The sequence below is a fragment of the Actinomadura rugatobispora genome, from assembly GCF_042656285.1.
GTDB classification, from domain to species: domain Bacteria; phylum Actinomycetota; class Actinomycetes; order Streptosporangiales; family Streptosporangiaceae; genus Spirillospora; species Spirillospora rugatobispora.
On record NZ_JBHSON010000037.1, the window covers coordinates 1 to 93,832 of the forward strand.

97 protein-coding genes and 2 tRNA genes are annotated in these 93,832 nt (G+C 72.6%); 52 read left to right on the forward strand and 47 right to left on the reverse strand.

Annotation, left to right across the window (positions count from 1 at the left end; genetic code table 11):
* Nucleotides 1-205: 205 nt before the first annotated feature.
* Nucleotides 206-1,114 carry a formyltetrahydrofolate deformylase gene (gene purU / locus ACFPZN_RS25000; protein ID WP_378284579.1) on the reverse strand — a complete coding sequence of 303 codons (909 nt, stop codon included), beginning with the start codon at nt 1,112-1,114 and terminating at the stop codon, nt 206-208.
* A gap of 60 nt (nt 1,115-1,174) precedes the next feature.
* Between purU and ACFPZN_RS25005 the strand changes: the two genes are divergently transcribed.
* From ACFPZN_RS25005 to ACFPZN_RS25035, 7 genes are read left to right on the forward strand one after another with little or no spacing between them, the layout of a single operon-like run.
* The gene (locus tag ACFPZN_RS25005) at nt 1,175-1,648 is read left to right on the forward strand and encodes an NUDIX hydrolase (protein WP_378284581.1); all 474 of its coding nucleotides are present in this window, start codon (nt 1,175-1,177) and stop codon (nt 1,646-1,648) included.
* Between the two features lie 35 nt (nt 1,649-1,683).
* Complete coding sequence (locus ACFPZN_RS25010; protein ID WP_378284583.1) at nt 1,684-2,766, forward strand: LLM class flavin-dependent oxidoreductase; 1,083 nt, start codon at nt 1,684-1,686, stop codon at nt 2,764-2,766.
* Complete coding sequence (locus ACFPZN_RS25015; protein WP_378284585.1) at nt 2,739-3,689, forward strand: CE1 family esterase; 951 nt, start codon at nt 2,739-2,741, stop codon at nt 3,687-3,689. Before ACFPZN_RS25010 ends, ACFPZN_RS25015 begins: the two co-directional genes overlap by 28 nt.
* Before the next feature lie 46 nt (nt 3,690-3,735).
* Nucleotides 3,736-4,920: an amino acid deaminase/aldolase gene (locus tag ACFPZN_RS25020; protein WP_378284587.1), complete on the forward strand. Its 1,185-nt coding sequence runs from the start codon at nt 3,736-3,738 to the stop codon at nt 4,918-4,920.
* Between the two features lie 34 nt (nt 4,921-4,954).
* Complete coding sequence (locus ACFPZN_RS25025; protein ID WP_378284588.1) at nt 4,955-5,632, forward strand: SIMPL domain-containing protein; 678 nt, start codon at nt 4,955-4,957, stop codon at nt 5,630-5,632.
* A 38-nt stretch (nt 5,633-5,670) separates the two neighbouring features.
* Nucleotides 5,671-6,831 (forward strand): carbohydrate kinase family protein, encoded by a 1,161-nt coding sequence (locus tag ACFPZN_RS25030; protein ID WP_378284589.1) that lies wholly within the window; start codon nt 5,671-5,673, stop codon nt 6,829-6,831.
* Between the two features lie 43 nt (nt 6,832-6,874).
* Nucleotides 6,875-7,183 (forward strand): zf-HC2 domain-containing protein, encoded by a 309-nt coding sequence (locus ACFPZN_RS25035; protein ID WP_378284590.1) that lies wholly within the window; start codon nt 6,875-6,877, stop codon nt 7,181-7,183.
* Here ACFPZN_RS25035 and ACFPZN_RS25040 read toward each other — a convergent pair.
* Nucleotides 7,143-7,487 (reverse strand): DUF3618 domain-containing protein, encoded by a 345-nt coding sequence (locus ACFPZN_RS25040; protein WP_378284591.1) that lies wholly within the window; start codon nt 7,485-7,487, stop codon nt 7,143-7,145. The two genes, ACFPZN_RS25035 and ACFPZN_RS25040, sit on opposite strands and share 41 nt — an antisense overlap.
* Before the next feature lie 128 nt (nt 7,488-7,615).
* On the opposite strand from ACFPZN_RS25040, the gene bcp reads away from it, so the two are divergent.
* Together bcp and ACFPZN_RS25050 are read left to right on the forward strand one after the other, a co-directional pair.
* Nucleotides 7,616-8,083 (forward strand): thioredoxin-dependent thiol peroxidase, encoded by a 468-nt coding sequence (gene bcp / locus ACFPZN_RS25045; RefSeq protein ID WP_378284592.1) that lies wholly within the window; start codon nt 7,616-7,618, stop codon nt 8,081-8,083.
* A 314-nt stretch (nt 8,084-8,397) separates the two neighbouring features.
* A complete protein-coding gene (locus tag ACFPZN_RS25050) occupies nt 8,398-9,081 on the forward strand; it encodes a DUF2637 domain-containing protein (protein ID WP_378284593.1) in 684 nt (227 codons plus the stop codon).
* A 54-nt stretch (nt 9,082-9,135) separates the two neighbouring features.
* On the opposite strand, the gene ACFPZN_RS25055 is transcribed toward ACFPZN_RS25050, so the two are convergent.
* Nucleotides 9,136-9,384 (reverse strand): hypothetical protein, encoded by a 249-nt coding sequence (locus ACFPZN_RS25055; RefSeq protein ID WP_378284594.1) that lies wholly within the window; start codon nt 9,382-9,384, stop codon nt 9,136-9,138.
* A gap of 120 nt (nt 9,385-9,504) precedes the next feature.
* Here ACFPZN_RS25055 and ACFPZN_RS25060 point away from each other — a divergent pair, with 120 nt between their 5' ends.
* From ACFPZN_RS25060 to ACFPZN_RS25075, 4 genes are all read left to right on the forward strand, one after another.
* Nucleotides 9,505-9,915, forward strand: a complete 411-nt coding sequence (locus ACFPZN_RS25060; RefSeq protein WP_378284595.1) for a DUF6011 domain-containing protein — start codon at nt 9,505-9,507, stop codon at nt 9,913-9,915.
* Nucleotides 9,916-10,004: 89 nt separating this feature from the next.
* A complete protein-coding gene (locus tag ACFPZN_RS25065; protein WP_378284596.1) occupies nt 10,005-10,550 on the forward strand; it encodes a hypothetical protein in 546 nt (181 codons plus the stop codon).
* Nucleotides 10,547-10,723 carry a hypothetical protein gene (locus tag ACFPZN_RS25070; protein WP_378284597.1) on the forward strand — a complete coding sequence of 59 codons (177 nt, stop codon included), beginning with the start codon at nt 10,547-10,549 and terminating at the stop codon, nt 10,721-10,723. The genes ACFPZN_RS25065 and ACFPZN_RS25070 overlap by 4 nt, the downstream gene beginning before the upstream one ends.
* A gap of 113 nt (nt 10,724-10,836) precedes the next feature.
* Nucleotides 10,837-11,103, forward strand: a complete 267-nt coding sequence (locus ACFPZN_RS25075; protein WP_378284598.1) for a hypothetical protein — start codon at nt 10,837-10,839, stop codon at nt 11,101-11,103.
* A gap of 55 nt (nt 11,104-11,158) precedes the next feature.
* On the opposite strand, the gene ACFPZN_RS25080 is transcribed toward ACFPZN_RS25075, so the two are convergent.
* On the reverse strand, nt 11,159-11,713 hold the full coding sequence (locus ACFPZN_RS25080; RefSeq protein WP_378284599.1) for a class IV adenylate cyclase: 555 nt from the start codon (nt 11,711-11,713) through the stop codon (nt 11,159-11,161).
* Nucleotides 11,710-12,561 (reverse strand): helix-turn-helix domain-containing protein, encoded by an 852-nt coding sequence (locus tag ACFPZN_RS25085; RefSeq protein WP_378284600.1) that lies wholly within the window; start codon nt 12,559-12,561, stop codon nt 11,710-11,712. Before ACFPZN_RS25085 ends, ACFPZN_RS25080 begins: the two co-directional genes overlap by 4 nt.
* Nucleotides 12,562-12,641: 80 nt before the next feature.
* On the opposite strand from ACFPZN_RS25085, the gene ACFPZN_RS25090 reads away from it, so the two are divergent.
* Both ACFPZN_RS25090 and ACFPZN_RS25095 read left to right on the forward strand, forming a co-directional pair.
* The gene (locus ACFPZN_RS25090) at nt 12,642-12,956 is read left to right on the forward strand and encodes a hypothetical protein (protein ID WP_378284601.1); all 315 of its coding nucleotides are present in this window, start codon (nt 12,642-12,644) and stop codon (nt 12,954-12,956) included.
* The gene (locus ACFPZN_RS25095; RefSeq protein WP_378284602.1) at nt 12,953-13,231 is read left to right on the forward strand and encodes a hypothetical protein; all 279 of its coding nucleotides are present in this window, start codon (nt 12,953-12,955) and stop codon (nt 13,229-13,231) included. Before ACFPZN_RS25090 ends, ACFPZN_RS25095 begins: the two co-directional genes overlap by 4 nt.
* Before the next feature lie 551 nt (nt 13,232-13,782).
* On the opposite strand, the gene ACFPZN_RS25100 is transcribed toward ACFPZN_RS25095, so the two are convergent.
* The 9 genes from ACFPZN_RS25100 to ACFPZN_RS25140 form a co-directional block, all read right to left on the reverse strand.
* The gene (locus ACFPZN_RS25100; RefSeq protein ID WP_378284603.1) at nt 13,783-13,941 is read right to left on the reverse strand and encodes a hypothetical protein; all 159 of its coding nucleotides are present in this window, start codon (nt 13,939-13,941) and stop codon (nt 13,783-13,785) included.
* Nucleotides 13,938-14,648 (reverse strand): hypothetical protein, encoded by a 711-nt coding sequence (locus ACFPZN_RS25105; RefSeq protein ID WP_378284605.1) that lies wholly within the window; start codon nt 14,646-14,648, stop codon nt 13,938-13,940. The genes ACFPZN_RS25100 and ACFPZN_RS25105 overlap by 4 nt, the downstream gene beginning before the upstream one ends.
* A complete protein-coding gene (locus ACFPZN_RS25110) occupies nt 14,645-15,019 on the reverse strand; it encodes a helix-turn-helix domain-containing protein (RefSeq protein WP_378284606.1) in 375 nt (124 codons plus the stop codon). Before ACFPZN_RS25110 ends, ACFPZN_RS25105 begins: the two co-directional genes overlap by 4 nt.
* A gap of 103 nt (nt 15,020-15,122) precedes the next feature.
* Entirely contained in the window at nt 15,123-15,326 is a 204-nt protein-coding gene (locus ACFPZN_RS25115; protein WP_378284607.1) for a hypothetical protein, read from the reverse strand.
* Nucleotides 15,323-15,985: a helix-turn-helix domain-containing protein gene (locus ACFPZN_RS25120; protein ID WP_378284608.1), complete on the reverse strand. Its 663-nt coding sequence runs from the start codon at nt 15,983-15,985 to the stop codon at nt 15,323-15,325. The genes ACFPZN_RS25115 and ACFPZN_RS25120 overlap by 4 nt, the downstream gene beginning before the upstream one ends.
* Nucleotides 15,975-16,181: a hypothetical protein gene (locus ACFPZN_RS25125; protein ID WP_378284609.1), complete on the reverse strand. Its 207-nt coding sequence runs from the start codon at nt 16,179-16,181 to the stop codon at nt 15,975-15,977. The genes ACFPZN_RS25120 and ACFPZN_RS25125 overlap by 11 nt, the downstream gene beginning before the upstream one ends.
* A 216-nt stretch (nt 16,182-16,397) precedes the next feature.
* The gene (locus ACFPZN_RS25130) at nt 16,398-17,813 is read right to left on the reverse strand and encodes a DnaB-like helicase N-terminal domain-containing protein (RefSeq protein ID WP_378284610.1); all 1,416 of its coding nucleotides are present in this window, start codon (nt 17,811-17,813) and stop codon (nt 16,398-16,400) included.
* A gap of 186 nt (nt 17,814-17,999) precedes the next feature.
* Complete coding sequence (locus ACFPZN_RS25135; protein WP_378284612.1) at nt 18,000-18,413, reverse strand: helix-turn-helix domain-containing protein; 414 nt, start codon at nt 18,411-18,413, stop codon at nt 18,000-18,002.
* Entirely contained in the window at nt 18,410-18,631 is a 222-nt protein-coding gene (locus ACFPZN_RS25140; protein ID WP_378284614.1) for a helix-turn-helix domain-containing protein, read from the reverse strand. Before ACFPZN_RS25140 ends, ACFPZN_RS25135 begins: the two co-directional genes overlap by 4 nt.
* A gap of 102 nt (nt 18,632-18,733) precedes the next feature.
* Between ACFPZN_RS25140 and ACFPZN_RS25145 the strand changes: the two genes are divergently transcribed.
* From ACFPZN_RS25145 to ACFPZN_RS25155, 3 genes are read left to right on the forward strand one after another with little or no spacing between them, the layout of a single operon-like run.
* Nucleotides 18,734-19,375, forward strand: coding sequence for a helix-turn-helix domain-containing protein (locus ACFPZN_RS25145; protein WP_378284616.1), 642 nt, complete (start codon nt 18,734-18,736; stop codon nt 19,373-19,375).
* A complete protein-coding gene (locus ACFPZN_RS25150; protein WP_378284617.1) occupies nt 19,372-20,490 on the forward strand; it encodes a site-specific integrase in 1,119 nt (372 codons plus the stop codon). Before ACFPZN_RS25145 ends, ACFPZN_RS25150 begins: the two co-directional genes overlap by 4 nt.
* Nucleotides 20,451-20,633: a tyrosine-type recombinase/integrase gene (locus tag ACFPZN_RS25155; RefSeq protein WP_378284618.1), complete on the forward strand. Its 183-nt coding sequence runs from the start codon at nt 20,451-20,453 to the stop codon at nt 20,631-20,633. Before ACFPZN_RS25150 ends, ACFPZN_RS25155 begins: the two co-directional genes overlap by 40 nt.
* 110 nt (nt 20,634-20,743) lie before the next feature.
* On the opposite strand, the gene ACFPZN_RS25160 is transcribed toward ACFPZN_RS25155, so the two are convergent.
* Nucleotides 20,744-20,828, reverse strand: a tRNA-Leu gene (locus ACFPZN_RS25160).
* A 271-nt stretch (nt 20,829-21,099) separates the two neighbouring features.
* Between ACFPZN_RS25160 and ACFPZN_RS25165 the strand changes: the two genes are divergently transcribed.
* The 4 genes from ACFPZN_RS25165 (at nt 21,100) to ACFPZN_RS25180 (ending at nt 25,044) form a co-directional block, all read left to right on the forward strand.
* Entirely contained in the window at nt 21,100-22,089 is a 990-nt protein-coding gene (locus ACFPZN_RS25165; protein WP_378284619.1) for an anti-sigma factor RsbA family regulatory protein, read from the forward strand.
* 80 nt (nt 22,090-22,169) lie between these two features.
* Entirely contained in the window at nt 22,170-23,093 is a 924-nt protein-coding gene (locus tag ACFPZN_RS25170; protein ID WP_378284620.1) for an MEDS domain-containing protein, read from the forward strand.
* A complete protein-coding gene (locus ACFPZN_RS25175) occupies nt 23,093-24,007 on the forward strand; it encodes an anti-sigma factor RsbA family regulatory protein (protein WP_378284621.1) in 915 nt (304 codons plus the stop codon). Before ACFPZN_RS25170 ends, ACFPZN_RS25175 begins: the two co-directional genes overlap by 1 nt.
* A 161-nt stretch (nt 24,008-24,168) precedes the next feature.
* Nucleotides 24,169-25,044 carry an MEDS domain-containing protein gene (locus tag ACFPZN_RS25180; RefSeq protein ID WP_378284622.1) on the forward strand — a complete coding sequence of 292 codons (876 nt, stop codon included), beginning with the start codon at nt 24,169-24,171 and terminating at the stop codon, nt 25,042-25,044.
* A gap of 11 nt (nt 25,045-25,055) precedes the next feature.
* On the opposite strand, the gene ACFPZN_RS25185 is transcribed toward ACFPZN_RS25180, so the two are convergent.
* The 4 genes from ACFPZN_RS25185 to rph form a co-directional block, all read right to left on the reverse strand.
* Nucleotides 25,056-25,508: a hypothetical protein gene (locus ACFPZN_RS25185; RefSeq protein WP_378284623.1), complete on the reverse strand. Its 453-nt coding sequence runs from the start codon at nt 25,506-25,508 to the stop codon at nt 25,056-25,058.
* The gene (locus tag ACFPZN_RS25190; RefSeq protein ID WP_378284624.1) at nt 25,505-26,041 is read right to left on the reverse strand and encodes a SigE family RNA polymerase sigma factor; all 537 of its coding nucleotides are present in this window, start codon (nt 26,039-26,041) and stop codon (nt 25,505-25,507) included. The genes ACFPZN_RS25185 and ACFPZN_RS25190 overlap by 4 nt, the downstream gene beginning before the upstream one ends.
* A gap of 642 nt (nt 26,042-26,683) precedes the next feature.
* Nucleotides 26,684-27,310, reverse strand: coding sequence for an RdgB/HAM1 family non-canonical purine NTP pyrophosphatase (gene rdgB / locus ACFPZN_RS25195; RefSeq protein WP_378284625.1), 627 nt, complete (start codon nt 27,308-27,310; stop codon nt 26,684-26,686).
* Nucleotides 27,307-28,026 (reverse strand): ribonuclease PH, encoded by a 720-nt coding sequence (gene rph / locus ACFPZN_RS25200; protein WP_378284626.1) that lies wholly within the window; start codon nt 28,024-28,026, stop codon nt 27,307-27,309. Before rph ends, rdgB begins: the two co-directional genes overlap by 4 nt.
* 131 nt (nt 28,027-28,157) lie before the next feature.
* On the opposite strand from rph, the gene ACFPZN_RS25205 reads away from it, so the two are divergent.
* Nucleotides 28,158-28,904, forward strand: a complete 747-nt coding sequence (locus ACFPZN_RS25205; RefSeq protein ID WP_378284628.1) for an aquaporin — start codon at nt 28,158-28,160, stop codon at nt 28,902-28,904.
* On the opposite strand, the gene ACFPZN_RS25210 is transcribed toward ACFPZN_RS25205, so the two are convergent.
* The 10 genes from ACFPZN_RS25210 to clpS all read right to left on the reverse strand — a co-directional run bounded on the left by ACFPZN_RS25210 (nt 28,901) and on the right by clpS (nt 35,898).
* On the reverse strand, nt 28,901-29,650 hold the full coding sequence (locus tag ACFPZN_RS25210) for an MBL fold metallo-hydrolase (RefSeq protein ID WP_378284629.1): 750 nt from the start codon (nt 29,648-29,650) through the stop codon (nt 28,901-28,903). The genes ACFPZN_RS25205 and ACFPZN_RS25210 overlap by 4 nt on opposite strands.
* A gap of 30 nt (nt 29,651-29,680) precedes the next feature.
* Entirely contained in the window at nt 29,681-30,604 is a 924-nt protein-coding gene (gene murI, locus ACFPZN_RS25215; RefSeq protein WP_378284630.1) for a glutamate racemase, read from the reverse strand.
* 197 nt (nt 30,605-30,801) lie between these two features.
* Nucleotides 30,802-31,602 carry a thioesterase family protein gene (locus ACFPZN_RS25220; protein ID WP_378284631.1) on the reverse strand — a complete coding sequence of 267 codons (801 nt, stop codon included), beginning with the start codon at nt 31,600-31,602 and terminating at the stop codon, nt 30,802-30,804.
* Nucleotides 31,603-31,739: 137 nt separating this feature from the next.
* Nucleotides 31,740-32,687 carry a PLP-dependent cysteine synthase family protein gene (locus ACFPZN_RS25225; protein ID WP_378284632.1) on the reverse strand — a complete coding sequence of 316 codons (948 nt, stop codon included), beginning with the start codon at nt 32,685-32,687 and terminating at the stop codon, nt 31,740-31,742.
* A gap of 18 nt (nt 32,688-32,705) precedes the next feature.
* The gene (locus ACFPZN_RS25230; RefSeq protein WP_378284684.1) at nt 32,706-32,978 is read right to left on the reverse strand and encodes a MoaD family protein; all 273 of its coding nucleotides are present in this window, start codon (nt 32,976-32,978) and stop codon (nt 32,706-32,708) included.
* A gap of 89 nt (nt 32,979-33,067) precedes the next feature.
* A complete protein-coding gene (locus ACFPZN_RS25235) occupies nt 33,068-33,223 on the reverse strand; it encodes a hypothetical protein (RefSeq protein ID WP_378284633.1) in 156 nt (51 codons plus the stop codon).
* Nucleotides 33,224-33,339: 116 nt separating this feature from the next.
* Entirely contained in the window at nt 33,340-33,768 is a 429-nt protein-coding gene (locus ACFPZN_RS25240; RefSeq protein ID WP_378284634.1) for a M67 family metallopeptidase, read from the reverse strand.
* A 59-nt stretch (nt 33,769-33,827) separates the two neighbouring features.
* Nucleotides 33,828-34,862, reverse strand: a complete 1,035-nt coding sequence (locus tag ACFPZN_RS25245; RefSeq protein WP_378284635.1) for an MEDS domain-containing protein — start codon at nt 34,860-34,862, stop codon at nt 33,828-33,830.
* A 158-nt stretch (nt 34,863-35,020) separates the two neighbouring features.
* On the reverse strand, nt 35,021-35,557 hold the full coding sequence (locus ACFPZN_RS25250; protein ID WP_378284636.1) for a DUF2017 domain-containing protein: 537 nt from the start codon (nt 35,555-35,557) through the stop codon (nt 35,021-35,023).
* Between the two features lie 44 nt (nt 35,558-35,601).
* On the reverse strand, nt 35,602-35,898 hold the full coding sequence (clpS, locus tag ACFPZN_RS25255) for an ATP-dependent Clp protease adapter ClpS (RefSeq protein ID WP_378284637.1): 297 nt from the start codon (nt 35,896-35,898) through the stop codon (nt 35,602-35,604).
* A 252-nt stretch (nt 35,899-36,150) separates the two neighbouring features.
* Between clpS and ACFPZN_RS25260 the strand changes: the two genes are divergently transcribed.
* Both ACFPZN_RS25260 and ACFPZN_RS25265 read left to right on the forward strand, forming a co-directional pair.
* Complete coding sequence (locus tag ACFPZN_RS25260; RefSeq protein ID WP_378284638.1) at nt 36,151-37,485, forward strand: nicotinate phosphoribosyltransferase; 1,335 nt, start codon at nt 36,151-36,153, stop codon at nt 37,483-37,485.
* Nucleotides 37,486-37,650: 165 nt separating this feature from the next.
* Complete coding sequence (locus tag ACFPZN_RS25265) at nt 37,651-38,229, forward strand: nicotinamidase (protein WP_378284639.1); 579 nt, start codon at nt 37,651-37,653, stop codon at nt 38,227-38,229.
* An 18-nt stretch (nt 38,230-38,247) separates the two neighbouring features.
* On the opposite strand, the gene ACFPZN_RS25270 is transcribed toward ACFPZN_RS25265, so the two are convergent.
* Genes ACFPZN_RS25270 through galU form a run of 4 tightly spaced genes read right to left on the reverse strand, consistent with a single transcriptional unit; the run spans nt 38,248 to nt 41,398 of the window.
* Nucleotides 38,248-38,721 carry a MogA/MoaB family molybdenum cofactor biosynthesis protein gene (locus tag ACFPZN_RS25270; RefSeq protein ID WP_378284685.1) on the reverse strand — a complete coding sequence of 158 codons (474 nt, stop codon included), beginning with the start codon at nt 38,719-38,721 and terminating at the stop codon, nt 38,248-38,250.
* Between the two features lie 28 nt (nt 38,722-38,749).
* A complete protein-coding gene (gene moaC, locus ACFPZN_RS25275; protein ID WP_378284640.1) occupies nt 38,750-39,232 on the reverse strand; it encodes a cyclic pyranopterin monophosphate synthase MoaC in 483 nt (160 codons plus the stop codon).
* Complete coding sequence (glp, locus tag ACFPZN_RS25280) at nt 39,229-40,446, reverse strand: molybdotransferase-like divisome protein Glp (RefSeq protein ID WP_378284641.1); 1,218 nt, start codon at nt 40,444-40,446, stop codon at nt 39,229-39,231. The genes moaC and glp overlap by 4 nt, the downstream gene beginning before the upstream one ends.
* A 28-nt stretch (nt 40,447-40,474) precedes the next feature.
* Nucleotides 40,475-41,398, reverse strand: a complete 924-nt coding sequence (gene galU, locus ACFPZN_RS25285; RefSeq protein WP_378284642.1) for a UTP--glucose-1-phosphate uridylyltransferase GalU — start codon at nt 41,396-41,398, stop codon at nt 40,475-40,477.
* 33 nt (nt 41,399-41,431) lie between these two features.
* Between galU and ACFPZN_RS25290 the strand changes: the two genes are divergently transcribed.
* The 4 genes from ACFPZN_RS25290 (at nt 41,432) to ACFPZN_RS25305 (ending at nt 45,140) form a co-directional block, all read left to right on the forward strand.
* Nucleotides 41,432-42,013: a 5-formyltetrahydrofolate cyclo-ligase gene (locus ACFPZN_RS25290; protein WP_378284643.1), complete on the forward strand. Its 582-nt coding sequence runs from the start codon at nt 41,432-41,434 to the stop codon at nt 42,011-42,013.
* A 71-nt stretch (nt 42,014-42,084) separates the two neighbouring features.
* Nucleotides 42,085-43,074: an NAD(P)-dependent oxidoreductase gene (locus tag ACFPZN_RS25295; RefSeq protein ID WP_378284644.1), complete on the forward strand. Its 990-nt coding sequence runs from the start codon at nt 42,085-42,087 to the stop codon at nt 43,072-43,074.
* A 132-nt stretch (nt 43,075-43,206) separates the two neighbouring features.
* Nucleotides 43,207-44,691 carry a potassium/proton antiporter gene (locus ACFPZN_RS25300; protein ID WP_378284645.1) on the forward strand — a complete coding sequence of 495 codons (1,485 nt, stop codon included), beginning with the start codon at nt 43,207-43,209 and terminating at the stop codon, nt 44,689-44,691.
* 119 nt (nt 44,692-44,810) lie between these two features.
* On the forward strand, nt 44,811-45,140 hold the full coding sequence (locus tag ACFPZN_RS25305) for an FmdB family zinc ribbon protein (protein WP_378284646.1): 330 nt from the start codon (nt 44,811-44,813) through the stop codon (nt 45,138-45,140).
* An 83-nt stretch (nt 45,141-45,223) separates the two neighbouring features.
* Here ACFPZN_RS25305 and ACFPZN_RS25310 read toward each other — a convergent pair whose 3' ends face one another.
* Complete coding sequence (locus tag ACFPZN_RS25310; protein WP_378284647.1) at nt 45,224-45,823, reverse strand: nitrate reductase molybdenum cofactor assembly chaperone; 600 nt, start codon at nt 45,821-45,823, stop codon at nt 45,224-45,226.
* Nucleotides 45,824-46,179: 356 nt separating this feature from the next.
* Between ACFPZN_RS25310 and ACFPZN_RS25315 the strand changes: the two genes are divergently transcribed.
* The 4 genes from ACFPZN_RS25315 (at nt 46,180) to mscL (ending at nt 51,156) form a co-directional block, all read left to right on the forward strand.
* Nucleotides 46,180-48,261 (forward strand): MMPL family transporter, encoded by a 2,082-nt coding sequence (locus ACFPZN_RS25315; protein ID WP_378284648.1) that lies wholly within the window; start codon nt 46,180-46,182, stop codon nt 48,259-48,261.
* A 101-nt stretch (nt 48,262-48,362) separates the two neighbouring features.
* Complete coding sequence (locus tag ACFPZN_RS25320) at nt 48,363-49,178, forward strand: S-methyl-5'-thioadenosine phosphorylase (RefSeq protein WP_378284649.1); 816 nt, start codon at nt 48,363-48,365, stop codon at nt 49,176-49,178.
* Nucleotides 49,179-50,078: 900 nt separating this feature from the next.
* Complete coding sequence (locus ACFPZN_RS25325; RefSeq protein WP_378284650.1) at nt 50,079-50,696, forward strand: SAF domain-containing protein; 618 nt, start codon at nt 50,079-50,081, stop codon at nt 50,694-50,696.
* Between the two features lie 52 nt (nt 50,697-50,748).
* Nucleotides 50,749-51,156: a large conductance mechanosensitive channel protein MscL gene (gene mscL / locus ACFPZN_RS25330; RefSeq protein WP_378284651.1), complete on the forward strand. Its 408-nt coding sequence runs from the start codon at nt 50,749-50,751 to the stop codon at nt 51,154-51,156.
* Between the two features lie 474 nt (nt 51,157-51,630).
* Here the strand turns inward: mscL and ACFPZN_RS25335 are convergent, their stop codons facing one another.
* A complete protein-coding gene (locus ACFPZN_RS25335; protein ID WP_378284652.1) occupies nt 51,631-52,665 on the reverse strand; it encodes a D-alanyl-D-alanine carboxypeptidase family protein in 1,035 nt (344 codons plus the stop codon).
* Nucleotides 52,666-53,256: 591 nt separating this feature from the next.
* On the opposite strand from ACFPZN_RS25335, the gene ACFPZN_RS25340 reads away from it, so the two are divergent.
* Nucleotides 53,257-53,329: transfer RNA gene (locus tag ACFPZN_RS25340), tRNA-Arg, on the forward strand.
* Between the two features lie 969 nt (nt 53,330-54,298).
* On the opposite strand, the gene ACFPZN_RS25345 is transcribed toward ACFPZN_RS25340, so the two are convergent.
* Nucleotides 54,299-57,481 carry an AfsR/SARP family transcriptional regulator gene (locus ACFPZN_RS25345; protein WP_378284653.1) on the reverse strand — a complete coding sequence of 1,061 codons (3,183 nt, stop codon included), beginning with the start codon at nt 57,479-57,481 and terminating at the stop codon, nt 54,299-54,301.
* A 604-nt stretch (nt 57,482-58,085) separates the two neighbouring features.
* Between ACFPZN_RS25345 and ACFPZN_RS25350 the strand changes: the two genes are divergently transcribed.
* Nucleotides 58,086-59,189, forward strand: coding sequence for a hypothetical protein (locus ACFPZN_RS25350; RefSeq protein ID WP_378284654.1), 1,104 nt, complete (start codon nt 58,086-58,088; stop codon nt 59,187-59,189).
* Nucleotides 59,189-59,806: a hypothetical protein gene (locus ACFPZN_RS25355; protein WP_378284655.1), complete on the forward strand. Its 618-nt coding sequence runs from the start codon at nt 59,189-59,191 to the stop codon at nt 59,804-59,806. Before ACFPZN_RS25350 ends, ACFPZN_RS25355 begins: the two co-directional genes overlap by 1 nt.
* On the opposite strand, the gene ACFPZN_RS25360 is transcribed toward ACFPZN_RS25355, so the two are convergent.
* The gene (locus tag ACFPZN_RS25360; RefSeq protein ID WP_378284656.1) at nt 59,751-61,976 is read right to left on the reverse strand and encodes an ATP-binding protein; all 2,226 of its coding nucleotides are present in this window, start codon (nt 61,974-61,976) and stop codon (nt 59,751-59,753) included. The genes ACFPZN_RS25355 and ACFPZN_RS25360 overlap by 56 nt on opposite strands.
* A gap of 847 nt (nt 61,977-62,823) precedes the next feature.
* Here ACFPZN_RS25360 and ACFPZN_RS25365 point away from each other — a divergent pair.
* On the forward strand, nt 62,824-63,258 hold the full coding sequence (locus tag ACFPZN_RS25365; protein ID WP_378284657.1) for a hypothetical protein: 435 nt from the start codon (nt 62,824-62,826) through the stop codon (nt 63,256-63,258).
* Nucleotides 63,259-63,286: 28 nt separating this feature from the next.
* Nucleotides 63,287-63,820, forward strand: coding sequence for a hypothetical protein (locus tag ACFPZN_RS25370; RefSeq protein ID WP_378284658.1), 534 nt, complete (start codon nt 63,287-63,289; stop codon nt 63,818-63,820).
* Here the strand turns inward: ACFPZN_RS25370 and ACFPZN_RS25375 are convergent.
* Complete coding sequence (locus tag ACFPZN_RS25375; protein ID WP_378284659.1) at nt 63,817-64,200, reverse strand: hypothetical protein; 384 nt, start codon at nt 64,198-64,200, stop codon at nt 63,817-63,819. The two genes, ACFPZN_RS25370 and ACFPZN_RS25375, sit on opposite strands and share 4 nt — an antisense overlap.
* A 156-nt stretch (nt 64,201-64,356) precedes the next feature.
* On the opposite strand from ACFPZN_RS25375, the gene ACFPZN_RS25380 reads away from it, so the two are divergent.
* Both ACFPZN_RS25380 and ACFPZN_RS25385 read left to right on the forward strand, forming a co-directional pair.
* A complete protein-coding gene (locus tag ACFPZN_RS25380) occupies nt 64,357-65,481 on the forward strand; it encodes a sensor histidine kinase (protein WP_378284660.1) in 1,125 nt (374 codons plus the stop codon).
* Nucleotides 65,478-66,080, forward strand: a complete 603-nt coding sequence (locus ACFPZN_RS25385; protein ID WP_378284662.1) for a response regulator transcription factor — start codon at nt 65,478-65,480, stop codon at nt 66,078-66,080. Before ACFPZN_RS25380 ends, ACFPZN_RS25385 begins: the two co-directional genes overlap by 4 nt.
* Here the strand turns inward: ACFPZN_RS25385 and ACFPZN_RS25390 are convergent.
* From ACFPZN_RS25390 to ACFPZN_RS25410, 5 genes are all read right to left on the reverse strand, one after another.
* Entirely contained in the window at nt 66,077-67,060 is a 984-nt protein-coding gene (locus ACFPZN_RS25390; RefSeq protein WP_378284663.1) for a DUF418 domain-containing protein, read from the reverse strand. The two genes, ACFPZN_RS25385 and ACFPZN_RS25390, sit on opposite strands and share 4 nt — an antisense overlap.
* 31 nt (nt 67,061-67,091) lie before the next feature.
* Nucleotides 67,092-68,444 carry a serine/threonine-protein kinase gene (locus ACFPZN_RS25395; RefSeq protein WP_378284664.1) on the reverse strand — a complete coding sequence of 451 codons (1,353 nt, stop codon included), beginning with the start codon at nt 68,442-68,444 and terminating at the stop codon, nt 67,092-67,094.
* A 13-nt stretch (nt 68,445-68,457) separates the two neighbouring features.
* Nucleotides 68,458-70,665 carry a protein kinase domain-containing protein gene (locus ACFPZN_RS25400; RefSeq protein ID WP_378284665.1) on the reverse strand — a complete coding sequence of 736 codons (2,208 nt, stop codon included), beginning with the start codon at nt 70,663-70,665 and terminating at the stop codon, nt 68,458-68,460.
* 260 nt (nt 70,666-70,925) lie between these two features.
* Nucleotides 70,926-72,194, reverse strand: a complete 1,269-nt coding sequence (locus ACFPZN_RS25405) for a PP2C family protein-serine/threonine phosphatase (RefSeq protein ID WP_378284666.1) — start codon at nt 72,192-72,194, stop codon at nt 70,926-70,928.
* Nucleotides 72,195-72,248: 54 nt separating this feature from the next.
* Complete coding sequence (locus tag ACFPZN_RS25410) at nt 72,249-73,070, reverse strand: STAS domain-containing protein (RefSeq protein WP_378284686.1); 822 nt, start codon at nt 73,068-73,070, stop codon at nt 72,249-72,251.
* A 754-nt stretch (nt 73,071-73,824) separates the two neighbouring features.
* Here ACFPZN_RS25410 and ACFPZN_RS25415 point away from each other — a divergent pair.
* On the forward strand, nt 73,825-74,814 hold the full coding sequence (locus ACFPZN_RS25415; protein WP_378284667.1) for a serine hydrolase: 990 nt from the start codon (nt 73,825-73,827) through the stop codon (nt 74,812-74,814).
* 35 nt (nt 74,815-74,849) lie between these two features.
* Here ACFPZN_RS25415 and ACFPZN_RS25420 read toward each other — a convergent pair whose 3' ends face one another.
* Nucleotides 74,850-76,040 (reverse strand): ROK family protein, encoded by a 1,191-nt coding sequence (locus tag ACFPZN_RS25420; RefSeq protein ID WP_378284668.1) that lies wholly within the window; start codon nt 76,038-76,040, stop codon nt 74,850-74,852.
* 63 nt (nt 76,041-76,103) lie between these two features.
* Between ACFPZN_RS25420 and ACFPZN_RS25425 the strand changes: the two genes are divergently transcribed.
* Nucleotides 76,104-77,264: an MFS transporter gene (locus ACFPZN_RS25425; RefSeq protein WP_378284669.1), complete on the forward strand. Its 1,161-nt coding sequence runs from the start codon at nt 76,104-76,106 to the stop codon at nt 77,262-77,264.
* On the opposite strand, the gene ACFPZN_RS25430 is transcribed toward ACFPZN_RS25425, so the two are convergent.
* A complete protein-coding gene (locus tag ACFPZN_RS25430) occupies nt 77,261-80,152 on the reverse strand; it encodes an ATP-binding protein (protein ID WP_378284670.1) in 2,892 nt (963 codons plus the stop codon). The two genes, ACFPZN_RS25425 and ACFPZN_RS25430, sit on opposite strands and share 4 nt — an antisense overlap.
* A gap of 187 nt (nt 80,153-80,339) precedes the next feature.
* Between ACFPZN_RS25430 and ACFPZN_RS25435 the strand changes: the two genes are divergently transcribed.
* The 7 genes from ACFPZN_RS25435 (at nt 80,340) to ACFPZN_RS25465 (ending at nt 88,585) form a co-directional block, all read left to right on the forward strand.
* Nucleotides 80,340-81,545 (forward strand): cytochrome P450, encoded by a 1,206-nt coding sequence (locus tag ACFPZN_RS25435; RefSeq protein ID WP_378284671.1) that lies wholly within the window; start codon nt 80,340-80,342, stop codon nt 81,543-81,545.
* Nucleotides 81,530-82,357 (forward strand): SAM-dependent methyltransferase, encoded by an 828-nt coding sequence (locus ACFPZN_RS25440; protein ID WP_378284672.1) that lies wholly within the window; start codon nt 81,530-81,532, stop codon nt 82,355-82,357. The genes ACFPZN_RS25435 and ACFPZN_RS25440 overlap by 16 nt, the downstream gene beginning before the upstream one ends.
* Before the next feature lie 67 nt (nt 82,358-82,424).
* Complete coding sequence (locus ACFPZN_RS25445) at nt 82,425-83,042, forward strand: TetR/AcrR family transcriptional regulator (RefSeq protein ID WP_378284673.1); 618 nt, start codon at nt 82,425-82,427, stop codon at nt 83,040-83,042.
* A 26-nt stretch (nt 83,043-83,068) separates the two neighbouring features.
* The gene (locus ACFPZN_RS25450) at nt 83,069-84,001 is read left to right on the forward strand and encodes a diiron oxygenase (protein ID WP_378284674.1); all 933 of its coding nucleotides are present in this window, start codon (nt 83,069-83,071) and stop codon (nt 83,999-84,001) included.
* 122 nt (nt 84,002-84,123) lie between these two features.
* Entirely contained in the window at nt 84,124-85,923 is a 1,800-nt protein-coding gene (locus ACFPZN_RS25455; protein WP_378284675.1) for an HSP90 family protein, read from the forward strand.
* Nucleotides 85,920-88,043: a tetratricopeptide repeat protein gene (locus ACFPZN_RS25460; RefSeq protein ID WP_378284676.1), complete on the forward strand. Its 2,124-nt coding sequence runs from the start codon at nt 85,920-85,922 to the stop codon at nt 88,041-88,043. Before ACFPZN_RS25455 ends, ACFPZN_RS25460 begins: the two co-directional genes overlap by 4 nt.
* 137 nt (nt 88,044-88,180) lie before the next feature.
* A complete protein-coding gene (locus tag ACFPZN_RS25465) occupies nt 88,181-88,585 on the forward strand; it encodes a hypothetical protein (protein WP_378284677.1) in 405 nt (134 codons plus the stop codon).
* A gap of 786 nt (nt 88,586-89,371) precedes the next feature.
* On the opposite strand, the gene ACFPZN_RS25470 is transcribed toward ACFPZN_RS25465, so the two are convergent.
* On the reverse strand, nt 89,372-90,214 hold the full coding sequence (locus ACFPZN_RS25470; protein WP_378284678.1) for an SDR family oxidoreductase: 843 nt from the start codon (nt 90,212-90,214) through the stop codon (nt 89,372-89,374).
* Nucleotides 90,215-90,270: 56 nt separating this feature from the next.
* Here ACFPZN_RS25470 and ACFPZN_RS25475 point away from each other — a divergent pair, with 56 nt between their 5' ends.
* Complete coding sequence (locus tag ACFPZN_RS25475; RefSeq protein WP_378284679.1) at nt 90,271-90,918, forward strand: TetR/AcrR family transcriptional regulator; 648 nt, start codon at nt 90,271-90,273, stop codon at nt 90,916-90,918.
* 13 nt (nt 90,919-90,931) lie between these two features.
* On the opposite strand, the gene ACFPZN_RS25480 is transcribed toward ACFPZN_RS25475, so the two are convergent.
* The gene (locus ACFPZN_RS25480) at nt 90,932-92,215 is read right to left on the reverse strand and encodes an MFS transporter (protein ID WP_378284681.1); all 1,284 of its coding nucleotides are present in this window, start codon (nt 92,213-92,215) and stop codon (nt 90,932-90,934) included.
* 99 nt (nt 92,216-92,314) lie between these two features.
* On the opposite strand from ACFPZN_RS25480, the gene ACFPZN_RS25485 reads away from it, so the two are divergent.
* Nucleotides 92,315-93,277 carry a GlxA family transcriptional regulator gene (locus ACFPZN_RS25485; RefSeq protein WP_378284682.1) on the forward strand — a complete coding sequence of 321 codons (963 nt, stop codon included), beginning with the start codon at nt 92,315-92,317 and terminating at the stop codon, nt 93,275-93,277.
* Between the two features lie 258 nt (nt 93,278-93,535).
* The coding region (locus ACFPZN_RS25490; protein ID WP_378284683.1) for a hypothetical protein at nt 93,536-93,832 on the forward strand (297 nt) is incomplete at its 3' end.

A 93,832-nucleotide genomic window follows, 5' to 3' on the forward strand; every position in this document is an offset into this window, starting at 1 on the left:
CCGCTTCGGGTCAGGACCGGTTGCGGCGTTTGACCGGGGAGACCGCGCGCCTGTCGGGGATGCTGGCCGGTGGCCTGAACCGGCATGGCCCGTCGTCGAGACCAGCGTGTCGCCCATCACCACCCCCGAGGCGCTCAAGCAACGATCACCCATGGTGACGCATGGCGACGCTCAGTGAAACCCGGCATGCCGCGCCGGCGTCACCTCAGCGGAAGACGACGGTGCGGTCGCCGTTCAGCAGGACGCGGTGCTCGGCGTGCCAGCGCACGGCGCGGGCCAGGGCCAGGCACTCCATGTCGCGGCCCACCGCCATCAGGTCCTCCGGGCTGTGGGTGTGGTCGACCCGCGCGACCTCCTGCTCGATGATCGGGCCCTCGTCCAGGTCGGCGGTCACGTAGTGCGCGGTGGCGCCGATCAGCTTGACGCCGCGCGCGTGCGCCTGGTGGTACGGGCGGGCGCCCTTGAAGCCCGGCAGGAACGAGTGGTGGATGTTGATGATCCGGCCGGGCAGCTTGCCGCAGAAGTCGTCGGACAGGATCTGCATGTAGCGGGCGAGCACCACCAGGTCGGCCCGGTAGTGGTCGACCAGCGTGAGCACCTCGGCCTCGTGCGCGGCCTTGCCGCCCCGGGCCACCGGCAGGTGGTGGTAGTCGAGCCCGTACGACTGGGCGAGCGGGCGCAGGTCGGGGTGGTTGGAGACGACCCCGACGATCTCGATGTCCAGCAGCCCGGACCGCTGCCGGTAGAGGAGGTCGTTCAGGCAGTGGCCGGCCTTGGACACCATGATCAGCACGCGTTCGCGGCGGGCGGTCTCGGTCAGGTTCCACTCCAGGCCCAGCTCGGGCACCAGCGAGGCGAACGCGCCGCGCAGCTCGTCGGGGTCGGTGTCGGGCAGCCCGGTGAACTGCACCCGCATGAAGAACCGCCCGCCGTCCCCATCCTCGCGCACACCTGCCGCTTGCGGGGGGTCGACCCCCCGCACCCCCCGGTCGCTGTACTGCTGGCTCTCAAGGATGTTGCAACCGCGCTCGGCCAGCAGACCGGACACCGCGGCGACGATGCCGGGACGGTCCGGGCACGAGAGCGTCAGCACGAATTCGGACACGGGCGCCACTTTCGCTGGTGAAATGAGGTCTGGAGATATACGAGCTTACGCGGAGGGTGTGGTGCCGGGGTGGTAGCCGAAGAAGCCGCGGCGGCGCCAGAGGGGCGTGAAGCCGTCCGAGTCGTGTGCCTGGACGGGCGCGGGCGGGTCCTGCTGATGCGCTGGCAGGACACCCTGACGGGGAACAGGTTCTGGGAGCCGCCGGGCGGGGGCGTGGAGCCCGGCGAGAGCCCGCTGCAGGCCGCCCGCCGAGAGCTGTACGAGGAGACCGGGCTGCCGCCGGAGGCCGTCCGGGACGTGTCGGTGCCGGTGCGGCGCGACACCGTCTGGCTCGGCACGCGGTACGTCAAGACCGAGCCGTTCTTCCTGGCCCGGTTCGACGGAGTCCCGGAGGCGGCCCCGGCGGCGTTCACCCCGGAGGAGGACGAGACATTCCTGGAGCTCCGCTGGTTCGCTCAGGAGGAGCTGGCCGGGCTCGCCGCGTCCGGCGTCCTGGAGCCCCCGGAACTGCCCGCGGTCGTCTCGTCGCTCCTCGCTCGCTGACGGAATGCACCACCACGCAGGATGTTGACGAGAAGGTGAGCCTTCGCACGATCCGCTTCTCGATCCTCGACCGGTCCCGGACCCGCGAGGGCGAGGGCCATCCCCGGGCGCTCCGCGACACGGTGGAGTTCGCGCGGCAGGCCGAGGCGATGGGGTACCACCGCTTCTGGGTCTCCGAGCACCACGGCGTGCCGGGGGTGGCGGGGCCGGCGCCGACCGTCCTCGCGGCGGCCGTGGCCGCGGCGACCTCCCGCATCCGGGTGGGCACGGGCGGGGTGATGCTGCCCAACCACCAGCCGCTCGTGGTCGCCGAGCAGTTCGGGGTCCTGGAGTCGCTCCACCCCGGGCGCATCGACATGGGGCTTGGCCGGTCCGTGGGCTTCACCGGCGGCGTACGGCGCGCGCTCGGCCACGACCGGCGCGACGCCGACGACTTCGCGGCTCGGCTAAGGGAACTGCTCGGCTACTTCACCGGGGACCAGGACGTCCACCCCGGCGTGCACGCGTGGCCGGCCGAGGGGCTGCGGGTGCCGGCGTTCGTCCTGGCCACCGGATCGGGCGCGGACCTGGCGGCCTCGTTCGGGCTGCCGCTGGTCATCGCGGCGGCCCGCGGCGAGGCGCGGATGCTGGAGGCCATCGACCGGTACCGGGCGGGCTTCCGTCCGACCGCGTGGGGGCAGGAGCCGTACGTGGTCGTCTCCGGCACGGTCGCGATCGCGGACACGCGCGAGGAGGCGTGGCGGATGCTGGTCCCGGAGGCCTGGTCGAGCGCGTGGTCCCGCGTCCACGGCGAGTTTCCGCCGCTGGCCCCGGCCGAGCGGATCCTGGCGCTGGACATGGGCGAGCGCGAGCGCCGGTTCTTCGACCAGGCGCTGCGCGGCCACCTGCACGGCACCGAGGACGAGGTGGCCGAGGCCCTGGAGGACCTCGTCGAGCGCAGCGGCGCGGACGAGATCCTCGTCCACACCAGCACCCACGACCGGGCGCTGCGGCTGGAGTCGCACCGCCGGCTGGCGCAGCTCGCCGGGCTGACCCCGGATTCCTACCCGTCGGTAGTTTCGCGCGGGCCGCTCGGGTTACATTCGCTCGCATGCGGCGACTCCTTGCCCTCCCGTTGACCCTGACTTTGCTCGCGGCCGGCTGCTCCAGCCCCGACCGGGCCGGCGACCCGGAGTTCAGGAAGACACCCGACGCGACCGAGAAGCCGCCCGAGAAGGTGAAGGGCATCCCCACCGCCCCCGGCACGCACAAGCGGAAGCTGGACGTGGGCACCTTCGGTCACCGCGAGTACCTGCTGCACGTACCGCCCAAGCTCACCCGCGGCGCCTGGCGCGACGGGAAGCCGGCCAAGCCGCTGCCGCTGGTGCTCGCGCTGCACGGCGGGCTGGCCACCATGCAGCAGATGCGCGACCTGACCGGCTACGACGCCATCTCCGACGACAAGGGCTTCCTGGTCGCCTACCCCGACGGGTTCATGACCACCTGGAACGCGGGCGACTGCTGCGGCGCCGCCAAGCTCGGGAAGATCGACGACGTCGGCTTCCTGAGCAAGCTGATCGACGAGCTGACCGGGGCCGGGCTGGCCGACCCCGACCGGGTGCACGTCACCGGGTTCTCCAACGGCGCCGGCATGGCCTACCGGCTGGCCTGCGAGCGCCCCGCGAAGGTGGCCGGGATCGGGGTGGTCGAGGGCGCCCTGGTCACGCCGTGCGAGCCGGACCGGCCGGTGTCGGCGATGATCGTGCACGGCACCGCGGACAAGAGCGTGCCGTTCGACGGCGGCGGGCGCCGCGACTTCAACGACGGCCGCCCGTTCCCGCCGGTGTCGGAGGCGGTCGACTTCTGGCGGCGGGTCGGCGACCTGCCCGCGCCGAAACGGCCGCTGCGCGGGCTGAGCAACGGCGCCGAGTGCTCCGGGACGGGCAAGGGCGCGCGCGGCGCCGAGGTGACGTTCTGCAAGATCGAGGGCGGCACGCACCGCTGGCCCGCGGGGGCGAGCCGGATGCTGTGGAACTTCTTCGCCGACCATCCGCGACGGTAAACGCGAGAAGTTTTCACCTTCCCGTTCTCCCGATACTGTGGTCCCCATGAACCTCCGGGAGCGCTACGACGCCGCCACCGCCACGCTGGAAGCGCCGTTCGCCGCCGTCGACCTCGCCGCGTTCCGCGCCAACGCCGCCGACCTGGTCCGCCGCGCCGCCGGCACACCGATCCGGCTGGCCAGCAAGTCGGTGCGCTGCCGGGCCCTCCTGGACGAGGTGCTCGCGATGGACGGCTTCGCCGGCGTCATGGCGTTCACCCTCCCCGAGGCGCTCTGGCTCTCCCGGCACGGCACCAGCGACGACATCCTGGTCGCCTACCCCACCGCCGACCGCACGGCCATCGCCGAACTCGCCGCCGACGACCGCGCCGCCGCCACCGTCACCCTCATGGTCGACTCCCCCGCCCACCTCGACCTGATCGAGAAGAACGCGGGCGGGCGGCCGATCCGGGTCTGCGTGGACATCGACGCCTCGTACCGCCCGCTGGGCGGGCGCCTCCGCTTCGGCGCCCGCCGCTCCCCGCTGCGCACCGCCGCCGACGCGCACGCGTTCGCCGAGGAGATCGTCCAGCGGCCCGGCCTGCGGCTGACCGGGCTCATGGCCTACGAGTCGCAGATCGCCGGGGTCGGCGACACCCCGCCCGGCAAGCCCGCGCGGGCCCGCGCCATCCGCGCGATGCAGCACCGCTCCCGGCTGGAGCTGGCGATCCGCCGCGCGGAGATCGTCCGGGCCGTCCGCGAACTGGCCGACCTGGAGTTCGTCAACGGCGGCGGCACCGGCAGCGTCGAGAAGACCGCCCGGGAACGTGCCATCACCGAGATCGCCGCCGGCTCCGGGCTCTACCAGCCGCACCTGTTCGACCACTACTCCAACTTCCAGGGCCGCCCGGCCGCCCTGTTCGCGCTGCCCGTCGTCCGCCGCCCCGGACCCGGCGTCGTCACCTGCCTGGGCGGCGGCTACCTCGCCTCCGGCCCCGCCGACCCGCTGCGGCTCCCCCAGCCCTACCTGCCGACCGGGCTCTCCTACGACTCCGACGAGGGCGCCGGGGAGGTCCAGACCCCGCTGGTGGGCGCCACCGCCGACCTCCTCGACCTCGGCGACCGCGTCTGGTTCCGCCACACCAAGGCCGGCGAGCTGTGCGAGCGCTTCGCTACGCTCCATCTGCTGGAGGGCGACCGCCTCGTCCGGACCGTCCCCACCTACCGCGGCGAGGGCGCCACGTTCCTTTGACCCGGAGGGGCCCTGACCGGCTACGTTGGCCCGTATGACCCACGCACCCCTGATCAGCGTTCGCGGCGAGGCGGTCCTGGAGGTCGAGCCGGAGATCGCCCGGCTGTCGGTACACGTCCAGTCCCAGGAACGCGACCGGCGGGAGGCGCTCGACCGGCTGGTGGAACGCAACCAGGCCGCGCTGGAGCTGATCAGGTCGTACGGGGACGCGATCGAGAAGCTGGAGACCGGCGGCCTGTCGATCACGCCGCAGCTGAAGTACCGGCGCCGTGAGGGCGACATCCGCGCCTACCAGGGCACGGTCTGGATCCGCTTCACCGTCACCGACTTCGCCGTGCTCGGCGAGCTGGTGACCCGGCTGGGCGACCTGGAGCGCGCCTACGTCCACGGCCCCGACTGGGGCCTGCGCCGCGACAGCGAGATCTACAAGCAGGCCGCCCGCCAGGCCGCCGGCGAGGCCGTCGAACGGGCCCGCAGCTACGCCGAGGCCCTGGGCGCCCGCCTCACCGGCCTGGTCGAGCTGGCCGACGAGGGCCTGACCAGCGACACCCGCGCCCCCGCCCAGCCCATGGCCCTCATGGCCGGCTACGGCGCCCCGGCCGCCGTGGCCGAGGGCGCCGAACCCCCGTCCATCGACCTGGAACCCGCCACCCAGATCGTCCGCGCCGCCGTCGAGGCCCGCTTCACCGCCACATCCCCCGACCTGGACTGACACCCACAGTGACCCCCCACAATGAAAAGAGGGGGTAGATGACCACAGAAAAGGAGACGGCGGCACCACCGGGGATCGGGCGGGCGCCCGAGCCGTCGCTGGAGGATCCCTGCAGTGAGCGGGTCCCCGCCGGGGATCTGCTGCATCTGCACGGGCGGCCCGAGACCGCGGCGCGCGAGCTGGACGTGTTCCTGACCGGCCAGGTGTTCATGGACATGATCTTCACCGGGCTGCCGGGGCTGCCGCCGCCCGGTACGGAGCTGGTCACCGACGGGCTCGGCTCGGCTCCGGGCGGGGTCGCCAACATCGCGGTCGCGATGAGCCGGCTCGGGCTGCGCACCGGGCTGGCGGCGGCGTTCGGCGACGACATGTTCGGCGCCTACCTGTGGCGCGCGCTGTCGGAGCAGGAGAACGTCGATCTGCGCTGGGCGCGGCGGGTCCCGGGCTGGTCGACCCCGGTGACGGTGTCGCTGGCCTACGCCTCCGACCGGAGCATGGTGACGTTCGCGCGGCCGCTGCCGCTGCCGGCCGACGATCTGGTCGCCGGGCCGCCGCGGGCCGCGACCTGCTTCGTCGACATCGATCGTCCCGTGCCGGGGTGGGCGCGGGCGCTGCGCGCCACGGGGGCGCTGGTCTTCGGCGACCTGGGGTGGGATCCGACGGAGACCTGGTCGACCGACGTGCTGGACCGGCTGGAGCATGTGGACGTGTTCCTGCCCAACGCCGTGGAGGCCATGGCCTACACCCGCACCCGCACCGCGGAGGACGCGCTGGCCGCGCTGTCCGAGCGGGTCCCGGTCGTGGTGGTCAAGCAGGGGGCGCAGGGGGCGATCGCGGTCGACTCGGCGACCGGGGAGCGGGCGTCGGCCGCGGCGCTGCCGGTGACCGCGCTCGACCCGACCGGCGCCGGGGACGTGTTCGCCGCGGGTTTCGTGTACGGGACGCTCGCGGGCTGGTCGCTGGACCACCGGCTGCGCTTCGCCAACCTGTGCGCGGGCCTGTCGGTGCGGCATCACAGCGGTTCGCTGGGCGCCCCGTGCTGGGGCGAGATCGCGGCGTTCGGCGAGGACGGGGAGGTGCCGCCGGAGGTGCTGGAGCGGTACGCGTTCGTGGTGCCCTACATTCCCGAGGCCGAGCTGGAACGCGGCGCCGACTCGGTCACCAGGGCCGAGCCGACCCTGCGGCACGGCGCGTTCTGAACATCGCGTGAACGCCCGCGGGGCGCGGCGCGTACCTGAGGGCGTGGGAGGAACCGACTGCGGGGAGTACAGGGTCGGCCTCGGCGTCTACGCCATCGGGCGGCTGGCCGGGGACGAGGCCGCCGTGCTGCGCGAGCACCTGGCCGGTTGCGGCGGCTGCCGGGCCGAGCTGGACGAGCTTCGCGCGGTGGCCGATCTGCTGACCCGGACGATGGCCCCCGCCGACGGCGAGGCGGCCGCGGCGCCCCGCACGGAACGAGGCGCCGGGCGCCGCGCTCGCACGCGGCCCTCCGGCGCCTCGTCCAGGCTGCTCAACGGCGCCTGCGCCGCCTCCAGACCACCAGGGCGGTGACGATGACCGCGGCGCCCACTCCGGCCAGGACCAGCCGGGGGTCGACGCCGCCGCCCGCGCCGGGCACGTCGTCCTCGTCCTCGTTCTTGTCCTTGCCGCCGGCCCCGTCGAACGCCGGGGAGATCATCGCGTTGACGGCCTTGGCGACCTGGCCCGCCTCGTCCTTCAGCCGCTCGGCGCCGCGCTGGGCCACGTTGCGGGGGTTGACCCGCTCCGCCAGCTCGTCGATCGTCTGTGCGAGCTCCTGGCGGGTGCGCTCGATCCGCCGTTCCAGCGCCTCCGGGTCGCGGGACCTGTCAGCCATGCCAGTTCCTTCTCGTTCGAGCCTCAGCCACGCATGATCCGAACAGTCTTGCAGGTCTTGCCGGGAAACGCCCGCTCCACCCCAGCCGGTACGGTGGAGCCGACCATCCCACAGAAAGGCGGTACCCGGTGTCCGATCGGTTGGAGCCCGGCGACGTCGCACCCGAATTCGAGCTGCTGGACGCCGACGGCGCCCCGGTGACCCTGGCGTCGTTGCGCGGCAGGCGGGTGATCCTCTACTTCTACCCGGCGGCGATGACGCCCGGCTGCACCAAGGAGTCGGTCGACTTCCAGAGCAACCTGGCCGAACTGGAGGCGGCGGGCGTCACGGTCGTGGGCGTCTCCCCCGACAAGCCCGCCAAGCTGGCCAAGTTCCGGGAGAAGGAGGGGCTGACGTTCCCGCTGCTGTCCGACCCCGACACCGAGGTGCTGAAGGCCTACGGCGCGTACGGCGAGAAGAAGCTGTACGGCAAGGTGGTGGTGGGGGTGATCCGGTCGACCTTCATCATCGACGCCGAGGGCAAGGTGGAGAAGGCGTACTACAACGTGAAGGCCACCGGGCACGTGGAGCGGCTGCGCCGCGACCTGGAGCTGTGAGGCGCCGCGCGGCCGGCGGGGTGCTGTGCGGACGGGGGGACTCGAACTCCCCCAAAGGGTGATACACCCCCCGTCCCGCAGATACCCAGAACCGCGCCGTACGCTGCCACTTCGCCGCCCCCGCCCCGTACGAGGCACATCCGGGAGCATCCCGATACACGGGCGGCCGTATCACGCGAAGTATCACCGTAGGGATCACGCCCGCGCTCCCCCACACCAGGACTCCGGGGGGGAGAAGCCGTCCACAGCAGACGGCCCCGGACGCGGTGATGCAACCACCGGCCGGGGCCTTGGCCCGGAGGAGTCCCGGACCCATGCACGATCGTTTCATCCGCGCGAGCGCGGCGGCCACCGTGGTAGCCATCGGCGCCATCGCGGCCTTCATCTCCTACCGGCACGCCTACGGCGTAGCCATCGCCCACGGCGAGACCGGCACCACCGGCCGCCTCCTACCCCTCACCATCGACGGGCTTGTGTTCGTCGCGTCCCTCGTGCTGCTCGACGCGGCCCGCCGCCGGGTCTCAGCGCCCGTCCTGGCGCGCGTCGCGCTCGCTCTGGGCATCGGGGCAACGGTGGCCGTCAACGTCCTGCACGGCATCGCTCACGGCCCCATCGGCGCGATCATCGCCGCCTGGCCGGCGGTCACGCTCGTGGTCGTCGTCGAGCTGCTCATGGGGATGATCCGGCTCGGCCGGGCCGAGGCGGCGCCGCGGGCGTTGACGTGGTGGCCACCGTTCCCCACAGTGCCGGTCGCGGCGCCGGCCGGGGTGGTCGCGAACGGTCGCGACCGCCAGGGGCCGCTGGTCAACGGCGATGTGTCCGAGCCTGCCGAGGATGACGGTCCCGCCGATCCCGAGGTGATCGCGACCGCCCGCGACCGGTTCGCCGAGGTGCTCGCGGCCGGCGCGGTGCCGTCCGTCCGAGCGGTCCGCCGAGAGATGCGGGTCGGGTACCCGCGCGCCGTGGCGATCCGCGAGGCGCTCGCCGAGGGCGCGTAGCCAGCAGCACGCCGAGGGCCGTCACCAGCTGCCGGTGACGGCCCTCGCTGCTGCTCAGGTGCGCCGCGGCCGACCGCCCTTGCGTGACCGACGCTCGGCCAGCTCCTGCTCTGCGCTCTCCAGGTCGGCGAGGTCCTGGGCGTCCCCGTGCTGCTGGATTCGCTCACGCATGTGGTCGAGGAGGTCGGGCGTGCGGTCGGTGCCAAGTCGGGCGCACACGCGGCCGTACGCCTCCCACATCGGGATGGGGACCCGGATAGGTCTGGTCGGCGTCTTGGCTGGTGGGAGCTTCTGGTCGTCCACGGGCTCATCCTCCGTCGCTCGTGTAGCTACGGAGAATCCTCGCACACCCGTTGTGTAGCTACCAGGTTTGTGCATACCATGTAGCTACCCGGTTAGGGCAAGCGAGCAAGGGAGCGCGACATGGCGAAGCGGACCAAGGTTCCGACGGCGAACTGCCAGCGCTGCCGCGGCCTGCTCACCAACGCCCGCTCCGTCGCCCGCGGCTACGGCGCCCGCTGCTGGGCCCTGAAGCGTCGCGAGGACGCCGAGCGCCAGGCGCTCACCACCGCCACCCGCGCCGCCGACGTGTCCGCCTTCAAGGACGGCGCTCGCGTGCTCGACAAGGCCGAGCAGCTGATCGACGACGGCGCGATCGTTCGGACCCGGTTCGAGGGCCAGTACCTCGCCAACGGTTCGGACGGCGTCTCGACCTACCTCGTGGACACCACCGAGCGGTCATGCACCTGCAAGGCCGGGCAGCGCCTCGGCCGCTGCAACCACCTGGTGGCCGCCGACATCCTTGACCACTTCGCCGCACTCGTCGCGGCCTGACCCTTCCCCCGCTGACAAGGCGGGCCCGGACGCAGCGATTCCGGCGCTGGCCGGGCCCCTGGGCTCAACCTGCAAGAGAGGTCTCACCCATGGCTCAGAAGCCTACCCACCGCGTGACGTTCACCCCGGCGCGCCTGTCCGTCGGTCAGGCCGACGGAACCGCGTGCGTGGTCTGCAAAGCCGACTACCTCGCCGAGGCCCAGGGCATCCCGAGCGTCCCCGTGGGCACCGTGAACGGCGCCCAGGTGTTCGCCTGCGCCTCGCACACCGAACCGGCCGCCGAGGGCAAGTCGAACGACTGGCCCGCCGGCGAACCCGCCACGGTGCGGGACGCCGAGGCGAGCGTCTGCCCGGCCTGGTGCATCGAAGGCCCCAAGCGGCACCACCACCACCGGGGCATGCCAGTGCTCATCGCCCGCCGAGACGGCGACGGGCTCACCTTGGCCGAGGTGCTGCCCTTTCAGGTTCCCGGAATGCTGCCCCGCGTGGTGGTGGACGGCCCGAACGACGTGGCCGCGGTCCTCACCGCCGGCCAAGCGCGCGAACTCCTGGCCGTCCTGGAGATGACCCGCGGCCCCGGTGGCGACCCGTTCGCCGAGGCGGTCCGCCTGGTTCTCGACGCGATCACGGCGTGACCAGCGTCGAGCAACTCGACGAGTTGCAGGCCCTGGAGGCCGAGTTGACCAACGCACTCGCCCGCGTCCGGGCCGCGCGCAAGCGCGCCGAGGCCGAGGCGGGGCCGCTGGTATCAGTGGCCGCGGCTGAGCGTCGCCGGAGCTTCCGCGTGATCACGGGCGGCCGGTCGTGAGCCTGTCGGAGCAGGATCGGCGTACGGCGCGAGTCTGCGCGAGCGTGGCCGCCCGCCGCGGACTGCCGCTCGAGACGTACCCGTGGCGCGGGCGCGCCGGCCGCGACCGTGCCATGCGATTCATCTGGGGCCGCACCTACGCCCAAACCCGTCCCGAGCTTTGCGCCCAAGCGCTCGCCGATGGGGAGTCGGGGGTGTGGTCAGTGGTGTGGGACGCCTACGGCCGCGGCCGGGATGCCGCGACGGCCGGAGAGCCGTTCACGTTGTGGACATGCCCGTACCGGCTCGACGCCGTGACGGCGGTCGAGCGTGAACAGTTCCGGCAGTGGTGCCGTGGCTACGACTCGGTGCGCCCGTTCCCTGTCGACTACAGCGGCTAGAACCGGCCCTCACAGGAGCCCCGTACGGTCACCGACCGGCGGGGCTCTCGCACGTTCATGCGCGGGCGTGAAGTACCGCGTCGGTGTACTGCTCGGTCGTCAGGTCCGCGTCCGTGATGCCCAGCTCAGCCAGGACCGCGCGGACGGCGCCGAGCGCCTCGGCAAGTTCGTCCTCGGCGGCGAGCGTCTCCAACTCGACGAACGTCCCGTCAAGCTCGGGCACGGTGACCACCGTCGCAAGCATGGTCATGCCGCGCGCGTTGAACCGGTAGTTCACGCAGTCCTTCGTCAGCCGGACGTGCTCCACAGCGCCCAGAGCACGGAGCACCGTGTCCACCACGGCCGGGTCCGCCACCTTCGTCTCGTGCTCAGGCTTGGACCCGGATGCCTCGTCCACGGCCGGCTCCTTGTAGGTCAGGATCGTCTGACGCGTGCCGCTCCGGTCGACCACCCGCATCCGCAGTTCCCGACCCTCGGCGGTCAGCGAACCGTCCACCCGGTCGTAGTAGGTGTCCCGGTAGACGCTCGGCTCCTCCTCAGCGCGCTTCCGCAGCTGCTCGCGCAGTCCCTCAGGGTCGCGTACCCGCGCCTTCAGCTCAGCCTCGATCACCGGTCATCCCCTCCTGGGCGCCGTGCCCGCCGCCACACGTCGTCGTAATGCCGTCTGAACCCTGCATGCAGCACGCCATCGGCCGCTGCCGTGAGCTTGTACACCCCGGACCGGTGCCCTTCGTGCGTGGACCCGAACGCCGATAGGTACAGCGTCCCGTCGAACGACAGCATGCGCCACGTCGGAAGGTCGTCGTACAGCCGGACCTGTAGCCGCATCCGCGGGTGCCCGTCCAGTTCGGCCAGCCGCGCCAGCGACAACCGTATCCCTGCCGTGAACGACTCGACGGACTCGGCGATCTCCTCGGCACGGATCGCGGCCGCCGGCGCGTCCGGGTCCAGCAGCAGCACGCGGACGCGGACGGGCGTCTTCCGCCCGGTGAGCGGCCCGCGAAGGAGGGAGTCGTTCATGGCGACCAAGCCGAGGACGCGGACGGCCAGGATGTCGAGAGCCTCGGCCGTACCCGCGTGCTCACGCAGTTCGCGAGCGACGTCGGCCTGGCTGCCGTACACGTTGGCTATCTCGGCGTGCCCGGCCAGCGCGCCGGCCTCGGCGCGCCGCGGCGCGAGACCGAGCAGCGCGCGGGCGGCGTCCGGCATCGCCAGGCCGTCCGCGATGCGCTCGTACACGTCCAGCTTGGTCACGGTCCGCTTGCCGTTGATGATCTCATTCAGGCGACCCTGGCCCATGCCGGTCGCGGTGGCGAGGCGGGCCTGACTGGCGCCGGAATACTGCTGAGCGAAGCGGAGCACGGCGGCGATGTCGCGGGCAGCGAGCGCGCTGCGCAAATCGGCCCGCCGCCATGCCGAGGCGGGCAGTTCTACGGGCCCGTACGCTGCGCTCTCCATCTCACCGTGAGATTACATCTCACCGTGAGATACCCGTCGGGGGATCGAGTGTGGCCGGAGAGTGACGGCATGGTTCCGTCATGACCCAAACACCCGCGGACGGACAAGGCATCGCGGAGTTTTACGGGTGGGCGCCGCCGCAGATCTACGGTTGGGACGTCCCCGGCTGTGGTGCGGGCGGCGTCACCGACTCCGTGCAGCGCGCCGCCGGGCGCGTCCAGGACGAACTGGAGACCGCCCCGGCCGGGACGACCGGGTCAGTGCGGCGGCTGCACATTGCGGGCCATGAATACCGAGATGGTGGCCTGATCTCCTACGCCCGCCGTGACCCTGAGGGCGTGACGTGGCGGACGGCGGACGACACCGACGAGCAGGTCCCGGAGAGCGGCACGTGAGCGATACCGAACTCCTTGGCGCCCTGGCCGTGGCCCTGATCGGTGAGGACTGGTGCGCCATGCCGCGGTATCACGAGGTGCCGATCAGGCTGCGGGTCTGGCACCCGTCCAACCCGGTCGTCGGCGAGACCGTGAACGTCACGTGTGAGCCGGACGGCCCGTGGTTCCGCTCGTCCACGGGCGCGCTCATGGCCCGATGCGACGACATCCCCGGCGCCGTCGACTACATCGACCGCGAGCTCGGCGCGCTCGTCCACCCGCGCGCGCCCGCGTAGACAGCCCGCGGCCCGCGCAGGTTGCGGCGCGCACCTGGGGCCGCGGGTGACCACGTCGTACGGCCGTGCGTCCCTCCCTGTCGTCACGCGGCCGTACGGCACCACCGTGGGCCCCGGGCGGCCGGGGAAGCTCAACCGGGGCTCACATCGGGGCGGCCGGGCGGGGTGGAATCCCCCGGCCGCCCCACCTGGACGCGGGGCGGCCTGGCCGGAACGGCGCGGCAGCCGGACCGCCCCGCACAAGCCCCGTGGTCCCGGATCTCCTCATGCGCGAGCGGGGCCGGGACCACGGCCTCCGCGCGTGGCGGTCGTCGGGACGCGCTGTCCCCTCAGCACCCGACGGCCGTCACGCCCCGTCTGGAATGGGTGGGGGGAGCGTTCGTCCCCCACCGCGCCGAGGCCGTGAGCCTCTGACCAGGAACGGAACACGCCCCCGGCCAGCAGGCCGAGGGCGCGATACCGCCGCTGATACTTCAGCCGCGGCTACGTCGTCCAGGTCGTCGGGCACATGCGGTCCCGAGCCGATCGAATGCCGCCGTAAACCAGCGCGTTCACCGTGAGGCCACGCGCCGTCGCCTTGGGGGTGGCAGCGCGGCCCGGACGGCGTGCTCCAGCGTCGCGGGCGGGCCGGTCGTGGTCCTGGTGGGCTTGCTCGCCTCGGCCTCGGCCTGCTCGGCATAGTGGCGGGTGATGGCCTGTTCCAGGTTCACGCGGCGCCCCCGTCCGCCTCGCCGGCCTCGGCCAGGTCGGGCTGATACATCGTGGCGTGGCGGGCCATCCCTTCGGCCACCGGCCGGAGGAGCTGCCCGTGCCGTGGTGAGATGGACGACTCGGCGTCGACGACCACGCGGGCCAGGTGCTCACTGGTCCGCAGCGGGAACCGGGCGATGCCGTCAGCGATCACCCGAGGGCGCCCCGAGAACGTGCTGTCGACCCTGACGCCGAGATCGGCCATGGCCGGGCCGCCCTCCTCCTCCCGGAACGGGTAGCCCTCGATGCCGTCGCGGGCTTGCTGCCACGCCTGGTTGTAGGTGTTGGCCGCCGAGACGAACGCGGTCACGGCGTCGCGCATGGTCGCGTAGGCGGCGGCGAGCGGCTCGACGTCCAAGGCGCCGGACCGGGCCGCGGCCTTGATCTCCTCGGCGCGCGTCTTGCGGGCGTCGGCGACCATGGCGGTCCGGGCCACGGTTGCCTTGCGTTCGGCAGCCTCGCGGCGGAGCCGGGCGAACCGCGACAGCCTGTGCGCGTCGTCCAGCTCGGCCGCGGTCACCGCGTCGTCGCCAGCCCGGACGCGTTCCTCCAGGGCGTCGACCAGTGCGGCGGCCTCGGTCGCCTCGGCCTCGGCCTGGGCGACGTCGTCGGCCGGGTCGCGCGGCGCCGCGGCGGGCGTCCTCCGGGTGGTCTTGGTGGCGGTCATCGTGGGGTACCTCGTTTCAGCGACTCGGGATCGATCAACCAGGTACGGGCCACGCGGCGCGCTTGGAGACGGCCGGTGGACGCCCAGTGCCGCAGTGTCCGGGCAGGGTGCCCGGAGTCGGCGGCAAGCTGGGCAACCGTGACCCACCCGGCACCATCGATCATCTCCGCCGCCTCCCCGCGGTTGCCGTTGTCGGCAACCGGCGGCCGGTCGGCGACGGCGGCCAGTTCGGACAGGAACGGAGCCAGGCCGGGCGGGATCATCCCTCCGTCCTCGCGCACCTCCCGGGCCAACGCGCGCACCAGGACGCGCAGAAGTGGCCCGGCCAGGCCCGGCGGTACCACGACCGCGGGCGCTTCCTGCTCGGCCATCACGGGCGGCCGCACATCTCGGGAACCGCTTTGATGGAGCGGTGCCGCCGCAGGCAACCTGCGATGATGAGCGCCGATGGCACGGTGATGGCACGTGCGGGAGTCATCCGGACGTCTCTCCGGGTTCATCGTCGGCGGCCGGGCGGCGCCCCTTCCGGGCCTCTTCCCAGATCTCGATCTCCCGACGGGTACGCGGACCGCGCCGGCCGCGGCGTACCTCCTCCTCGCCGAGCTGCCGCCGCTCCTCGGCAAGCCACTGCCGCAACTCCCGTAGCCGCTCCTGGGGCGTCTTCTCCGGGCCGGTCACCACCGGTACCCCACCCGGATCCTGTGCTTACCGAGGTACAGCGTGAACGGCCGCCCGGCCTGCTCCCGAAGCCGCCGCGCGACGTCCATCAGCTCGTTCACCACAGCGAGCGCCTCGGCGTCATCCAGCGCGCCCGGCCGGGCAAGGATCCGCTCGGCCTTGCGGGACGCGGCATCGGCTTGCCGGTGCAACGCCAGCGGACGCGCGATGTTGCTCGGCAACGGCACCCGGCCGGCCAGGATCCCCGCCTCGATCTGGCGCCGCCGGAACCGCGCCGAACCATCCGATTCAGGGCGCAGCGACGGACCGGCCGCCGCGGCGAGCACCTCCAGCAGCTCGACATGCCGATCGGGATCGAGCCCCATCGCCAGAGACGACAGCATCGACCGGCGCGGCCGACGCTCCCCCCGCTCCAACCGGACCACGGTGGAACGGGTCGTCGCCGCCCTGACCGCCAGCGCCCGCGTCCCGAGACCGGCCTCGGCCCGGAGCCGGCGCAGCGTCTCGCCGAGCGTGGCGGCCAGGCGCTCGCGCTCGTCCGGGTCCGGCAGGTACGCGACCGGTCGCACAGACGCCGGACGCCTAACACACGCGCGTGCGCGCGAGGGACCCGCCACCGCGCCGGGCGGCATCATGTCGGGCAGCGCGTCAGCGGTCATCGGTGGTCACCTCCTGGGCGGTGCGGCGGGCGAGAATGCGGGCGTGGCGGGCGCGTAGGCCGGCCGCGCGGCGGGCGTTCTTGGCTTTGCGGTCGGCCTCGCGTTGCTCGCGGCGGCGGCGGGCGTCGGCGAGGCGTGCGGCGAGCCGCTCGTCGACGGCGGCCCGTAGTTCGTCGGCGGCCTGGTCGTCAATCACGGGTTACCTCCCGGGCGGCGTGCCGCGCCGGGGACCGGCCGCGCCCCTGGGGGCCGTATCCCCCAAAGGCCCCCCGTAGGGGTACACGCGAATACGCGGATACACCGCAGGTCAGAAGGTGTGCGAAGAGGAGCGGATACAGCGAATCCGTATCCGCCTGTTGTTCGAGCAGTTCAGAGGGCGGATACACCGGCCGAATACGCGCGTACACGAGGGTCATTCGGCACCTCCGAGCGTGTCCCACTCGGCACGGTGCTCTGCGATGGCCTTCTGTACGGCGCCTACGGATGCGCCGGTCATCTCTGCGAGGTCGCGGTACGAGGGACGGTCACCGATCTGTTCGCAGTAGCCGACGATGCGGGCCCAGAGGATGTCACGGGGCCGGGTGAGGGGCGACCATGGCCAGGTGCCGCCGCGCTGGAGGGCGGCGGGGATGTCCCGGCTCGCGTCGCGCTGGCCGCGCCAGGGGGTGAGCTGGCCGTCCTTCCCGATGTGGAACCCGAATTCCGGCCAGCGCAGCCACCCCGACCAGCCGTAGGGCTCGATGGCGCGGCGGGTGCCGTGCATGGTCTTGGAGGCGTGCGCCTCGATGAGCAGGGCGCAGCCGATTTGCACGCGGAGCGCGTCGAGGGTGACCGCGACGGGTTTTGCCGACTCTTCCTCGATGGGTGAGCCGTTGGCCATCTTGTACAGGGGGCCGATGATCAGCAGGTCAGGGGCAACGGTCTCGGCGAGGCGGCGCAGCCATTCGCGGTCGGCCTGCCCGGTGAGGTCCATCCCCTCGGGGCGGGAGCGCAGGAAGAAGTGTCCGGCGCGGTAGCGGTCGCCGGCGGCCAGGCGCAGGGGGCGCAACTCGCGCCGGCTCTGGGCCTCGCTGTTCTCCAGGTCGACCTGGAGGACGCGCAGGGGGGCGATGTGCGCCCCGGTGAAGGGGTGGATGCCGCTGGACGCCTGCATACCCACCTGGCGCAAGAGGGTGCTCTTTCCGGACCCCTCGGCGCCGGTGAGGACGAACCGGTCCCCGCGCTCCAGGAAGCCGGGGATGACCCAGTCATAGGCCGTGTCGTCCTCAGCGGCGAGCAGCTCGTCCAGCTCGACCGCGGTCACTGCGTGCTCGACGTCGGCCAGGCGCGTTTCGACGGTCAGGTCGTAGGCTGCCCGCTCGGTCAGTTCGGCGAGGTCGGTCCCGGTCCATGCCTGCTGTTGTGCGCGCTCCAGGGTCTCGAGCACGCGGCGGCGTGAGGCTAGACGCGCAACGGTGCGGGCGTAGTAGTCGGCGTTCGTGACGGTCGGGCACGCGGTCATCAGGTCGTGCAGATACGGCGGCTTGAAGTCGCCGGAGAACTCGTGATGCTTCTCCAGCTCGGCCCGCACGGTCTCGGAGTCGACCGGGATTCCGTCACGCCGCATGGCCGTGATGCGCTCGTAGATCGTCTGGTGTGACGGCCGGTAGAAGTCGTCACGGGCAAGGATCTCGGCGACCTTGGCCGCGGCCTCAGGTGACCACAGCATGGCACCGAGGGTGGCCTGTTCAGCGCCGATGTCATGCGGCCGGGGCCGGTCGTCGAAGTCGGTCACCACCACCCCCGGCGCTTCAGGGCGTGCTCGACCGAGGCGGGCACGATGGGCCATAGCCCTTGGTCGAGCAGGTGCGCGCGGGCCTGGCGCCACGCGAGCAGCGCGGCCGGGCGCACGTCGTCGAGTACCTCCGGGGGCGGACCGTGACGACGTACGATGGTGGTGTCATGTCGCGTCGAACCGAGTGACGTTCTGGCGGCCCTGCGGAGGACCGGTGACCTCCCGGGGCCGCTTCGCTTCTCAGGAGGCACGGGCACCGCCGAAAGGGAGTCGGGGGACGTCCGGTCCCCCAGCGTCGGCGGCCTGACCAGCGGTGCCGCCCTCGGCGAGGGGGCCGTGATCCTGACCGTGATACCCCGTGAGCGCGTCGAGCGCCCGGAGCGCCCCGTGGAGGATTTCCCGCGCGGCCGTCACCGCATCGGCGGTCGGGACGGTGGCGGGCGCCTCGGCCGGGGCCGGGGGCGGCGCCTGGACCATCGCCAGGAGCGGCGCGACGGGGATCAGGGTCTTGGTGCCGACCTTGACCGCGGGGATCTGTCCCTGCTCGATGGCGCGCCGCACGGTGCGTTCGTCGCACGGCTGGTCGTCGGCGAAGAACTCGGCGGCCTCGCGGACGCTCAGGAAGTTCCGCGCGCGCAGTTCGGCGGGGGTCACGCGGACAGTTCCTCGACCTCGAACAGGTCCCGGACGTTGACGCCGAGACGGCGCGCGACCTTGACCTTGGTGAGCGGGGCGAGGTTGCGCTGTCCACGCTCGACACGGCTGATCGTGGCAACGCTGAGCCCGGACAGACCGGACACGTCTTCTAGCGAAAGAGCATGCCTCCTGCGCCACGTGCGCAGGAGGCTCTCAGTGGTAGGGGGAGCAGACATGGAACCTGCCTAAGTCGTTGCATGCTGCACTGATGACAGCAAGCAGACTCTCACTCCTGCATGCTGCTGTCAAAGCAGCGAGCAGTTGATACCGTTCGCTCCATGGCAAGAGATGACGCAAAACTGCGCGTGCGGACGATCGGGCAGGTAGTCGGCCGGAACCTCGCTGAACTCCGGGAGGCGCGCGGCCAAACCCAGCGTGAGGCGGCGGCGTTCGTTCGCGGGTTCGGACTTGCCTGGACGCCCGCGAACATCGCATCAATCGAGAGCGGCCGGCGGGAGACGATCGATATCGGCGCGTTCAGCGTGCTCGCCCTCGCCTACGATGTTCCGCCGTCGCGGTTCTTTGAGGGTAAGGGCGAGGTGCGACTAGGCGCCGAGGTCAGCGCCGAGTTGGAGTACTACCGCGGGTGGCTCGACCGGCAAGTGCCCAAGCCGCCCCTGACCATGACCGGGCGGACGGCCCGCAAGGTTCTCGACGCGATGCCCGATGACGGGAAGATCCAGTTTCAGGCGGATGCAGAGTTGGCGGATCGTCTGGGCCTGGAACCCAAGGACGTCTACCGCCCCGCAATGGAGTTGTGGGGCGGGCGAACCCTGCATGAAGAGCGTGACCGTCGGCTGGCCGAGCTCGGGCAGATGACGCCCACTCAGCGCCGTACACGCCGAGGCCACATCACCCGGCAGTTGGCGAAGGAATTGGAGCCCCACCTTCCCAAGCGAGACAGATCGGAGGAGAAGTGACGACCAAGAAGAAGGAGCGGAGACGCCGGAGCCCCGGGGAGGGGAGCGTCTTCACGTACAAGACCAAGGCCGGCGAGCGGTACGGGATCAAGTTCCAGCGCCCCCTGGAGGACGGCACGACGAAGACCGTCTTCCGCCGCAGGGGCCCCAACGGCGAGAAGTGGACGACCTACACCGACGCGTCGAAAGCGCTGCGTGACGCGCTCGGGAAGGTCGACCGGGACGAATGGGTCGACCCGTCCAAGCAGCCGGTAGGCGAGTACCTCGACACGTGGGCGGCCGGCCTGCGTCTCGGTGACTCGACGGTGGCGTCCTACAAGAAGAACATCCGGCTCCACCTGAAGCCGTACCTCGGCGCGGTCCCGCTGGCGTCCCTGACCACGGCGAAGATCGACGCGCTGTACCGCACGTTGGAGACCACGGGGCGCCGCAACGGCAAGGGCGAGACGACCGGCACGGGGCTCAGCGCCCGGACGGTCCGCTACATCCACACCATCCTGCGCTCAGCCCTCCAGGACGCGGTCGACGCCGAGCCCGCCCTCCTGGTGAAGAACCCAGCGGACAAGGCCACCCCGCCCACGGCGAAGGAGGCCAAGCCCCCGGAGATGCACCCGTGGACGGCCGTCCGTCTCCGTGCCTTCCTGGACTGGTCGGCCAGCCACTCCCACCTGCACACCGCGTGGTGGGTCCTGGCCATGACGGGGATGCGCCGCGGGGAGCTGCTCGCGCTGCGCTGGCGCGACGTCGACCTGGACGCCGGGACGCTCAGAATCCGCCGGTCGGTCGGCGTCATCAAGGTGAAGGGGCAGAAGAACCGCATTCAGGAGGGCGACACCAAGACCAGCAAGCCCCGGACGGTCGACATCGACGAGACCACGGTGGCGCTGCTGCGCGCGCACAAGCGCGAGCGCGGCGGCCTGGCGCTGAAGTTCGCCCGCGATGACGCGCTGGTGTTGGGAACGCCGAGGGCACGCACCGGCACCCGGAGACGTTCGCCAAGGCGTTTAAGCAGCACCTCGCCCGCTGCGAGAAGCACCTCGCCAAGGCCGGCCAGGAGGCGCCCCCGGCGATCCGGTTGCACGACCTTCGGCACACCCACGCGACCCTGCTACTGATCAAGGGGACGCCGGTCAAGGTCGTCTCCGAGCGCCTCGGCCACGCCAGCGCGACGATCACCATGAACATCTACGCGCACGTCTTGCCCGGCAACCAGCGCGCCGCGGCCGACTCGTTCGCCGCCCTGGTCGCCGAGGCGTAGAACCATGATCCACAGGCGGGAAGTATCAGCGGAGTATCAACGGGCCTCTGAGCGCCCGGACGCCGAACCGCTGCACGCCTGTGACCTGCTCGTCCTCCGCATCGATCTTGTGCGGACGGGGGGACTCGAACCCCCACGGTGTCTCCACCAACAGGACCTAAACCTGCCGCGTATGCCTGATTTCGCCACGTCCGCCCGATGCCGTGGTCGTTCGCCCCGGTCACCTACAAAGGCGAGCACAGCTTAGCGCCCCGACCGGCCCGTCCGACATCACTTTCGCCGTCCGCATCCCCCGGGGAGAGCCGTCCGTAATGGCGATATCTCAGTTGGTGATAATCGGCCCCGGCATCGGGCGGGCGGCGGCTTAGGCTGGACGGGTCCCTCCCGCGTGCGCCGGGCGACCGCCCCGGGCGGTCTCGCGCACGCGGCGGGCGACACCGCGACCGCCGACGCAGGTGGGGTCATCGTGACCGAACCCTTCACCCATCGCGTGCTTCCCTACGACGGGATGGACGACTATCTCGCCGGTGCCCTCCCGTTCCTGCGCGACGGCATCGACTCCGGCGACCGCGTCATCGTGGTGACGCCGCCGGCCGGCGAGCTGCTGCTGCGCGACGCGCTGGGCCCGGCGGCCGGCGCCGTGGAGTTCACCGAGTCCTCGCGCTGGTACGCGCATCCCTGCCGCACGCTGTCGGACTGCCTGGGCCAGGCCGAGGCGCTGGCCTGGCAGGGGCGGCGGCTGCGGCTGCTGGGCGAGCCGGCGTGGACCGGCCGCGACCCGCTGGAGGTGCTGGAGTGGCAGCGGGTCGAGGCGCTGGTGAACGTCGCGTTCAGCGGAACCGGCGCCTCGCTGCTGTGCGCGTACGCGCGCGGCCTCCCGCCGGGCGTGGTCGCCGCGTCGCACCGCACCCACCCGGAGACCCTCAAGGGTGACAAGGCCCTGGCCAACCCCCGGTACATGGACCCCTGGGCCTACAGCGCGGAGTGCGACCGGGCGCCGCTGAACGATCCGCCCGCCGGCGCGGAGACGCTGCCCGTCGACCTGCCCGACCTGTACTGGGTGCGGCAGTGGGTCGTCGACTGCGCGCGGCGCGTCCCGCTCGGCGGCGACGGCCTGCAGCGGCTGCTGGTGGCCGTGACCGAGGTGGTGACCAACGCGATGCGGCACGGCCACCCGCCCATCGTGCTGAGGATGTGGGCCGATCCCGCCGACCGGTCGCTGGTCTGCCAGGTCACCGACGCGGGCCGGTGGGCGCCGGGCGCCGATCCCGGGCTGATCCCGCCGCGGTACGGAGGGCCCGGCATGTTCGGGCTGTGGGCGGTCCGGCTGCTGTGCTCCATCGTCCAGATCCGGACGGACGACCACGGGACCACCGTGCGGTTGCGGTTCCGGCTTCCCGCTCCGGGCGGGGGTTCCGCGCCCGCCCGGCCATCGACCGACGTCAACACAGCGTGAGGGACTCCATGCGTTGGGCTTCCAATCCGGCCGGACCGGCGTACGCTGAACGAGACCGAGACGACCCCGTAGGGCAGGCCATGGAGACCACCTGGTTCGCCAAACGCCCCGTCGGCGAGGTACGCCCCGGCGACCATGCCTGGCTGGCCTATTCCGGAGCGGAGGAGCGCGACCGCGTGATCGGCGCGTTCGTCGGCGAGGGGCTCGAACACGACGAGAAGGTCGTCTACGTGACCGACACCCCGGTGGAGGACCTGCCCGGGATGCGCCTGCGGACCCCGCTCGACCTGCACGAGCTCACCGGGTCGCGGCAGCTGCGGGTCATCCCGCGCGAGCGGGCGTGCCTCGACTCCGCCGGCCGGTTCTCGCCGGAGCGGATGCTCGAGACCTTGGCCGACGAGGCGGCGCAGACCTTCGGCCAGGGCTTCCGCGCGGTGCGGATCACCACCGACTACACCTGGGTGCTGAACGGGCCGGGCCGCTCCGACCTGACCCAGATGCTGGGCTGCGAGCACCGCTTCGGCCAGGACGTCTCGCCCAGCACCATGGCCATGGCGATCTGCCAGGTGGCCCGGCGGGCGTGCCGCCCCGAGGAGCTGGCCGCGCTCCGCGACACCCACGAGGTGCTGGTCGAGGTCGACCCCGAATACGACGACGGAATCCTGAGGATAGTGCGCACCTTCGACCCTCACGGGCTGCGCGTCGAGGGCGAGCTCGACCCGGCCCGGCACACCGCCTTCGGCGACCGGCTGGGACGGGTCGCCCGGAGCCGCCGCCCCGTCCACCTGGACTTCTCCCGGCTGCGCTTCATCGACCTGGGCGGGCTGAACCTGCTGGTGCGGCAGGCGAACGTGCCGGGCGGCGAGCGCACGCTGGTGCTGGACGAGCTGCACCCCTACGTGGAGAACGTCATCGAGACGGTCGGCTGGCACCGGCTGCCCGGGGTCGTCCGGGGCCGCGACGGCGCCGGGACGCGCCCGTCCGGGCGGGAGGGGCGGGGCTGATGACGCTGGAGCACAGGGCGTTCCTGTACGACGGCGTCGAGGAGTTCCTGTCGGTCACCGCGCCGTACCTGCGGGAGGGCGTGGAGGCGGGCGAGGCCGTGGTCGTCGTGGTCCGCGAGCCGGGGCTGAGCGCGCTGCGCGACGTGCTGGCGCCGCTCGCCGCGGAGATCGAGTTCTACGACTCGGCCGTCTTCTACCGGCATCCGGTGCGCACGCTGAAGAGCTACCAGGAAGTGGTCGTCTCCAAGATGCCGCGGCCGGTGCGCGCGCTGGCCGAGCCGGTCTGGCAGGGCCGGTCGCCGCGCGAGACCGTCGAATGGGCACGGTACGAGTCGCTCATCAACGTCGTGTTCGAGGACTCGGGGGCGCGGGCGCTGTGCCCGTACGACCTCGACGGCCTGCCCTCCGCGGTCATCGACCACGCGCGCCGCACCCATCCGCTGCTGGCCTGCGGCGCGCACAGCGCCGGCTACGTCGATCCGGTCGCCTTCGGCGAGGAGTGCGACCGGACGCGCCGGTTCGACCGCCCGCGCGAGACCGCGTACTTCGCCGTCGAGTCCGACGACCTGTACGCGCTGCGCGTCTTCGTCGGCGGGCGGGCGGGCGCGCACGGACTGGGCGAGCAGCCCGCGCGGAACTTCGTGACCGCCGTCAACGAGGTGGCCGCGAACGCGCTGCGGCACGGCGCGCCCCCGGTCGGGGTGCGGGTCTGGTCGGAGGGGCCGGATCTGGTGTGCGAGGTCGGCGACAACGGGCTGTGGCTGCCCGGTCCCGGCCCGCTGACCGGGTTCGTCCCGCCGGAGTCGGCGCTGGAGCGGGGCTTCGGGCTGTGGTCGGTGCGGCTGCTGGTCGACCTGATGGAGCTGCGCGCCGGATGGGACGGGACGTTCGTCCGGCTCCGAACGGCGCGGTGAGCGGGACGGACGACGAAGACGGAGAAAGTCTCACATGGCGACGAAATCAGGGTGATCCGGGCGCCGCATGGGCGGCGCCGTCCGTCGTAGCCTTGGGCATGGCCGCAGAACGCGGTTCGGTCCGAGGTCCGGTACGAGGTGGAGACGGGACGGGTGGCGTCATGGAGACCCTCTGGTCCGTCCGCAAGCCGGGGCGGCCCGTGTGCAAGGTCGGCGGGCTGCGGCCCGGCGACCACGGCTGGCTGGCGTACGCGGGCGAGGCGGAGCGGCACCATGTGACCGGCGCCTTCGTCCGGGCCGGGCTGGCCGCCGGTGACGCGGTCCTCTACCTCGCGGGCAGCGCGCCCGTGACGGTGCCCGGCCTGCCGCCGGGGAACGGCCCGGTCGCCGGGGCGGAACGGCTGCACGTCGTCGCCCTCGACCGCGCCGCCGGACGCCCCGGCGCGGCGGCGTACCCCGACGTGCTGCTGCGGACCATCGCCGGCGAGCTCGCCAGGGCCGGCGGGCGCGGCCTGCGGATCGCGGCCGACCTGACCTGGGCGCTGCACCTGCCCGACGGCCTGGAGCGGCTGCTGCGCTGCGAGCGCGACATCGACCTGCTGATCGGATCCGGCGGCGCCACGGCCGTGTGCCAGTTCGACCGCCTCCGCTGCGCCCCCGCCGAGCTGGACGCCCTCGGCGCCGCGCACGGGATCGCGGTCGCCCCCGACCCCGAATTCGAGGACCCTGTGCTCCGCGTCGTGCGCACCTTCCAGCCCCCGGGGCTCGCCTTCTCCGGCGAGCTCGACGCGTCCCGCCACTCCGTGCTCGTCCAGGCGCTGGCGACCGTGATGAAGAGCGCGGGCGACGAGGAGGTGCACCTCGACCTGGGCGGGCTCGGCTTCATCGATCTGGGCTCCCTCAACATCCTGGCCCGGACGGCCGGCCATCCCGGCAACCGCGCCCCGCTCGTCCTCGACCACCTGTCCCCGCAGCTGCGGACCCTGATGGAGACGGTCGGCTGGCACATGCTGCCGGGCCTGCGCCTGGGCACCTGACCGCCCTCGGTTCAGGGGCGGCCCTGGGCCGTGGGCGAGGCGGTCGGCACGCCGGACCGCGAAGGACTCGGGCCGATCCCGGGGACGGCGGGCACCGGCTGCGTCGCACGCGGCGGCCGCGACGGCGCGGGCCACCGCGGGGACGGCGCGGTACCCATCGGCGCAGGCACGGACGGGCTCGGCACGGGCATGACCGGGGCCTCGCTGGGCGGGCTGATCGGCCGCGGCGCCGAGGGCCGTTCGTCCGCGGGCCACAGGAACACCAGCGCGACGGCCACGGCGGCGAGCACCGGCACCGCCCACCGGAACAGCCTGCGCCGTCCCGGACCGGGCGCCCGCCGCGCGGCGGACTCCCCGGCGTCGCCGGGGTTCTGGAGCCGGTGCAGCAGGGCCGGGTCCGGGTGGATGCCGTCCGCGGCGCGCCGGTAGTGCTCGCGCACCAGGGTCTCGAGGTCGTCGTTCACGCGCCCGGCCCTCCTCCCTCGCCCCGCGCGGCGTCGACATGGCGGCGCAGGGCGGCCATGGCGCGCGCGGTGTGGCTCTTCACCGTGCCCCGCGAGATCCCGAGGGCGTCGGCGATCTCCTGCTCGTTCAGGTCGCACCAGTACCGCAGCACGACCACCGCGCGCTGCTTCACCGGCAGCGCGCGCAGCACCTCGTCGAGGTCGCCGCCCGGCACGGGTCCCGGACCGGCGGGCGCCCCGGCGAGCCGCTCCAGGTCGGCGGCCGCGCCGGCCGGGACGTCCCGCCGCCGGGACCGCCGCCTGTTCTCGTCGATGGCCAGGTTCACCAGCACCTTGCGCGCGTACGCCTCGGGCTCCCCGGCGGCGATCCGGTGCCAGCGCCGCGCGACGCGTTCGTAGGCGATCTGGAGGAGGTCCTCGGCGAGGTGCCGGTCGTACACGAGGAACACCGCGGTGCGCAGCAGCCGGCCCGCGGTGGCGGTCACGAACTCCTCGAACGTGATCTCCGCTCCGCGGGCCTCCCGCGCGTTCACCGTGAACAGACCGCACCTACTCCGGCAGCCGGGACGGGACGGGCGTCGGCACGCCCGGCGGGCGCGGCTCCGGCGCGGTCCTCGTGGGCGTGGGCACAGGCTGGGACGGCCGCTCGCCCGGCGACACGCACCGCACCGGCGGCGACGTGGGCTCAGACGGCCGCGGCACCGCGTCAGACGGAACGGGCCTCGCCGTAGAAGTCGGCTCAGGCGGACGCGGCACCGCGTTGGACGGAACGGGCCGGGCCGAAGGAGTCGGCGGGTGTGGCACCGCGTTGGACGGAATGGGCCTGGCCGTGGGGGTGGGGGGTCGGGAGGGGTCCGGCGTCCGGGTGGGGCAGGGGACCGGGACGGGGGTGGCGGGCGGGGAAGTGGTGCGCCCGTCGGAGCGCGCCGCGACCTGCCGCGTCTGCGTGGGGGTCTCGTCAGGGGCGGCGGCCAGCCACAGCCCGGCCGTCAGCGCGCCGACGGCGCCGAGGCCGGCCGCCGCGAGCACCAGCCGGCGGCGTGGACGCTTGTCGATCATGTCGCTCCTCGGGGGGACGTTTCCGTACACCCCCCTAAACCCCCGGCCCGGGCCCCGCGGTTGTCACGCCTTCGAGATTTCCCTCGGACGGCGGACGAACGGGGCCCGGCGGCGGGTCAGAGCGAGCCGGCGGTGGCGAGGGCCCCGGGCAGCAGCTCGGCCAGTGCCCGGAACGCCCGGCCGCGGTGGCTGATCGCGTCCTTCTCCTCCGCCGACAGCTCGGCGGTGGTCCGGGTGTCGTTCTCCGGGACGAAGATCGGGTCGTAGCCGAAGCCGCCCGTGCCGCGCGGCGCGCGGATCACGTGGCCGTGCATGCGCCCCTCGACGACGTGCTCGGCGCCGCCCGGCACCACCAGTGCGGCGGCGCAGACGAAATGCGCGCCGCGGTGCTCGTCGCCGACATCGCCGAGCTGGTCGAGGACCAGGTCGAGGTTGGCGCGGTCCTTGTCGGCGGCGGCGTCGCCGAACCGGCCCGACCAGCGGGCCGACAGCACGCCCGGCATGCCGTTGAGGGCGTCCACGCACAGGCCCGAGTCGTCGGCCACGGCGGCGAGGCCGGTGTGCGCGGCGATCGCGCGGGCCTTCAGCAGCGCGTTGCCCTCGAAGGTCAGCTCGGTCTCGGGCACCTCGGGGGCGTCGGGGAAGGACTGCAGCCCGGCCACCTCGATGCCCTGCCCGGTGAGGATGCGGTCCAGCTCGGCGATCTTGGCCCGGTTGCGGGAGGCGAGGACGATCGTGGTCACCGTCCGAGGACCTCGCTCTGCATCCGGGTCAGGTCGGCGCAGCCGCCGGCCGCCAGGTCGAGCAGCGCGTCCAGCTCCGCGCGGTCGAACGGGGCGCCCTCCGCGGTGCCCTGGACCTCGACGAAACGGCCGTCGCCGGTGCACACGACGTTCATGTCGGTCTCGGCGGCGACGTCCTCCTCGTAGCAGAGGTCGAGCCGGGGCTGCCCGGCGACCACGCCGACGCTGATCGCCGACACCGAGGCCACCAGCGGATCGCCCTTGCACATGCCGCGCTTGCGCATCCACTCGATCGCGTCGGCCAGCGCCACGTACGCGCCCGTGATCGCGGCGGTGCGGGTGCCGCCGTCGGCCTGCAGCACGTCGCAGTCGAGCTGGACGGTGTTCTCCCCGAGCGCCTTGAAGTCCAGGCAGGCCCGGACGGACCGGCCGATGAGCCGGGAGATCTCCTGGGTGCGGCCGCCGAGCCGGCCCTTCACCGACTCGCGGTCGTTGCGGGTGTTGGTGGCGCGGGGCAGCATCGCGTACTCCGCGGTGACCCAGCCCATCCCGCTGTCGCGGCGCCAGCGCGGTATCGAGTCCTGCACCGAGGCGGCGCACAGCACCCGCGTGCCGCCGAACTCGACCAGCACCGAGCCCTCGGCGTGGTCGAGCCAGCCGCGCTGGAAGCGGACGGGACGGAGCTGGTCGGCAGCGCGATCATCTGGACGGGCCATGCGCTCAAGCCTAGTCCCCCGGGGGCCCGCGTCCGGCACGTCCGGCGTCCACCGGAACCCGCCTGAAAGCGGCATGATCTCACGCTCGGTGGCTATTAATGACGGGGAGTCATGACGGGGGGACCTATCCGATGAACAGGTACATCGCCGAGGGGGCGGGCACCGCGCTGCTGGTGTTCATGGGCGTGGGCAGCGCGGTGTTCGGGCTGGCCCAGATAGGCACGCTGGGGGTGGCGCTGGCGTTCGCGTTCGTGCTGCTGGGGCTGGCGTACGCGATCGGCCCGGTGTCGGGTGCGCACGTCAACCCGGCGATCACGCTGGGGATGCTGGTGGCGCGCCGGATCCCGCCGGTGGAGGCGGGCGTCTACATCGTCGCGCAGGTCATCGGCGGCATCGTCGGGATGGCGCTGATCCGGCTGGTCGCGGCGGTGGGCGGGGCGACGATGCAGGTGAACGGCGCCAACAGCTACGGGGAGAAGATCAACGCGGGCGGGGCCTTCATCCTGGAGGTCATCCTGACCTTCATGCTGGTGCTGGTGTTCCTGATGGTGACCCGGCGCAACGACGTCTACGGCTTCGACGGGCTGGCGTACGGCCTCACCCTCGGCCTGGTCCACCTCATCGGGGTCCCGCTGACCGGCACCTCGGTCAACCCGGCCCGGTCGATCGGCCCGGCGCTGTTCGGCGGGACGACGCCGCTGGCGCAGGTGTGGCTGTTCATCCTCGCCCCGCTGCTCGGCGGCGTGCTGGCGGCGCTGGCCGAGCCGTACCTGCGCACCTTCAAGGACCGGACCCCCAACGAACCCGCCCCCGAGGAGCCCGCCGGCGGCGGCAGAGGCGAGGGCGGGAACGACGGCCAGGGCGACGGCAGGCGTTAGAGCTCGTAGGTGAGGCCGACGTGGGCCAGGGCGATCTCGCCGCCGAAGCCGCTGGCCTTGGCCTCCATGAGCGAGCGCTGCGCATCGTTCCACGGCACCAGATGGGTGAGGACGAGCCGGCCGACGTCGGCGCGGGCCGCGTGCTCGCCCGCCTCCCGGGCGGTCAGGTGCAGGTCGTCGGGCAGGTCGGGCTGGGTCAGGAACGACGCCTCGCACAGGAACAGGTCGGCGTCCCGGGCCAGGTCGACCAGGTCCGCCGAGGGGCCGGTGTCACCGGAGTAGGCCACCACCCGGTCGCCGTACTCGATCCGGAACGCGAACGCCTCCACCGGGTGCGGCATCAGCGCCGTCGTCACCCGGAACGGGCCGATCTCGTACGGGCCGCGGCGCAGCGTGTGGAAGTCGAAGGTCCCCGACATGCCCGGGTCGGGTTCCAGGTCGTAGGCGCGCGCCATCCGCTGCGGCGTGGCGGCGGGGCCGTGCACCGGGATGCGGGGCAGCGGGCCGTTCGGGCAGTAGGTGCGCGCCACCCAGTATCCGCACAGGTCGAGGCAGTGATCGGCGTGCAGGTGCGACAGGCAGATCGCGTCGATGTCGTACAGCGGCTGGAAGCGCTGCAGCGTGCCCAGCGCCCCGTTGCCCAGGTCGAGCAGCAGGGAGTACCCCTCGGCCTGGATCAGATAGCAGGACGCGGGGCTCTCCGGCCCCGGGAAGCTGCCGGAGCAGCCGATCACAGTGACCCGCACGCTCACTCCTCCTCTTGGGTCCCCGAGGAATCAGGTGGTCAGAGCCTCCTCTGGGGGCGGACCCCCAGATCCCCCAGGCTTCGCCCGAAACGCGGTGGGAGCCTTACTCTCGGCGGCCTCGACCAGACCGATCTCCGGCCCCAGGAAACGGCGGCCCAGCGCGGCGAACACGGCGGGGTCCCCGGTCGCGCGGAACCGGTGCGCGGGAGGCGGCAACGCCTCCGCGCGGGCCAGCCCCTCGTCGTGCAGCACGCGATAGACGTCCTTGGCGGTCTCGTCGGCACTTGAGACCAGTGTGACCCCGTCTCCCACGACATACGAGATCACGCCGGTTAGCAATGGGTAGTGGGTGCAGCCGAGGATGAGGGTGTCGCAGCCGGCCTCGACGATCGGGGCGAGGTAGCCGCGGGCGTCGTCCAGGAGTTCCTCGCTCATCGTGACACCGGACTCGACGTACTGGACGAAGCGCGGGCACGCGGCGGAGACCAGCTCGATGTGCGGGGCGGCGGCGAAGGAGTCCTCGTAGGCCCGGCTGGTCACGGTGGCGCGGGTGGCGATCAGGCCGACCCTGCCGTTGCGGGTGGCGCGGGCGGCCCGCCGGGTGGCCGGGTTGATCACCTCGACGACCGGCACGTCGTAGCGTTCGCGGGCGTCGCGGAGCATCGCCGAGCTGGCGCTGTTGCACGCGATGACGAGCATCTTGACGCCCTCGGAGACCAGCTCGTCCAGCATCTCCAGCGCGAACGCCCGGACCTGGGCGATCGGCCGGGGCCCGTACGGCTGGCGGGCCGAGTCGCCGAGGTAGACCACCGGTTCGTTCGGCAGCTGGTCGAGGATCGCGCGGGCTACGGTCAGTCCGCCGAAACCGCTGTCGAAGATGCCGATCGGAGCCTCGGCCAGACCGGCTTGCGCCGGAGAGTCTGGGAGGTCGCCCTCCCAGAAAGAATCTGACATGGTCCACAAGGCTAGGCGAGAACCCGCCGTACAGGCGCGTCATGCGTCGTACATCACACGGTCACACAGCTGAAACCGCCATCATTCGCCCGGCGGTGCGGCGGTCTCGTGTCCGCCGGCAACGGCGCGGTCAACGACGTGTCAGGACGGAACCACGCCCGGACGTTGCTTCTTTACCGGCGTCCGGGCGCGCCGTGTCAGCTCCCGGGACGCCCGACGCGGGCGAGCTGGCGGCTCTGCGCGACCATGCGGCCGGCGGAGTCCCACACCTCGACCTCCTCGTCGAACCAGCCGCCGGCCAGCAGCCGGCCGCCGCCGTGCAGTTGCAGCGGCCCGGGGGCGGGCACCGCGCGCATGTGCCAGGTCAGCTCCACGGTCGGGGCCCAGCCGCGGAAGCCCAGGTTGAACGCGACCGGGGGCAGCGCGTCCACCGCCAGGGCCAGCGCGTAGGCGTCCGGCTCGTACGGGTCGGCGAACTCGAACCAGGCCCTGACCTCGGGACGGCCCAGCGGCTGCCCGTCCAGCCAGCCCATGGTGGCGGGGTCGTAGCGCATGTCGACCTGGTCGGCGAAGCCGCGGTCGCGCTCGTCGCCGCTGCGGAAGTCGGGGCACTGGTCGTAGGGCGGCAGCGCGGGCGCGGGCGGCTCGCCGGCCCAGGACGGCTCGGTGCCGGGTTCCAGGGTGCCGGTGGTGATCAGCGCCTCCACCAGGGGCTTGTCGTCCCGGACGAGGGTGGCCCGGGAGGTGGCGGCGGTGCGGCCGGTCTTGCGGGTGTCGACGTGGATCTCGGCCGGGCCGGCCTTGGCGACCCGCAGGAACGCGGCGGCGGTGGACACCGGGTGCGCGTGCGGCGACACGTCCACGGCCGCGCGGGCGAGCAGGGCCATCAGGTAGCCGCCGTTGAGGGCTCCGCCGATGGCGAACCCGCCGTCGAGGTCGGCCTCGTACCGGCCCTCGGCCACCCGCCTGATCGCGATCGCGTCCCCGAACCTGCTCATCCGCACTCTCCGGACTCCGGTCGCGGGACCCGGCCCGCGCGCGGCGCGGGCCGGGTCCCCCGAGACCTTCCTAGAATCGCGTTCGAGTATGCCGTTCGGCTCCGCAGTCGCGCAAAGCGCCCCCCGGCGACGGCCGGTCAGGCCCAGAGCTGGCCTTCGAGGCGGGCCTCGGCCTCCTCCAGGGTGCCGCCGTACGCGCCGGTGGACAGGTACTTCCAGCCGCCGTCGGCCACGACGAACGCGATGTCGGCCCGCTCACCGGCCTTCACCGCCTTGGCCGCCATGCCCAGCGCGGCGTGCAGCGCCCCGCCGGTGGAGATGCCGGCGAAGATGCCCTCCTGCTCCAGCAGCTCGCGGGTACGGCGCAGCGCGTCCCGCGAACCCACGGAGAACCGGGTGGTCAGCACCGACTCGTCGTACAGCTCGGGGATGAACCCCTCGTCGATGTTGCGCAGCCCGTAGACCAGCTCCCCGTACCGGGGCTCGGCCGCCACGATCTTGACGCCGGGCACCCGCTCGCGCAGGAAGCGGCCGACGCCCATCAGCGTGCCGGTGGTGCCGAGGCCGGCCACGAAGTGCGTGACCGACGGCAGGTCCTCCAGGATCTCCGGGCCGGTCGTCTCGTAGTGCGCCAGCGCGTTGGCCTCGTTCCCGTACTGGTACAGCATCACCCAGTCGGGGTTCTCGGCGGACAGCCGCTTGGCCACCCGGACGGCCTCGTTGGAACCGCCGGCCGCCGGGGAGGAGATGATCTCCGCCCCCCACATCTCCAGCAGCTGGCGGCGTTCGGCCGAGGTGTTCTCCGGCATCACGCAGACCATCCGGTAGCCGCGCAGCTTGGCGACCATGGCCAGGGAGATGCCGGTGTTCCCGGAGGTGGGCTCCAGGATCGTGCAGCCGGGCGTCAGCAGCCCGTCCTTCTCCGCCTTGTCGATCATCCAGAACGCCGGCCGGTCCTTCACCGAGCCGGTCGGGTTGCGGTCCTCCAATTTGGCCCACAGTCGCACCTCGGGGCTAGGCGACAACCGGGGCAGGCCGACCAGCGGGGTACGGCCCAGGGATTCCAGCAGTGAGTCGAAGCGCATGTCGGCACGGGCCCCGGCTCAGCCGCCGGCGACGGCCGGGAGAATGGTGACGCTGTCGCCGTCGGACACCTCGGTCTCCAGCCCGCCGAGGAAGCGCACGTCCTCGTCGTTCAGGTAGACGTTGACGAACTTGCGCAGACCCTTCTCGTCCACCAGCTTGGCGCGCAGGCCAGGATGCCGGACGTCCAGGTCCGAGATGAGCTCGTCGAGCGTGCCGCCCTTGCCGTCGACGGCCTTGTCGCCGCCGGTGAGGTTGCGCAGGATCGTCGGGATCCGGACCTCGATCGCCATCGCGAAGATCTCCTTCAGGTCGTACGGGCTCCCCGCCCACGGCATGTCAACAGGGCGGGGCGCGGGGGAATTCCGGGCGGGATCGCGCGTCAGCGACAGTCGTAGACGACCTCGGCGCGCGAGTGGCCGAACAGGAAGCTCTGCACGGGCGGCACGGCGCACGCCGGATCCGATGACCTGCGCACGGAGACGCCGCGGACACCGCCGGGGCGCCCGGCGCCCGCTCGCTGCCCGCTGCTCCGCATGACCCCCAGTTTACCGGGCCCGCCGGGCCCCCTCCCGGCCGACCTCGGCCCGGCGGCGCCGCCGTCGCAGGTCACACGTGCCACGCGGGCCGCGTCCGCCGCACGGGGCGCTCGGGTCACTCGTACGCCTCGACGATGACGACCTCTTCCTCGACCGCCTCGCCGTCCACCAGCCGGTAGGAGCGGAACTCCACCTCGTGCGGGTCGCGGGTGGAGACGATCACCCGGTGCACGCGCGGGTCGGCCAGCGAGGAGCGCAGGTAGCCGAGGTCGGTCCGGGACGGGTAGGCCTCCGTCGAGGTGTGGGAGTGGTAGTGGACGATCATCTCCTCGTCGTTGTCGTCCATCTCCCGGTCCACCTGCAACCACTCCGTCGAGTCGAAGTTGTGGTAGGTCGGGGACCGCTCGGCGTTGGTCATCGAAATGAACCGGGTGGGCCGGTCCGACCCCTCCGGTCCGGCCACGATCCCGCATGCCTCGTCCGGGTGGTCGGCGCGCGCATGCGCGATGATCTTGTCAACCAGGGCACGTTCGATCGTCAGCATGTCCCGAAGGCTACCCTCAGCTCCTCCCGCGTCCCGCTCCGCAGGCGGCCGCGGGACGTTCAGCGGGCGAGCTCCTCGATCGTCACGCCCGGCGCCCGCTCCAGGCCGGTGTCGCGCAGCATCCCGGCCAGCCGCGGCGACACCCCGCGCAGCAGGACCTGGCGCTGCCGGCCGCCGCTGGTGCGCCCGGCCTCGACGGCGCGGCGCAGGCCCTCCTCGTCGCACGCCGTGACACCGGACATCTCCAGGCAGACCAGCCCGGCGCCCGGCGGCAGCAGCGCCAGGACGCGGTCGAGCGCGGCGCGGGTGGCGGCGTCGAGCCGGCCCGACAGCGCCAGCCCCGGCGGGCCGAACAGCGGCGCGGCGCGCAGCCGCCCGTCGTCGTACAGGTCGTCGGCGCGGACCCGGGCGCGGTGCCAGGACTCCAGCTCCTCCAGCCGGACGGCGTCGAGGCGGCACCGCTCGAACTGGCAGAGGATCATCGCCTGCGGGCGGGTGGCGCGGAAGACCTCCGCGATGCGGCGCTCGCACGCGGCGAACCGCTCGGCCGCCTCCTGGCCGGCGAGGGCCGCGGCGTCCGCGCCGGCACCGCCGGCACCGCCGGCCGCGCCCGTGCCGCCGGGGGTCGCCCCCGCCGCGCCGTCCGGCTCCGGGACGCCCGGCCACGCCAGGGGCCGCTCCCCGGTCAGCCGGAGGCCGCGGTAGCCCTGCACGAGCGCCAGCTCGATCTCCGTCGCGATCAGGCCCATCAGCTCGTCGGGGTCGTAGCCGCCGGTGGCCCCGGCGATCTCCGCCGCGGTCCGCAGGACCAGGCGGCCGCTCTCCAGCGCGCGCCCCGGATCGAGCGCCGCCGGGCGCGGGGGCTCCGCGTCCGCGAACGGCTCCAGCCGCGCGGGCACCGGACGCAGGCAGTCCGGGAGCACGTCGTGGGAATCCCGCTCCGCCACATAAACGATCTTGTGACCGGCGGCCAGCCCGCCCCGCACGTACGCCAGCAGAACGGCACGCCGCTCGTCGGCATGCGCGTACGGCAGGCAGAGATGGTCGCCGAGCTCCATCCGGCCGACCGCCTCGCCGGCCCCAGAGAACGCCATAGTGATCAAGGTACCAACACCCAAAGCGACCAGGCCGGGACATTGTGTAGTAATCCACAAGGGCGGGTGGCCGGAGACGGCCATCGGTTCGCCCCCGCGACCGCCGCATCGCGCACGGTCACCGGCCTGCGCGCACCGTCACCGCCCGCCGCGGACGGTCACGACATGGCCTGGACGAGACTCTCCTGCAGCATCGTCAGCCAGTCGTAGGCGGCGAACATCGCGGTGCGCGGGTCGTGCGGATCCAGCCGCGCCGCCTCCTCGTACCACTCCTCCGAGATGTCCAGCCGCGTGCCCAGCGCCAGGCGCACGTCGTTCAGCGCCCGCAGCCACGCCTGCGCCTGCTCCTTGCCGAGCACCGTCTCCGCGCCCTTGGACGTCACGTCGCCCAGCGAGGCCAGCACGGTGTTCGCGGCCTCCCGCTTGCCGTCGCGCAGCCCCATCTCGGTGTAGCGGCGGAACTCCCCGGCCGCCTCCCCGTCCTCGCGGTAGGCGTCCGGGAACAGCCGGGCCAGCACCGGGTCCTCCGGCTTGGTCGCCTTCTCGGCGATGCCGACCGCGGCCAGCTCGTCACCGGGGTCCGGCGCGTCGCCCAGCAACTCCAGCAACTGCTCCATCAGCGCCCGGACGAGCGCGGCCTCCTCGGCCTCCAGCCGGATCCGGACGCCCTTCCTCGTCTGCTCGACAATGCTCATCGCGCTCTCCGCCCCGTCCCACTCGGCTCCGTCCCGGGGGACGGCTAGTCGTCGCGTTTGACCGTCGCCCACAGGCCGTAGGAGTGGAGGATCTCCACATCGCGCTCCATCTCCTCGCGGGTGCCGTTGGCGACCACCGCGCGGCCCTTGTGGTGGACGTCCAGCATGAGCTTCTCCGCCTTCGGCTTGGGGTAGCCGAACACGGTCTGGAACACGTACGTCACGTACGACATCAGGTTGATCGGGTCGTTCCACACGATGGCCAGCCACGGCCGGTCGGCGCTCTGGTCCTCCCCGACGTCCGGCCGTTCCAGCTCGACCGGTGCCGGTGCCGTGCTCATCGGCCCGCTCCGCTCGCGCCCGTCATCTCCTCGCGACCGTCCCTTCCCCGCCGAGTCCGTGCGCCCACCGCACCGATGCTATTCGCCCCCGTGCCGCCCCGAGTCCGGCGGTGCGGCTCGCATGTCCACTTCGCCCCGCGCCGCCCCAGGAGTCAGCAGGTGTGGCCTGCACATCCGCTTTGCCCCGCGCCGTCCTGGGGTGTGGTGGCCTGCACGTCCATGGTGCCCGCAGTGGGCCTTAGGGTTCCACCTGTGGACCATGGCGACCTTGGCGGCGGCACGGCGCTGCTGACCGACCAGTACGAGCTGACCATGCTGCAGGCCGCGCTGAGCAGCGGGACGGCGGGACGGCGCGCGGTCTTCGAGGTGTTCGCGCGGAGCCTGCCCGCGGGCCGCCGCTACGGCGTCGTCGCGGGGACCGGGCGGCTGCTGGACGCGATCGAGGCGTTCGTCTTCGACGGCCCCGCGCTGGAGTTCCTCACCTCGCGCGGCATCGTGGACGAGCCCACCGCGGAATGGCTGGAGTCGTTCCGGTTCTCCGGGAACATCTGGGGTTACCCCGAGGGCGAGTGCTATTTCCCGGAATCGCCGATCCTGGTGGTGGAGGGGACGTTCGCCGAGGCCGTCCTGCTGGAGACGCTGTCGCTGTCCATCCTGAACCACGACTGCGCGATCGCGTCGGCGGCGTCCCGGATGGCGCAGGCCGCCCAGGGCCGGCCGCTGATCGAGATGGGGTCGCGCCGCACCCACGAGATGGCCGCGGTCGCCGCCGCGCGCGCCGCGTACATCGCCGGGTTCGGCACCACCTCCAACCTGGCGGCGGGCCGCCGGTACGGGGTGCCCACGGCCGGGACCAGCGCGCACGCGTTCACGCTGCTGCACGACAGCGAGCGGCACGCGTTCAAGGCGCAGCTGGCCTCGCTCGGCGAGGGCACGACCCTGCTGGTCGACACCTACGACGTCGAGCGGGCGGTGCGCGCCGCGGTGGAGCTGGCGGGGCCGTCGCTCGGCGCGGTGCGGATCGACAGCGGCGATCTGGGCGTGATGGCCCGGCAGGTGCGCGACCAGCTGGACGCGCTGGGCGCCCGCGACACCCGGATCGTCGTCACCGGCGACCTGGACGAGTACGGCATCGCCGCGCTGGCGGCCGCGCCCGTCAACGGCTACGGCGTCGGGACGTCCCTGGTCACCGGGTCGGGGGCGCCGACCGCGTCGCTGGTCTACAAGCTGGTGGCGCGCGCCGACGGGCCCGGCGGCGACGCGCCGATGCGCCCGGTCGCCAAGCGGTCCACGGGCAAGCCGACGCGCGGCGGCCGCAAGTCCGCGGTGCGCCGCCTGGACGCGCACGGCACCGCGTACGCCGAGGTGATCGCCACGGGCGAGCCGGCGCCGGGCCCGCGCGACCGGGTGCTGCTCGCGCCGCTGGTCCGCGACGGCGTCGTGGTCGGCCGCGAGCCCCTGGGCGAGGCCCGGGAGCGGCACGCGCGGGCGCTGCGCGAGCTGCCGCCGACGGCGCTGCAGCTGTCCAAGGGCTCGCCCGCGATCCCGACCGAGTTCGTCGAGGGCGGGCCGCGCCCGCTGGGGTAGCGTCGATCAGTGTCCGGGGATACCGGGGATCTTCGGGGGACCTGATCAAGGAGTGGTCATGGGCAAGGCTCTGATCATCGTGGACGTGCAGAACGATTCCTGCGAAGAACCGCGCGGTTCGCTGGGGAACCGAACCCCGTACGACGTCGCAGGAGGAGAGTGAGCATGGGCAAGGCTCTGATCATCGTGGACGTGCAGAACGATTTCTGTGAGGGCGGTTCGCTGGCCGTGGCGGGCGGCGCGGGGGTGGCGTCGGCCATCTCGGCGCACATCGCCGAGCACCGGCCGGAGTACCGGCACATCGTGGCGACGCGGGACTTCCACCTCGATCCCGGCGCGCACTTCTCCGACACCCCCGACTTCGCCGCCAGCTGGCCGCCGCACTGCGTGATCGGCACCGAGGGCGCCGACTTCCACCCCAACCTGTCGCTGGGCCCGATCGAGGCGGTGTTCAGCAAGGGCCGGGAGACGGCCGCCTACAGCGGGTTCGAGGGCGCGACCGACCGGGACGAGGCGCTGGCCGACTGGCTGCGCGAGCGCGGCGTCGACCGCGTCGACGTCGTCGGGATCGCCACCGACCACTGCGTGCGCGCCACGGCGGCCGACGCCGTCCGCGCCGGGCTCGGCACGACCGTGCTGCTCGACCTCACCGCGGGCGTGTCGCCGGAGACCACCGAGCTCGCGCTGGAGGAGCTGCGTTCGGCGGGCGTCACCCTGGCCGGGACGCCGGTGCTGAACGGCTGACCGCGGGGTCGGAGGGGCTCAGCCGGTGGGACGCGGGTGGTCGCCGCCGCGGATCTGGTCGACGGCGTGCGCGAGCACCCCGCCCAGCACGGCCATCCCGTCCCGGACGCCGCCGGTCGACCCGGGCAGGTTGACGATCAGGGTGCGGCCCGCGGTCCCGGCCAGCCCGCGCGACAGGATCGCGGCGGGCACCTTGTCGCGGCCCTCCAGCCGGATCGCCTCGGCGATCCCGGGGACCTCCCGCTCGATCACCCGCCGGGTCATCTCCGGGGTCTGGTCGGTGGGGGTGAGTCCGGTGCCGCCCGAGGTGACGACGGCGTCGTAGCCCTGCTCGACGGCGTCCCGCAGCACCTCCAGGACCGGCTCCCCGTCGGGGACGACCACGGGGCCGTCCACCTGGCAGCCGAGGTCCTCCAGGAGCTCCACCAGCACCGGGCCGGACTTGTCGGCGTAGATCCCGGCCGCGGCCCGGTTGGACACCGTGACCGCCATGACCCGCAGCAGCCGGGCCCCGCCCGCGTCAGCCGCCACGCCGCCACACCCCCGTCTTCCCGCCGGTCTTCTCCTCCACCCGCACGTCGGTGACCACCGCGCCCGGGTCGAGCGCCTTCACCATGTCGATCAGCGCGAGCGCCGCGACCATCACCGAGGTCAGCGCCTCCATCTCCACGCCCGTCCGGTCGGCGGTGCGCACCAGCGCGTCGATCGCCACCCCGTCGTCCCGCACCTCCAGCGTCACCTCGACGCCGTGCAGCGCGATCGGATGGCACAGCGGGACCAGGTCGGGCGTCCGCTTGGCCGCCATGATCCCGGCGATCCGCGCCACCGCCAGCGCGTCGCCCTTGGGGACGTCCCCGGCGCGCAGCGCGGCGACCGTCCCGGCGGCGAGCCGCACGAACCCGGTGGCGGTCGCGGTGCGCGTCGAGACGTCCTTGGCGGACACGTCGACCATCCGCGCCGCGCCCGTCGCGTCCAGATGGGTGAATTCCGAACCCAGGCTCATGATGGCATCCTCATGACGTCGACGGTGGAGCCGGCCGGGACCGCCTCGGCGTCCTCGGGCAGGACGATCAGCGCGTCGGCCGACGACAGCGACCGCAGCTGGTGCGACCCCTGCCCCTCGGCCGGGGTCACCGAGTAGGTACCCCGGTGGTACGACAGCCGCCCGCGCATGAAGTGCCGCATCCCGGCCGGCGACTTGACGTCCTCGGTGATCACGGCGCCGACCGTGGGCAGCGGCTCGGGCGGCAGGCCCTGCATGGCGCGCAGCGCGGGCCGCACGAAGACCTGGAACGAGACGTAGGCGCTCACCGGGTTCCCCGGCAGCGTGAAGATCGGCGTGCCCTGCAGCAGCCCGAACCCCTGCGGCTTGCCCGGACGCATCGCGACCTTGCCGAACACCACCGGCCCGCCGGCGCCCTCCGCGGTGAAGACCTCCTTCACCACGTCCCGGGCGCCCATCGACACGCCGCCGGAGGTGACGATCGCGTCGGCGCGGGCCAGCTGGTCCTCGATCGTCTCGCGGACCTTCTCCGGCTCGTCCCCGACGGTCTCCTGCCGGAAGCCGACCGCGCCCGCCTCCATCGCGGCGGCGGTCAGCATGAAGCTGTTGGAGTCCCAGATCTCGCCGGGCGCCAGCGGCGAGCCGGGCTCGCGCAGCTCGGTGCCCGTGGACAGCACGACCACGCGCGGCCGGGGCCGCACCAGCACGTGGGAGCGCCCGACCGCGGCCAGCATGCCCAGCTGCGTCGCACCGAGCCGGGTGCCCGCGTCCACCACGACCTGGCCGGCGAGCACGTCCTCGCCGGCCCGCCGGATGTAGTGGCCGGGCGGCGCGGGACGGGTGATCCGGACGGTGGCGGCGCCGCCGTCCGTCCACTCCACGGGGATGACCGCGTCCGCCCCGGCCGGCATCGGCGCGCCGGTCATGATCCGGGCGGTCAGCCCGGGCCGGATCGCCGACACGCCCGGATCGCCCGCCGCGATGTCGCCGATCACGGGCAGCACCGCCGGATCGGCCTCGCTGGCCGCGGCCACGTCGGCCGCGACCACCGCGTAACCGTCCATCGCCGAGTTGTCGAAGGGCGGCAGCGGGACCGGCGCCTCCACCGGCTCGGCCAGGACCGCGCCGCGCGCCTCCAGCAGGGCCACGCTCAGGGGCGGCACCACCGGCACGGCGGCCAGGATGTCCGCGAGATGCTCGTCGACCGTTCTCATGCCCACGGTTCCCCAGTGTGACGTGCCGTCACGACTCCTCGGACGTCTCCACGCCGTGCCGCGCCACGAACTCGCGCAGCCAGGGCATGAACTCGGGCGCCAGGTCGGGCCGCTCGGAGGCGAACTGCACGACCGTCCGCAGGTACTCCAGCTTGTTGCCGGTGTCGTAGCGGCGGCCGCGGAACTTCACCCCGTAGACGGTGCCGCCGTTCTCGACCGGGATGTCGGCGAGGGTGCGCAGCGCGTCGGTCAGCTGGATCTCGCCGCCGCGGCCGGGCGGGGTCTTCTCCAGGACGTCGAAGACCGCGGGGTCGCAGACGTACCGGCCGATGATGATCCAGTTGCTGGGGGCCTCGCCGGCGGGCGGCTTCTCCACCAGGTCGGTGATCTTGACGACGTCGTCCTCGTCGGTGCCCTCGATGGCGGCGCAGCCGTAGGCGGAGACCTGGTCGGGCTCGACCTCCATGAGCGCCACCACGCTGCCGCCGTACCGGCGCCGCACGTCGATCATGCGGGTGAGCAGCTGGTCGCGGGCGTCGATCATGTCGTCGCCGAGCAGCACCGCGAACGGCTCGTTCCCCACGTGCTGGCGGGCGCAGTACACCGCGTGGCCGAGGCCGCGCGGGTCGCCCTGCCGGACGTAGTGCATGATGGCCAGGTCGCTGGACTCGCGGACGGCGCCGAGACGCTCGTCGTCGCCCTTGGCGCGCAGCGCCTCTTCCAGCTCGTAGGCCCGGTCGAAGTGGTCCTCGATGGACCGCTTGCTCCGGCCTGTGATCATCAAGACGTCGGTGAGTCCGGCGGCGACCGCCTCCTCGACGACGTACTGGATCGCCGGTTTGTCGACGACGGGCAGCATTTCTTTGGGAGTCGCCTTGGTGGCGGGCAAGAATCGGGTACCGAGGCCGGCCGCCGGGACGACCGCCTTGAGAACAGGTTCGAAGTCGGCCATGAACAGACCTTAGTCATCTCGGAGGAGCGCAGCGTGCAGCAGATCGCCCCTAAGACCGGCCTCCGCGCGGAACTACTGGCCAGGCGGGCCGCCATGGAGCCGGAGGCGCGCGCCGCGGCGGCGCGCTCGCTGCGCGACGCGCTGCTCGGCGTGCCGGAGCTGGAGATGGCCGGGACGGTCGCGGCGTACGTGTCGGTCGGGACGGAGCCGGACACCCGCGGCCTGCTGTTCGCGCTGTGGAAGCGCGGGACGTATGTGCTGCTCCCGAGGCTGCTGCCGGACGGCGACCTCGACTGGGCGTCCTACGAGGGCCCCGACTCGCTGGCCCCGGGGCCGCGCGGGCTGCTGGAGCCGACCGAGCCCGCGCGCGGGGCGAACGCGGTGGCGAGCGCCGACGTCGTGCTGGCCCCGGCCCTCGCCGTGGACCGCGCGGGGGTGCGGCTCGGGCGGGGCGGCGGGTCCTACGACCGGGCGCTGGCCAGAGTCGGTCCGGCGATCCTGACGGTCGGTCTGGTATACGACGGCGAGCTGGTCGACCGGCTGCCCGCCGAGCCGCACGACCGGCACGTCCGGGCGGCCGTGACGCCGTCCGAGGGCCTGGTGCGCCTCGCCTGAAACGGGACGTCGCTCCGGTGTGGATCTAGCATGACAGCCCCGTGACCGGACCCACATCCCGGAGGTCTCAGATGACGGCACCGTGGCGGATCCTCACCCTCGCCCCGATCGGCGAGGACTTGATGAAGGGGCTGCTGGCGCCGCTCGGCGACGCGGTGGAGCTGCTCTTCCCGGCCGTCCGGGACCGGGACGGGCTGTTCGCCGCGCTCCCGGCCGCCGAGCTGATCGTCGCCGACTACACCGGGCTGCTGCGGCTGGACGCCGAGGCGGTGGCCGCGGCGCCGCGGCTGGCGTTCGTGCAGACCCCCAGCGTCGGGACCGACTCCGTGGACACCGCCGCGCTCGCCGCCGCGGGCGTCCCGGTGGCCAACGCCGCCGGCGCCAACGCCCGCGGGGTCGCGGAATGGGCGGTCGGCGCGGCGTTCGCGCTCTGCCGCCACCTGGTGCGGGCCGACCGGGGCGTGCGCGAGGGCGGATGGCCGCAGGAGGAGCTGCTGGCCCTCGGCGCCCGCGAGATCCACACCCAGCGGGTGGGGATCGTCGGGTTCGGCCCGATCGGGGTGGAGGCGGCCCGGCTGTTCGGGGCGCTGGGCTGCGCGGTGTCGTACTGGTCGCGGCGCCGCCGCCCGGAGGCCGCGGCGACCTACCGGGAGCTGGACGACCTCCTCGCCTGCTCCGACATCCTCGTGCTGGCGCTGCCGCTGACCCCGGACACGGCCGGGTTGCTGGACGCGGACCGGCTGGCGCTGCTGCCGGAGAAGGCGCTGCTGGTGAACGTGGCGCGCGGCGGGATCGTCCCGGACGAGACGATCCTGGCGGCGCTGGAGTCGGGGCGGCTGGCCGGGGCGGCGCTGGACGTGTTCGAGGCGGAGCCGCCGCCCGCGGGTCATCCGCTGCGCTCGCACGAGAACGTGCTGCTGTCACCGCATGTCGCGGGCGGAACCGGGCAGGCGCAGATCAAGGTGATCTCGGCGGTGCGGGACAACGTCGGAGCGGCGGTCACCGGACGCCCTGTGACAAATGTCGTAAACGGAATAGATCCGCAGGTCAGACGGCGCTGAACAGGCCCCCACCGCGCCGTTTCCGCCCCCGTCCCGTCAGCCGACATTATGTGATCAGCACATGTATCTGTAGGATCCCTAAACGATCAGCTTCCGTGCCGGCCCTCGGCTCCGCGACCCGAAGGGTGGGATGTGCATCTCGACATCTGGCTACTCCTCGGGGCCAGCCTCGTACTGTGCGCGATCGTCGCTGTACGGCTGTCCCACCGCCTCGGGCTGCCCACGCTGCTCGCCTATATGGGCATCGGCCTGTTCATCGGCGAGGGCGGCCCGCTCCACATCAACTTCGACAACGTCGAACTCGCCGAGATCCTGGGGCTCGCCGCCCTCGTCCTGATCCTCGCCGAGGGCGGCATCACCACCAACTGGCGGCACGTCAAACCCTCCGTCCCCGCCGCCGTGGCCGTCGCCACCATCGGCACGCTGATCAGCATCGTGGTCGTCGCGGTCGCGGCCGCCTGGATGCTGGGCATGGACTGGCGGCTGGCGTTCCTGCTCGCCGCCGTGCTCGCCCCCACCGACGCGGCCGCGGTGTTCTCCGTACTGCGCCGGCTGCCGCTGCCGTCCCGGCTGACCGGGCTGCTGGAGGCCGAGTCCGGCATCAACGACGCTCCCGTCGTGATCGTCGTCATCGCGCTCAGCACCCACGCCGCCGCCCCCAACCTGCTCGAACTGGCCGCCGTCATGGTGTACGAGCTGGTCGCCGGCGGCATCATCGGGATCCTCATCGGCTGGCTCGGCGCGCTGGTGCTGCGCCGCGTCGCGCTGCCCGCCTCCGGCCTCTACCCGATCGCCGTCATGTCGCTGGCGATCGGCTCCTACGGGGCCGCGGCCCTGGCCCACGCCAGCGGCTTCCTCGCCGTGTACGTGAGCGCGCTGGTCCTGGGCAACTCCCGGCTGCCGCACCGTCCCGCCACCCGCGGCTTCGCCGAGGGCATCGGCTGGCTCGCGCAGATCGGCGTGTTCGTGCTGCTGGGACTGCTGGCCTCGCCCGGCGACCTCCCCGGGCAGGTCATCCCCGCCCTGGCCATCGGGACCGTCCTGCTGCTGGTGGCGCGGCCGCTGTCGGTGATGCTGTCCACGATCGGCTTCAAGCTCTCGCTGGGAGAGAAGATCTTCGCGTCGTGGGCCGGGCTGCGCGGCGCCGTCCCGATCGTGCTGGCCACCATCCCCATGGTCGAGGAGGTCCCCGGCTCCGCCGCGCTGTTCGCGATCGTGTTCAACATCGTGGTGCTGTTCACCGCGCTGCAGGGCCCCACGCTGCCGCTGGCCGCGCGTTGGTGCCGGCTGCAGCCCGACGAGGAGGCCCGGGAACTGGACGTGGAGGCCGCCCCGCTGGAGGAACTGCACGCCGACCTGCTGGAGGTCCGGGTCCCCCAGGACTCCCAGCTGAACGGCGTGGAGATCTTCGAGCTGCGGCTGCCGCAGGGCGCCTCGGTCACCCTGGTCGTGCGGGACGGCAGCAGCTTCGTCCCCGAGCCCACCACCTCGCTGCGCGCCGGCGACACCCTCCTGGTCGTCTCCACCGACAAGGTGCGGGACGCGGCGGAACGGCGGCTGCGCGCGGTCAGCCGGCGCGGCAAGCTGGCCGGCTGGTTCGGCGAGACCGGCCACTGACGGGGTGGCCGGGAACAGGGCGGCGGCGAATCGTGTTCAATGCACGGGTACGATTAGCAGTCGATTGAGTTGAGTGCCAGCACGGGATCAGCCCGGGCTGAGGCGGCGAGGAGGAAACCGTGCCGACGTATCAGTACGTTTGCACCGAGTGCGGCGAACCCCTTGAGGTCGTGCAGAAGTTCAGCGACGCGGCGCTGACCGAGTGCCCGGCGTGCACCGGCCGTCTCCGCAAGGTCTTCTCGGCGGCGGGCATCATCTTCAAGGGCTCGGGCTTCTACCGCACCGACAGCCGCGGTTCCGGCTCGTCGTCGTCCTCGACCGCGGCCTCGTCGTCGAGCGGTTCGGACGCCAAGAAGCCCGACTCGTCGTCCTCGAGCTCCAAGGACTCGACGTCGTCGTCCTCTTCTTCCTCCACCTCCTCCTCGTCCTCCTCGGAGAAGGTGGCCTGAGCCCGGTTCCGGCAGGCCCGTCCAGGACGGGCCTGCCGCGATCGTCCCGTTTCCAGCCGGCGTGAACCGCCGGCCATTCGGCGTTACGAACGCTCCCCGTCCTGAAGGAACGTCGCGAGAGCGAGGTCCCTGTGGGCGCGCCCTGCGCGCGCGACGCAGCCGCGTACACCTCTCGCAGTATGTACTCGCCTCGCGGTATTCGGCGGCCGCATGAGCGTGGCGCGCACCGCCTCCACGAGAACCGTGTAAGGGCTGCCCTTCGCGTCCAGGGCCGCGTGTAGCCGTTCCAGGGCGACCTGATGCTCACGCAGGAGCCAGTCGTCCGCGCACAGCGCCGCGTACTCCAGCATCGCCGGCAGGGAGTCCGGAGGCTCGTCGTCCATGTCGTGGTCGTAGGCCCGGTAGAGGTCGGCGAGACGGGCCCGCGCCATGCGCCGCTCCTCCTCCTCACGGTGATCCGCCAGAAGGAGGAGGCGCCCGCCGCGGCACACGTCCAGGAAGTGGACGGTCAGCCCCATCGGCGGGGTCCGGTCGAGATGGTCGAGGAAGGCGTCCAGGCGGCGCCGCGCGACCCCGTCCGGCAGGTCGGCGACCGCCGTGCGCAGCATCGGCCGCCGGTCGTACAGGCGCTGGTCAGGGTACGAGAGCAGCAGCGAGGCCGCCCGCCACACCACGGTGTCCACCGGTCCCCCGTCGGATCGGAGTGAGTGGGTCTTCGGATCTTCTCCGTCCCGTTGGACCACGTTCACCTGAGTCCGGTTCCAGAGCTTTGCCCTACTTCTCAGGGGGGAGCGGCGGCCGCCGCGATGACCCTGGAGAGGTACGCGCGCTCACTCCTTCCGCCGGACGCGCGCCCGGCGCCCTCGCGGCGACGATGAGAACGCGCCGCCGGACCCGCCGAGGCAACTCGCGATATTACTTGACAACTCTCGGAAACAGAGACAATCTAAGGTCTCTCGCGACATATCTTGAGATTCCCTGGGAGCAGACGATGAGTTCCGCAAGCCCGCCCCGGACATGGGCCCACCGACTGACCGCGGTGATCGCCGGCAGACGCACCAAATGGGCCGTCCTGGCCGTCTGGGTCGTCCTGCTGGCCGCCCTCGGCCCGCTCGCCGGCAAGCTCGGCGAGGTCGAGGAGAACGACGCCGCCTCCTGGCTGCCCGCGGGCGCCGAGTCCACGCAGGTCGTCGAGTTGCAGGAGCGCTTCCGCGCCGACGAGACCATGCTCGCCGTGATCGTCTACGAGCGCTCCGGCGGCGTCACCCCGGCCGACCAGGCCAAGGCCAGGTCCGACACCGCCGCGTTCGCCAAGCTCCCCGGCGCCCAGCAGCCGCAGGGCCCCTTCCCCTCACGCGACGGCAAGGCGCTGCAGACCCTCGTCCCGCTGACCGACGTCGACGTCGTCAAGGCCGTCGACGACGCCCGCGACCTCGCCAAGCGCGGCCCGCCCGGACTGGACGCGCACGTCACCGGGCCCGCGGGCGGCGGCGCCGACATGTTCAAGGTCTTCGAGACCCTCGACGGCTTCCTGCTCCTGGCCGCCGGCAGCGTCGTGATCATCCTGCTGCTCTTCATCTACCGCAGCCCGCTGCTCTGGTTCGTCCCCGTGCTCAGCGCCGTCTTCGCCCTCGGCCTGGCCCAGTCGGTGGTCTACCTCCTGGCCAAGCACGCCGGCCTCACCGTCAACGGGCAGAGCGCCGGCATCCTCACCGTCCTGGTCTTCGGCGTCGCCACCGACTACGCGCTGCTCCTGGTGGCCCGGTACCGCGAGGAACTGCACCGGCACCACGACCGGCACGAGGCCATGGCCTACGCGCTGCACCGCGCCGGCCCGGCCATCGTCGCCTCCGCCGCCACCGTCGCCGTCGGCCTCCTGTGCCTGCTGGCCGCCGACCTCAACTCCACCGCCGGCCTGGGCCCGGTCGCCGCCGCGGGCGTCGTCACCGCGCTCGCCTCGATGACCACCCTGCTGCCCGCCCTGCTGGTCATCTTCGGCCGCTGGATCTTCTGGCCGCTGGTCCCCCGCCACGACGAGAAGTACCTCAAGCCCGAGGCGTACGAGTCCGAGCACGGCGTCTGGAGCCGCATCGCCCGCCTCGTCAGCGCCAGCCCCCGCGTCATCTGGGCCGTCACCGCGGTCGGCCTGGTCGCCATGACCCTCGGACTGACCTCGCTCAAGGCCGACGGCCTCTCCGACGCCGGCCAGTTCGTCGACAAGCCCGACTCCATCGTCGGCGCCGAGGTCGCCGCCCGGCACTTCCCCGCGGGCTCCGGCTCGCCCGCCGTCGTCATCGCCAAGGCCTCCGCCGCACCCCAGGTGGCCACCGCCGTCACCGGCACCCGGGGCATCGCCGAACTCGGCGAACCGGTCACCGTCGGAGGACTCGTCCAGTACGAGGCCACCCTCCGCGACTCCGCCGACAGCAAGGCGGCCCAGCACACCATCGACCGGCTCCGCACCGCCGTCCACGCCGTCCCCGGCGCCGACGCCAAGGTCGGCGGCACCACCGCCACCACCCTCGACATCAACCGGGCCGCCGACCGCGACAACAAGGTCATCATCCCGATCGTCCTGGCCGTGGTCTTCCTCATCCTCGTCGCCCTGCTCCGCGCCCTGGTCGCACCGCTGCTGATGATGGCCACCGTCGTGCTGTCGTTCCTGGCCTCGCTGGGCGCCTCCGCGCTCATCTTCCAGCACGTGTTCGGCTTCGAGGGTACCGACTCCGGCTTCCCCCTCCTGGCCTTCATCTTCCTGGTCGCCCTGGGCGTCGACTACAACATCTTCCTCATGCACCGCGTCCGCGAGGAGTCCCAGCACCTCGGCACCCGCCGCGGCGTCATCCGCGGCCTCACCGTCACCGGCGGCGTGATCACCTCCGCCGGGGTGGTGCTCGCCGCCACCTTCGCCGCCCTCGCCACCCTGCCCCTGGTGAGCCTGGCCGAGATGGGCTTCGTGGTCGCCTTCGGCGTCCTGCTCGACACCATCATCGTCCGGTCCCTGCTGCTCCCGGCCCTCTCGTACGACCTGGGCCGGCGCATCTGGGCCCCGAGCCGCCTCGCCAAGCCCACCACAACGCCCCACTCCGACCAGGCCAAGGTCCTGGACCCGGTCGGCTGACCGGAAGGGGCCCGGCCCGTCGGCCGGGCCCCTTCGGCAAGTTATCCACAATCCCCGAGGGGCCTCCCGCCGGGATCCGGCAGCTCGTTAATGTCGGCGGCATGGCTCAAACGACGTCCCAGCCCGAGATCGGGGTCATCGGCGGCTCCGGCTTCTACTCCTTCCTCGACGACATCGAGGAGGTGCGGCCCGACACCCCGTACGGCCCGCCCAGCGACGCCATCGCCATCGGCGAGATCGCGGGCCGCCGGGTCGCCTTCATCCCGCGCCACGGCCGCGACCACCGCCACCCGCCGCACCGGATCCCCTACCGCGCCAACCTCTGGGCCCTGCGCGCCCTGGGCGTCCGCCAGATCGTGGCCCCCAGCGCCGTCGGCTCCCTCACCCCCGACTACGGCGCCGGCACGCTGGCCGTCCCCGACCAGCTCGTCGACCGCACCCAGAGCCGCGTCCAGACCTTCTACGACGAGGGCGCCGCGGTCCACCTGTCGTTCGCCGACCCGTACTGCCCGACCGGCCGCCAGACCGCCCTCGCCGCCGCCCGCACCGCCCAGTGGGCCCCGGTCGACGGCGGCACCCTCGTCGTCATCGAGGGCCCCCGCTTCTCCACCCGCGCCGAGTCCCGCTGGTACGCCGCACAGGGCTGGACGCTGATCGGCATGACCGGCCACCCCGAAGCCGTCCTGGCCCGCGAACTGGCCCTCTGCTACACCCCGCTCTGCCTGGTCACCGACCTGGACGCCGGAATCGAAGAGGGCGAGGGCGTGACGATGGAGGAGGTCTTCCGCGTCTTCGGCGAGAACATCGACCGCCTCCGCCCTTTGGTAGCCGAAGTCATCAAGTCCCTCCCCCAAAACCGCCCCTGCCCCTGCCCCCACTCCCTGGACGGCATAAAACTCCCCATCCCCCTCCCCTGATCACACCCCCGCCCACCCCATCACCAGAACACAACCAAACGCGGACACCCAAACACCTTCACCAGCAGCCAGCCACGAACAAACCGCAAACCCAGCCGGGGGATGCAGTTCCAGCACGTACAGCCGACCAAACATCTGCCCAGCCGGGTCCCCACCATCGTCAGCCGATACACCCGAATGCCCTCACCGCAACGCTCCGCAGTCGAGCCATGCGGCCACCAATCGCGCACGACCGCCAGCACCTTCCCCAGACCCGAGTGACATCACCCAAACCAGCCACCAACCACCCAGCGAATCGCGGCCAACAACCCACGCTCCGCAAGCCACCGCACAACCCAACGGCCAGCGACTGCACCGTCATCTGAGAACCACCAGGCACCCCCAACACACCCACAGAGAACGGAGCACAGAAGACCCCGAGCCGCCACGACCAGCAGCAAGGCCACCCCACTCAAAACGCTGAGCCCACATCGCCCAAACGCGCCCTGAAACCAGCGACAGAACAGCACAGCCTGACCAACGCCAACGCCTCACCGACAGCCCTCCACAAACCACGAACCGCCGGACACCCGCAACACACCACGGCGTACAGAACGCGAATGCCCCGAGCCGCTGCGACCGGCGACACGACCGCCACCCGTCCAGGCACCCCCGCTCAGAGCGCCGAGCACCCCCAACCGCTCCAGAAACCAGCGACACACCGCCCATCCCGACCAGCGACCGACATATCACGGGCGTCGGACGGCGCCCTGGGGCTGCCGAGAGCACCCTCAGCATGCCCACCAAGCCTCGCGCGGGGCTCCAACCAGCGACGACGAACCAACTAGAAGGACGGCAACACATGTCAGTGAATCTCACGCACACGTGCTCAGACGACACCTATCCCGGAAGGGGAGTCTCATGGGTGGCCGCTTAGGTGCGTACCGGCGGCCTCTCGCGGCGGTCTTGGCCGCGCTCGGAACGGGCTTCACGCTGCTGGCCCTGCAACCGCGTCCGGTGGACGGGTCACCGATCCTGGTGGCGGCGAGAGACCTCCCCGGCGGAACGACCCTGCGTGCGGGAGATCTCCGTCCAGCAACGGTGCCTTCGAGCGCGGTGCCCGCAGGCGTCCTGCGCGCGCCTGCCACTGGAGGGGTCCTGGCCGGGCCGATGCGGCGAGGCGAGCCGCTCACGGACGTGCGGCTGATCTCTCCGGGCCTGCTGGGCGGTTACGGGCCGGGGACGGTCGCGGCGCCGGTGCGGATCGCCGACGCGGGCTCGGTGCGGCTCCTGCGCAGGGGCGACCGTGTGGACGTGCTGGCGCCGCCGGACACCGATGGTTTCGGGGCGGATTCCCATTCCCGCGGGCCGCTCCGCGCCCGCCTGGTGGTCGCGTCCGCGCCGGTCGTGGCGATCCCCGGCGGTCAGGTCGGAACGGGCGGCAACGGAGCGCTCGTCGTGCTGGCGGCCGACCGTTCACAGGCCGCAGCACTGGCGGGGGCGGGCCCCCACCTTGCGCTTACCATCACCAAGCCTTGATAACGTCTTTCCGCACTCTTTTCATCACCAAGAGTCACCATCGGAAGGATCTATGAGCGGCTTCAAGAAATTCCTGTTCCGCGGCAACCTGGTGGAACTGGCCGTCGCGGTCGTCGTCGGCGCGGCGTTCACCGGCCTGGTCAACGCCTTCGTCAACGCCTTCATCGGCCCGCTGATCGCCCTTGTCGGCGGCAAGCCCAACTTCGACGACCTGGCGTTCACCCTCAACGGCACCAAGTTCCCCTTCGGGGTCTTCGTCACCGCGCTGATCTCGTTCCTGATCGTGGCGACGGTCGTCTACTTCCTGGTGGTCCTGCCGATCGCCAAGGTCATGGCGCGGATGATCAGAGCGGAGGAGGCGACCGAGCGGCCCTGCCCGCACTGCCTCTCCGACATTCCCATCAAGGCGACCCGGTGCAAGTTCTGCACGTCGGAGCTGACCACCGCAGCGGCCTCCTGACGTCCGGCGGGCCGACCGCCGGAAACCGTCACCGGTCGGCCCGCCAGAACCGCCGCCGCCCCGTCCGCAGGAAACCGCCTCTGGCCGGTCCACCGAGAGCACCACCGATCGGCTGGCCAGGAACGCCACCGATCGATCCGCCAGAAATCACCGCCGACCGATCCACCGGGAACACCCCTGGCCAGCCGACCCGACGGCAAACACCCCCGACCGGCCCGCTGAAAACGCCGCCAGCCAACCCATCGATAGACACCGCCGAACCGTCCCGCTGGGGAAACCTCGCAGACCGACCCCGCCGGAAACGCCGCCGTCCCCTCCACCGGGAACACCACCCACCAGCCCGCCGAGAACGCCGCCACCGGCCCGTCCGTCGGGAACGTCGGCGGCCGCTCCATGGGGAAACACCGCTGGCACAGCCCGCCAGGAATGTTGCCGATCAGCCCGCCGGGAAGCTCGGTGGCCGATTCGGCGCGATCAGCTTTCGCTCTCGTTGCCGTACTCCCAGTGCCAGGGCTCGTACGGGTTGCTGTAAGCCCATGCCGGATGGAACCACCCGTACTTGCGCGAGTTGGCCTCCAACCATTTGAACTGGGCGGTGCTGGCGTTCTCCACGCCGCCGCACAGGTCCAGGGCCTGCCCCTTGCCATGGTTGCTCGTACCCGGCACCGCCGCGAACCCGGGCCGCTGGTAATAGACCCGCTGCTGGTCGGCCAGGCTGCGGTAGGAGTCCGTGACGCACATGTCGCGTCCGAACCGCCGCTTGTACGCCGCGTTCAGCTTGTAGAAGGCCAGCGCGGCGTCCGCCCTGAGCTGCTCGCCCTTCTGCGGCAGCGGGCACAGGTACTTGGCCGGGATCAGCCCGTTCGGGAACCTGCGGGCGCCCGACGCCAGGCTCTTGTCACACAGGGCCTGCAAGCGCCGTTCCCGGTCGGCCTCCAGCCGTTTGAGCTTGGCCGTGAGCTGCTTGGTCAGCTGCAATGACTTCTGCTTGAGGGCGTCGACCTCCTGCTGCAGCCGGGTCTGCTCCACCGCGTTCCGTGACTGGAGGTCCTGGGCGGTGGACGCCAGCTGCTGCCGGCGCCGCTGCAGCTCGTCGGCCTGCCGGACCAGGGCCTGCTGCCCGTTGGCGATGTGGGTGACGTCCGCGGTCACCCGCAGCGCGTCGCCCGCGTCGCCCGCACCGAAGATCGACATGGATCCGGCCGCACCAGGCTGCTGGTACGAGGCGTTCGCCAGCCTTGCCAGCGGTCCCCGGATCCGGTTGAGCTCGGCCTCCGCCTTCGCCAGGTCCTTGAGCGTCGCCCGCAGCTTGTCCTGGGAACGTGCCAGCTCCTTTTTGCGCGCCTCCATCTGCTCCGTGGCCTTCTGCAGATCCGAGCGCGCCTTGGCCGCCGAACGACGCAGTTCCTGTACGGGATCCTCGCGCGCGGCGGCCCCTCCCGGCAGTGCGACCACCACCGCCATCACCAGGAAGACCGCGGTCAGCAGCGCCGACCGGGGGATTGGCACAGTGAGTTCCTCCTGATGCCCAAAAGCACGACAGCGGCAGGAACGTTACTACAAGTTCACAGACGACTTCACCGAGTCCGGTAACCGTGACGCCGACACCAGTCCCTCAGGAACGGGACGCCCGGCCATCCCCGAGGACATTCGCGGTGAGCGCGCCGCTCCGGTTTGCGGCCCTCCCGGGTCCTCGGACGCTGCACCGGCGCGGGCGCCTGCGTCGTCGGCGACGGCCTCGGCGGCACGTACTCCCCCCGCGTGGGATGCGTCTCGGGAGCCACCCGCGGCGTCTCCGACAATGCCCCAACCGCTTCTGGCCGCGTCCGCGGCTGTTCCGTCCCGCCCCGGCCTCCCGCCACGATCAAGCCCAGGACCACCACGAAGGCCATACCGACCGCGCCGGCGACGACGTAGGTCCGGTTCCGCCGCGTCTCCCCGCGTGCCTTATGCCGCCCGCTCACGGACGGAAGCGTACCGACCGACACCGACTCGGCCTAGTTGGCCCAGTCATCCCCATCTTTAATTGGAGCGATCGCCCCTCCCGTTCCCCTACTCTGTAGGTGCCGTCCGCTAAGCTCTTCCGGCGAGCGACGACAAGCCTCCGTAGCTCAGGGGATAGAGCACCGCTCTCCTAAAGCGGGTGTCGCAGGTTCGAATCCTGCCGGGGGCGCCTCTCCCCTGGCTGTGATCGCGGCGGCCTCCTGGACACCGGATGTTTCCGAGGGGGCTGTGGCCACGGCACCCTGGCGAATAGAGACGCAGGTCACAGTCTCGTGCTGCGGGTCGCCGAAGCAGCCTTGATCGGCGGCGCCATGACGGGTCCGGCTTTCAAGTGGCCGTCCGCCGTCGCTGAAGACCGCCGAACTCGGCGGCGATCTTGGCTCCCGGTGGGGCAGTCCGCGCGTTGCGAGCGGAGACCGCTTCCCTGAGCGCGGGAGAGTTGAGCGGACAGGCGGATGTTGTCGTCGGACGCGGATGGCGGCCCTCGCCGGAACCCGATGCGGTGCACGTGGACGCCAGAGGTGTTCCCTGCGGCCGGTCCGCAGCCTTCTTGGCCAAGGAGAGCTGGATACGCCCGGCCCAGGTTCGGGTGAAGGCGGGGGGCGTGCCGCGGTTGCAGCCTCGGGGGCGTGAGGGGGCGCACTGATGGACAGACCAGCAGGACCCGCCCGCAACTGGGGCTCTCCAGACACACCGGTGGAATGAGCTGCGCGCCAGCCAATGCGACCCGAGAACATGCGCGTAGTCAGGCGGGGGTTTGTGTTGAAAGCCTGGCCCTCGCCATCACCGGAGCCTGCTAACATGGCGTATTTTTCGACCGGACGTCGAACGCGCAATGCGATATGCACGGAGGCATTGCCGGAGGAAGCCGGATCTCGACACTGCGGAGAAGCGGGGCGAATGCTACCACCCCGCTTCTCCCCATACGATCACCACATGATGATCGCGTTCGCCGCCCCCGCCGTTACTACAACGATGGCCGTAGTAGCGGCAAAGACGACTCCCAGGCGCGCCAACATCCATGTCCTTTCGATAGTTGATATCGGGAGATTCCCGACATGACGATCATACAGGCGGCGCCGGCCCTCGGGAGACGATCGCGCATGATACTTTGATTGATAGGGAAATTACCAAACAGTCACTTGCCGCGACCGGATGCGGGGTCCGATGGGTGAATATCGCTACCCGTTCCGGTGGCGCCGCCTGTCTGCCGTAGGTACGATTTGACGGCCTGTTCCTCCGGGAGGCCAGAGGATTCTAGAATGGCCAGGGCTTGACGCCAGCATCGCCGGGCCGCCTCCCTGCCCTCCAAGGTCAGCAAGGCCGTCCCCATCCCTTCGAGCGCCTTGGCGGTCTCGTACGGCACGCCGATCCGATCGGCCAGGTCATACGCCCGCCGAAAGCAGTCGACCGCGTCCGGCCCGCGTCCGGCGCCCGTGAGCGCCTCGCCCATCTGCCGCAACGCCATCGTCTCTTCGTAGCGCCCGTTCACGAAGCGGGCGATGGTGTGCGCCTTCTGGTGGTGAATGAGGGCCTCGCCATAACGCCCGGCGCCCTGGAATGCCCTTCCGATTCCGAGCAGGGCCTCGATCTCGTTGCGCCGGTCACCGATCTCCACGAATACCGCAAGCGCCTTGCGGTACCCCTCAAGGGCCGCCTCGTTGTCGCCGGCATGCAGATGAACATTCGCCATGTTACTGAGCCAGATCGCCTGGTACTGGCGGCCCAACTTCGCGACCGCCGCGGCGGTGTCCTGATAGAAACGCGCCGCCGCGTTCACCCGCCCCATGCGCAGGGCCAGGTCTCCCATGTTGTTGAACGCCATCGTACGTCCGGGAAGGTCGTCGATCTCGGCGAAGATCGCAAGAGCGTCTTCTCGCAGACGTTCGGCTTTCGCGTAGTGGCCGGTGTACTCCAAGAAAATTGCCGCGTGATCGAGACTTCTCGCCACGCCGCGGAGGTCCCCCAGCGAACGGCGTATCTCAAGCGCCTCCTCACAGGGAGCCAGCGCCTCAGCAAAGCGGGATTGATGCCAATGAATAAGACTGACATGGTCGAGGACTTCGGCTTCCCCATGCCGTTCACCATGCGACCTGTAGATGCCCAAGGCATCCTCCGCGGCGCCCAGCGCGCCGTCATACTCCGTACTACGGAGCCGAATGCGGCTGAGGCCGTTGAGCGCACCGGCCTTTCCCATCAGGTCGCCCAGCTGATCACAGGCGGAGACGGCACGTTCGTGAACGTCCGCCGCCAACTCCCAGTGGCCCTGGGTTTCCAGATACGTGGCGAGCACCTGGGCGAGCTGGGCCACATGGTCCGGCGGGGCGTCCCTGGACGCGTTCAACAGGCTGTCGAGCTCGGCGGAGAACCATTCCTCGGCCTGCGCCGACGCGCGCAATGGAGGCAGCTCCGGAGGTGCATACAGCAGGCGGATGCGGCGCCGCCGCCGTTGGGGCGAGAGAATCCGGTCAGCCTGGTCCGCGGCCGCGAGGTAGAAGTCCTGGATCCGGTGACCGGTGAGGCGGCGCTCATCGCTGGAATCGTTCTGCCGTGCCAGGCTCCGGGCGTAGTCATGCACGAGATCGTGGAAGCGGTAGCGGCCCCGCGCAGGTTCGCTGATCAGATGCCGGTCCAGCAGTTCCTCGAGGACCCGCTCGGCCTCCCTCACCGAGCGGCCCAGGGCGGCGGCCGCGACGTACGCGGTCAGCTCGGGCCCAGGGTGCAGGCCGAGACGCCGGAACGCCTCGCGTAGCGGCGGCCCGAGCCCCCGGTAGGAGACCTCGAACACCAATGCGATCTCGCTGCCCTCGTTCCGCAACTCCTCCAGGCGGCGGTCGTCCGAACCGAGCCGCACGAGCAGGTCGGCGACGGCCCAGGCACGGCGGTGCCGGAGCCGGCTGGCCGCGATCCCCACCGCGAGCGGCAGGCGCCCGCAGTGCCTCACCACCGCGGCGACCTCGGTCGGTTCGTCCGCCACCCGCCCCGCCCCCGCGATGCGGGAGAACAGCTTGGCGGCGTCCTCGACGGGCAGCACGTCCAGCGGGAGGGAATGCGCGTCGTGCAGCCCCGTCAGCCGGCGACGGCTGGTGATGACGACCAGGCACCCGGCGGACGCCGGCAGCAGGGGCCGGACCTGGTCGTGCCCGGCGGCGTCGTCGAGCACGATGACCATGCGGCTCCCCGTGAGTTGCGACCGCCACAGGGCGGCGCGCTCGTCCAGAGTGCGGGGAATGCGCGCCGCGGGGACCCCGATCACGCGCAGCAGGATGTCGAGCGCGCCAGCGGGGTCCAGCGGCTTCTGCCCGGGGTCGTGCGCGTGCAGATCGAGGTAGACGCGCCCGTCCGGGAATCGCCCGGACAGCCGGTGCGCGAGATGGACGGCGAGTGCGGACTTGCCGACCCCGGGCATCCCGTCGATGGCGATCATGACCGCGGCTCCCGACGGCCACGGGTCGTCTCCGGCGGGCACCGCCTCCAGCAGCTGCCTGAGCTCCTCGTCGCGACCGGTGAAGGCGTGCACGTCATGGGGCAGGTTGTTCGGGCGGCGATCGAGCACGGGCTGCTGGCCGGGAACGCGCGCCAGCGCCGCGTCGTTACGCAGGATCCGCCGCTGGAGTTCCTGGAGCCGCGGTCCGGCGTCGGTGCCCAACTCGCTCGCCAGATGATCCCGCGTACGCCGGTAGACGTTCAGCGCCTCCGCCTGCCGTCCGCCGCGGAACAGCGCCATCATCAGGCGCTCGACCGGCCGCTCGTCGAACGGATGGCTTTCGACGAGGTCCGACAGCTCCGTCACGATATCGGCGTGGTGGCCGCGGCGCAGTTCGATGTCGATCCGTTCAAACGTGGCGGCCAGCAATTCCTCTTCCAGGCTCCGCCGCGTCCGTGCCACCCAGTCACCGGAGAGATCGGCCAGTGGAGCGGCTCTCCAGAGCTCGGCCGCCTCGCGGTAGCGCTCCAGGGCGTACTCGTCATCACCGCTCCCGGCGATGGCGCGAGCCTGGTCCCGCAGCCGGCGGAAACGGTGCAGATCGACCGCCTCGTCCTCGACGTCCAGCATGTAACTGCCCTGCCGGGACCGCAACCGGATGCCCTCGACACCCTCGAGGCGGTTCCGCAGCCGCGTGACGTACGAGTAGAGGCTCTGCCGTGGTTTGGCCGGCGGATCCTCGTCCCAGACACAACGGATCAGGGTCTGCACGGGCACGGGCTGCCGGGGGGTGAGCAGCAGAGCCACGAGGACGCGGCGCTCCTTGGCCGTTCCCAGGTCACGCCGCTGACCGTCGATCCACAGCTCAACGGGGCCCATGACGCGGAATATCATCAGCGCCCCTTTGCGGAAATCTCCTCTTTGGTAGATCCTTGCATCACCAGACCGCTGTGGCCAGAATCGCCCACGCCGGTCACCTGACCATCATCGGACATCGTTACCGACACAGTCAGGGATACTGCAAGATTTCGTCAAGGCACTTCACCGACGCTCGATTCCGTGGCGGATCATTCGCCCCGTGGTAAGGGCACGGGGCACCCGCACGGCACACGGGGGTTGGTCGACGGGGATGTCAGCTTCGAATGGCTCCGAAGTCCGCATCGGACAGGCCCGAACCGGTGGGCCGCCCAGGGCTTCGCGATCATCCACGGCTCTGAGCGGCCCCCGCTGTTCGACGGTCGGGAGCGTGGTCCGGCAACGCTCGGATGGAACGGAGCCGCCGCGACCGCGGCGATCTCACCGGCATTTCGCGTCCGAGCGCCGTCCGAAGCGGCAGCGACCTGCCAAGGAGGCTGAAGTGCACTGTTCCGCGGACGAGTGGATACCTGGACCGTTCGACCTGAACGCGTCCAAGGGATCAACTGTTCCCGTCCAACGCAAAGTCCTCGCCGTCGCCCACCATCTCACGGCGGCGACGCGGTTGGCGGACATTCTGCCATTGCTGGAAAGCGACCGGCGGGTCGTCGTCGCGTACACAGCGGCGCCGGCGTCCATCTTCACCGGTGGGCTGACGGAATTCCTCCAAGGGCTCGGAGGGGTGGTCCTGCCCTGGCCGCAGGCGATTCGCTCCAGCTTCGACCTGGCCGTCGCCGCGAGCCACGGCATGCTGGAGAAACTGCACGCGCCGGTCATGACCGTGCCGCACGGTTCGGGTCCGGGCAAGCTCCTTCACCGAGCCGAGGGGTTCGGTCCCACTGCTTCTCGTCCCGTCACCGGTCTCATTCGTGAACGGCTCGTCGTCGCCGGACGCGTAGTCCCCTCGTCGGTCGCCATGGCGCATGAGCGGCACCAGGCCATGCTGGAAAGGGAATGTCCCGAGGCGCTGCCGGTGAGCTTCGTCGCGGGAGATCCGTGCCTGGACAGGCTGCTGGCGAGCCTTCCCCGGCGGGACGCGTACCGCCGCGCCCTGGGCGTGGACGGCACTCAGCAGCTCGTCTTCGTGAGCTCCACCTGGGACACGGACTCGCTGCTGGGCCGGCATCCCGACCTGCTCCTGCGCGTCGCGGCCGAACTGCCGCGGGACGGGTACAGAATCGTCGCCGCCCTGCATCCCCATGTCTGGGCCTGGTACGGAAAACGGCAGGTCACATCCTGGTACGCGGACAGCATGCGGCTGGGGGTGCGGCTTCTTCCTCCTGAGGAAGGATGGCGGGCGGCCCTCGTCGCCGCCGACCGGATCATCGGTGACCACGGCTCCGTGACCAGTTATGGCGCCGCGCTCGGCGTTCCGGTGCTCCTCGGCGCCTTCCCCGAGGACAGCGTGGCGCCCGGGTCGCACACCGCCAGGCTCGGCACGATCGCCGCGCGGGTCGATTGGAACCGTCCGCTGCGCCCGCAGCTCGACGACGCCGTACACGCCTTCTCCGCCGACAGGTATGCCGATTTCCGGCTGGATCTCAGCTCCAGACCCGGTGAGGCGGCCGGACTCATCCGCCGGGAGATGTATCGGCTCATGCGGCTGCCGGACCGGCAGGACCCGCCTGAGGTGGTCCCGGTGCCGATGCCGCGGCCGATCGCGCACGACGGCAGCGAGGCGGCCTGATGGGCGGGGACACCTCGCTGGTGAGGATTCGGGACGTGTGCCGCCGGCGCGATGTGCTCCGCGTTCGGGGAGCGGAGCGTCTGCGGGTGGACGCGGGACAGGGATCGGGGATGCTCGTCGAGCTTCGCCGCCGACCCGCCGCACTGCCGGACGAGCGGCTCCCGGTCGTGCCGGAGGGGCGTCCCTTCGTGGACGAGCATCTCGTGGCCGGCACCAGCGAGCGTTCGCCGGCGTGGCTGTCGTGCGCGGATGTGATCGTTCGCCGGTACAGCAACCGGGAACCGGCGCCGGGTGTCGTGGACGACCTCCGCGGCCGCTTCCCGGGCTGCCTCGTCATGGCCCTGACCCCGGACGGGCGTGGCCACGCCGTAGTGGCCACCGCGTCCGGCTGGCGGGCTCGGCTCGTTCCCGTTCGGCCCGCGTCGTGCCTCGAGGAGCACGTGCTGTCGTATGTGTCGGCGATCCACGCCTGGATCACCGCGGGATGGCCGCCGGAAGCGCTCACCGCGGCGCGGCTGACCGTAACCTACGGGTGTGCGGCGGCGCCGGCAGCCGTACGGGTCATCCCCGAGAAGGATGGGGAGGATCGTCGGGACGCTCATGCCCGGGTGGGATAGCGGGAAGCTCGGCGAGCCTGGCCTCGACCTCGCGGGACTGCGGTGCGTCGAGCGCGGTGTAGATGTCCAACGCCTTCTGCAGAAGGAGGCGTTCGGTCTCCCGGTCGCTATGCCGTACCGCCACGTCGGCCAGGGCGTGCAGGACGTTCGCCTCTTCCTGCCGCGCCCCGGCCCGGCGCGCCGCCACCAGGGCCTCCCTGAGGGTCGTGGCGGCGTCGGCGGGCTCGTCCGCCCGTAGGCGGGCTCGCCCAAGGCAACCGAGTGTGCGGGCTTGGTGGTACAGCTCGTCGGTGCCGGTGAAGTAACGCAGCGCGTGGTCAAGGCTGTCGATCGCCTCGGCGTGCCGGCCGAGCACGCTGAGCGTCTGACCGATGTGGCGCCGCATGAGCGCGACCCCTCGCGGACGGCCGAGTTCGGCGTGCAGGTCCCGCGCCAGGGTGAACAGTTCGAGTGCGCGCGCATCGGCACCGGCGGCCTGCTCAGCGAGGCCGAGGCCCTCGAGTGCGGAGGCCTCACCGATCCGATGGCCGGCGCGCCGCTCCAGGTCGAGCGCCGCCTGGAAATGCTCCCGCGCGGCGGAGTAGTCCCGCAGGTTGTGGTGGGCCATGCCCAACCCTTCCAGCATCCGGGCGCGGGCCGGGAGATCGGCGCAGGCTTCGGCTGCCGCCAGGCCGAGTTGATGCACCTGGATCCACACCTGGTAGTACCTGCGGTGCAGGAGCAACGACCACATCGCCTCGCAGATCTCCCACGCCAGGGTGTGCGCCTCCAGGGCATGCGCCTGCTGGGCCACGGCCACGAGGTTGGGCTGCTCGCGCTCCAGCCATGCCAGGGCCTGCGAACGCTCGGTGAATCTCCCCTGGTCTTCACTACCGGCTCGGTGTTCAGCCTGGTAGTGGACGCCGAGGCGCCAGCGGCCGGGGAGGAGGAGAAGATCGGCCGCCACTGCCGTCCGCAGGTACCAGTCCGCGAGGCGCGCGAACGCGGCGTTCCGTTCGCCGTCCGAGTCCAGTTCCTCGGCCTTGGCGCGCGCGTGGAGCCGTACCAGATCGTGGAACCGGTACCGGTCGGTCGACTCCTCCGCCAGAAGGCTGACGTCGACCAGGCCGTCCAGCAGCTCGACGGTGCGGTCGTGTTCGCCGCCCAGCAGGGCCGCGGCGGCCTCGATGTCGAAGTGTGGCCCGGGATGGGTGCCCAGCAAGCGGTAGGCGCGCGCGTGCGCCTCGTTGAGTGCCCGGTAGGAGGCGTTGAACACTGCCATCACCGACATGTCCCCTTCCTCCGTGTCCCCTTCACCGGTGCGCAGTTGGTCGAGCCGACGCGCCTCGTCACCGAGCTCGTCGACCACGCGGGCGATCGGCCAGCGCCGGCGTGCGGCCAGTCGCGCCCCGGACGCGCAGACCGCCAGCGGCAGCAGGCCGCACAGCCGCACCAGGGAGCGGGCCTGCTCGCGTTCGGCCCCGATGCGCTCCGGGCCGATGATGTGGCCCAGCAGCTCCAGCGCACCCGGCACTCCCAGCGGGTGGAGGTCCAGGAAGCGGGCGCCGTCCACCAGCAGCCCCGACAGCTGCCGCCTGGTCGTCACCACGACGAGTGCGGGCCCGGCGCCGGGCAGCAGGGGGCGCACCTGGGCCGCCGACACCACGTTGTCGAGCATGATGATCAGTCGCCGCCCGGTGGTCACGGAGCGGAACAGCGCCGCCTGCTCGTCGATCTCGGGGGGAATGCCGTCGGCGCTCGCGCCCAGCGCCCGCAGAAAACGTTCCAAAGGTTCGGTGGGCGGCAGCGGCTCGCCCCCGGAGAACCCTCGCATGTCGACGAACAGCTGCCCTTCGTAGCCGGCCTTGACCTGGTGCAGCCAGTGCAGGGCCAGCGTTGTCTTGCCGACGCCGCCCGGCCCCGCGATCACGACCAGGCCGCCGTCCCCGGCGCCTCCGGCCCGATGGCTCAGCCGCCGGAGTTCCTCCAGCTCGGCGCGGCGGTCGGCGAAGAGTCCGGGCGGCGGTAGCTGCGCGGGAGCCGGCGGCAGCCCCCTGTCCGGGGCCGAGATGTGGATGCCGCCCTCGATGTTCCTGGCCTGGACGGCCGATCCCGCTATCAAGCCGGTCAGCTCGTTACTCCAGGGCCCCCTGACTCTTCCGTCGTTGAACGACTCCACCGTCCGTCCCATCACTCGTTTCGGCAGCGCCGGCTCGACCGAAAAGACACCCGAATGCCCGCACCCGACTCCACTCCGCACCATCATGCAACACTGAACACATTCGAGTAAAATGTAGTCATTACCAAAGTCACCCAAGGTGATAAGGCATGGCACTCTGTCGCAGGCGGTGCACGGTGATCCATATGCGCATTGCCGCCGGCGGCGCGTCGACCTCGCATGGGGGCGCGAGGGCGGGCACGGGCGCGGGGCACGGCCCCCAGTTCTTGATCAACAGATACGACCCCAGAAGGGTGCCGGAGATCATCTCGCCGCCCTCACCTCTGGACGCCGGCAGCGGACGGCGGAAATGCGAATGGACTGCTCAGGGTCGGCCGACACATCAGAGATTCGAGCGCACCCGTACGCGGAATGGATGTTGGCGCACCCTCGATGATGCCGAAGACCGCAATGACAACAACCCACGGCCTCGAGACAGAAAGGAGGATAGCCGAAGAAGTTCCGCAGCACGCCGCGTTTCCGAGGGCGAGGGCGGAGATCCCCCGGGAAGACGGTTCGTCACCCATTCGCGGATATCTACCGGATGCGGCGCGTTTCCGATCCCTGTTGTTTGTTCCAATTGCCGAGCATGTCCCTTTACCTGGAAGATTGCGTTCTGATGCCGTTCACCGCGCCAGTGTGGCGGCCTCTAGGTGAGGGGGCTATAGGAGTACGTGGTACCCGGGGCCGTGCCGTCGGCGCGGTGCCGGGCATTCGATGAATCCACGGCCGTACCGCCGAGCGGGCCTCCAGCCCTCGCGGCGGAGGCGGTGATCCCCACCGCGCCGCGGCCGCCGGCCCCTCACGTTCGGAGTGATCGATGGCAGACCCGTTGACCCTGGCGATCGCCGCGGCGGCGGCCGGCAAGGCGGTCGAGCTCACCGGCCAGCCCGTCAAGGACGGCATCCTCGCGCTCGGCCGGAAGGTGCGCGGCCGGTTCCGTGGCCGGCCCGACGACGAGGAGGCGCTGAGCGGCGCCATCGCCGACCCCGGCGACGACGCCCGGATCGCCAGGCTGGCCGAGGTCCTGCGCCGTGTGATGGAGGAGGACCCGGGGTTCGCCGACGACCTCGAGGAGGCGCGCCTGCGCGCGATGGAGGAGGACCCCCGGTTCCGCACCGAGGTCCACAACCGCCTCTCGCAGACGCGGTCCGAGACGACGGTGGCCGACGACGGCGTCAGCATCGTGTTCAACGGGTCGGCCGACAAGTCCATCCAGGTCAGGGACGTGCACGGCGGGCTCACCATCAACTGACGGGCGGCCGGGTCGTAGACTCCGGCCCATGCGGCGTGTCAGCAGCACGGTGGTCGCGGTGGCGGGGGCGGGCGCGGAACGGGTCGTGGCCGGTCTGGGCGGCCTGCACAACGTGCGGGCCGTGGTGGCCGGTGAACGCGGGGCCGCCGGGGTGACCGAACAGGTCGCGCATTCCTCGGCCACGTACGTGGTGCACGACGGCGATCCGCTGGCCGCGGTCGGGGACGCGTGGGTGGAGTACTTCGACCAGGCTGCGGCACCGGGCGGGCTCGAAGTGGCGATCGAGGCGGCCCTGGCCGAGCTGCGCTCGCAGCGGGCCGTGCTCCCGGACTACTACGTGGTGCTCGATCCCGAGGAGATGCCGGAGACGCGGCGTCACTGGTGGCTGGGCGTGCTGGCCGGGGCGGCGCCCGCACGGGTCGTGCCGGCGCACGCGACCGCGGCGGCCGTACGAGACGTCCTGTCGCACCTGACCGCCGGCCGCTGGTGGCCCGACGATCTGGACGGGTGGCTGCGCGCCCTGCCCACGGTCGTTCCGGACCAGGTGGGCGTACGGCCCTAGTGGGAGTACTCCTCGCGGCGGAGCAGCATGAGGGCGTACATCAGGGGGAGCATCACCACGTGCTCGATCATGAGCAGCGAGCCGGCGGTGATGACGCCCGTCCAGAGCAGTGGGAACAGGGCGAGCGCGGGGACGAACATCGCCCCGGCCATCTCCAGGGTGGGCGTCCAGCGGTGGCCGCGGTAGCGCATCCAGACGATCATGGCGACCGCCATGTCGAAGGCCATCTCCAGGGATACCAGTTCCGGGTGGCGCGCGGCCGAGAGGTTTACGCCCGCGAGCCGCACGGCCCCGCCCAGGACGGCCATGCCGACGAACATGGCGGCGACCATCTCGAGGTAGTGGCGAAAGAAGTGCCGGGTCTCGGTCCGAATCCGCATCGCTGTCCTCCTGTATACGGTGGCGGGGTATCGTTCGGTTCCAGGGTGCGGAACGGGGACGGCCGCCGGTAGTGCCGGATCCGCATGTGCGGGCGTGCGGGGGTCACGTGGTGGCGTGACGGATGTCATGGTCGTGGCTGCTGCGAGAATGGCGGTGTGCCGGATCGTGGGACGGGGCTGGCGGGTCTGCGCCGCTACACGTGGTGGGCGGTGCCGGGCACCACTGCCGCGCTGCTGATCCTGTTCACCGGGGACTGGCTCCTGGATCCAGGGTTGTCCGTCTGGGCGCGTGCCGTCGGGGCGGTGGCGCTGGCGGTGGCGGTGCCCGCGGTCGTGGTGCTGCTCGGCAGGCGGCTGGCGCTCCTGCCGCTGTCCCGGGCGTGGCTGGTCGGCGGGGTGGTCGCGGCGCTCGTGCTCGGGGCCGTCCTGCTGGCCTATGGGGAGTACGGGCTGTGGGCGGTGGCGCCGGCGATGATGGTGGCGATCACCGCGACGTTCCTGGGCACGCGGGCCCGGCTGGTGCTGGTCGGCGTCGCGCTGGCCGTCGCGCCGCTGCCCGGCGGCGCCCTGGTGGTGCTGGACGGCGGGCCGCTCTACGCGTGGCTGTTCCCGCCCGGCCTGGTCGCGTTCACCGTCTGGACGATGCTCGGGCCGCTGTGGGCCTGGGACACCGCGGGTCTGTCGGCGGAGCTGGCGGTGAAGGACGAGCGGCTGCGGTTCGCCGCGGACCTGCATGACATCCAGGGCCACCACCTCCAGGTGATCGCGCTCAAGAGCGAGCTGGCGGCGCGGCTCGTACGGGCCGATCCTGAGCGGGCCGCCGCGGAGATGGAGGAGGTGCGGCGCCTGGCCGCCGACGCGCTCCGCGACACCCGCGCCGTGGTGCAGGGCTACCGGCGTACGACGCTGGACGACGAGATCGCCAACGCCGCCAAGGTCCTGGCCGCGGCCGGCATCGACGCCCGGATGGATCTCGGCCCCGCCGACCCCCTTCCCGCGTCCACCCGGCATCTGCTGGGGCTGGTGATGCGGGAGGCCACCACCAACGTGCTGCGGCACAGCCAGGCTCGGAGCGCCGAGATCGGCTACCGGGTGGGGGGCGGGGTGGCGCGGCTGCGGGTGGTCAACGACGGCGCGTCCCGGCCGGACGCGGCGGACGGCGGCACCGGGCTGCGCACCCTGGCCGGGCGCCTGGACGCGGCCGCGGGCGAGCTGACCTGGCGGCACGACGGCGGCCGTTTCCTGGTCGAGGCGACACTTCCCGCGGAGGGCGGCGAATGATCCGGTTGCTGATCGCCGATGACGAGGATCTTCTGCGGAGCGCGCTGGCGGCGCTGCTGGCGCTGGAGGAGGACCTCACCGTGGTCGCGGAGGCGTCCACGTCGGACGAGGCGGTGCGGCTGGCGCGGCTGCACCGGCCCGACATCGCCGTGCTCGACCTGGAGATGCCGCCGGCCGACGGGTTGCGCGCCGCCGAGGAGATCCTGGACGGGCTGCCCACCCGGATCGTGCTGGTCACGCGGCACGCGCGGCCGGGGGTGCTGCGGCGGGCGCTGGCGGCGGGGGTGCGCGGGTTCGTCCCGAAGACGACGTCCGCGACCCGGCTGGCGGAGATCATCCGGAATGTGGCGGCGGGCCGCCGGTACGTGGACCCCGAGATCGCCGCGTCCGCGCTGACCGAGGACGACTGCCCGCTGACCGACCGGGAGCTGCAGGTCCTGCGGGCGTCCAGGACGGGGGCCTCGGTCGGGGAGATCGCGGCCGAGGTCGGGCTGGCGCCCGGGACGGTCCGCAACTACCTGTCGGCGGCCATGGCCAAGCTCGGTGCCTCGTCGCGTCACGCGGCGGCGCACCGGGCCTGGGAGGAGGGCTGGATCTAGCGGCTGATCGGGAGCCGCCGCCAGTAGGTGACGCACCGCCACGCCCATTCCAGCGGGCCGTGGCGGAACGTCCCCAGCCACAGATGGCTGAAGACCGCTTGAACCGCCAGGATGCCGAATCCGAGGAGGGCCGCGAGGCCCCATTCCGTTGAGTGGCGCAGGCCGAGGGCACCGCCGATCGGTACGAACAGCAGCGCGGCGGTGACGTAGTTGGTCAGCGTCATGCGGCCCAGCGGGGCCAGCGTCCGCGACAGGGCGGGCCCGGCGGGGGTGCGCAGCGCCAGCAGGAACAGCACCATGTAGCCCGCGGCCATGGACAGCGGGATCAGCATGCCGAGCCGGAGCCGCGCCGCGTCGGGCAGGTCCAGCACGGTCAGCCACCAGGCGAGAGCGCCCGTGACGGCCGCCCCGGCGCCGAGCGCGAGGAGCTGTCCCGTGCGCCGCCGCAGCGTCGCGGGGACGTCCAGTTCGGCGAGCACGAACCCGAGCGCGAACAGCCCCGGCAGCAGTGCGATCCCGCCGGCCCCCACGAACACGCCGGCGGCCGTCAGCACGGACCCGTGCGCCAGCACCGCCCAGCCCTCCACGTAGCTGAGCGGCAGCAGCACCAGCACGCCGGTGACGGCGAACGGAAGCAGCACCTCGCCGGGTTGCAGCAGGTGCAGCAGGACGCCCACGAATCCCAGCGCCGCGAACCGGCGCAGCAGCAGCACGCGCGGCCGCAGCCCGTTCCGCCGGGCCGACCGCAGGAAGAGCCCGAAGCCGATGCCGAACAGCAGGAAGAAGATCGGGTAGAAGCGCCCGAAGAAGAACACCCTGAGCACGCCGGGCAGTTGCCCGGCGTCGTCGAACATCTCCAGGGTCTGGGGGATGTTGATGAAGATGATCCCGCACAGTGCGAAGCCCCGCAGGGCGTCGAGCTCGGCGATCCGCCGCTCCGGCCGTACCGGGCCGCCCTCCGCGTCCTTGACGGTCGACATGCCGCCATGATCACATCCCACGGCCCCGGGCTCATTCGCGGCAGGAGTATTCGAACGTGGCCGAGTCCTGGAGCGCGGGATTGTTCAGGACGGTCAGCGTCGCGGTGAAAGTGCGCTTGCCGGTCCCGTTGATTTCCCACCGGAGGTGGACGGTCGCGCGTTCCCGGCCGTTTTCCATGTCGTGCTGGAGGGGCGGGTCGGGATTCTTGCGGTCGCTGCGTTTCCATTGGTAGAAGATCTGCCCGCCCGCGCCGTTCGTGGTGATCGTTCCGATGACGTCGACCGTGGCGCCGCAGCCCGCTTTCCGGCCGTCGGTGCGCGCGTTCACGTCGGTCACCAGGAATTCGGCCTGACGGTCCCGCTGCAGAGCCCATCCGACCACGGCGGCGATGGCGACGACGCTCAGGAGGATCGTGAGAAGGGACAGCGCGCGGCTCCAGGCGCGGCGCCGTGGCCGTTTTCTGGGCGGGGGCGGGACGTAGCGCGCCCACCCCTCGGGAAGGCCTTCCGACGGATCGCCGATGTCCGGGGCGTCGGTCATGGTCCGCATGGGGTGGGTGGGGGTGACCCCGAGCAGTTCCAGGAGACCGGACGGGGCCGGGCGGGCGCGCGGCGACTTGGCCAGTGCCCTGGCCACGACGGCGCGCAGGGATTCCGGGAGGCCGGTGAGGTCGGGCTCGTCGTAGGTGATGGCGGCGGCCACCGCGGGCAGGGTGGACCCGCCGAAGGGGCGATGGCCGGTGGCGGCGAACACCATCACCCCGCCCCACGCGAACACGTCCGAGGCAGGGCCCGGGTCGGCGCGGAGCTGCTCGGGGGCCATGTAGGCGGGCGTGCCGAGGATCTTGCCGTCCTCGGTGACCCGGGTGGCGCCCGCCGCGCCGGCGATGCCGAAGTCGATCACGCGCGGGCCGGTCCGGGACAGCAGCACGTTGGCGGGCTTGAGGTCGCGGTGGACGATCCCGGCGGAGTGGATCCCGGCGAGGGCCACGGCCATGCTGACGGCGAGCTGCTCCAGGTCCGCGCCGCGCAGCGGCCCGCCCGCGCGGACCGTCCGCTCCAGCGTGGGGCCGTCGATGTACTCGGTGACCAGGTACGGCTCGGCGGCGTCCGGGTCGGCGGCCAGGACCTCGGCCGTGCAGTACCGGGGCACTCGCAGGGCGCTGGCCGCCTCCCGGCGGAACCGGGCCCGGAACGGCTGGTCGGCGGCCAGCTCGGCGCGCACGACCTTGATCGCGACGAGCCGGCCGTCGGGGGCGCGGCCGAAGAACACCCGGCCCATGCCGCCCTCGCCGAGGAAGCCGAGCACCTCGTACGGCCCGATCGACGCGGGGTCGTCCGGGCCGAGAGGCAGCACCTCAGGGGGCAGCTCCTGTTCGTCCATCCGGTGGTGTTCCTCAGTCTCCGGCCGGGGTCGCCTTGGCCTGCGGAGCCGATTCGAGGGCCGGCTCAGGGGCCGCGGTGGACGGCTCGGGGTCGGGCTTGGACGTCACGGGCTCCGGTGACGGCGATGGCGACGGGGACGGGGACGGGGACGGCGTGGGCGACGGCGTGGGGTCGGGCGACGACGGGGGCGCGCCCTTCCCGGGGGTCGACGGTTTGGTCGCGGGCGCGGCCCCCTCGGTCTCGGTGCCCTGCCCCTCACCGCCGTCACCCTCGCCTTCGCCGTCGTCGCCCGTCCCGGTGCCGGTCAGGGTGATGCTCACGGCCCTGCCGCCCGTGTCGCTGGGGATCACCATCGTGGCGGTCTGGCGGCCGGCGGCGCGCGGCGTGAACCGCACGGTGAAGCCGCAGTCTCCGGCGCCGCCCGGGGGCGGGCAGGAGGTCATCGTCACCGCGAACTGCCCGCCTCCGCCGACGACGGTCATCTGCCCCTCGGCGTCGCAGTCCCGCCACGGGTAGGTGAAGTCCTGCGACACGGTGCGGCCGACGGGCGCGGCGCCGAGGTCGCGGGCGGAGGTGTAGGGGAAGCAGTCGGAGGACACGGCGGTGGCGCGCAGCGGGACGGTCACGGCGGGCCTGCCGTTCCGGCCCGGGACGATCAGGGTGCCGGTGGCGCCGGTCACCGCCGCCGTCGGGCTGTAGGCGACGGTGATGGTGCAGGACGTGCCGGACGCGGGCGGGCAGGTGGTCGCCGTCCGCCGGAACGCCCTGGCGCCCTCGACGCGGATGCCGGACGCGTCGAGGCAGCGGTTCCAGGTGACCGGGATGGTCTGGCGGGCCGTCTCGCCCACGCTCACCGTGCCGAACGAGACGGCGGGCCGTGTCACGGGCGGGCAGGCAGGGGGCGGCGGCGGGCGCGTGGACACGACCGGGATGGGCGTCACCCCGCCGGGCAGGCGCCCGTCCTGCGGCGGTGGCGAGGTGCCGTCCGTTTCCGGGGTGGGATCGTCCGGCGGCGTGGACGGCGCCGGCGAGGTCGGGGCCGGTGAGGACGGTCCGGGTGAGGGCGTCCCCGACGGCGGGGCGGGCGCCGTCGGGGACGCGGACGGCGTGGTGAGCGTGACCGGGCTCTTGGTCTCGTCTCCCATGGTGCGCAGGACGAGGGCGACGGTGGCCATGGCGATGACCGCCACGGACGCGACCACCACGGTCGTGAGCACCTGCGTGCGGCCGATCCTGCCCGCGTGCCGCCCGGCGCGGCCCGCGGCGCGTCCGCCGACGGTGCTCTGCCCGACCATGCTGCTCGCGACGCTGCTGCCGCCGCCGCCGGCGGATCCGCCCGCCGCCGTTCCGACCGTGCCGGTGGCGACGGCGAACGGGAAGAGCGCGGCCAGCGCGGCCGCGGCGGACCCCAGCAGGAGGACGCCGCGGCGCTCCCAGTCCTCCCCGTACTCCTCGGCCGCGGCCGCCTCCAGCTCCCGGACGAACTCCGCCGCCTCCGCCGGGCGCAGCGCGGCGTCCTTGGCCATGCCGTGCGCCACCAGGTCGCGCAGCCCCTCGGGGACGGCCTCCACCGGGACGGGCGCGGTGGCGTGCCGGGCCATCACGGCCATGGGGCCGTCGCCGCCGTACGGCGGGCGCCCGGTCACGCACTCGAAGAAGACGCAGGTGGCCGCGTACACGTCGGTGGGCGGGCCCGCGGGCTCGCCGCTCCACTGCTCGGGCGCCATGTAGGCGGGCGTGCCGGTCAGCGCGCCCCGCCCGGCCGGGGTCGCGATCCCGAAGTCGATCAGCTTGCTGGCGCCGTCGGCCTGGACGACGACGTTGGCCGGCTTGTAGTCGCGGTGCACCACGCCCGCCCGGTGCGCGGCGGCGAGGCCGAGCAGCGAGCCCTTGAGCACGACCAGCGCGGCCTCGGGTTCCAGCGGCCGCCCGTGTTCGCGCAGCAGCCGCTCCAGCGAGACGCCCTCGACCGCCTCCATCACGAGCGCGACGCCCTCGGGCCCCTCGACGAGCTCGTAGAGGCGGGCCACGTGGGCGTCGTCGACCGAGGCCATGAGCAGCGCCTCGTCCCGGGTCGGGACGCGGGTCGTCCGCCCGGTCACGTACTTGATCGCGACAACGGGTCCGGTGCCGCCGCGGCGGGCCAGCACGACCCTGCCCTGCGCCCCGGTGCCGAGCACCCCGAGTTCGGTGAACCCGTCCAGCCGCCAGTCGCTCATCCCTCGTCCCCCAGTCGGCGAAGACCACGATCATTTGTCGCGCACGCGTGGAACGTGCGCGTTGATGCGGAAACGGCAGGCCCGGAAAACGAGGGAGTTAAAACGATCTATAACTGCTTTGATATGCCCCGGCTAAGGCCCGCTTTGAGCATCACCAGTGCAGCGGCAATCATTTCCACGGTCAACCCTTTTTGCCTGCTCAGGCCGTTCGGCGTCCACTTTCGGACGTGCGACGCCAATGTCGGTTCTGCCGGGAAAGATCAGGGTCGCCCGGCGAGTGCCCCGGCCCGCTCCTCGGGATAGGGCGTGGGACCGTGCCATTCCAGGAGCAGCACGGTGGCGTCGTCGTTGAGCCACCCTCCGTGGTAGTCCAGATGGTGCCGGATGAGGCGGCGCAGCGTTTCCTGGACGGGCAGCCCGTCGGCGTGGTGCCGGATCAGGAAATCGGTGAAACGGTCCAGCCCGAACTCGCGGCCCTCGCTGCCGCGGGCCTCGGTGATGCCGTCGGTGTAGAGGAGCAGCCGGTCGCCGGGCTCCAGCTGCTCCCGGCACAGCAGCGGGTCCGCCTCCAGGCCCATGCCCATCGGCGGCGCCGGGTCGGGGCACTCCAGCAGGATCACCGTCCGGCCGGAACGGATGATCACCGGTGGATGGTGGCCGCGGCTGATCCAGCCGAGCAGCCCGGTGCCGCAGTCCAGTTCCGCGAGGAGGCCGGTGGCGAACCGGTCCCCGTGGAACCGGGCGTACAGCACCTCCTCGATCCGGGCGGCGGTGCCGGCCAGCCCCTCGCTCTGGCGGCGGTGGTTGCGCCCGGCGGCGACCGCGAGGTTGGCGGTCAGCCCGGCGGCGGCGTCGTGCCCCATCGCGTCGAAGACGCCCATGTGGACGATGTCGCCGGTGAAGCCGTAGTCGAAGGCGTCGCCGCTCACCTCGTAGGCCGGCTCGATCACGGCCCCGATCACCAGGCGGTCGGTGGCGAACGTCGTGGGCGGGATCAGGCGCCACTGCATCTCGGCCGGCACGTTCATCTGGCGGCGCCGCACCAGCCGCGCGTAGGCGTCGCTGACCCCCCGCTTGCTCACCACCAGCAGCGCCACCATGTCCGCGAGGTCCCGCATGTTCCGGGCCGGCTCACCGCCGCCGGGGCCGGGGAGCGCGGTGACGCGCAGGACGCCGAGCCGTTCGGCGCCGTTCAGGAGCGGCATCCAGTACTCGCCGGCACCGCCGGGCGCGGCCGGGGCGGCGGGCGTGATCTGGCCGAGCTGGAACGCGCGGCCCGCCACGGTGCCCTCGACCTGCAGTTCGGCGGGCCGGTCGCCGGCCCCGCGGCCCGCGTCGTACCCGCGCCCGGTCAGCAGGCACAGCACCTCGTCCTGGAGGTCGGAGACGTAGATCTGCACGTCGGTCAGCCCGACGGCGGCGGCGTGCGCGTTCACCAGTTTCGGGAGCTGCTCCAGCGTGGCCAGCCGGGCGGCGCGGAGCAGCCCGGTGAGCATCCGCTCGCGCCCCGGGGCGCTCTCCGTGTCCATCCCGGTCGCCTCCCCCGTCCCGCCCCTACCCGGCCGGGACGCCCCGACGCCTGCTCAGGGGACCGGGCTCAGGGCCGGCGCCGCGGTGGCGGCCAGCAGCCCGCACGACTGGAAGGCCGACCGCAGCCCCTCCCTGTCGACGATCTGCCGCAGCCGCGGCGGCGGGTTCACCAGCGACAGGCAGCCGCCCTCGGCGCAGGCCCGCCAGCGGATCCCCAGCAGGACGGGGAAGGGGTCGCACCGCACCCGGATCCGGTCGTGCATCCGCACTCGCAGGTGGTGGACGTTCTTCTCGATCATCGCCGTCAGCGTCTCGCCCAGCCGGCTCACCGTGACGTCGTCGAGGACGCCGCCCACCTCGACCAGGACGTGGGCGTCGTCGGACTCCGCCGCCGTGAGCGTTAAGTCCGCGTCCGGGAGGTAGGTCGTCAGCCGGGTGTCGTCGGGGTACAGGGCCCGGATCGCGTCCAGCACGCGGCCGGCGCCGCCGATCCCCGTACCGGCGGACCCGTGCACGTGCGCGGCGGCCCCCGTCGCGGGACGGCGGCGCGGCGCCTTCTGCGGCGGTGCGGAGGTGGCGGACATGAGGTCGGGGTGGACCTCAACGATCCCGGCCAGGCCGGTGACCTCCAGGGCGTGCCGGGTGCGCAGCGCGGTCGGCGGCGCCACCACCCTCAGTTCGCGGCCGAGCAGGTTCGCCCGGGTCTGGGTACGGGCCAGCAGGACCAGCCCGGCGGCGTCCAGCAGCACGGTGTCACCGAAGTCGACGACCAGCCCGGCGCGGCCCCGCACCGACGGCGTGGTCAGCGCCTCGGACACCGCCTCCCGGATCGCCGAGTAGTTGTGCCATCCGGTCTCCGGTGGCAGCGCGAGCACGGTGAATCCTCGGGCGTTCCCCGTGCGCAGTCCTGGCACTGCTGTCTTTTTCATCGGTCATTTCTCTGCTCGCTGCGGACAGGGCTGCGGGGGCGGCGTCCGCGTCATGGACACGGGCGCGGCGAGGGGTCGGAGGAGGGCCTTTGGAACGCGTTCCCTTGACGATTCCGTCCAGCCGGGAGAGCGCCAGGCCCGCGATCGTCTCCGCCTCCGGCCGGATGCCGAGGTGCACGCAGCAGCTCCACAGGTCCTCGACGCAGCGGCGCACGGTCTCACGCTCGACGGGCGCATCGGCGAAGTCGGCGCACAGCCCGGCCACCAGGGCGTCGAGCGCCGCTCCGGCCGGCGCCGGCCTCTCCTCACCCTGCACTTCCCCCTCCGATCACGCGTCGGCGCGGCCCCCGGCGCCGCACCGGCCGCCGGGAATCCCGACGTTTGAAAGGTCCTACCCGAATGCGGCAAGGAAAAGAGCGGCCGGCGGCAAAAGTGGGCCATGCCTGCGTCCGCGGTCGGCAATTATGGGGCCTTTTCTGTTGACTGGCCGCGTGGTCATCGCCGCTGCGTTTGGGCGTTGGTCTCCGCGGTTTTGTGCCGTGATGACCGGGGCGCGGCACAGGCGCGGTGCGGCGGGCCCGCCGCTGGGGGCGGGCATGCCCGGCGCATTCCCGCCCGTGGTGCGGACGCCGTGGCGCGGCGGCGGGCGTCCACGAGGGCTAACACGGTGGTAACACCCGTGCGGCGAGACTCCCGGGCCATGAGTCCGTGGACGCCCCGGTGGGCGGAGCCGCCGCGAGGGCCGCGCGTCCTGTACGCGATCATCTCGATGGGGTGCGCGCTGCTCCTGGCGGCGCCCCTGGTGTCCCTGATGATGCATGATGAGGACTTCGCGGCCCGTACCCGTATTGTTCCGATTCCCATGACGACCTCGCGCACCCCCGTTCCCGGCCCGTCCCCGGCGTCGCCCTCGTTCGACGGGGAGCGGCGCGAGGAGCTGACCCGCGCGCTCGACCGGTACCTGGACGGCCGTCCGGGACGGCTGTCGGTGGCGGTGCGCGACCTGGCGACCGGGCTGTCGTACTCCTACAACCCCGAGCACCGGCCCGGCACGGCCAGCGTCGTCAAGGTCGCGATCGTCGCCGCGCTGCTGCTGAAGGCCCAGCGCCAGGACCGCGCCCTGACCGCCGCGGAACGGGCGCTGGCCGAGCGGGCGATCACGGTGAGCGACAACGACGCGGCCACCGCGCTGTGGCACGGGATCGGCGGCGGTCCCGGGCTGGCCCGGGCCGTGAAGAAGCTGGGCCTGCGCCGCACCGAGCCCGGTCCCGGCACGGCCTGGGGCGCGACCACGACCAGCGCGTCCGACCAGGTCCGCCTCATGGCCGCGCTCACCTCCTCCGGCGGCCCGCTCACCGGCGAGCACCGCCGCTACCTCCGCGGCCTGATGGAGGACGTGGTGGAGGAGCAGGCGTGGGGGGTGAGCGCCGCCGCCGGGGAGGGCGGCGACTGCGCGCTGAAGAACGGCTGGCTGCCGCGGGAGGCCGACGGCGGCGCGTGGACGGTCAACTCCGTCGGGCACGTCCGGGACGGCGGCCACGAGTACCTGATCGCGGTGCTGTCCGACCGCCAGTCCTCGATGGGCGCGGGCGTCGCGGCGATCGAGCACGTCACCGAGACCGTCACCCGCGCGCTCGCCGAAGCCTCCGCCGCCGTCCAGACCGAGGGCTCCGGGCGCCACGAAGGCTGACCGCGCGTGCCTCCGCCGCAGGGGTCAGCGCCGGCTCAACTCTCGGTCTCGTCGCTCCAGGACTGGAAGCCGCCGTCGGACAGGACGGCGTCGAAGGCCGCCTCGGCCGCGCCCGTGAGCGGGCTGGCGGGGCCGAGCGCCGAGGGCACCAGCGGCGGCGGGCCGGCGCGGCGGAACCGCATCAGCGCCGCCGTGTAGCCCTCGTCCAGTTCGTCCGGCGCGGTCGCGACCAGGCCGGTGGCCAGCCCGGACAGGGTCACCAGCTCGGGGTCGAGGGCGTTGACGAGCGCGCCCGCGCCCCGTCCCAGGGCACGGGCCGCCTCGCCGACGGCGGCGCGGGCGGCCGGGTCGGAGCGGGCGGCGGCCAGGATCCGTTCGGCCTCGGTACGGGGGTCGCGCGGCTCGGGGCGGCCGAGGGCGCGGGCCATGGCGCGGCCGTCCACGGCCAGGTCCCAGCAACCCCGCGCGCCGCACGGGCAGGACAGGCCGGGGTCGCCGAACGGCATGTGCCCGAACTCGCCGCCGGCCCCGGTGGCGCCCTCGACGGGACGGCCGTCCACGATGAGGATGCCGCCGACGCCGACCTCGACCGTGAGGTGCAGGCTGACCCGGGCGCCCGCCGCCGCTCCGCGCCGCGCCTCCGCGAGCCCGGCCATGGACGCGTCGTTGCCGGCCAGCAGCGGGGTGCCGGGGGCGGCGCGCAGCGGTTCGAGGGCGATGTCGTGCCAGTTCAGGCCGGACGCCTGCACGATCGTGGTGCCGCGCAGCGTGCCCGCCACGGCGACCGACACGGCGCGGATCCGGTGCCCGTGCCGGCGGCGGGCCGCCGCGATCCGCGCGCGGAGCACGCCGAGGACCGCCGGGGCGCCGCCGGGCGGGTTGCGTCCCGCGTCCCCGTCCACGGCCCGGCCGCCGAGTTCGACCGTCGCCGTCCGCCACCGCTCGTGCCCGATGCTCACCGCGCACACCAGCGGGCCGCGCGGATGGGCGGTGAGGGCGGGCGAGGGGCGGCCGCGCCCGCCGGTCTGCGGCGGGACGGTCTCGTCCAGGAGCCGCAGCGCCTTGAGCCGGGCGGTGATCTCGGTGGCCGAGCCGCTGCTGAGGCCCAGCGCCCGTGCCGCGTCCGCCCTGGTCGCGGCGGGGTGCGCGTGCGCGTGCCGCAGCAGGGCCAGCGCGCCCTGGCGGCGCAGGGTGTGCACGCGGTGCGCGGCGGTCTGCTTCTGCATGGTGACAATCCTCGCGCCCCGTTTTATCCTCGCCGAACGAGCATAAACCGTCGAGGTGAGCGCATGCGGCCCTTCCGCACCCCCTACGTCCTCGGCCTGTACGCGGCGATGGGCTGCCTCGGCTACCTGCTGGCCGGGCTCGGCGCGATCCTCCCCGAACTGCGCGCCGAGCGCGGGCTCCCGCGCGGCGAGGCCGCCCTCTACCCGTCCGCGTTCGCGCTCGGCCTGATCACCGTCGGGCTGCTGGGGCACCGCCTGGCCGCGCGGCTGGGCCGGTACGCGCTGCCCGCGTCCCTGGCCGCCCTGGTCGGAGGCGCCGCCGTCCTCGCCCTCGGCGACGGGCGCGCGGGCACCGGCATCGGCGCGCTGATCCTGGGCCTCGGCGGCGCGGGCCTCGTGCAGCTCGTCCCGGCGGCACTGCGCGCGAGCGCGGACGGACGCGGCGCGGCGGGAACGGTCGCTCTCGGGGAGGCCAACGCGGTCTCCAGCGCGGCCTCGGTCCTGGCGCCGCTCATGGTCGGCGCGGCACTGGCGCACGACCTGGGCTGGCGGGCCGCGTTCGCGGGGGTGCCGCTGGCCGCCGCCGCGATCCCGGTCGTTCTGTTGCTGCGGCGGTCCACGGTCGCGGCGACGGCGTCGACGGCGACGGCGCGGGCGGCACCGGCCGCCGGGCGCGCGCCCCGCGCGTTCTGGAGCCGGTGGACGGACCTGGTCCTGGCCGTCGCCGTCGAGTTCTGCGTGCTGTTCTGGGCCGCCGACCTCCTCCACACCGTCAAGGGGATGGCGGCGGGGACGGCCACCACCGCCTCCGCCGCGTTCGTGCTCGGCATGGCGCTCGGACGGGCCGCGGCGGGACGGGCCGTCCGCCTGGGCCGCGACCGCCTGCTGGCCGGCGCCCCCGCCGTGGCCGCCGCCGGGTTCGCGGTGTTCTGGACGGTCCCGGCGCCCGCCGCCGCGCTCGCCGGCCTGCTGGTGACCGGGCTGGGCGTGGCGCTGCTCTACCCGCTGATCCTCGCGCAGGCACTGGAGGCGTGGCCGGGGCAGCCGGTGCGCGCCGCCGCCCGCTGCGCCCTGGCCTCGGGCGTCGCGATCGGCACCGGGCCGCCGCTGCTGGGCGCGCTGGCCGACCTCGCCGGGCTGCGGGCCGCGGCGCTGCTGGCGCCCGCCCTGCTGCTGGTCCTGCTGCTGCGCCGCGTCCTGCCAACGACGCGGAGCCGACGCTAGGGGGCCGGCATCCGGGTGCGGATCTCGTCCTCGGCCTCGGGGTCGTCGAGTTCGCCGTAGGCGGCCAGGCACCATTCCAGTTGGGCGCGGGCCTCCTCGTGGCGGCCCAGGGCCCGGTAGCTGTCGGCCAGGAGGCTGCGGCAGGACGCTCCGGCGGCGAGCGCCTCCTGGGAGTCGAACAGTTCGGCGGCCTTGAGGAGGCGGGGCGCGGCCCGCTTGTGCTCGCCCAGACCTTGGTGGGCGTAGCCCCACTGCTCATGGAAGTACGCCTCGCCGAGGGTGTGCCCTATGGCGTCGGTCAGGTGCAGGCCCTCTTCGCACAGGGCGGGGATCTTCTCGTACGAACCGGCGGTCAGGTACGCGCGGACGACCGTGTAGAGGGCCAGCCCCATGAAGGCGGGGACGCCGATGTCCCTGGCGATGGTGAGGCTTTCGGTGGCGGCCTTGTCCGCCTCCTGGTGGTGGCCCGTCACGCTCAGGACGAGACCGAGAACGCGCAGGCAGGTGAACGCCGCGTACGGGTCCGCGATGTCGCGCGCCAGTTCGAGCCCCCGTTCGGCGTCCCGCCGCGCCGCCTCCAGCCCGCCCAGGGACAGGCTGCCGTACGCGCGCATCCCCAGAGCCCTGGGCAGGTCCCGCGAGTACGGGAGCTCCTCCAGGTCGGCGACGCACGCCTCGACGAGCGGCACCGCGTCCAGGGGCCGCCTCCGGTCGGCGGAGATCACCGTGGCGGCGCGGAGCCTGGCGTGCGCGGCGATCAGCGTGTCGCCCTCCCGGGCGGCCGCCTCCAGCACCGCCCGCCACAGATGCTCGGCCTCGTCGTGGCGGCGGCGCAGGTGCAGGTGGGCGGCCAGGCGCAACACCAGCCCGGTGGCGAGCCGGAAGCGGCCGGCGGCGCAGGCGGAGACGACCGCCGTGCGCAGGTTGGCCAGCTCGCTGTCCAGCCAGGCGGCGGCGTCGGGCTCGATCAGCCGGGCGATCAGGTCGTCGTTCACCACGAGCCGGGGGTGCAGCCGGGTGGGCGCCGGGAAGTACGGGTCGCGCGGCACCCGGGCGTCGGCGGCGTCGGCGAGTTCCAGCCAGCCGAGGGTGAGTCGTTCCAGCGCGGCCTCGCGCTCGGGGTCCTCGGCCAGCCGCTCGGCGGCGTACTCGCGCAGCAGGTCGTGCAGCCGGTAGCGGGGCTGCCCGGCCGCGTCGACGCCGACGGTGATGAGCAGCGACCGGTCCACGAGGCCGTCCACGGCGTCGGCGGCGGCCCGGTCGCCCACCAGCACCTCGATGACCCAGGGCGCGACGTCGTGCGGACCGGCCAGCGCCAGCATCCGGAACGCGCGCCGGGACGGCTCGTCCAGGGACTCGTAGGCGGCCTCGATGTGGGCGCGCACGGCGGTGAGGTGGTCCAGCCTGCGCCCCTCCTCCAGCAGCAGCCCGGCAAGGTGCGCCAGCGGCCAGGACGGGCGGGCCGCGAGCCGGGCGCCCGCGATCCGCACCGCCAGCGGGAAGCCGTCGCAGGCGTGCACGATCCGTTCGGCGGCGGCCGGGTCCGCCGCGACCCGGTCGCGGCCGACGATCCTGGTCAGCATGCGCACGCCCGCGTCGGGCGGCAGCCGCTCCAGGTCGACGAGGTGGGCGCCGTCCGGGCTCGGCGACCGGATCCGGCTGGTGACGATGATGGCGCTGCCGGACGCTCCGGGCAGCAGCGGCAGCACCTGCTCCGGCCCGGCCGCGTCGTCGGCCACCACCAGGACGCGCCGCCCGGCCAGCCGCGACCGGTACAGCGCGGCGCGCTCGTCCAGGGTGTCGGGGATGTCGGACGGGGCCACGCCGACCGCGCGCAGCACCTCGTTCAGCACCACGGCCGGGTCGCGGGGCGCCGACGACGCGCCGGTGAGCTGGAGGTAGAGCTGGCCGTCCGGGAACGACGCGGCCTCCAGGTGCGCGACGTGCACGGCCAGCGCGGTCTTGCCGAGGCCGGGTGCGCCGGTGACGCACACGATGGGCGGGGCGGTCGCCGACGGCGCGAACGACAGCAGCCGCCGGATGCGGCCACATTCGGCCTCCCGCCCGGTGAAGTCCCGGATGTCGGGCGGCAGCTGGCGGGCGAGCGGCGGCGCGAGCAGCGCGGCCGGACGTTTTTGTGCGCGGTGCGCGAGTTCGGGGTCGTCGACCTTCACCCGATGCCACATTCGCTGCAGTTCAGGCCCTGGTTCCGCGCCGGTCTCGTTGACCAGTGTGTTCTGCGCCTCATCGTAGGCCTGTAACGCTTCCGCTTTGTGCCCGGAACGGTACAGCGCAAGCAGCAACCGCGCCCACAGATGCTCGTTCAGCGGTTCTTCCGCCACCCAGGAACGCAGTTCGGGAAGCAATTCGCGATGCCCGCCCAGCACCAGCCTGGCCCGGGCCAGGTCCTCGCGGGCCAGGCGGCGCTCGGCGAGCAGCCCGGTGACGATGCCCGACATCGCGGCCGTGCGGGGCAGGTCCTCCAGCGGCGGAACGCCCCACAGCGCCAGCGCCCGCTCGTACAACTCGGCGGCCAGCGCGTCGTCGCCGCGGCCCGCGGCCTCCCGCGCCTGACCCCCGAGCGCCCGGAAATCCAGCAGGTCAAGGGTGTCGTGGTCGTCCAGCCGCAGCCGGTATCCGCCGTGGCCGGGCGGCAGCCGGGCGGTGGCCAGCAGCCGCCGCACGCCGCTGATGCCGGTCTTGAGCGCCCCCGCCTTGCGGCCGGCGCCCTCGTCCCACAGCAGCTCGCCGAGCTGGTCGGAGGTCAGCGGGCGGTCGGCCTTGAGCAGCAGGACGCAGATCGCGGCGCGCAGCAGCGGCTGCGAGATCGCGATCGGCTCCCCCTCGTCGGAGCGCACGTCCAGCCGCCCGAGAATACGAAAGTCCATGGCCTCTTCATTCGACGCCGGAGTGCCACGGTAAGGGAGGCGGCATGGTGTGGATCAAGCCCCATTGCGCGGCCGGGTCAGGACTGTGAAGGGTGCGGTCATGCGTTTCGCCGCTTGACCTCGACTTTCCCGCCCATTCGGCGGCGGGCTGACCTTTCGCTGACCTTCGATCCCTACAGTGCGGCGGGTGGTGCTCAAGGAACCGGAACCCTCGGTCGCCGACTTCGGCCGCGACCGGCTGGAGCTGGACCCGGCGTACGAGCGGCTGCGCGCGGCCGGGCCGGTGACCCGCGTCCGGCTGCCCGGCGGCGCCGGCGGATGGCTGGTCACCGGGTGGGCGGAGGCGCGGCGCGTCCTGTCGGACCCCGTGTTCAGCCGGGAGCTGGCGGTCGGGCGCGGCGCGGGGGCGCGGCGGGAGACCTTCCTCACCGACATGGACCCGCCCGAGCACACCCGGGTGCGGCGGCACGCGGTGCGCGCGTTCACGCACCGCCGCGTCCAGGAGCTGCGCCCGCGCGTGCGGGAGGTCGTCGCCGGGCTGCTGGACGCGATGGCGGCGGCCGGTCCCCCGGCCGATCTGGTGCGGAGCCTGTCGCTGCCCCTCCCGGTGCGGATCATCAGCGAGCTGCTCGGCGTCCCCGACGGCGACCGTGACCGCTTCCAGGGCTGGTCGGACGCGTTCCTGTCGGTCTCGGCGCACACCCCCGAGCAGGTGCGGGAGGCGCACGAGGCCCTGGACGGCTACCTGGGCGAGCTGATCGCCAGGCGCCGAGCCGAGCCGTCGGGCGACCTGCTGTCCGCGCTCGTGCACGCCCGCGACGACCTCGGCCCCGGCGGGGGCGGACTGTCGGAGGACGAGCTGGTCGCACTGGGCGTCGGGCTGCTGGTCGCCGGGTACGAGACCACCGCCGGGCAGATCACCAACCTCACTTACACGCTGCTGTCCCGCCGTGAGCACTGGGAACGGCTGGCGAAGCTGCCGGAGCTGCCGCCCGCGGCGGTCGAGGAGCTGCTGCGGTACGTGCCGCTCGGCTCCGACACCGGGATGCCGCGGGTGGCGGCCCGGGACGTGGAGCTGGGCGGGGCGGCGATCCGGGCGGGCGAGACCGTCCTGGTCGCGCGGCCCGCCGCCAACCGCGACCCGTCCGCCTTCCCCGATCCGGAGGAACTGGCCCTGGACCGGGACGGCAACCCGCACCTGGCGTTCGGGCACGGGATCCACCACTGCCTCGGCGCGCATCTGGCCCGGCTGGAGCTCAACGAGGCCATCGGCGGCCTGCTGCGCCGCTTCCCCGCACTGCGCCTCGCGGTGCCCGAGGAGGAGCTGCGCTGGAAGAGCGGCCTGTCCGTGCGCGGCCTGCACGAGCTGCCGGTGACATGGACGCCGACGTGAGCCGGGTGGGCGAGGTCGTCAGGGTGGGCGAGCTCGGGCCCCGCATCGTCGCAAGCCCTGCCCGGGTCACCGACGTCCTGCTCGGCGGGAAGGACAACTACGCGGCCGACCGCGACCTTGCCGCCGCGCTGCTGGCGGTGCTGCCGCAGCTGGACGCGGGCGCGCGGGAGAGCCGGGCGTTCCTGCGCAGGACGGTGGGCACGCTGGCCGAACGCGGCATGCGGCAGTTCCTCGACATCGGCTGCGGGCTGCCGGGCGCCGGCAACGTGCACGAGGCCGCGGTCCGGCACGACCCGGGCGTCCGGGTGGTGTACGCCGACAACGATCCGCTGGTGCTGGCGCACGCGCGGGCGCTGCTGGCCCGGGACGGCGGCGTCGCGGCCGTCCAGTACGACCTGCGCGACCCGGGCGGGCCGGTGGGGCCGCTCGGCGGTCCGGGGCTGATCGACTGGGACCGGCCGGTGGCGGTGCTGCTCGGGTCGGTGCTGCAGTTCCTCGACACCGCGGACGGGCCGTACGAGGCGGTGGCGCGGCTGCGAGAGGCGATGGCGCCCGGGAGCGCGCTGGTGATCTCCCATCTCACCGGGGACTTCGCGCCGGACGAGGTGGCCGAGGCGGCGCGGATCTACGCGGCGGACTGCACGGCCCCGCTGGTGCCGCGCTCGCATGCCGAGATCGCCCCGTTCTTCGGTGAGCTGGAGCCGGTGGCGCCCGGCCTGGCGCCGCTGGCGCCGTGGCGCCGGAACGGCGGTCGCGCCCGCGCGCCCAGCCCCGCCGTCATGTACGCGGGCGTGGGCGTCCGCACGCCCTGACCTCCTCGGGACGGTCCATCTCGCGCCGCCCCGTGACATTAAAAAGAGTGGCTGCTATTTTTTACCCATGGGCAGGATCGCGGGGGTCAGTTCGGAGGCGGTGCGCGAGCGGCTGCTGGAGGCGGCCGTCGAGGTGTTCTGCGAGCGCGGCTACGAACGCGCGAGCACCGGCGAGATCGCGCGCCGCGCCGGGCTGTCGGTCGGCGCCATCTACTCCAACTACGGCACCAAGGCCGAACTGCTCGGGCACGCCATCGCGGCGCACGTCCCGGTCCAGCTCGCCGAGCTGTTCGCCACCGACTCCACCGACACCGCACTCGACCTGATGATCCAGCTGGGGGCGGCGCTCCCCACCCGCACCGACCGGCAGGGGGTGATGCTGATCGAGTCGTTCGCCGCCGCGCGCCGCGACCCCGCGGTGGCGGCGATGATCGCCACCGGGCTGGAACGCCGCCTGGGCGTGTTCCGCGCCACCGTGGAACGCGCCCAGCGCGACGGGGCGGTCCGTCCCGGCCTGGACCCGGTGGCGCTGGCCTACCTGTGCCAGAGCGTCGTCCTCGGCTCGCTGATCATGAACGGGCTGGACACCCCGCGTCCCGACCCCGCCGCCTGGGCCGCGGTCATCGAGCACATCATCACCTCCGTCGCGCCCACCCCCGACCCCGACCAGAGCCGTTCACCCTGAGCACCGCCACGGAGAAAGGCGACACGATGGCCACCAGGGAAACCCTCCGCAAGGACCGCGCGGCGCGCACCAGGCGCGTCGAACGACTGAACACCGCCTCCGTGCGCCGGGTCATCGAACCCGACACCGACGTCACCGGCGACTTCTCCCAGGAGCAGATCGTCCCCGACGAGCTGCTGTCCACGGCCGGGCTCGGCCTCCGCCTCACCCCCGAGCAGAAGGCCAGGCTCGCCCGCGAGGAGGTGGCCTCGATGCTGCGGCTCGGAATCACCTTCGAGGCCGCCCTGATGGCCGGGTTCTCCTTCCGGCTGGCCGTCTCGCCCCGCGTCACCGACCCCCGCTTCACCTACGCGCTCCACGAGATCGGCGAGGAGACCCGGCACTCGCGGCTGTTCGCCCGCGTGATCGGCCAGCTGGAGCCCCGGCAGCGCAACCCGCTCGAAAGCCGGCTCGCCCGCCGCGCCCGCGGCCGCGCCCTCCCGCACCTGATGCGCCGCCCCGCCACGCTGGACGCCCTGGTGCTCGGCGGCGAGGAGGTCCCCGACCTGCTGCAGCGGCTGCTGGCCGAGCACCCCGACACCGACGACTACCTGCGCCGGATCAGCCACTACCACCGGCAGGAGGAGGCGCGGCACCTCGCCTACGCCCGCACCACCGTGGCCGAGCACTACGCCAGGGCGCGGCGCAGCGACCGGCTGGCGCTGCACTGGATCGTCCCGGGCGCGATCGCCGTCATGTTCGACATGATGGTGCAGCCGCTGGTCTACCGGACCGTCGGGCTGCCCGCGCTGCGGACCTGGCGGGCCGTGCGCCGCGACCCGCGCCGGGTGGAGCTGCGCCGCCAGGCGTGCCGGTCGGTGCTCAAGTCGCTGCTCGACGCGGGCGTGTTCGCGCCGGGCCGCGTCCCGTACGCGTGGCGCCGCGCCTGCGCCGTCGACGCGTCCGGCGTCCCGGTCTGACCGCTCACGGTCCGTGACCGGATCCCGTCGCCTGCGAGATCTCACCCCCACCGCGCCGCCCGTTACGGCAGGGTTTAACCCGGATTGATATTGACGGGGTCACAGGCGGGAGGCGTCGACCGGTGCGGCACAGCTTCAGCGTTGATCTGCGGGGGATCGTCGACCTGCTCGGACGCCACCTGTATCCGAGCCCGCGCGCCTACCTGAGAGAGCTGCTGCAGAACGCGGTGGACGCGCTGAGCGCCCACCGCCCCGCCGACCCGCGGATCGCGATCGAGCCGCCCTCGGTCACCGGGGACGGCTCACTGCGCGTCCACGACAACGGCGTCGGCCTCACCGAGGCGCAGGTGCACGAGCTGCTCGCCACCATCGGGCGCTCCTCCAAGCGCGACGAGCTGGGCTTCTCCCGGCAGCAGTTCCTCGGCCAGTTCGGCATCGGCCTGCTGTCGTGCTTCCTGGTCGCCGACGACGTCGAGGTCGTCACCCGCAGCGCCGCCGCCGGGGACGGCGCCGCGACCGTCCGATGGGTCGGGCACGCCGACGGCCACTACACGGTCGAGGAGTCCGCCGTCCCCCGGAACGAGCCGGGCACCACCGTCACGCTCCGCGCCCGCCGCGGCTCCGAGCACTGGCTGTCGGACGACACCGTCCTGCACCTCGCCCGCCACTTCGGCTCCCTGCTCCCGTACCCGATCACCGTCGGGGACCGGCTCGTGACCGAGGGCCCGCCGCCCTGGCAGGCCGACCACGGCGACCCGCGGGCGCGCCGGGAGGAGCTGCTGCGCTACGCCGAGACCGCGATGGAGTTCCGCCCGTTCGACGTCATCGACCTGAAGGTCCCCGCGGCCGGGCTGACCGGGGTCGCGTTCGTCCTGCCCACGCCGCTGCCCGCCAGCGCCCGCACCACCCACCGCGTCTACCTCAAGCGGATGCTGCTCGGCGAACGGGTCGAGCGCCTCCTCCCCGACTGGGCGTTCTTCGCCCGCTGCGTCGTCGACGCGGGCGAACTGCGCCCGACCGCCGACCGCGAGCAGCTCTACGAGGACGACCTCCTGGAGGAGACCCGCCAGGCACTGGGCGAGCAGCTGCGGGCCTGGCTGGTGCGGCTGTCCACCACCGCCCCGTCCCGGCTGAACCGGTTCCTGTCCGTCCACCACCTCGGCGTCAAGGCGCTGGCCGTGACCGACACCGACATGCTGCGGCTGGTGGACCGGTGGCTGCCGGTGGAGACCAGCGACGGCGAGATGCCCCTCGCCGAGTTCCGGCGCCGGCACGGCGGGATCCGGTACACCGCCGGAGTCGACGAGTTCCGCCAGTTCGCGGGGGTCGCGGCGGCGCAGGGCATGGGCCTGGTCAACGCGGGCTACGCCTACGACGCCGAGATCCTCAAGCGGCTCCCGCTGCTCGACCCCGAGATCCGCGTGGAACGCCTGGACCCGGCCGAGCTGGCGACGCGCATGGACCCGCTCGATCCGGACGCCGAGACGTCCGTCCTGGAGTTCCTCACGCACGCCCGCCGCGCCCTCGACCGGCTTGGCTGCGACCCCGTGGTGCGCGCGTTCGAGCCCGTCGCCCTGCCCGCCCTCTACCTGGAGGGCCGCGAAGCCACGCGCCGCGCCGAACGCCAGGCCGCCATCGACTCGGCCGAGGGCGCCTGGGCCGACATGCTCGACAGCCTGGACGAGACCAAGCAGGAGGGGCCGCAGCGCCCCCAGCTGATCCTGAACCACAACAACCCCCTGGTCCGCCGGGTGACGACCCTCGCGGACCCCTTGCTGATCCGCCTCGTCGTGGAGGCCATGTACGGGCACGCGCTGCTGCAGGGACACCACCCGATGCGGCCCGCGGACACGGCGACGCTGAACCGTTCTTTCCTCGGCCTGGTCGAATGGGCCGTGCACAACGTGGAGGACCCCACATGACCTACACCGCGGCTGAGCTGTCGGGCCTGCTCGCCGAGGCGGACGACATGCCGCCCGGCGAGGCGCAGGTGGACGCGGTCCGGGACGTGGTGCGGCACGCCGAGGCGGCGGGCCTGCTGGACGTCGAGATCGAGGCCCGGCTCGCGCTCGTCGACGCGCTCATGCTCACCGCCGAGAACGCCGACGACGTCAACGCGATCGTCACCGCGTTCACCCGCTGCGTCGGGCTCTACACCGCGCACCCGGACCGCTTCGACGACGACCTGCTCGACATGCTGTGGCGGCAGTTCGCCGCCCAGGGGATCGTGCTGACGCTCATGGTGGTGTACCCGCTGCGGCTGGTGCGGGGGGTGTTCGACGACATGGAGGGACGCTGCCGTCCCGACCGCGACGATCTGCACACCGTCCACTCGATCCGCCTGCTGCTGGCCGAGGTGACCGGCGACGCCGAGATGGGCGAGCGCGCCCTGGCGACGCTGCGGCACCGCGAACCGCCCCAGTACGCCTGCCCTGCCTGCCTGAGCCTCTACCAGGTCCGCTACCTGGCGAGCCTGGGACGGGACGCGGAGGCGATCGCGGTGGCGCAGCCCATCATCACCGGCGAGACCCCCTGCGACACCGACTCCCAGCCCGCCGACGTGCTGCAGATCCTGCAGAACTGCTACCTGCGCACCGGCGACCTGGAGGAGGCCCGGGACGCGCACCGCCTGGCCTACCGGGGCCTGGACCACGACGACGAGTTCGACGTGGCGCAACACCTGCGGTTCTGCGTGCTGTCGGGCAACACCGAACGGGGCCTGGAGATCTTCCGGCAACACCTACGCCTGCTGGAGGACACCCCGACCGTCCTGTACGAGCTGGAACTGGCGTCGGCATCGGCGCTGCTGTTCCGCACCCTGGTCGAGGCGGGCCGCGGCGAGGAGGTGCTGATCTGGCCCGCCAACCCCGACGTCCCCGACGAGGAGGACGAGGAGTGGACCTTCGCCGACCTGCACGAGGACCTCCTCCGCGACGTGACCGAGCTGGCCGGCCGGTACGACGAGCGCAGCGGCAACACCCACCTCCACGACCGGATGCACGCGATCATCCAGGAGACACCCCTCGTCGACGAGCTCCCCCTCTCCCCCCTGGCCGCCCGCCGCAAGCAGATCGAACAAACCCCCACCGAACTTCCCGAGATCGCGGACGCCCTCAAGGAAGACGCACCCTTCGAGGAAAGCCCGCTGGACAAGGCCCTGGCCCACGCCCGCCAAGGCGAGGACCTGCTGAACTCCGGCTCCGCCGACCGGGCGATCGGCGAGTTCATCGAGGCCGCGGCCCGGTTCACCGCCCTGGGCGACACCCGGCTGGCCGCGTTCGCCCGGGTGGACCTGTCAACGGCGTACCTGACCGTCGGCCGCCACCTGGACGCGGCCGAGTGCGCCGAGGAGGCGCTGCCCGACGTCCCGCCCGAGAAGGACGCCGAGTACACCGGCATGCAGGCCCGATGGGTGCTGGCCTGCGCCTACCCCGAACTCGGCCAGTCCGAGGACGCGCTGCGGATGCTGGCGGAGATGACCGAACGCGCCACCGAGCCCGGGACGCTCGGCCGCGTCGCCAAGAAGGAAGGCGAGATCCTCGGCGCCCTGGACCGCGACGACGAGGCGGCCGCCCGCTACACCGAGGCCGCGTCCCAGTTCGCCAAGACCGGCGACCTCTTCGAAGAGGCGGTATGCCTGCGCCAAGCGGCACTCGCCCACTCCTGGGCCGGCGACCTGGACGAGGCCCTGGCCTTCGCAGAACGCTCACGCGAAGTCGTGAAGCACCTGCCGCACGACGAGGAGCGCAGCACCTGGGAACTGGCCGTCCTGCAGTACGACCGCGCCCGGATCCTCGCAACGCACGACCGCACCGAGGAGGCCGCCACCGAGGCCGAACTCGCCGCCGAGACCTTCCGCGAGACCACCGACCGAGCCTTCGTCACCCGCTGCGAACTCATGGCCGCAAAGCTCTGGTACGACCTGGGCACCCCCGCCCACGCCAAAGCAGCCCTGGAACGCGCCCTACACGAACCCGCCGAAGACAACGACCACCAAGCCGACCTGACCGAAGCCCAATCCCTCCTGGACGACCTCCGCTAGTAGAACGAAGCAGAACACCCCACCCAGGGAAAACCCCTGCACAAGGCCCCTCCCCCGCTCGACAATGTACGCAGCGCGACCTCGGAGACACGTTCCGTCTCCGGGCCTCCCGGTCGAGCAGAGGGGGTCACCACCCAATGACCGACATTCTGTCCGCTCTCACACAGCCCGCTGGGGGCCCAAGTCACATCCTGACCCTTGGGAACGGCTGGTCGACTGCCATCGATCAGCTCCACGACGGGGCTTACTCCGTCGAGCACCAAGGGGTCATAGACGAACTCCTCCGAGCCATCGAAGCGGGCGAAGAGACCAGCATCGTCCTGCGCACCTTCACCGCCGAGACCAGTCAGACGCTGGCGAACGGGACTCGCATCCCGGTGAAGGAGGTGCGGGGGTGGTACATCGCCGATGGCCGCCTCCACCCGTTGTCAGAACAGCAGATGTTCGCCGCGAGCTGCACGGACACCATCACCGGAGAACCGATCGCGCCCGAGCCGTCTGTTCGCTGCACCGACGCCCACCCGATCGAGGTCGGCGTATGAGATGAAGAAGTTCCGGCCGCAGCCCGGTTTCGTGGTCCCTGCGGTGCCGCTCGGGCCGCGTACGACTGGGCTGTCAGCCGGGTCACGGCGGCGTTGTGGCAGCGGAAGGCCAAGGCGGCCTACGGCGTCCCCGAGGAGTCGCTAACGCCGTGGTGCCCATGGTCGCTGCCTGCGCTGGCGGAGCTGTCCCGCCCCGCGCTCACCGACGCGGAACAACCTCACATCAGCCCGGCAGCGTCCGCATGACCGGCCAGATCCCGCGGACGCCGCTGGACAAGGCATGGGCGGGACGTGCCCACGCCCGTAAGCGCGGCGGCGGGATCCCCCACTCCTCATGGAAGGAACGTTCGTGATGAATGAAAGCCCCCTGGTCAACCCGCGCGATCGGTCCACTCGGACTGCCCGGTCCCGGTGCCCGTCAGCCTCGAGGCACCCACCGAGACCCATCGCCCCTGGGGGCTGGACCACGCGGTGCCCCCTGCCCCAATCCGATCCATGGGCAAGCATGGGAAACCCACCGGCACCAAGCAGGTCAACAAACCGACTGAGTACACCGAGGACAGCAAGACGCGAAAGGACACCGTGACCCAGACGGTGAGCGACCGATGGTTGCTCAAACGGTGCTCTAGCCAGATGTTCTGGGCTTCTGGGTGACGGTAATGCCGTGCCGGTCGCGGTCGGGGCGTCCAGAGGCCGTCCACCACTCGTAGGCGTCGGTCACCTCGCCCTAGAGCCTGCGGGGGCCGTACTGCTCCGCCTCGTAGGTGTCGAGGGCGTTGCGAGTTGTCAGCGGCTCTGGGTGGGTTGGATCGCGCCGAGGCGGATCGCGGCGGCGGCGCCGCCGTCGATGAGCAGGTCGGTGCCGGTGATGAAGTCGGCGTCGGGGCCGAGGAGGAAGGCCGCCGCGGCGGCGATATCGCCCGAGGTGCCCATGCGCCCGGCCGGTGAGCCGTCGATCATCCGGCGCATCGATGCGCCGGAATCGCCGGCGAGTTCGTCACGGCCCTGGGGGGTGGAGATGATGCCGGGACTGATGGAGTTGATGCGGGCGCCGCGGCGACCCCAGGCGAGCGCGGCGGCCGCCATCCTCAACTGGTTCGCCCGCTTGGACACCAGGTAGGCGTCGGTGGGGGCCCGCACAAGGTCGGAGTTGAGGAAGGGCAGGGACAGCAGTTCGTCGGCCCGGGTGAGAGTCAGCGCTCTTTCCATCTCGGGGGTGAGCCGGGGCGCGGCCAGCGTGCCGGCCATGCTGGCGATCACGACGCCCGAGCCGCCGGGCGCGATGACCTTGCCGAACTCCTCGACGCTGAAGGCCACGCCGGCGAGGTCGACCTTCAGGATCGCCGCCGCGCCGGACTTGGCCGCCGACAGGCCGGCGGTGTGGATCAGGTGGGACACGGGCCCGAGGTCGGCCGCGGACTGGGCGAGGTCGGTGACCGAGCCGTGGGAGGAGACGTCCACTACGGCGGAGGTGACCTGGTAGCCGTCGCCTTCCAACTCCGCATGGACCCGGGCCAGCAGTTCCTGGTCGTAGTCGGCCAGGAGCACGCGGGATCCCGAGGCGACCCGGCGGGTGATGGCCGATCCCATACCGCCGACACCGACAGTGACGATGACCTCGTCAGGCATGAGGGGACTCCTATTTTGGCAGACTCTGTCAAAACCCTAACCCTAGACTGGTGCCCGTGACGGGTACAGTCCCCAATCGCGGTGGCAGGCCGAGACGGGCCGCCGACCCGGGTTCTCTCAGCCCCGCCGCGGTGGCACTGCTGGCCGAACGCGGATACGCCGGGTGCACGATGGCCGAGCTCGCGCGGGAACTGGGCATCAGCGTGCGCACGTTGCACCGCTACTTCCCGGTCAAGGCCGACATCGTCTGGAGCCCGATAGAACGCGTCCTGGACGACAGGAGAGCCGTCCTGGACGCCTCCGACCCCGACGAGCCGCCCATGGACGTGCTGCGCCGGGCGATCTGCTCCTCCCTGCGGGACATGGCCGCCGATCAGGAGCACCTGCGCGCGGCGGTGCGGCTGGTCTCGGCCACCCCGGAACTCGCGGTGTCGGAACGGATACGGCTCGGCACCGACGTCAACCGCGACTTCCTCGCCCGACGGCTACCGGACAACGCCTGGCCTCCACTGGCCGAGGTCCTGAGCGCGGCGATCAGCGCGACCACCATGGCCGCCATGAGCTGGTGGGCCGATCAGCCCCCGGGCGTCCACGCCCCCCACACCGTCGTCGACGAGGCGCTCCGCAAACTCCAATGGGGCTTCACAGACCACCCGATCGACGGTTCCGGGCCGCAGGACCATCCGCCCGGGCATCGGCGTTGAGGGCACGGGCGGCTCAGGTGGCCACCGGGCGTTCGCGTTCGGGCTCGGGGTGGGGAACGGTGGGGCGGGGGGTGCGGATGGTCATGGACATTGCCGCGGCGAAGAGGCAGAGGACGGCGGCGCCCCACCAGGCCATGGTGTAGGTGCCGAGTTCGGTGCGGATCAGGCCGGCGACGGCGGCCGCGGCGGCGGCGCCCAGCTGGTGGGCGGCGAAGATCCAGCCGAAGATCACGGTGCCCTGGACGGGGCCGAAGACCTCGCGGGACAGGGCGATGGTCGGGGGGACGGTCGCCACCCAGTCCAGGCCGTAGAAGATGACGAAGACCAGCATGCTGGGCTCGACACTGGCGCCGAACAGGACGGGGAGGGTGAGGAGGGACAGGCCGCGGAGGCCGTAGTACCAGGCCAGGAGTTTGCGGCTGTCCACGCGGTCGGTGAGCCAGCCGGAGGCGACGGTGCCGGCGATGTCGAAGACGCCGACCAGGGCGAGGAGGCTCGCGGCGGTGGTCTCGGGCATGTGGTGGTCGTGGGCGGCGGGGATGAAGTGGGTGCCGACCAGGCCGTTGGTGGAGGCGCCGCAGATGAAGAAGCCTCCGGCGAGGAGCCAGAACGCCTTGCTGCGCATGCCGGTGCGCAGGGCGGACAGGGCGACCTGGGCGGCGTTGCCCCGGGCGGGCTGCTCGGGTTCGGGTTCGGTGGCGCCGTACGGGAGGAGCCCCACGTCGGCGGGGCGTTCCCGCATGACCAGGAGGACGAGCGGGACGACGGCGAGGGCGGCGAGCGCGACGGCGAGGGAGGCGGAGCGCCAGCCGTGCCGGTCGGCGAGCCAGGCGAGGAGGGGGAGGAACACGAGCTGGCCGGTGGCGCCCCCGGCGGTCAGCACGCCCAGGACGAGGCCGCGGTGCCGGACGAACCAGCGGCCCACCACGGTGGCCGCGAACACCATCGCCATGGAGCCGGTGCCCAGGCCGATCAGAAGGCCCCAGCACACGACGAGCTGCCAGCTCGCGTTCATGAAGACGGTGAGGCCGCTGCCCGCGGCGACCAGGGTCAGGGCGAGGGCGGTGATCCGGCGGACGCCGAAGCGTTCCATCAGGGCGGCGGCGAAGGGGGCGGTGAGGCCGTACAGGATCAGGTTGACGGAGACGGCGAGGGACGTGGTGACCCGCGACCAGCCGAACTCGTCCTGGAGCGGGACCATCAGCACACCGGGCGCGGCGCGGAATCCGGCCGCGCCGATCAGGGCGACGAACGCGACCGCCGCCACGATCCAGGCGCGGTGGGGACGACGGAGCACGGTGAACCTCCAGGTGGCACGGGGGGCGAAGGTCACTGTGCACTATTTTCCGAAATGTGCGAAAGTGGCCGGAATGCCAATCTTCCGGAGGATCTGGCCATGACCCATCGCGTCGCTGTTCTGCTGGTCCCGCCGGTGGTGCCGTTCGACACCACGATTCCGGGCCTGGTGCTGGGTTCGGCACGGGACGCCGGTGGACGGCCCTGCTACGAGGTGCGCACCTGCACGCCCGTCCCAGGCCCGGTCGCGAGCGACAGCGACGTGGAGATCCTGGTCCGGCACGGGCTGGAGGTCCTGGACGAGGCCGACACGATCGTGGTGCCGGGCACCTACAGCCGGGAGGAGACCGACCCGCGGGTGTTCGAGGCGCTGCGCCGGGCGGCCGGGGAGGGGCGCCGGCTGGTGTCGATCTGCACCGGGGCGTTCATGCTGGGCATGGCGGGGATCCTGGACGGGCGGCGCGTCACGACGTACTGGCGGCGCAGCGAGGAGTTCGCGCGCCGCTTCCCGGCGGTGGAGTTCGACCCGCGGGTGCTGTTCGTCGACGACGGCCGGGTGCTCACCTCCGCGGGGCTGGCGGCGGGCATCGACCTGTGCCTGCACATCATCCGCTCCGACTTCGGCGCGGCCGTGGCCAATGACGTCGCCCGGCTGGTGGTGATGGCTCCGGTGCGGCAGGGCGGGCAGGCGCAGTTCATCGCGGCGCCGGTCTCGTCGGGGAACGGGACGGCGTCGTTGTCCGTTACCCGTGAGTGGGCATTGCGGCACCTCGACCGGTCGCTGACCCTCGCCGACCTGGCCGGGCACGCGCGGGTCAGTGTGCGGACGCTGACCCGCAGGTTCGGCGCGGAGACCGGGATGGCCCCGCTGCAGTGGCTGCTGCACGCCAGGGTCGAGCGGGCCAAGGAGCTGCTGGAGTCGACCGCGCTGCCGGTCGGGGAGGTGGCGCGGCTCAGCGGGCTGGGGAGCGCCGACTCGCTGCGCGCCCATCTGGTCCGGAGGGCCGGGCTGACCCCGACCGCCTACCGGGCGGCCTTCGCCGCCGATCCGCCGCGGGGATAACCCCCCAGGCCGGAAACACGACGGAAACGCGGCGTGCCCGCGAAACAACCGACCGCCATTCCGGCCCCGCACCAATCGTCTTTCCGTAAAAGCGGCCGGAACCGGCCGTAGCGGGGTTCTGATCACGATCCGGTGTCCGTCATCGGCAACACTGTAAGTTGCAGGCCGGAATCGAACCCCGCGGGGCGGCGCGGGCACCGGGACGGAGACTTTTCCGCCCCGTTTTCCGGGAGTCATCTCAATGAATCGGGAGAGAACATGCCGACTCCCACACCGGCACCGGTGGGGTGGACCAACCCCCCGCTCCCCGAGGGCACCGAGGTGTGGACGCCGGCGATCGGTGACACGGTCGTCGTCGGCTCGGAGATCAAGGCCAACGGCTACGTCTACTACCGGTGCACGGGCTTCGGCGAGCCCATCAGCGGGATGACGGTGTACCGGCGGCGCGCGGTCGTCCCGGCCCCGCCCACCGCCGCGGCGCCGCCGTCGCGGCCGGCCGCGGTCTCCGGCGATGCCCTGGTCCCAGTCGGCGCGGGTGGTGAGACCGGCCGCGAC

Coding starts and splice junctions, on each gene's coding strand:
- ACFPZN_RS25015 (WP_378284585.1), top strand. CDS start 2,739: ATGCGGCGACTCCTTGCCCTCCCGTTGACCCTGACTTTGCTCGCGGCC.
- ACFPZN_RS25020 (WP_378284587.1), top strand. CDS start 3,736: ATGAACCTCCGGGAGCGCTACGACGCCGCCACCGCCACGCTGGAAGCG.
- ACFPZN_RS25025 (WP_378284588.1), top strand. CDS start 4,955: ATGACCCACGCACCCCTGATCAGCGTTCGCGGCGAGGCGGTCCTGGAG.
- ACFPZN_RS25030 (WP_378284589.1), top strand. CDS start 5,671: ATGACCACAGAAAAGGAGACGGCGGCACCACCGGGGATCGGGCGGGCG.
- ACFPZN_RS25040 (WP_378284591.1), bottom strand. CDS start 7,487: ATGGCTGACAGGTCCCGCGACCCGGAGGCGCTGGAACGGCGGATCGAG.
- ACFPZN_RS25050 (WP_378284593.1), top strand. CDS start 8,398: ATGCACGATCGTTTCATCCGCGCGAGCGCGGCGGCCACCGTGGTAGCC.
- ACFPZN_RS25060 (WP_378284595.1), top strand. CDS start 9,505: ATGGCGAAGCGGACCAAGGTTCCGACGGCGAACTGCCAGCGCTGCCGC.
- ACFPZN_RS25065 (WP_378284596.1), top strand. CDS start 10,005: ATGGCTCAGAAGCCTACCCACCGCGTGACGTTCACCCCGGCGCGCCTG.
- ACFPZN_RS25075 (WP_378284598.1), top strand. CDS start 10,837: ATGCGATTCATCTGGGGCCGCACCTACGCCCAAACCCGTCCCGAGCTT.
- ACFPZN_RS25085 (WP_378284600.1), bottom strand. CDS start 12,561: ATGGAGAGCGCAGCGTACGGGCCCGTAGAACTGCCCGCCTCGGCATGG.
- ACFPZN_RS25090 (WP_378284601.1), top strand. CDS start 12,642: ATGACCCAAACACCCGCGGACGGACAAGGCATCGCGGAGTTTTACGGG.
- ACFPZN_RS25105 (WP_378284605.1), bottom strand. CDS start 14,648: ATGACCGCCACCAAGACCACCCGGAGGACGCCCGCCGCGGCGCCGCGC.
- ACFPZN_RS25110 (WP_378284606.1), bottom strand. CDS start 15,019: ATGGCCGAGCAGGAAGCGCCCGCGGTCGTGGTACCGCCGGGCCTGGCC.
- ACFPZN_RS25120 (WP_378284608.1), bottom strand. CDS start 15,985: ATGACCGCTGACGCGCTGCCCGACATGATGCCGCCCGGCGCGGTGGCG.
- ACFPZN_RS25130 (WP_378284610.1), bottom strand. CDS start 17,813: ATGGCCCATCGTGCCCGCCTCGGTCGAGCACGCCCTGAAGCGCCGGGG.
- ACFPZN_RS25140 (WP_378284614.1), bottom strand. CDS start 18,631: ATGTCTGCTCCCCCTACCACTGAGAGCCTCCTGCGCACGTGGCGCAGG.
- ACFPZN_RS25145 (WP_378284616.1), top strand. CDS start 18,734: ATGGCAAGAGATGACGCAAAACTGCGCGTGCGGACGATCGGGCAGGTA.
- ACFPZN_RS25170 (WP_378284620.1), top strand. CDS start 22,170: ATGGAGACCACCTGGTTCGCCAAACGCCCCGTCGGCGAGGTACGCCCC.
- ACFPZN_RS25175 (WP_378284621.1), top strand. CDS start 23,093: ATGACGCTGGAGCACAGGGCGTTCCTGTACGACGGCGTCGAGGAGTTC.
- ACFPZN_RS25180 (WP_378284622.1), top strand. CDS start 24,169: ATGGAGACCCTCTGGTCCGTCCGCAAGCCGGGGCGGCCCGTGTGCAAG.
- rph (WP_378284626.1), bottom strand. CDS start 28,026: ATGGCCCGTCCAGATGATCGCGCTGCCGACCAGCTCCGTCCCGTCCGC.
- ACFPZN_RS25205 (WP_378284628.1), top strand. CDS start 28,158: ATGAACAGGTACATCGCCGAGGGGGCGGGCACCGCGCTGCTGGTGTTC.
- murI (WP_378284630.1), bottom strand. CDS start 30,604: ATGTCAGATTCTTTCTGGGAGGGCGACCTCCCAGACTCTCCGGCGCAA.
- ACFPZN_RS25220 (WP_378284631.1), bottom strand. CDS start 31,602: ATGAGCAGGTTCGGGGACGCGATCGCGATCAGGCGGGTGGCCGAGGGC.
- ACFPZN_RS25225 (WP_378284632.1), bottom strand. CDS start 32,687: ATGCGCTTCGACTCACTGCTGGAATCCCTGGGCCGTACCCCGCTGGTC.
- ACFPZN_RS25230 (WP_378284684.1), bottom strand. CDS start 32,978: ATGGCGATCGAGGTCCGGATCCCGACGATCCTGCGCAACCTCACCGGC.
- ACFPZN_RS25235 (WP_378284633.1), bottom strand. CDS start 33,223: ATGCGGAGCAGCGGGCAGCGAGCGGGCGCCGGGCGCCCCGGCGGTGTC.
- ACFPZN_RS25240 (WP_378284634.1), bottom strand. CDS start 33,768: ATGCTGACGATCGAACGTGCCCTGGTTGACAAGATCATCGCGCATGCG.
- ACFPZN_RS25245 (WP_378284635.1), bottom strand. CDS start 34,862: ATGGCGTTCTCTGGGGCCGGCGAGGCGGTCGGCCGGATGGAGCTCGGC.
- ACFPZN_RS25250 (WP_378284636.1), bottom strand. CDS start 35,557: ATGAGCATTGTCGAGCAGACGAGGAAGGGCGTCCGGATCCGGCTGGAG.
- clpS (WP_378284637.1), bottom strand. CDS start 35,898: ATGAGCACGGCACCGGCACCGGTCGAGCTGGAACGGCCGGACGTCGGG.
- ACFPZN_RS25265 (WP_378284639.1), top strand. CDS start 37,651: ATGGGCAAGGCTCTGATCATCGTGGACGTGCAGAACGATTTCTGTGAG.
- ACFPZN_RS25270 (WP_378284685.1), bottom strand. CDS start 38,721: ATGGCGGTCACGGTGTCCAACCGGGCCGCGGCCGGGATCTACGCCGAC.
- moaC (WP_378284640.1), bottom strand. CDS start 39,232: ATGAGCCTGGGTTCGGAATTCACCCATCTGGACGCGACGGGCGCGGCG.
- glp (WP_378284641.1), bottom strand. CDS start 40,446: ATGAGAACGGTCGACGAGCATCTCGCGGACATCCTGGCCGCCGTGCCG.
- galU (WP_378284642.1), bottom strand. CDS start 41,398: ATGGCCGACTTCGAACCTGTTCTCAAGGCGGTCGTCCCGGCGGCCGGC.
- ACFPZN_RS25295 (WP_378284644.1), top strand. CDS start 42,085: ATGACGGCACCGTGGCGGATCCTCACCCTCGCCCCGATCGGCGAGGAC.
- ACFPZN_RS25320 (WP_378284649.1), top strand. CDS start 48,363: ATGGCTCAAACGACGTCCCAGCCCGAGATCGGGGTCATCGGCGGCTCC.
- ACFPZN_RS25325 (WP_378284650.1), top strand. CDS start 50,079: ATGGGTGGCCGCTTAGGTGCGTACCGGCGGCCTCTCGCGGCGGTCTTG.
- mscL (WP_378284651.1), top strand. CDS start 50,749: ATGAGCGGCTTCAAGAAATTCCTGTTCCGCGGCAACCTGGTGGAACTG.
- ACFPZN_RS25345 (WP_378284653.1), bottom strand. CDS start 57,481: ATGATATTCCGCGTCATGGGCCCCGTTGAGCTGTGGATCGACGGTCAG.
- ACFPZN_RS25355 (WP_378284655.1), top strand. CDS start 59,189: ATGGGCGGGGACACCTCGCTGGTGAGGATTCGGGACGTGTGCCGCCGG.
- ACFPZN_RS25360 (WP_378284656.1), bottom strand. CDS start 61,976: ATGGGACGGACGGTGGAGTCGTTCAACGACGGAAGAGTCAGGGGGCCC.
- ACFPZN_RS25365 (WP_378284657.1), top strand. CDS start 62,824: ATGGCAGACCCGTTGACCCTGGCGATCGCCGCGGCGGCGGCCGGCAAG.
- ACFPZN_RS25370 (WP_378284658.1), top strand. CDS start 63,287: ATGCGGCGTGTCAGCAGCACGGTGGTCGCGGTGGCGGGGGCGGGCGCG.
- ACFPZN_RS25375 (WP_378284659.1), bottom strand. CDS start 64,200: ATGCGGATTCGGACCGAGACCCGGCACTTCTTTCGCCACTACCTCGAG.
- ACFPZN_RS25385 (WP_378284662.1), top strand. CDS start 65,478: ATGATCCGGTTGCTGATCGCCGATGACGAGGATCTTCTGCGGAGCGCG.
- ACFPZN_RS25390 (WP_378284663.1), bottom strand. CDS start 67,060: ATGTCGACCGTCAAGGACGCGGAGGGCGGCCCGGTACGGCCGGAGCGG.
- ACFPZN_RS25395 (WP_378284664.1), bottom strand. CDS start 68,444: ATGGACGAACAGGAGCTGCCCCCTGAGGTGCTGCCTCTCGGCCCGGAC.
- ACFPZN_RS25400 (WP_378284665.1), bottom strand. CDS start 70,665: ATGAGCGACTGGCGGCTGGACGGGTTCACCGAACTCGGGGTGCTCGGC.
- ACFPZN_RS25405 (WP_378284666.1), bottom strand. CDS start 72,194: ATGGACACGGAGAGCGCCCCGGGGCGCGAGCGGATGCTCACCGGGCTG.
- ACFPZN_RS25415 (WP_378284667.1), top strand. CDS start 73,825: ATGAGTCCGTGGACGCCCCGGTGGGCGGAGCCGCCGCGAGGGCCGCGC.
- ACFPZN_RS25420 (WP_378284668.1), bottom strand. CDS start 76,040: ATGCAGAAGCAGACCGCCGCGCACCGCGTGCACACCCTGCGCCGCCAG.
- ACFPZN_RS25425 (WP_378284669.1), top strand. CDS start 76,104: ATGCGGCCCTTCCGCACCCCCTACGTCCTCGGCCTGTACGCGGCGATG.
- ACFPZN_RS25430 (WP_378284670.1), bottom strand. CDS start 80,152: ATGGACTTTCGTATTCTCGGGCGGCTGGACGTGCGCTCCGACGAGGGG.
- ACFPZN_RS25440 (WP_378284672.1), top strand. CDS start 81,530: ATGGACGCCGACGTGAGCCGGGTGGGCGAGGTCGTCAGGGTGGGCGAG.
- ACFPZN_RS25445 (WP_378284673.1), top strand. CDS start 82,425: ATGGGCAGGATCGCGGGGGTCAGTTCGGAGGCGGTGCGCGAGCGGCTG.
- ACFPZN_RS25450 (WP_378284674.1), top strand. CDS start 83,069: ATGGCCACCAGGGAAACCCTCCGCAAGGACCGCGCGGCGCGCACCAGG.
- ACFPZN_RS25460 (WP_378284676.1), top strand. CDS start 85,920: ATGACCTACACCGCGGCTGAGCTGTCGGGCCTGCTCGCCGAGGCGGAC.
- ACFPZN_RS25465 (WP_378284677.1), top strand. CDS start 88,181: ATGACCGACATTCTGTCCGCTCTCACACAGCCCGCTGGGGGCCCAAGT.
- ACFPZN_RS25470 (WP_378284678.1), bottom strand. CDS start 90,214: ATGCCTGACGAGGTCATCGTCACTGTCGGTGTCGGCGGTATGGGATCG.
- ACFPZN_RS25485 (WP_378284682.1), top strand. CDS start 92,315: ATGACCCATCGCGTCGCTGTTCTGCTGGTCCCGCCGGTGGTGCCGTTC.